Here is a 114428-nt window from a genome sequence, read left to right on the forward strand (position 1 = left end):
TTATGGTAGCACAGGCGGCAACACTAAAGAGGCGGCGACCCTCATTCATCGTGAACTTGGAGGGGAAGCAGTCGCAGACATTTTCGATGTCTCTAAGCTCAAAGATGCTTCAGCGTTTGCTCCCTATGAGAATCTAATTCTTGGAACCTCCACATGGGGCGATGGGGACTTGCAGGATGATTGGTATGATTTTCTCAAAGAGTTTGAGAAGGCCGACCTTGGCTCTAAAAAGGTAGCTCTTTTTGGTCTTGGGGATCAAGAGGGATTTGGACATGCCTATCTCAATGGAATGAAGACGCTTCATGACAGCGCTAAAAAACTTGGAGCGACTATCGTTGGGGCATGGGAAGATGAAGGTTATAGCTACGATAGCAGTGAGGCGGTTGTGAATGGGAAGTTTGTTGGATTGGCTTTGGATGCGGACAACCAAGATGAACTCACCCCTGAGCGCGTGAAGAATTGGTGCGCTGAGCTAAAAAAAGCGCTCTCTATTTAAGCGAAGGAGGAGAATATGAAGAAGGAAGTTAAGAAAGAGTCTAAAGGAAAGGCGGGGATTCTTAAGAGTCTCCAAAAAGGCTGCTGCGCCTGCTAAGGCGCAAGCCTTAGCTATCGCACTCGCCCTTGCAACCTGTGTTAAGGTTGATGAGGGAATAGAGGGGGCAATAGCCCACAAGTCCCGTCAATAGGGGCACAATTCCCACTAATCCCCACCAGCTTTGAGCCAAAACGCCCGCCAACAAGATCACCACTCCAACGCCGATTCTTAGCATCTTATCCACTTTTCCGACATTGCACTTCATGGGTCGTCCTTTATCTCAATTTTAAAAACATTATAATATTTTAAACTAAAAAAATATTTAATTTTTATTTAATATCACATCTAAACCAAATCTTACGATTTGAAATCGCAGTCATCTTCATGATCATTGATGATTCCCGCGGCTTGCAAAAAAGAGTAGAGTGTCACTGAGCCGATAAATTTAAAGCCCCGCTTTTTCATCTCTTTGGCTAGATTATCGGAGAGCTCATTGTGGCAGGGGGCTTCTTTATAGTGGGGAATGGAGTGGAGCAGGGGGTGGTGATCGACTCGATTCCAAAAGTAGAAGTCCAAAGAGCCGAACTCTTTAATCACCTCAAGAGCCGCTCTTGCGTTATCGCGAATAGCCAGGAGCTTGGCTCTATTTTTGATGACATTTTTTTCCTGAAGGATTTTTTCGATCTCTTCATCGCGCAAAGCGGCACAAAAGGAGATGTCAAAATTTCCAAAAGCCCCCCTATAAGCCTCCCTTTTGTGGAGCACGGTGAGCCAGCTAAGTCCTGCCTGCTGGCACTCCAAGGACAAAAGTTCAAAGAGCTCTCTCTCCCCATGGAGGGGCTTGCCCCACTCTTTGTCGTGGTATTCCACATAGAGAGGATCGCTTAGTTTTACCCATCCGCATCGCTTCACTCAATTCCTCCTTGCTTCAAGCATCTCATCTATTTTTGAAAAACTATAGACTAGAGGAAAGGGTAGCGCAATTTTGCGCCTATATCCACTCTTTTTGTCCAGATAAAGCGCTTTGTTTGTATGATTCGCTAAGCCTACACCCTGAGCTTAGCTCTGCAAGAGTGGCTTTGGGAGAGGGTCGAATACTCTAATCGCAATGGAACATGAAAATAGATGAGAGCTCTTTTTTTGATTATGGTTTTACTTGGGACGCTTTGGAGTGCAGAGCGCCACTTCGGTTTTTATGAGCTCAAAGGCAAGGAGGCGGGGAGCCTTCTTTTTATCATTGGCGGAGTTCATGGGGATGAGCCTGGAGGGTATTTTGCCCCTGCGCTCATCACCCAGCATTATCGTCTCCAAAAAGGCTCTCTTTGGGTGGTGCCCAACCTGAACTTTGATAGTATTGTGGAGAATCGACGCGGGATTTATGGTGATATGAATCGTAAGTTTGCCTCCATCAAGAGGGATGATAAGGATTATGAGATCGTGAAGGACATCAAGAAGCTCATTCTTGATTCAAAAGTTGATTTTGTGATCAATTTGCACGATGGGCATGGCTTTTATCGTAGTAGCTGGGAGAACTCCATCTTCAACCCTAAAGCGTGGGGGCAAGCCTATATCATCGATCAAAAGAATATAAGTGATGTGAAGTTTGGAAATTTGGATGAGATCGCCTCCAAAATCAGCCGCAATCTCAACCAAAACCTCTCCAAGGATCACCACTCCTTTAACATCAAAAACACCAATACGCAATTCAAAGATGAGGAGATGCAAACCTCTCTCACCTATTTTGCGATCACCAATCTCAAGCCAGCATTGGCCATTGAGACCAGTAAAAATATCAGCGAGTTGGATCAGAAGGTTTTTTATCAGCTCCAATCCATCGAAGAGCTTATGAAAATCATGGGAATCGAATATGAGCGCGATTTTGAACTCACCCTCCAAGAGATTGACCGTCTCTTGGAAGAGCATGGTGAGATGAGCCTCAATGGCCACATCACGCTCCCGCTAGAGGGAATTCGTAGCACGCTTCGCTTTGTCCCGATGCTCCCCAAGGGGAACTCTTTCTCTTTCTCTCACCCCCTGGGCGCGATCAAAGAGCGCGCGGATCACTATGAGGTGATGATAGGGAATCGCTCCATTGCCAAGCTCTACCCCCAGCGCTTCTCTGGTTCTTGCGCTGCAAAAGGGGCGGAGGTGATTGTGGATGGGGTGAGCCAAAGAGTAGCATGGGGAGAGCGACTTCTAGTCAAGGAGCGATTCTTGGTGAAGGAACAAGCGGGGGTGAGGGTCAATGTGATTGGTCTTGTGACATCGGGGCGTGATTCCCAAGATGAGGTGGAGGTGAAAAAGGGAATGATCGCCTCTCGATTCTCCTTGGATGAGAAAGAGAGGCGTTATCGCGTGGAGTTCTACTCTGAAGAGGGATTCTGCGGGATGATCACTGCTTGGTTTGAGCCCTAAGCGTTTGGGCGATGATCTGAACGCCTAGGTCGAGGGAGCGGGGATCAAGATGAGTGAAGTTGAGCCTCGCCTCAGGGCTTTGGCGCCTTTGCAAATAGAATTCACCCCCAGGGACAAAAACCGCCCCTTGTTTGAGAGAGTCAAAAGCCAAGGCGCGCGCATCCACTCCTTTGGCAAAACTTCCATAGATGAACATCCCTCCCTCAGGCTCTTTGAAGCTAAAGCTCGGACAGTGCGTTTGTAGTGCCTGAGCCAGCGCTTTGGCTTTGAGTGCGTAGGCGTGACGAATCTTCTCTTTGTGCGCCTTGAAATCGTATTCCTCCCAGAAAGCATTAACGATTCCTTGAGTGATTCCTGAGGTGTGGAGATCCATGCTCTCCTTATAGGGAAGAATCTTGGCGAGATTCTCCTTGGAGGCGCGGATGAAGCCAACCCTTAGGGAGGGGGAGAGAATCTTAGAGAAGGTCCCTACATGAAAAGAGCGATGGGGGATGAGCGAGGAGATACTGGGGAATCGTTCCTTAAAGTAGAGCTCGTTATAGGCGCCATCTTCGATGAGAATCGCTTCTGATGACTCGATGAGGCGAGCGATCTCTTGGCGCTTGGATAGCGAGTAGCGCCTGCTGGTCGGATTTTGAAAATCGCTCATGAGATAGGCGAGACGATGCTTGGGGAGCTTGGCGCGAAGCGATTCTAGCTCGATTCCATCCTCTTCCATTTCGATTTCCACTAGAGGGATTTGATTGCTCTTAAAAGCGCCAATTGCCCCTAGGTAGGCGGGCGATTCTACGATAAGTCCAGAGCTTGCCAGCGCCTTGGAGAGGAGATCAAGAGCCTGTTGGGCACCTGTGGTGATCAAAATCTCATCGACATTTGTGGGAAATCCAAGCTCGCTGTAGTGCTGAGCAATCTTCTCTCTGAGCACGGGGAGCCCCTGGGAGATGGAGTATTGGAGGGAGTGGGGTTGGGAGAGAACTTTTTGAGCGCAATGACTCAGTGCTTGGAGAGGAAAGAGGCTCTCATCGGGCAATCCGCCTGCAAGAGAGAGGGTCTGAGGTGAGATGGCTTCAAGAATCTCACGAATAAAAGATCGTTGCATGAAGGCTCCTTGGGTGAATTAGGAAAATCGGAAAGAATCTTAAGCTTTTCGTGAAGGAAAATCTTCTTCTAAATGGAGAAAAAAATTGTCCAATCTTGTGATCTTTTTATGCTAATATTGATTTTATGAAAAAAGAGACCAAGCATTTCCGCGCCCTTTTGGCTGATAACGCCCTCTATTACATCTACTCCAACATCTCCGCTCCGCTCTCACTCCAAGAGCTTGCCAAAGAGGCGGGGGTGAGTGCTCACCACTTTCATCGAATCTTTAAGGAGGAGCAGGGGCAAAATCTTTATGAAACCATCAAATCGATTCGTCTTCAAAAAGCCGCGAATCTGCTCCTCTCCAATCACTACTCCACCATCTCAGAGGTGGCACAACTCTGCGGATATTCCTCTAGTGCCTCTTTTATCAAGGCTTTCAAAGGGCGCTTTCACCTCACTCCCAGAGAGTGGCGCCATGGAGGACACCGCCAATACGCCAAGGAGATTTTGAGCACTTCTAGTGCTGCGATGGCCTCTCAGAGGAGCTTTTTGGGGCTAGAGCCAACGATTAAAAAAATCCCTGCCTTTAGGGCGGTCTATTTGCGTCACAAGGGCTACAACAAAAGCATCGCTCTCTCGTGGCAAAAGCTTATGGCTTGGGGATTTGAGCATCAGATTTCTTCACAGGCGCGTCAAATAGGAATCCATCACGACAATCCCTCTATCACGCCATTGGCGGAGTGCCGCTATATCGCTGCTTTGGAGGTGGAGGAGGGGTTTAGAGCGCAGGGACTGCTTGGGGTGATGGAGTTTCCGCCTACCCTTTGCGCGGTCTTTGAAGTGCAGGGGCGCTATGGGGATGTGCTCGGTCTTATTGATTATGTCTATCATGAATGGCTTCCTCAAAGTGGCTATGAGGCCAAGACAATCCCTGCGTTTGCTCTCTATCAAAAAAATCATTTTTTGGATCCCTTGGGAAACTTTCAGCTCGATTTTTGCCTGCCCGTGGGGGTGGTTTGAGGCGTTATTTAGAGAGAATTGGCTAGAGTAACTCAACTATAAGTTTAAATTCTAATCAACACAAAGGAGAGCATGCATGAGCGTTGAGGCGTTTAAGGCATTCGTGAGTGAGTTTCAAGCGAGAAAAGATTATCGAGCACCTCTAGGATTTGGAATCTGCCGCGTGGATCTAGGAAAGTCAAGTGGCAAGGTGCTTCAAGCGACCTATCCTCTGCTCAATTGGGAAGGGGAAAATCTTGGCTCGTTTGCGGTTTTGAGCGAAGTGGCCAAAGAGGGCAAACGAATCTCCGAGGGGGATTTTGAGCAGGTGGTTGGAATCACTCCAGAGTTTATCCAAAATGCCCTCGCGCTCTTTGAGCCCTTCATTGCAGAGACGATTGCTGATGCCTCAAAACATAAAAATATACAGGTGATTTTAGAGCTTCAAAAAGCCCTCCACGAAGGACGGCTGATGGATGCTCAAGGCGAGCCTCTCTATCGATTCGTGGCGCTCTATGAGGACGCGAAATGCGAAAGCGTGGAGACGGGCTATATGAAGCTTCTTGCGCTCTCTTTGGGCAAAGCCCCCTTGCGATCCCTCCTTTTGGATGGAATCTTTGGGTTGCTTCAAAATGTCGCGTGGAGTGGCAATAAGCCTTATGAGCTCGCATGGCTTAGGGAGAATGAGATTCGTCTAAAGATGCGAGGCGAGTATCCAGCGATTGATTATGTGGACAAATTTCCCCGCTATCTCATGCAGGTGATCCCACAATATGACAACATTCGTCTGCTTGACACAGCCAAGACGCGTTTTGGCGCTTACTTGGGCAAGGGGGGTTACACTCAGATGCCCGGAGCCAGCTATATCAACTTCAACGCGGGCGTTGAAGGGGCTTGCATGAATGAGGGGAGAATCTCCTCCTCGGTGGTTATTGGCGAAGGAACCGATGTGGGTGGAGGCGCAAGCATCCTTGGCGTGCTAAGCGGGGGCAACAATGATCCAATCACGATTGGCAAAAACTGCCTTCTTGGGGTCAACAGCTCCACAGGAATCAGCCTGGGTGATGGATGTATTGTGGATGGAGGAGTTGCGGTGTTGGCAGGAACCGTCTTTAAAATCAGCGAGGCTGAGGCTGCTAAAATCGCTGAGATCAACCCTGACTTTGAGCTCAAAGCCGATGGATTCTATAAGGGTAAAGATCTCTCCAAGAAACATGGAGTCCATTTCCGCCAAGATTCCAAAACAGGCGCCATGATCGCTTTTAGAAGCAATCGAAAAATCGAGCTCAACGCCGCTCTGCACTAAAAATTTTTATAAAAAAAGGGGGGGCGTGTGAAAGTCGTGCTTACCATCGCGGGGAGCGATAGCTCAGGGGGAGCGGGAATCCAAGCCGACATCAAGACGGCGGAGGCTTTTGGCTGCTTTAGTGCGACAGCCCTCACAGTGATCACCGCTCAAAACACGCTGGGTGTGCGAGAAGCAATGCCGCTAGGGGCTTCATTGGTTCGATCGCAGATTGAGGCAGTGATGGAGGATTTTTCCGTTGAGGCGATCAAAATCGGGATGCTTTATGACACAGAGACGATTCTTGGTGTAGGAGAGTTTCTGATTCAAAATGCACTCAAGATTCCTGTTGTGTTAGATCCCGTGGCAATCTCTCAGGCGGGCTCCAAGCTCCTGCTGGATGAGGCGATACGCTCCTTGGCTGATCTTTTTCCTTTGGCTACGGTGGTCACTCCCAACCTCAAAGAGACCGAGCTTTTTTGGAATTTAGATCAAGAGCCTACTTTGGAAATTCTGCGAGAAAGGGGAGTAGAGTTTGCAAGGGAGCGAGGAGTGGCCTTTGTGGTGAAGAATCTTCGCAAAGAGGATAGAAGCGTGGATTACCTCATTCAAGAGGAGGGAATCGCCTCTTTTTGCACTCCCTATGTAAAGAATGGCCAAAGCCATGGCACAGGGTGCTCTTTTTCGATGGCGATCGCCTGTCTGCTAGCGCTTGGATTGAGCTTGCCAGAGGCGGTGAAAGAGGCCAAAGACTATATCTATAAAGCGATGTTGGAAGCCCCTTTTTTAGGCAGGGGGGCAGGGCCAATTTTACATCGAGTCAAGAGGAGCTAACATGCAAGATATGAGACTTCAAGGACTTTATGGAATCAGTGAGTCTGGATGGTATAAGCGTCCCCATGAAGCGATCGAACTCCTTTTGGAGGCAATTGAGGGGGGGATGAAAATCTTTCAGCTTCGAGAGAAAGAGGGGAGTGATGAGGAGATTCTTCCTTTAGCGCGTGCCCTTTGGAACCATTGTCGCCAAAAAGGGGTGCTTTTTATCCTTAATGACCGCCTTGATTTAGCGTTGAGCTTGGGGGTGGATGGGGTGCATCTTGGAATCGATGATGCGGAGGCCTCTAGGGCGAGAATACTTTTGCCCCATGGAATCATAGGAATCTCCTGTTATGGAGACCTTGATCGTGCACATAAAGCCAAGGAGGAGGGGGCGAGCTATGTGGCTTTTGGCTCCTGTTTCCCCTCTCCCACCAAGCCAGCCTCAAGTGTAATCGATCTCACCCTGTTTAAAAAGGCCCAAGAGGAGCTCGCGATTCCTCTTTGTGCCATTGGGGGAATCGAGGCGCAAAATGTGGGTGAGCTGATTCACTGTGATATGATTGCGGTGATCTCTTCGCTTTGGAGTGGAGGAGTGGCACAGGTGAGGAAAAATGCGAAAGGGTTGATACAAAGTTGGAGAGAAAATAGAGAGAGGGTTTAAAAGAGGATTTTAGGGTCGAACCGACCCTAAAATTACCAGGAGCGCTTAGGAGGTCTAGAGTCTCTGGGTTCTCTAGGTTTAGCTTCGTTAACTCTTAGGTTTCTGCCTAGGAATTCGCTGTTGTTGAGGGCATCAATCGCTTTATCAGCGCCATCAGCTTCCATCTCTACGAATCCAAAACCTTTTGCCTTGCCTGTTTCTCTATCAGTAACCAATTTGACCGACAGAACGTTTCCGTACTTTGAGAAAAGGTCTCTAACGTCTTGCTCAGAAGCGTTATAAGCCATGTTACCTACGTAAATGCTTTTCAATGTAAATTCTCCATGTGAAAATATGTCTCTTTAAGCTAAAGAGAGCATACAAAATGTGAAGGCTAAGAGCTCGTGGACGGAATCAAGCCATGTAAAGCCCAATGCGATCGCCAAACCTTAAAACCAAAACTCAAGCTTAGAGCCTAGACTGCCTCTTTTTAAAGATGCTATGCGCTCCGGAAAAGTCAAAAGCGGAAAAAACCCCAATTCCCAATTACCAGAAAGCTTCTTTTAGAAGCAGATAAAAGATCATAGATTAGAGTAGCTTAAACCAAATTGAATTTATTTAATATTTTTAAGATTTCTATTAGTTTTTTCATTTTTTTAGAAAAGTAAGGAAAAAACTTATCTCTAAATTCAACTATTTTGAAATAGAATAGATCAATTGAAAAGATAACTTGGGTTCAACCCCTTTTTTTGGTGCTCATGCATCACACCAAATTAAAATCACTAAACCTTTAAAGCTGAGGCTTTGGGCAAGGACATTGTGTCAAGATGGTTTCAAGCATCAAAAAGCAGGCAAAAATTACCATTAGTGGGATCGTGCAGGGAGTGGGGTTTCGACCCTTTGTTTATAATTTAGCCACGGAGCTTGGAGTAGGGGGGTATGTCCTCAATAATCCCCAAGGGGTTTTGATCGTGGCGGAGACGGATCAAAACACACTGGAGGAGTTTATCCAGGCCATTCGCCAAAACAAGCCACGCAACGCCAAGATCGATTCCTTTAAAGTGGAATCAGATGAGAAGCTGGTAGGCTACACCTCTTTTGAGATTCGAGATAGTGTGAATATGGGAGGAAAGTGCGCGATTTTGCCTGCGGATACCTCCATCTGCCCCGACTGCCTTAGAGAGATGCATGATCCTAAGGATAGACGATACCTCTACCCTTTTATCAATTGTACCAATTGTGGTCCTCGCTATACTATCATCAAAGAGCTCCCTTACGACCGACCCAAGACCTCTATGGCAGCCTTTGAGATGTGCCCTGAGTGTCAGAAAGAGTACAACGACCCTACCAGTCGCCGCTTTCATGCCGAGCCTAATAGCTGCCCTCATTGCGGTCCCAAGCTAACGCTCTATCGCTCTAATGGGACTCCTTTGGCGGAGGGGGCTAAGGCAATTGAGACACTTTGCAAGCTGATCAAAAAAGGTCATATTGTGGCTGTCAAAGGAATTGGTGGCTTTCATCTTGTGTGTGATGCGACCAAAAATCGCGTGGTGATGGAGCTCAGGGAGCGTAAAAAGCGTCCGACTAAGCCTTTTGCTGTTATGTTTAGAAGTGTCTTTGAGATAGGGAAGTGCACCGAGCTCTCCCCTATTGAAGAGGCGACTATTCTTTCGCCTGAACGCCCCATTGTGCTCATTTCTAAAAGGCGTCCGCATCGCTTAGAAAAGTTCCTTATCTCTTGTGATGGAGTCGCACCTAGAGTGGGGACTATGGGGGTTTTTCTCCCCTATTCGCCCCTCCATTCTCTTCTTATGGAGCAGGCAAAGATTCCTCTGGTCTTTACGAGTGCTAATCTCAGTGGAGAGCCACTCATTCGAGATTTCAAAGAGTTATGCGAGAAGCTTTCGGGTGTTTTTGACTATTACCTTGACCATGATCGAGAGATTCTCAATCCTTGTGATGATAGCGTGGTGACCATCCAAAACAATAAATTCCAAGTGATTCGGCGTGCTAGAGGCTATGCTCCCTCTAATGTCCTTTTGCCCTTTGAGCTTGAAGAGGGGGTGCTGGCGCTAGGGGCTCAGCAAAAGAGCACGCTTGCGTTGGCTTTTGGGAGCAATGCAATCTTGAGTCCGCACATTGGCGATCTGGATAACCCCTCCTCAGAGAGCTATTTTCACCAGACGCGTGAAGTGCTTCAGGGGATTTATGAATTCACTCCTAAAATCATCGTATCGGATAAACATCCCGATTACGAATCGACTCGTTGGGCACTCAAACAGAAAGACTCGCAAGTGTTGCAGGTGCAGCACCACTATGCCCATATGCTCTCACTCCTCTCTGAGCATAAAGTTAAAGAGAAAATTCTTGGGGTGATTTGGGATGGAACAGGCTATGGGGATGATGGCCGGATTTGGGGAGGGGAGTTTTTCGTGGGGGATTTTCATGGCTATGAGCGCGCGGGTCACTTTAAGGAATTTAGGCTTCTAGGGGGTGAGAGTGCGATCAAAGAGCCCAAGAAGTTAGCGCTCTCTTTGATGTTTGATCTCTATGGCAAAGAGGCGCTCAATCTCAAACACCCCGTAGTGAACTCCTTTTCGCATGATGAGCTAGAGACGCTCTATAAAATGCATCAAAAAGGAATCAACTCTCCACTCTCCAGTTCCGTAGGAAGGCTTTTTGATGCGATGGCGGCGATGATTGGAGTGGTGGATCGCGTCACTTTTGAGGGAGAGTGCGGGATGGTGCTAGAGGGGCTTTATAATCCTGATTTTGAGGCGGAGCGTTATCCTTATCTTGTTCAAGAGGGGGTGGTGGATATTCACCCTATGCTTTTGGCGATTCTTGAGGGGGGCGAAGAGGCAAGTTTGGTGGCGACTAAGTTCATCAACACGCTGGCCCATATTGCTCTAGAAGTGGCTAGAATTCATCGCTTACCCGTAGGTTTCAGCGGAGGAGTCTTTCAGAATCGTGAGCTATGCACCAAAATCGAGCGGCTCTTTCAAAACGAGGGGCTTCCCTATTATATGCATGAGAAGATTCCTTGCAATGATGGAGGAATCGCTTTGGGGCAGGTGGCCTTTGCCAAGTTCCACGGTAAAGTCTAAGATAACCTTTTTAAAGAGTTTTTTTACCCTGCGGTGATACCATTCTCCTCAAAGCCTTCGGGAGGCCTCTCTAAAATTGGCGAGAGAGGCTAGAGCCTCCTAGGTGTCCTTTGGCTATTTAAGGAGATGAAACCTTGCAAAATCGTCGAAACCTCAACAACCCTAATCTTCAGACCAAAAGCCTAGAAGTCGTAGAGCGAATCCTTTCTAAAAACGACCTAGAGGCGCAAAAGCTTCGAGAGCGATTCGCTGAGGCGGGGGTCTATGCCCTCAATCTCATGAGCTCTCCGGGAAGTGGAAAAACTACCCTATTGGAGCAGATGGCGCTTCTTGGGGGAGTTACTTTTAGCGTCATTGAGGGAGATTTGGAGACCAATCGTGACGCCGATCGATTGAGAGCCAAAGGGGTGGAGGCCTATCAGATCACCACGGGAGAGGCCTGTCATCTTGAAGCCCTCATGGTCGCTAAGGCTTTGGATCAGATTCCTTGGCAAAAGAAGGATTTCCTCATTATTGAGAATGTGGGGAATCTCGTCTGCCCCGCGAGTTATGACTTGGGGTGTGCGATGAATATTGTGCTGCTCTCTGTACCCGAAGGGGATGATAAGATTCTTAAATACCCTACGATGTTCCTCTGCGCCGATGCCGTGCTCATCACCAAAAGCGATATGATCGACTATTTTGGCTTTAGACTCTCCCAAGTGCGAGAGGATCTCAATCGCCTAGGCAAGGCGATTCCCATCTTTGAAACCTCCTCCAAAGAGCCTTCAACCATCCAAAAATTTATTCAATTCATCCAAGAAAAAAAGGAGCAAGGATATGTGTCTAGCCATACCTTCTAAAGTGGTCTCTATTGACAAAGAGAGAAACATGGCCAAGCTTGATACGCTAGGCGTGGAGCGTGAAGCGAGTCTGGATTTAATGCAAGAAGAGGTGGCCGTGGGGGAGTATGTTCTGCTCCATATTGGTTATGTGATGAGCAAGATTGATGAGGAGAGCGCCAAACTCTCGCTCGAGACCTATCGCGAAATCATCAAGGCGATGGAGGAGGAAGAGGAAGAGCTCCATAGGGCCAATTCATGAGTGATCACTATCTCATCGATTCTTTTCGAGACAAAGAGATCATCCAAAAATTTGCTAAGAAAATCGCCCAAAATGCCTCTTTATTGCCTAGAAAAGTGAAAATTATGGAGGTTTGCGGGGGGCACACCCACACCATCATGAAATATGGACTGCTTCAGCTTATGCCCAAAGAGGTGGAGTTTGTCCATGGGCCTGGGTGCCCTGTTTGCGTGATGCCCAAAGAGAGAATCAATCAAGCCTATGAGATTGCTCTGCAAGAGGGGGTGATTCTTGTCACCTTGGGAGATATGATCAAAGTCCCGGGCTCTCAAGGGTCGCTCCAGAGCGCTAGAGCTCTAGGGCGTGATGTTCGATTCGTCTATTCACCCCTAGAGGTGCTCAAAATTGCCAAAGAGAATCCCCACCAAAAAGTGGTCTTTTTCGCCATTGGATTTGAGACCACCACGCCTATGAGTGCAGCGCTTTTGGAGCGAGCCATGGGAGAAGGGGTCAAAAACCTCCTTTTTCATATCAATCATATCACGGTTCCAGAGCCCGTGAGAGCGATTCTAGATGATCCCTCCTCAACCCTTGACGCCCTCATTGGCCCCTCCCATGTGAGCGTGATTGCAGGAGCGAAAATCTATGAGCCCTTGGTGCAAGACTATCGACTTCCTATTGTGGTGTCGGGTTTTGAACCTGTGGATGTGATGGAGAGCGTGGATAGAATCGTCCACCAGCTGGCTCACCAAGAGGCTAGGCTAGAGATTCAATACGCGCGAAGCGTCACGATGGAGGGGAATCTTAAGGCTCAGGCGATGATAGAGCGCTACTTTGAAAAGCGCGAGAGCTTCACATGGCGAGGAATCGGTCCTATTCCCTGCTCGGCTTTGCGCCTTAGAGAGGAGTTTAAGGAGTGGGACGCGGAGCGCTATTTTGCCTCGATTCTTCATCATGAAGAGATTCCTGATCATAAATCTTGCAAATGCGGCGACATCTTAAGAGGGGTGGCCAAGCCCTTTGATTGCAAGGTTTTTGCCAAGGCGTGCACCCCAGAAAATCCTCTAGGAAGCTGTATGGTGAGTAGCGAGGGGGCGTGTGCGGCCTATTACAAATATGGTCGGGAGCACCTGAATTAATTCTTTGGCTTGGACGCTCATTGATTCATCGCGGCGTTATTATGATTTTTTGGAGCAGAATGGGCGCGGGCTAGAGGAGATTCCCCTGCTTAGAGTCGTGCCCTCCCCAGCAGGGGTGATTTTAGAGGTCAAATCCAAGGTGCTAAGCACTGAAAATCTGCTACTGCGCGCTTTGGAAGAGGAGTGGAGAATCGGTGAAGAGGAGCTGGTGGCGGAGAGTTTTGATGAAAAGAGAGGACTCCTCAGTCTTGAATGCTCCCCAGGGCTAGCCGCTCACCTCCAAAGAGCGCAAGGGCTTAGGCTCTTTAGTGATCTGAAATTTTTAGTGAAAAATGTCGAGCGATTCTATCTCAATCACGAAGAGGAGCTGATTCTTCCTCGCCCCTCGCCCCTCTTGATTCCTCCTCCTATTGAGCGTTTATCAGGCGAGCAGCAAAAAGCGGTAGAGACGATTTTTGCCCATCCTTTGAGCTATGTTTGGGGAGCTCCTGGCACAGGGAAGACTCGTGGAGTGCTTTTTGAATCGCTTCTTTGGACGCTAGGGCAGGGGGTGAGGGCGATTCTTCTAGCCCCCACGAACAATGCCTTAGAGCAAGCGCTTTTAGCGCTTTTGCCTCAATTTGATGAGCTGGGCATGGAGCGCGCCAATGTACTCCGTCTAGGCACGCCTTCTGCACGATTTTTGGAGCTTTATCCTGAGGTGTGTGACCCTTTGAGCGTGCGCGATAAAGAGGCGACTCTTTTTGATTTTGGGTCACATAAAAAGAGTCCAAAAGAGCGCATGGAAGAGGCGTTGGTGCTAGCTATGACGGTGGATAACTTTATTAAGCGCTTCGAGACCCTTCCCTTGAGTGGAAAGAAGCACCTCTTTTTGGATGAAGCGGCCTTCACACCGCTTATCAAAGCTATCACTCTCTGCGCTGCTCAAGCGCCCCTAACCATGCTAGGGGATCATAAGCAGCTTCCACCTGTCTGTGAGGCACCAGAGCGCGAAATGAGAGGAGAGAATCGAACTCTCAAAGCGTGGCACTACTCCGCCCTCCACCTAGAATCCTACATGAGGCAAGGAGAGGCGATTTTTGAGGTTTCCGATCCGCTTCTTTTGCCCCCCCTTGTGACCACCCAAATGGTCTGCTTGAGCCGTTCTCATCGCTATGGAGAGAATCTTACGCGCCTTTTAGATGAGCACATCTATCAAATGGGACTCACAGGGCTCGAGAAAAAAACGGAGCTTTATTACATCGACAGCGGAGCAGGTGAAAGGGTCGATTCCAAAGGTTATTCTAGTCCTATGGAGGCCAAAGCCATGAGGGGGTTGGTCGGGGAGCTCTTAAGGAGCGAGGCCGACTTTGGAATCATTACTCCTTTTGTGCTTCAAAAAAAAGCGATTTTGGAGCACCACCCCGAGTTGAGGGGCAAGGAGCGAGTAATGACGATCCACGGGAGTCAGGGGCAGGAGTTTGAGACGGTGATTCTCTCTCCGGTCACGCTTCACTACCACTTGACCAACTCCAAGAATCCCGCTGCGCTTCATGCGCTCAATGTGGCGGTGAGTCGAGCCAAGGGGCGAATCGTGCTGGTTTGTGATTATGCCTTTTGGATGAAGCAAAAAGGGCAGTTTTTAAGTGCGCTTTTGCGCGAGTGTGAGCCTTTGGGTCAAATCAAAGCTCCAAAATTATAAAATCGAAGGCAGAGGTGCCCTCAAATTTAAAGAGCCAAGAAGGATGAAATGCCAATGGAGAGAGTGCTTTTAGCGCATGGAAGTGGGGGTGTAGAATCGCACCACCTCATTAGCGAGATATTTTTCAAAGAGCTAGGGAATGAGATTTTAGCGCTTGGCGAAGACGCGGGTGTGATTGAAACAGGCGGTAAAATTGCCGTGAGTACGGATGGATTCACGGTCACCCCGCTCTTTTTCCCCGGAGGAGATATTGGCAAGCTCGCGATTTGTGGGAGCGCCAATGATGTGGCGATGATGGGGGCTAAGCCCTCCTATATCACCTGCTCTTTCATGATTGAAGAGGGCTTTGAGGTGGAGAAGCTACGAAAAATCGTCGCTTCCATGGGAAAAGAACTTCAAAAAAGCGGAATGAAAATGATCTCAGGTGACACCAAGGTGATCCCCAAGGGGGGCGTGGATCAGATCTTTATCACCACCACCGCCCTAGGAGAGGTGAAGCATCCGCTCTCTTGCCATCATCTGGAGGCAGGGGATGCAATTTTGGTGAGTGGCGCTATCGGGACGCACGGGGCGGTGATCTATGCTAGTCGTGAAGAGATGGGACTAAAGAGCCCCCTAGAGAGCGACTGCGCCCAACTTTGGGAGATGTTGGAGCCTCTCTTGGCGGCCAATTTAGGAATCAAGACCATGCGAGATGCGACACGGGGCGGATTGGCAGCCGTGTTGAATGAGTGGAGCCAAAGCGTGGGGAAGGGAATTGAAATATCCGAAGAGACGCTTCCTTTTAAAACCGAAGTGAAAGGAATCTGCGAGATTCTTGGCTTTGAAGCTTGCAATTTGGCCAATGAGGGGATGTGCGTGATTGCCCTCCCTAAAGAGAGTGCCTCTAGGGCGCTAGAGATGCTCAAAGCCCATCCGCTAGGTCTGGAGGCAAGCCTTATTGGTGAAGTGGTGGAGAATCACCCCGGGCGAGTGGTGATGAAGAGTGAGTGGGGCACGAGACGCTATCTAGATTATCCCAGCGGCGAGCTACTTCCTCGTATCTGCTAAAGGAGAAGAGAATGCACGAATACTCCATCGTTACGGCACTTCTTGAGCTATGCGAGAATCACGCGAAGTCCAATAAAGCCAAAAAGGTGACCAAAGTGGTGGTGGCCTTGGGTGAACGAAGCGGGGTGGAGCCTCAGCTTTTGGAGAGTGCCTTTGAGGTTTTCAAGCTCGATTCGGTTTGCGCGGAGAGCGAGCTGGTGATTGAGACCAAGCCGATGAAGTTTCGTTGTCGCTCTTGCGGGGCGGAGTTTTTACCCAAGGGAATCGATTTTGGTTCTTGTGAGGTATGCAAAGCCCCCAATCCAGAGCTTGTTGGAGGCAAGGAGATGCACCTGCAAAGCCTAGAGATGGAGGCTGAAGATGAGGGATAGGGAGATTTTTGAGCGCTTTTTGAGAGAAGAGGAGGGAATCAAAGAGAGCTGGAGAATCTTTGAAATTTTTGAGGAGGAGCGGCGCAAATGGCAAGAGGAGCTAGCTCGCCTCAAAGAGGATCGCAAAATCATCCAAGAGACGGTGGATGCCCTCGCTCTTCGAGCAATTGAGATTCAAGAGGAGATCAAGCAGGCTCAAGAGGCATTGCAAGAGCGGGAAGAGAGGCTTATTGAAGAGGCGCTTCCCTCGATTGAAGCGATGCATCTTCATAGCGTGGAGGTGATTGGCAAGGGGGGTAAGATCATCAAGGCTAAACCCGCTAGAGACTACTATCCTGAGGCCTATGTGGCGCGACTTTTTCGTGAGCTAGAGGAGCTATCTGGCGAGAAGGGGCTAAAGGAGAGGGTTTTGGACCTTGAGCTTGAAAATGCCAAGCTCAAAGTGGAACTACGCGATCTACTCAATGAGCCCCAAGAGCCAGAGGAGACCCCCTCTTCATGAAGCTTCTGGTGAGCGCCCTTGAGCCCTCCTCCAATCTCCATCTCGCCTCCTTAATGAAGCATCTAGAGGGAAAGGTGGAGCTCATGGGAATCTTTGATTCTAAGCTAAGCACCAAGCCACCCCTTTATACGCCTGATCAATTCTCGGTGATGGGTTTTTTGGATGTGATAGAGAGGCTCGGTTTTTTCTGGAGAGCCAAAAAAGAGATGGCCCATTTAGCGAGTGAGGCGGACAAGATTCTATTGATGGATTCCTCATCGTTTAACATTCCCCTAGCCAAAGCGATCAAAAAAGCATTTCCCTCTAAAGAGATCATTTACTATATTTTGCCTCAGGTATGGGCGTGGAAGCCTTGGCGAGCCAAAGCGATTGAGGAATCGTGCGATTTTTTGGCGGCAATTCTCCCTTTTGAGACCGCTTGCTACCAAAGCAAAGCGGAGTATGTGGGGCACCCCTTGCTCGATCTTTTGCCTCCTATTCGCACTTCTTTGCCCAAAGAGGAGCGAATCGCCTTCATGCCAGGGAGTCGCAAAGGGGAAATTGGGAGGCTCTTTCCTGTCTTTAGGGAGGTTGCCAGGAGGATAGAAGCGCCCAAAACGCTGGTGATTCCCTCGATCTATGAGGGGGCTTCTTTGGAGGAGATTTATGGGGATTTGGAGGGCTTTGAGCTCTCTTATGATGCACCCAAAACCCTTTTAGAATCGAGTTTTGCTTTCATCTGTAGTGGCACAGCCACGCTTGAGGCCGCTCTCCTTGGGATTCCATTGGTGCTTGCCTACAAGGCGCGCCCTTTGGATTATTTCATCGCCAAGAATCTCGTCAAGATCGAGCATATTGGATTGGCCAATATCTTTGAGACAAGGCGAGGAGAAGAGCCTTTGCATGAAGAGTTATTACAGGAGGGGGTGAATGTGGAGGCGCTTTTGGAGGCTTATTGGAGGTGCGATAAAGAGCACTTTGTTGAACGCGCCAAAGCTTTGAGGGGTTATTTGAGAAAGGGGAGTTCGCTCCGAGTGGCTCAAAGGATTCTTGAGATTGATTCTAAAGTGATTTTTAACGACGGATAAAGTAGTATATCGGTTTTGAGCGCGAAATGAGCGTGAAGATTTTAGGAGAGAGAATGCAGAAAGAACCGATGACGATTTATGGATATGAAAAGCTTCAAAGGGAGCTCAAAGAGCTCAAAGAGGTGGAGCGCCCTCAAATCGTCAAAGAGATCGATATCGCTAGAGGGCATGGCGATCTCAAGGAAAACGCTGAGTATCACGCCGCCAAGGAGCGCCAGCTTTTTATTGAAGCGAGAATCAATGAGCTAAGTGAGATTCTCTCAAGAACTCAAGTGGTCGATCCTGCAACTATCACGCATGAGAAGATTAGCTTTGGATCGACTTTTAAGGTGATGGATTTAGACACCGAATTCGTCTATGAATACACCATCGTGGGCGCGCCTGAGAGCAATCCTGATCGAGGATTTATCTCTTTTTATTCACCTCTTGCGAGGCAGCTCATTGGCAAAGTTCCGGGTGATGAGATCAATGCCAAGCTTCCTAATGGCGAGATTGATTACGAGGTGCTTGAAGTCTATTACAAGGAGATTTCGTTTGAGTGAGCTCAAAAAGATGAAAATCCGCCTTTTAAAACTCCATCCAAACGCGGTAATTCCCGCTTATCAGAGCGCTGGAGCGGCAGGATTTGACCTCTGCTGTGTCGAATCTTTAGAAATTCCTCCCTTGGGTCGAGCTTTGGTGAGCACAGGATTGGCGCTTGCGTTAGAGGAGGGGTATGAGCTTCAGATCCGTCCTCGAAGCGGCTTGGCGCTTAAGCACGGAATCACCGTGCTTAATACCCCCGGAACTGTGGATAGCGACTATCGAGGAGAGATCAAAGTGATTTTGATCAACTTAGGCGCTGAGAGCTTCTCCATCCAAGCGGGAGATCGAATCGCTCAAGGAGTGGTGAGCAGGCTGAGCATAGCCGAGCTTTGCGAAGTGGAGAGTCTCGATGAAACCGCGCGAGGAGCCGGTGGATTTGGGAGTACGGGAAAATCTTAAATTTAACAACTAGCCAAGGAAAGATATGAGCCTAAAAGAGAATGTGTCTTACATCAAAGAGGAGATCGGGCAAGAGGAGAAGATGCTAGAGGGGTTGATTCGCTTCGAGGGGTGGTTCCGCCGCTATAAAACCCTCCTTCTCTCCGCCCTAGCGCTCCTAGTTGCTCTCTGGGTGGGGCTAGAAGGATATGGTTGGTATAAAGAGCATCAGGCTCAAAAGGCCAGCGCACTCTATGAGCGGCTCTTGAAAAATCCTACAGATGCGGCCTTGGCTCAAGAGCTCCAAAAGAGCGGTTCGGAGCTTTATGAGCTCTTTTTGTTTCATGAAGCCAGCCAAAAGAGCGACACAGAGGCTCTTGGCGCACTCCAAGGCTCCAAAAATGGGATCATCGCCTCTTTGGCAAGTTATCAGATCGCCTCTCTCTCAAAAGATTCTCAAAAGCTAGAGGCTTACACGCAAAAAGAGGGAGTTCTTTTTGGTGATCTCGCCCTTATGGGACGTGCCTATCTTTTGATGCAAGAGGGCAAGATCGAAGAGGCAAAGGTGGCACTAGATAAGATCTCTGTCGATTCTCCAATTAAGGGAGTGGCGAAGTTTTTAGAACATTTTACGGCAAAGGGTGGAGCAAGATGAGAAGATGGGGCTTGTATGCGGGTGCATTGATCGCGGTATTGTTGTTTGGCGGGTGCGGTTCAAAGAAATATTTTGAACCTGAAAAAGTCACAGGCGTGGTCAAATTTGACGGCCGCTTGCCAAGCCCTATTGTCTCGGCTAATCGAGAGGGAGCAATGCTTCAAAATGGGCAGTTTATCACTAAAGAAGGGGTTCAGGAGTTTAAGCTCCCCAAAGGGTATACCTTCTTGAACGATAGCGAACGATACTATCTTGCCGTGGATGAGGCAGGTGCTTTGGGTCTCTTTCCAAAGAGCGGTGGAGAGCCCAAAAAGCTTCAATTTGACTTCAGGCCTCTCTCGGCGCAAATGGAAGGGGACATGCTCGCGCTCGTCCTCTCGGATAACACCCTTTTGCTCCATCATCTTCCCAGCCAAAAGAATCTCTTTTCTCAAAAAGGAGAGAGCGCTGTTGCGGTGAATGCGCTAGTCGCCGCCCCCTTTTTCCTCAAAGACTTAGTGCTCTATCCTACGCTTGATGGAAAGCTCGTGGTGGTGGACAAAGAGAGCTACAAATCCATCCGAAATATCGTGGTCAATAGTGATCCCTACTTTAACAATGTCATTTTTCTTGATGTTCTTAACAATCGCCTAGTGGCCGCTACGCCCAAGCGTATCATCTCTGTTAGCCCTGAAGTGATCAATACCTACAGTGCCAATATTCGAGATGTGATCTTTGTGCGGGATCGAATCTACCTTCTAACGACAGAGGGGCAGATTATTTTGGCTGATCAAGACCTCAACGTCATGCGCACCAAGAAATTCCCTTTTGCCCATTTTAGCGGCGCATTGCACGGAAAATATATCTATGCCGTTGAGACTCAAGGCTATTTTATTGCCGTGGATGTAGATCTTCTTGATTCCAATGTCTATGAGATTCCCAGCGAGATCGACCGACCCGTTTTTGCCAAAGAGAATCGTATCTATTTTGATGATCGCTATTTCGAGCTGAGCAAATAGAGGAATCGCCTTGCTCTTATGTGACATTGGGAACACCTATCTGCATTTTTACCAAGAGGGGAAGGTGTGGAAGGAGCTTCCCCGTCGCCTAAAGGCAGGAATGGAAGTCCAAGAGGTCTACTACATCAGCGTCAATCCCCCCTCTGCGCGCCGTCTTTTGGAGGTGTATCCTCATGCCATTGATCTGGCGCCTCATATGGTGCTTGACACCGCCTATAAGGGGCTTGGAGTGGATCGAATGGCTGCCTGTAAGGGAATCGAAGATGGCGTAGTCGTGGATGCGGGGAGCGCCATCACGGTGGATGTGATGCAAAACCAAGTCCATCTAGGAGGCTTTATCATGCCAGGAATCGCCTCTTTTAGCTCCATGCTAAAGAGCATTTCGCCCGCACTAGAAAAGGAACTCAACCTCTCTGTCGAGCTCTCTGCGCTTCCTCAAAATACGCGAGATGCGCTAAGCTATGGGGCGATTAAGGCGATCGTGATGATGATCCAGAATAGCTGCAAAAACAAGCGACTCTTCTTTACAGGAGGGGATGGGAAGTATCTCGCTCGTTTTTTTGAAAACGCCATTCATGACAACTCGATTGTCTTTAAAGGAATGCTAAAGACGCTAGAAGAGATGAAGGAGGGGAAGAGATGATCACGGTTGCACTGCCCAAAGGGAGAATCGCTGAAGAGACACTGGATCGTTTTGAGAAGATTTTTGGTGAGCGATTTGTTTTTGAGGATCGAAAACTTATTCTGGAGCGGGGAGAGTTCAAATTCCTCTTGGTGAGAAATCAAGATGTTCCCACCTATGTGCTCCATCAAGCCGCTGATATTGGAATTGTGGGATTGGATGTCTTGGAGGAGCAGGAGAGCGATCTCATTCGACTTTTGGATTTGGGGATTGGGCGTTGCAAGGTGGTGATCGGCTCTCCGATGGGGAGTGAAATCGACTACTCCAAGCCTCAAATCAAAATCGCCACCAAGATGACCAATATCGCGAAAAAGCACTTTGCCAAGCAAGCTTTAGCCGTGGATCTTATCAAGCTCTATGGTTCTATCGAGCTCGCACCCTTGGTGGGACTAGCCGATGCCATTGTAGATATTGTCGAGACTGGAACAACCATGAAGCAAAATCATCTCAAAATTGATGAGGTGATCATGGAATCAAGCGCTTATATGGTCGCTAATCGCAACAGTTTTTATGAAAAAAAGGATAAAATCTTAGAGCTTCAGCGACAATTTTCAAAGCTCAAAGAGGTGAGGGAGTGATTCCTCGATTCTTTGGAGGATTGCTTTTGGGAACCGTAGCCCTTTGGGCGAATCCTTGGGTGATGTTTAGCGATGTGGATGACACCTATATCTACAATCAAAAAACAGGCGAGGTCTATGTTCGATTCCGCAAGGGCGGAAAAAACTATGAAGATGTATTCGTTAAGATGCCCCAAGGAATCGACCCTTCTTCGGCCTCTAATAAACCTCTAGAGTTGCCCCTTAGCTCGATTAAAGGGGGAGCCTCTGAGGAGGAGGAGCAGCGGCAAAAGATTCTTCAAAGGGCGCAGGAGCTGAAAAAAAATCTCTACAATCAAGCTATTGAGTGAGCTAGAGAGCCTTTCTAAAAAATATCCAAAGAGGGAGAGAAAGCGTGGAAAACCTGCGTATCTTGTTTGTTCAATTCTCTAGCTCTTCCTTGACCATTCCTTTGCAAGTCGATTTCCCCTTGCTTGTGGTGACAGATAGTTTTGAAAAAGCCCTAGAGTGGTGCGAGGAGAGTGCCTTTGAGGTGGTGGTGATTGAAGGCGAATCGGGCGAATCACTCCTTCCTTTCCTTAGAGGGGTGCGTCAAAGGTCCTCTCTCACACGCTTTCTCTTTCTCTCCCCTCATCCTTTTCCTTCCATGCTCAGCGAGATTGCCCAAGCGGGAATCGAAGGATTTTTCCATGAGATTCCCGACCCCTTTAGAGTGCGCCAAGCGCTCTCCTTGATTGCTAAGACCTTTTTTCGTTCCGCCGACCACGCCAAGGAGAAGAGCCGCCTCATTCAGGCCATCGCCAAAGAGGACGATCGGGTCATGATGCTCATTGAAGTGGATCATTTGGATAACTATCATACAGTCTTCTCGCTGGCCTTTATTGATGCGATTTTGCAAGAGGTGGGGGACTTTTTGGAGCACTATAAGCCCGATGGAAGCGAGATATTCTCCATCTCTGAAGAGAAGTATGCCATTTTGATGGAGGATGAGAACACCTTTAGGGCAGAAGATTTTGCAACGATTCTTAATGTTTTGATTTTGGATCGCAAAATTTATGTCAAAAAGCAAGAGGTGGATGTGAGTTTTAGCGTTGGGGTGGCCAAAGGAAGAGGAGAGACGCTCCTCTCTAAGGCCTACGCTGCCCTCAGAAAAGCCAAGGAGAGCGGGCGCAAACATGTTGTGCTGGCAGAAGATGATGAGGAGTTTCGATTCTTTCAGCGGGAGAATTTACGATGGATGCGAGGGGTGCGTCATGCACTAGAAGAAGATCGAATCGTTCCTTACTACCAGCCCATCATCAATAACGCCACGGGAAAGATCGAAAAATATGAGTGCCTCGCACGCCTCATTGACCATGAGGTGGTGGTGCCCCCTGCCATCTTTTTGCAGTCGGCGCGCCAAATTGGACTCATGAGCAATGTCACTTTTGCGATCATCAACAAAAGCCTCACGCTCTTCCAAAACAATGACATGGAGCTCTCTATCAACATCGCGGAGGAGGATATTCGAGACGCGAAAATTATCCGCTATCTGCTTAATCGATGTGAGCGCTACGGAATCGATCCCTCTCGAATCGTGATTGAAATCTTAGAGGATATCACCTTTGGACGCAACAATAAAAGCCTAGAACATATGCGATACCTCCATCAGGAGGGATTTAAAATCGCCATTGATGACTTTGGATTTGAAAACTCTAACTTTGGACGATTGATCGATATGGAGGTGGACTATATCAAAATCGATGGAAGTTTCGTCAAAAACATGGAGACCGATGATCGAAGTTACAAAATTGTCGATTCTATCGCAAAGTTTTGCAAAAGTATCGGTGCAAAGTCTATCGCTGAGTATGTCCACTCCCAAGGAGTTCAAGAGCGAGTGCTGGCACTAGGGATTGACTATTCCCAAGGATACTTTTTTGGCAAAGCCACTCCTAAACCACTAGAGGGTGACTCTTTAATCTAGAGATGAAGAGGCTTATCCAAGGGGTGCTTCTTTTGGGTGTTATGCTTCTTGAGCTTGAGGCGAGCTCTTATGAAGAGGCGCTTTTGGGGGCTAGAAAAGAATCAAAACCCCTTTTGTTGGTCGTCTGCCCCAAAGAGACCATGCGCTGTCGCCAAAGCGAGCGCGAAATTCTTCCCCATCCTGCTCTTCAAGCCACACTTCACTCCTATCATTTTCTAAGGCTAGAGCCCAAAGAGGCTCCTAGTGGGCTAAAAACCCCAATATTTCCAAGCTACTATATTATTGATTCGGTTAAAGGAGAGGTGATTCGTGAGCTTTGGGGGCACCAGAGCGTGATACGCCTGAAGCTATTTTTGGAGGGCAAAGTGGTGCCCACAACCCCTTAGGGGGCGGGTTTTTCCAGTGGCTTAGAAAGCTTGATCCACTCGATGATTCCGTTTTTAAGGTTGTAAACCTTCTCAAAGCCTTGCGAAGAGAGGTAGTTAGCCACCGAGAGGGTGCGATTTCCGCTACGACAGACAAGAATGAGGGGGGTTTGGGGTGTGATTCCCCTCTGCTCTAGCCTTTTGAGAAAACCTAGCGCGTCATAATTGCCTCTGGCGTCAAAAAAGGTGAGCCTTTCGCTTTGAGGAATCACGCCTGTTTGTTGCCACTCAGGCTCTGTGCGAATATCCACCACCCGTACACCTTGATTTTGGAGTGCTTCAAGCTCGCTGGGCGTGATGTCAATGCGTTCGGCCATCAAGAAAGTGATCCCAAAAAGAAGCCAAAAGAGAATTTTTTGAAACATGAAAAGACTCCTTGAAAAGAAGGTTGAAGAGGTGTTCCTAAGGGTGCGTGAGCCACTCTTTGGCAACCTTTTCTAGGGCGAGAGGGTTTTCGCTCGCAAAATATTGGATGTGAGTTTGGGGAAAATAGTCCAATTCATAGCGCTCTTTGAGGTGCTGCATGATGGCTTCGCCTGAGTGAATAAGAAGCGGTTCGTGATTAAAATAGGCCGAGATGGCTTTGGCGATGAGGGGAAAGTGGGTGCAGCCAAGGATGATCGCTTTGGGTTTTACGGCCAAAGAGGAAAAGTAATGCTCTAGGGCGCTCTCTAAAAGAGATCCATGGAAGATTCCCTCTTCTACGAGCGGGACGAGAAGTCCTGTGGCAAGCGACTGGATGTGGGTGTAGCCGTGCTCCTTTAGAAGGGCCGGGTATTGACCGCTCGCGGTGGTGGCTTTGGTGCCAATGACAAGAATAGGGGAATTTTTATCGGGAAGCCGATTCTCTAACGCCAGCACGCCTGGCTCAATCACCCCAATCACATCCACATCCGCCGCTTGGCGTAATGCTTCTAGGGCGTGAGCGCTGGCGGTATTGCAAGCGACAATGAGCATATCGATGTCAAACTCGCGCAAAAAGGCAAGAGCCTCCAAAGAGTAGCGGATAATCGTCTCTGAATCCTTCACTCCATAAGGGACGCGTGCTGTGTCACCAAAGTAGATGATCTCTTCAAAAGCGTGAGAATCAAGAAGGCTTTTAACGACGCTTAAGCCCCCAATACCGCTATCAAAAACCCCGACACGCATCTTAGCCTTCGTTCATGATGCTAAGAAACTCTTCGTTGTCTTTGGTCTTTTGCATCTTGGAGTAGAGGAAGGTGAGTGCTTCCACTTCGTTGTTCATCTGTTGCATCACATTGCGGAGCGCCCAAACCTTGATGAGCTTATCCTGTCCAAGGAGCAGCTCCTCTTTTCGAGTGCCTGATTTGAGGATATCCATTGCAGGATAGATTCTTCGTTCGGCGATATGACGTGCTAGGACGATTTCAGAGTTGCCCGTTCCTTTGAACTCTTCAAAAATCACCTCATCCATTCTAGAGCCCGTCTCAATGAGCGCGGTGGCGATGATGGTGAGGCTTCCTCCCTGCTCAATATTTCTCGCCGCTCCGAAGAATCGCTTAGGCTTATGGAGGGCGTTGGCGTCCACGCCCCCGCTTAGAACTTTTCCGCTACTGGGGGTGGCGGTGTTGTAGGCACGCGCAAGTCGGGTGATCGAATCGAGCAGAATCACCACATCGCGTCCCATCTCCACGCTTCGCTTCGCCTTTTCGATCACGAGCTCAGCCACGCGGATATGGTTGTGTGCGGGCATATCGAAGGTGGAGCTATAGACCTCGCCTTTGACGCAACGCTCCATATCCGTCACCTCTTCGGGGCGCTCATCGACTAGGAGTACGATCAGCTCCACTTCGGGGTGATTCTTGGCGATCCCGTGGGCGAGCTCTTTCATGAGCTCTGTTTTACCGCTTCGAGGAGGGGCTACGATGAGTGCACGCTGGCCCTTGCCGATGGGTGAGAAGAGGTCAAGCATCCGTCCTGTGACTTTTGAACTAGCGTATTCGAGCTTGAGCTGGTCGGTGGGGAATAGGGGGGTGAGGTTGTCAAAGAGGGGGCGATTCTTCATCTCTTCAGAGGATTGATAGTTGATCGCCTCAATCTTAAGAAGCGCATAGTAGCGCTCCTGATCTTTAGGGGGGCGTACCTGACCTGTGACAATATCCCCGTTTCTTAGGGCAAACTTGCGGATTTGAGTGTTGGAAACATAAGCATCGTTTTGGCTATCCGAGAAGTTTTCATCCATCGCTCGTAAGAATCCATACCCCTCACCCGTGATCTCCAAGATGCCCGTGAAGAGGATGAAGCCGCCTTTATTGACTTGAGATTTGAGAATCTCAAAAAGAAGATCTTGGCGCTTATACTCTTGGGGATTCTCTACGCCTAGCGTCTCGGCAATCTCCATGATCTTGTTCAAAGGCTTGGCGCGCAAGTCCTCAATCTTATAGCCTTCAACAGGGATATGGGTTCGAGATTTGTTGGGATATTGACCGTTGGAGGGGGTCGCAGGGGTAGATTCTTTGGCGGATTTGTTCTGTCCGTTGCAGTCGTTCATGATGGATCCTCGGATGTAGTGATTCGGAAAATGTTCTCGCGTTGGAGAGTTAATTAAGCTAGAAGCATGGTGAGAGTTCTTGGATTGTTTAAAGCTTTAAGTTTCAATCACTCTTGCAAGGCGAATTTTAGTCAAAAGGGGCGGTGAATGTCAATATCGCGCTCGCTTTAAAGCCAAACCAAAGAAAGAGGGCTTACAATCTAGAAGAAAAATAGGCAAATCTGAAAGGATTGGACAATCCAAAAGAGGGAGGCGTGATCGTGCTTATTAATGGTGTGCAATCTATCGCCTCTTATGTCGCTCTCTCAAAGCCAGTATTCTCCTCTAATGACAAAGAGGAGAGAGCAGAGGGCTCCTTGGGGGAGAAGGGGGAAGAGCAAGCGCAAAAGGAGCAGGTGCAAGAGCTCTCTAGGATCGATTCTCAGGTGAGGGCTCATGAGAGCGCCCATATCGCTTCTGGAGGCGGGGTGGTGAAGGGCGGGGCTTCTTTCTCTTACACCGCGGGTCCCGATGGAAAGATGTACGCCGTAGCAGGAGAGGTGCCTATTGACACCTCCATGGGCGAAGACCCTAGTGAAAATCTCGCCAAGGCGCGTCAGATTAGAGCGGCTGCGCTTGCCCCTAGCGACCCTAGTCCGCAAGATTATCAGGTGGCTTCCACGGCCACGATGCTAGAGGTACGCGCTAGGATGGAGTTAAATAAAGAGAGAAGAGAGGAGGAGGGGCTCAAAGCTTATGCGCGAATTGCCGAACCTCAGAATCAAGAGCAAATAGCTCCTCGATAGAGGCAGGAATCATCGAAAATCGCTCCAAAGAGCGCTCTATGTAACGAGGAATCTCTCCAAAGAGAATCTTCCCCTCTAAGAATTTCTCCACCGCCACTTCGTTGGCTGCATTGAGCGTGATTCCAAGCCATGGATGCGTCAAAAGCTTCTCTTTGAGATTCCACAAGGGGTAGCGCGAGGGATTGATAGGCTCAAAGGAGAGGGCGGCGAGGCGCTCTAACTCTAGCGGAGGGCCAAGAGGCTGATCAAGCTTGCCAAGCATGGCATAGGCAAGGGGTAGTCGCATATCCGCTTGAGCGATGTGGGCGCTAAAGCTTCCATCAGGGTAACCAATGAGTGCATGGACGAGAGAGTTTCTCTCAATTAGGGCGTCCACGCTCTTGGTGTTAAAGAGCCATCTAGCTTCGAGAATCTCAAAGAGTTTGTTGACCATCGTGGCGCTATCCACGGTGATTTTGCGCCCCATGCTCCAGTTGGGATGGCGGAGGGCGGCTTGGGCTTTTTGGAGGGGAATCTCCTCTAAAGGAGTATCGCGAAAAGCTCCCCCGCTTGCGGTGATGAAGAGGCGAGAAAAGGGTTTGTCGCTCTTTAAAAACCAGAGGCTGAAGTGTTCGCTATCCACGGGGATGATCTTTGAGGCATCCACAAAAGAGCCCCCCGCCACTAGCGATTCTTTATTGGCGAGCGCGAGGGTTTTTCCAAGGCGAAGGCTCTCTAGGGTGGGGCGAAGTCCAAGGAATCCCACAAGAGCGTTGAGCACGAAAGAGGATTGGGCGAGGTGGAGCGATTCGATGATTCCCTCCTCGCCAAAGAGGAGCTTCGAATCTTTGGGCAAGGAGAGCTCACTTGCCCTAGAGGAATCGGCAATGACGATGATCTTGGGCTGAAATTCAGCGATTTGGGCATTGAGCAGGGAGAGATTGTGACCTGCGACTAAAACCTCTACAGGGAGACGAAAGTCGCGGGCAAGGGAGAGGGCATTTTGGCCAATCGAACCTGTGGAGCCAAGAAGAATCAACCCGCCAATCCTCTAAGGCAAACGAGCATGATAATTCCGCCAAACATGAATCCATCGGCGCGATCAAGGATTCCTCCATGCCCAGGGAAGAGGCGTCCGCTATCTTTCACTCCCGCTTCGCGCTTGAGGTAACTCTCATAGAGGTCACCAAAAACGGAGGCAAGGCTGGTGAGGACAGTGATGGCAAAGGCTTTCTCAAAGCTCACCGTAGAGAGCCCCGCAAGCGTGCCTATGAGCGTTGCAACCGCCACTCCAATAAAGACTCCCTCTTGGGTCTTATTGGGTGAAGTTTCACTAAAGCGTCGAGTGCCAAACATCTTGCCCCCAAAAAAGGCGGCAGTATCGGTGAGGGCGACCACAAAGATGAGCCAGACAATCGCTCCGATGCCATAATCCTTATAGAGCGCCAAGAGAAAGAGGAAAGGCACGGTGGGATAGAGCAGGGGCATTAGATCGTTCCATGAGCCTTTTTTGGTGAAGGCTTGATAAGAGGCGAGAATCACGAGCACCAAAAAGAGTGTCTCCAAAGGGGCAGGATAGATGGCTGAGAGCGCCCAAATGAAGATGGCAGCGGCGTAGATCCCGATACTTTGGCTTCCATAAAGCTTGGAGGCTTCATAAAAGGCTAAAAGATAGCAGATGCCAAAGAAAGCCCACATGACGAAGTAACTATTGATAAAGACCACCAATAAGATGATGGCGATGAGGATTCCTGCGGTGTAGAGGCGCGCTGGTTCGATGCTTTTGAGTCTATCTAGCATGCTTTCCCTTTGGAGGTTTGAGATGGACTATTATAGTGTGAGGTTTATAAAAAGCGGGTTATCGATAGGGAGCTACCCCAAAGGTTTAATCCAAGATAGGCAAAAAGTGCGCCAAAGATTCCCCCTAGAGCTAGATCGATGATTCCCCCTGTTTTAAAGCGATAGGACAGGGGCAAAAGAGCGATAGGGCGCTCACTCCAAGGAAGCCAAAGAGGAATCCCACTTTTGGTGAGCATATCGCCTATGAGGTGGAGCCACACCCCAAGCCACAAGCCAATCACCGCCTCTAGGGCAATCCCCTGAGAGCTTGCTATTCCCCATCCTGGGAGAGCCACTCCAAAGGGAAAGAGAAAAGAGTGGGTTGCCCCTCGATGCCCAAAAAGGCGATGGAAGAGGGAGGAGAGGAGGGGTAATTGGCGACCTAGGGTGGAGTTTGGCTCATCAATATCAGGCAAAAGGGATCCAAGGGCAACTCCACTAAGATAGAGTGAGACCTCAACTCCTTGCAACGTCGCTTTATCCACCAAGGAGAGAGCGTAAAGAGGCAGAGTGGCAATACCTAAGGCAAAAGCGAGGTGGGTGCGAGCGAGCATGAGAGCGATCCTGAAAGGTTAAATGTTTGGAGGGGAATTATAGCGAGGCAAAGCCATTAGAGGGCTGGGTTCCGTGATATAATTCGCCCAAAATTACGCAGAAAGTTTGAAAATATGAGAGATTTTGATGTGATTGTCGTAGGCGGTGGACACGCAGGAATCGAAGCGGCACACGCTTCGGCGCGCATGGGTTGCAAGACGCTTTTGCTCACGATTCTAGTCGAGCAGATTGGAGCGGCTAGTTGTAACCCCGCCATTGGCGGGCTGGCCAAGGGGCATTTGGTCAAAGAGATTGACGCTCTAGGGGGCGTGATGGGCAAGGTGACTGATCTTTGCGGATTGCAGTTTCGCACGCTCAATGCCTCTAAAGGACCCGCAGTGAGAGGGACGCGTGCGCAGATCGATATGGATCGCTATCGCATCATGATGCGCAATCTCTGCCTCACCACCCCTAATCTCACGGTTGCCCAAGAGATGGTCGAAGAGCTCATCGTTGAAGAGGGGGCGGTTTTAGGAGTGCGCACGCAGATTGGGCGCGAGTATCGAAGCGCCAAGGTGATCATGACGACAGGAACTTTTTTGAATGGCTTGGTGCATATTGGGAATAGAACCTCTTCCAATGGGCGCGTGGGCGAGCCCTCTTCGATCAAGCTTTCCGAATCGTTGCGTTCCTTGGGGTTAGAGGTGGGACGACTCAAAACAGGTACCTGCGCTAGAATCGCCTCAGAGAGCATTGATTTTTCGGTGATGGAGCAGCACCCAGGCGATCTTCCTCCGCCCCCTTTTAGCTTTAGCACTAAAAAAGAGGAGTTTGCTCCCACTCAGCTCCCCTGCTATGTCACCTATACCAATGAAAAGACCCACGAGATCATCCGCTCTAATTTTCATCGTGCCCCGATGTTTACGGGTCAGATTGAGGGAATCGGGCCTCGCTACTGTCCTAGTATCGAAGATAAGGTGAATCGCTTCAAAGAGCGGGAGCGTCATCAGATATTTGTGGAGCCTCAAACGCTGGAGGCGACCGAGTATTATCTCAATGGCCTCACCACCTCTATGCCTTTTGATGTTCAGGAGGCAATGATTCGCTCGATGGCGGGGCTGCAGAACGCACGAATCGTTCGATATGGCTATGCCATCGAGTATGATTATGTCAACCCTGTGGAGCTCAAACACACACTAGAGACCAAGAAGATTAAGAATCTCTACCTCGCAGGACAGATCAATGGCACCACGGGATATGAGGAGGCGGGTGCCCAAGGATTAGCCGCTGGAATCAATGCCGCACTTAGCGTCAAGGGTGAAGAGCCTTTTGTATTGCGCCGTGATGAGGCCTATTTGGGGGTGCTTATTGATGATCTTGTCACCAAGGGTACCAAAGAGCCCTATCGAATGTTCACCTCTAGGGCGGAGTATCGACTTCTTTTGCGCGAGGATAACGCTGAGTTTCGACTTTTGCGCCATGGAGCACGATTTGGCTTGGTGGAGGAGGAGGCACTTCTAGCCCTCCAAAAAGATGAGCAAAGCATTCATGGAGGGCTTGTTCATTTGCGGGAGAGTTCGGCAACGCCAAGCAAAGAGACACTCGCATTTTTAGAGGAAATGGGCGAGGAGAAGATTAATGATAAGACCACTTGGTTGGCCATCGCAGGGCGAAAAAGCTTTGATGAGGCAAAATTGCGAAAAATCTCTCCTCTGTTTGAAGAGATGAGTGAGAGAGCGTTAGGTCAGGTGCTTATTGAGGCCAAATACGCCTCCTACATCCAAAAACAGCAAGAGTCAGTTGGCTCAATGCAGGAGATGCTAAAGGTGAAGATTCCTGAAGGATTTATCTTTGATACCGTGCCAGGGCTCAGCCTAGAGGTGATTGAGAAGCTCAAGCGCTTCAATCCCCCCACGCTCTTTGCCGCCTCAGAGATTAGCGGAATCACTCCCGCCTCTTTGGATGTTTTGCACCTCTATATTCATCTAAGGGGAAAAGAATCGGTGGATTAATCCTCTGATTCTTTCATCATTTCGGCTTGATAGTGGGCGACAATGGGATCGACCACTTGGTCGAAGTTGCCACTTAGCATGATCTCCTCTAGACTGTAGAGCGTGAGACCGATGCGATGATCGGTGAGGCGATTTTGGGGATAGTTGTAGGTGCGAATCCTCTCGCTCCGATCGCCGCTTCCTACTTGAAGCTTTCTAGCTGCGGAGTTTTCGCTTAATTTGGCCTCTAGTTCGGCCTCATAGAGACGGGCTTTGAGGATTTTGAGTGCCTTATCTTTGTTTTTGTGCTGGGATTTTTCATCTTGCATGGAGACGCTAATTCCCGTGGGAAGGTGGGTGATTCGAACGGCGCTATCGGTGGTGTTGACCGATTGACCCCCATGACCGCCTGAGCGAAAAACATCGATTTTGAGGTCGTTTGGATTGATATTGACCTCGACATCATCCACCTCGGGCATGATCGCTACCGTGATGGCGGAGGTGTGGATTCTCCCTTGGGATTCGGTTTCAGGGACTCGCTGGACGCGGTGAGTTCCCCCTTCGTATTTGAGCCTGGAGTAGACTCCATTTCCCTTGATGAGGGCAATCACCTCTTTGTAGCCTCCCACGCTGTTCTCGCTTGAGCTGATGATTTCGACTTTCCATCCTTTAAGGTCGGCATAGCGACAATAGGATTTAAAGAGATCACCTACAAAGATTCCCGCCTCATCGCCCCCCGTGCCCGCACGAATCTCCAGATAGATGTTCTTATCATCATTGGGGTCTTTGGGAATAAGGAGGAGTTTGATTTCGGATTCGAGGGATTCGAGGGATTCTTCGAGAAGCTTATTCTCTTCTTTGGCGAGATCGCCTAGCTCTTTATCCTCAAAAAGGGCTCGATTCTCTTGGATAGAGCGGTGGGTTTGAAGATACTCTTTGGCTTTTAAAACAAGAGCTTCCAGAGCGCTCTGCTCCTTGCTAAGCTCGGTCATACGCTTAATGTCAGATATCACTTCCATGGTGCCAAGCAGGCGGGTGATCTCCTCAAAGCGCTCAATAAAAGGCGTGAGTTTAGAAATCAGCATAGCAAAAAACTTTATTTTGGGATTTAAGGAGAGGGAAACGCGCGGGGCGACCCAGAAGCTTATTAAGCGATCTGGGCGGAGAGTTTTTTCACGGAAGCGTGAAGTCGGCTCACTTTTCGTGCCGCCGTGTTTTTAGGAAGAATACCCTTGCTAACGAATTTATGAAGATCTTTGTTGGCGACTTTTAGAGCCTCTTCTGCTTTAGTGGCATCATTGCTGGCTACGGCTTCTTTGACGGCCTTGGTGATGTTTTTGATTCGAGTTCTATAATATCGATTTCTCTCAGTTCTTTTCAATGTTTGGCGGATTCTTTTTTCAGCTGATTTATGATTAGCCATATCGGTGTTAATCCTTTTGTAAATATTTTTAGGGCAGAATTCTACTTTAATTTTCATTAAACAGAGATAAAGGTAAGGTAGTGCGCATGAAGCTCTTTGGCACGGATGGCGTGAGAGGAAAAGCGGGTGAGAAGCTCACCGCGTTCTCGGCGATGAAGCTCGGTTTAGCAGCGGGAATCTACTTCAGAAAACAGTCAAAAACCAACAAAATTTTGGTGGGCAAAGACACGAGACGAAGTGGCTATATGATTGAAAATGCCCTAGTAAGCGGTCTCACAGCGGTAGGATACAATGTGATTCAGATCGGTCCGATGCCCACACCGGCGATTGCTTACCTCACAGAAGATATGAGGTGTGATGCAGGAATCATGATCAGCGCCAGCCACAATCCCTTTGATGACAACGGAATCAAATTTTTCAATCGCTTTGGTTTTAAACTCGATGAAGAGGCGGAGCGCGAGATTGAAGCCATCTATGCGGATGAGGCACTGCTTGAGGCGAGTCAAAAGAGCGGCAAAGAGATTGGCGCCTCTAAACGAATCGATGATGTCGTGGGACGATACATCGTTCACATCAAAAATTCCTTCCCCAAAGAGCTCTCTTTGCATGGAGTGCGCATGGTTCTTGACACGGCCAATGGTGCAGCCTACAAGGTCGCTCCGACCATCTTTAGTGAGCTGGGGGCGGAGGTTTTTGTGATCAATGACGCTCCCAATGGGCACAACATCAACGAATCTTGCGGTGCAACTCAGCCCTTGATGCTCTCTGAAGAGGTGAAGCGAGTGCGAGCGGATATTGGCTTCGCGCTTGATGGAGATGCTGATAGGCTTGTGGTGGTCGATGAACGCGGCGAAGTGGTGGACGGGGATAAGCTCATTGGGGCGCTTGCCATGCATCTTAAAAATTCTCACACACTAGAGAAACCCTTGGCGGTGGCCACCGTGATGAGCAATCTCGCCCTTGAAGAGTTTTTGGCCAAGGCCAAAATCAAGCTCTTGCGCGCGGGAGTGGGTGATAAGTACGTCTTGGAGATGATGCAAAAAGAGGGGGCGAATTTTGGTGGAGAGCAGAGTGGACATCTGATCTTTAGTGATTTTGCCAAGACGGGCGATGGGCTGGTCTCTGCTCTTCAGACGATGGCCTTTGTGCTTCGAAGCGGAGAGAGGGCATCTAGGGCACTCAATATTTTCGATCTCTATCCTCAAAAGTTGGTGAATCTCCCTATCAAGCAGAAAAAAGAGCTCAAAGAGATTGAGGGATTTGAGGCGCTCATGAGCGAGATCGAATCGCAAGGATTCAGGCAACTCATCCGCTATTCAGGCACAGAGAACAAGCTTCGAATCTTGCTAGAGGGTAAAGATGGTCGAGCGCTAGAGAAGTGGATGGAGCGATGCGTAGAGTTTTTTAAAGCAACACTTGGCGGATGAGAATCGCACTTTTTCGCTCCTTGGGGCTTTTTGTTCTAGTTTTTGCCATTGATCAGGCCATTAAAGCGCTGATTTTAGGGGGATTTCGATGGGAGAGCGAGGCGCTCTCCATCACGCTTGCCTTTAATAAAGGGGTGGCATTCTCCATGTTCGCCTTTTTGGAGGGGTGGCTCAAATATATTCAGCTGGGAATGCTGGGAGGAATCCTCCTCTTTTTGGCCTATGATCGGAGCTTTTTTGTAGCACACTATCTGCCCTTGTCGATTCTGTTAGCGGCAGGATTTTCCAATATCTTGGATCGCTTTATCCACGGGGGAGTGGTGGATTATGTCTATTGGCATTATGGTTTTGAGTTTGCGATCTTTAACTTCGCGGATGTGATGATCGATGTTGCCGTGGCGCTCTTCCTCTGGCAGACATTTTTTAAGCAGAAATAAAACAATTTTGGCTAAAATTTCACTTCCTTTTTGGTCGCGTAGCTCAGTTGGTAGAGCACTACCTTGACATGGTAGTGGTCGGAGGTTCGAGTCCTCTCGTGGCCACCATTTTCTTCAGGTTCTTTGCAACAACAGTTAAAAAATCTAAACCAATTTTTTGAAATAGACACCCGAAAATAGACACCAAGGTAAAATGAAATCGTGAAACCTATAGGAATTAAATATCAAAACGAGATCTACGATCTCCAAACTGCCCAGCTTTTGGGAATAGAGGGGGAAGAGATTCTGTTCGATAATTCCCCTGATTCTCTTCATATTATCCGCCACTCCTGCGCTCACCTTCTTGCCCAAGCCATCAAATCGCTCTATCCAGAGGCTCAGTTTTTTGTAGGACCTGTCGTGCAAGAGGGCTTCTATTATGATTTTAGAGTGGAGAGTAAAATCGGCGAAGAGGATTTGGCGATTATTGAAAAAAAGATGAAAGAGATCGCCAAGAATGGCTCAGATATTGAGCGCTACACTCTCTCTAGAGAAGAGGCGATCGCCAAGTTTGCCAAGGATGACCTCAAGCAGGCGGTGATCTCTAGAATTCCCGAGGGAGATCTCTCCATCTATCGTCAAGGGGAATTTGAGGATCTTTGCCGAGGTCCTCACCTCCCTAGCACCAAGCTACTCCATGCTTTCAAGCTCACCAAGCTTGCAGGGGCCTATTTGGGCGGAGATGAGAAATCAGAGATGCTCACGCGAATCTATGGAATCGCCTTTGCCGATAAAGAATCGCTCAACGCCTATCTCCATCAAATGGAAGAGGCCAAAAAGCGCGACCACCGAAAAGTGGGAACAGAGATGGGGCTTTTCATCTTTGATGAGGATGTGGGTGCAGGACTTCCCATTTGGCTTCCTGCGGGCGCGAGACTCCGAAGGCGACTTGAGGCGATGCTGACTGAGGCGCATATTAGACGCAATTATGAGCCCGTCCGAGGGCCTGAGATTCTTAAGAGCGACCTTTGGAAGATCAGCGGACATTATCAGAATTACAAAGAAAATATGTATTTCACCAAGATTGACGAGGTGGAGTATGGCATCAAGCCGATGAACTGTGTCGGCCACATCAAGGTCTATGGGAGTGGCGTGAGGAGCTATCGCGAGCTTCCCTTGCGATTCTATGAGTATGGCGTGGTGCATCGTCATGAGAAGAGTGGCGTGCTTCATGGGCTTTTGCGCGTGAGAGAGTTCACTCAGGATGATGCCCATATTTTCTGCCGACCTGAGCAGATCAAAGATGAAGTGGTGGATATTGTCCACTTTGTTGATAAGATCATGAGCGCTTTTGGCTTTAACTATGAGATGGAGATCTCCACGCGCCCTGAGAAATCCATTGGCGATGAAGCCATCTGGGAGAAAGGGACTCAAGCGCTCAAGGAGGCACTAGAGGCTCAAGGGCTCCAATATGGAATCGACGAGGGAGGCGGGGCATTCTACGGTCCTAAGATTGATATCAAAATCACCGATGCGATTGGCCGAAAGTGGCAGTGTGGAACAGTGCAGATTGATATGAACTTGCCTGAGAGGTTTGAGCTTGCCTATACGGATGAGAACAACACTCCTCAGCGCCCTGTGATGATCCATCGAGCTATTTTGGGTTCTTTTGAGCGATTTGTGGCTATACTTACAGAGCATTTTGGCGGGGAGTTTCCTTTCTTCATCGCGCCCACGCCTGTGGCGATCGTGCCCATTGGCGAAGAGCAGTTAGAGTACGCCAAACACCTTCGACTTGAGCTGCAAAAGGTCGGGGTTTATGCGGAGATTCACGATAAGAACGAGACGCTCAACAAAAAGATTCGTACTGTAGAGAAGCAACGCGTTCCCATGATTGTTGTCTTGGGTGAGCGCGAGGTGAATGAGAAAAAAGTGGCAATTAGAGATAGGCGCGAGAAGCGCCAATATGAGCTTGGCGAGGCTGAGTTCATCCAATTAGCGAAGGAGAAAATGAGTGAGGTTAACTTTTGAGTAAAAACAACGACACGACACTCCTCAATGAGGAGATTAGATTTCCTGAGGTCAGATGTTTAGGGGATGAGGGAACACAATATGGGGTGGTCTCCTCTAGCGAGGCGTTGAAAATCGCCCAAGACCTTGGGCTGGATCTCGTGTTGATCGCCCCTGAGGCGAAGCCTCCTGTCTGCAAGATTATGGATTACGGTAAATTCCGTTATCAGCAAGAGAAGAAGCAGAAAGAGGCCAAGAAAAAACAGAAGCAGATCGAGATTAAAGAGATCAAGCTCTCGGTGAAGATCGCTCAAAATGATGTCAACTACAAAGTCAAGCACGCCAAAGAGTTCCTTGAAGAGGACAAACATGTTCGATTCCGCGTCTTTTTGAAGGGTCGAGAGATGAGCGAGCCCCAAAGTGGCGTTGAAGTGCTAAAGCGTGTTTGGGAGCTGGTCGAAGATATCGCCATTATGGATAAAGAACCCAAGCCAGAGGGTCGCTATGTCAACATGACGGTGATTCCAAAGCCTAAAAAAGTTAAATAATAGGCCCCAATTAATCTTATGAAAGGAGAGAAAAGTTCATGCCCAAGATGAAAACTAATCGCGGTGCCGCTAAAAGATTCAAACTTAAAAAGAATCTAATCAAGCGAGGATCGGCCTTCAAAAGCCACATCCTAACCAAGAAAAGTGCGAAGCGCAAGGCGGGTCTTAACGAGCCTAAGTACGTTAATGACGCTAACCTTGATTCGATCAAGAAGCTGCTTTGCATGGCGTAACGGACTAAACCCCGTTATTTGACAGAGAGACCCCTAGAGATTAGGGAAAGTTTAGCCCCTAGGGCTACACCTTGATAACTTATTTGAAAAGGTAAAGGACCAAAAATGCCAAGAGTTAAAACCGGTACAGTCAGACGACAAAGACATAAAAAAGTTCTAAAGCTCGCTAGAGGTTTCTATAGCGGTCGAAGAAAACACTTCCGAAAAGCTAAAGAGCAGCTCGAAAGAAGTATGTATTACGCTTTCCGCGATAGGAAGCAAAAGAAGCGAGATTTCCGAAGTCTTTGGATCACTCGTATCAATGCTGCTTGCCGAATCAATGAAATCAGCTATTCTCGATTCATGCATGGACTAAAGCTCGCCAATATTGAATTGGATAGAAAAATCCTAGCGGATATGGCAATGAATGAACCTGCCAACTTCGCTAAAATCGTAGAAGCCGCTAAAAAAGCGCTCTAAGAATCTCTCTTTTCTCTCCTTGTCTTTTTGGGCAAGGAGGGTCTACTTCTTTTTGCTTTTAACCCCTTTACCTGCTAGAAAAATCGCCACTCCTCCCCCGTCATATTTTGAAGGATGCAATAAGAATTTTTGTTTGTAAAAAGGCAAAAGATGGAGCAGGAATAGAGAATAAAGAGGTTAAAAGAAGGAGAGAGAGCGAGGGGCTTTTAGCGCCCTAGCTCTTTTTCAAGTTTGACGACTCGCTCCCAAGTCCCAATCACTGAATCAGGATTGAGGGAGATCGAGGAGATTCCTTCTTTGACGAGGAATTCGGCGATTTCTGGATAGTCGCTAGGCGCCTGACCACAGATTCCGCAATATTTACCCGCTTTTTTGGCTGCGGCAATAGCTTGCGCGAAGAGCTTAAGCAGGGCAGGGTTGCGCTCATCAAAGACATGACTCACGAGTTCACCATCTCGATCCACGCCTAGGGCGAGCTGGGTGAGGTCGTTCGAGCCGATGGAGAATCCATCAAACATCTGCAAAAACTCATCGGCTAGAATAACATTCACAGGGAGCTCACACATCACATAGATCTCTAGTCCATTTTCACCTGAGACAAGCCCGTTGCGGCGCATGATCTCTAGCACCTTTTTGCCCTCTTCGGGGCTTCTTAGGAAGGGAATCATCACTTTCATATTGGTGAGACCCATTTCGCTTCTCACACTAGCTAGTGCTTGGCACTCCCACTCAAAGGCGGGTCGATACTGTTCGGAGTAGTAGCGGCTAGCCCCTCGGTAGCCAATCATGGGATTCTCTTCGTGGGGCTCATAGGCCGCACCCCCAATCATTCGGCGGTATTCATTGGACTTAAAATCGCTGGTTCGAACAATCACAGGATCGGGGTAGAAGGCGCTAGCGATCATTCCTACACCCTCGGCAATCTTTTTAGTGAAGAAATCCTTGGGATTCTCATAACCCGCCATAATGGAGCGAATCTGCTCAATATCTTGAACATCTTTTTTGCCATTTTGAAGATCAACAAGCGCCAGAGGGTGGGCCTTGATGTAGTTGTTGATGATGAACTCCATCCTAGCCAAGCCCACGCCGTTGTTGGGGATTTGGGCAAAACCAAAGGCTTTCTCGGGATTTCCAACGTTCATGTAGATTTTGGTTTTGGGTTGTTCGAGGTTGGAGAGGTCGATCACTTCCACTTCATACTCGTGGATTCCTGCATAGACAAATCCCTCTTCGCCCTCCGCACATGAGACGGTCACTTCCATGCCAGTCTCTAGGCGCTCTGTTGAGCCAATCGCCCCTACGATTGCAGGGACACCAATCTCTCTAGCGACGATGGCCGCATGGCAGGTGCGTCCTCCTCGATTGGTGATGACAGCCGCTGCTTTTTTCATGGCGGGTTCCCAATCGGGGTCGGTGTTGTCGGTGACGAGAATCTCGCCCTCTCTAATGTCAGACATATTGACGATGCTCTCAATCACACGCACCTTGCCATGACCAATTTTACCCCCAATGGCTTTGCCCGTGATGATCACCTCTTTTTTGGTTTCTTCATTGAGGAATCGATACTTCTCTAGTTTGCTTCCGCCCTTTTTCATTCTTTGGCTCTGCACGGTTTCAGGGCGTGCTTGCACGATGTAGAGCTCGCCGCTCACACCATCTTTAGCCCACTCCATGTCCATAGGACGATATTCGCCCGCCTCTTGGGAGTAGTGTTTCTCGATGATGGTAGCATAGCGTGCTAGGGTGAGAATCTCTTCATCAGAGACGGAGAAGGTGTTAAACTCCTCCTCGGTGGTGGGGATATTCTTGGTGGGGTGTTCACTGCCCGGAGCGGCATAAACCATCTTCAAATGCTTGTGTCCGAGCTGTCTCTTGATAATGGGGCGTTTTCCTTCAGCCAAAGTGGGTTTGAATACATAGAATTCATCGGGATTAACCGTTCCGCCGACGACATTTTCGCCAAGCCCCCAGCTGGAGGTGATGAAAACAGCGTCTTTGAAGCCCGTCTCTGTGTCGATAGAGAACATCACTCCTGAGCTTCCCTTGTCACTTCGAACCATCTTTTGTACGCCCACACTGAGGGCTACTTTGAAGTGATCAAAACCTCTAGAGGCGCGGTAGCTGACAGCTCGGTCGGTGAAGAGTGAAGCAAAGCAGGATTTGACATAGTGGATGAGCTCTTGGTGCCCCTGAACACTCAAATAGGTATCTTGCTGGCCTGCAAAAGAGGCATCAGGAAGGTCTTCGGCCGTTGCGGAGCTTCTCACGGCCACATCGGCTTGCTCCATGTGATACTCTTGGCTAAGGAGCGCATAAGCCTCCAAAATCTCTTCTCTAAGGTCGGCAGGCAAAGGAGTCCCAAAGATTAAATCGCGGATTTTCTTAGACCTTACTTTTAATACATCGATTTCAGTCACATCGATATCTTCGAGGAGGGATCGAATTTTATCTCGGATTCCAGCGCTATCGAGCAGATACCAATAGGCATCGCTTGTGATGGCAAATCCGTTAGGAACTTTGATTCCCATAGGCACGAGTTCTTGGAACATCTCCCCGATGCTGGCGTTCTTGCCGCCTACTATGGGAACATCTTTGTTATTCAGTTCCTTGAAAAACTTGATATACTTCATCCCCTTGACTCCTTAAATAGATGGTTGGCGCTATTTTACTAGATTTAAGATTATTCAAGTCTTATTCCCGCTCCTCCCGTGCAAACCCCCTCATTTCATCTCTGCTTTATCGCCGATTCGCTAGAATCGCTCACTTAAACTTCACCAAACAATAGAGGATCATGATGGAGAATCTCGCGTCACTGCTTAAATCCCATAAACTCTCTCAGGCGGACTATGAACATATCGTCCAGATTCTAGGTCGAGAGCCCAATCTCGTGGAGCTCGGAGTCTTTTCGGCGATGTGGAGTGAGCACTGCAGCTATAAATCGAGCAAGAAATATCTGCGAGGCTTTCCAACGGAGGCAGCTTGGGTGATCCAAGGACCGGGAGAGAATGCGGGCGTGATTGATATTGGCGAAGGGTATGCGGCCGTCTTTAAGATGGAATCGCACAATCACCCCAGCTTTATTGAGCCCTACCAAGGCGCAGCCACGGGCGTGGGCGGAATCATGCGAGATGTCTTTACGATGGGAGCTAGGCCCGTAGCGAGCCTCAATGCGATTCGATTTGGGGATATCAGGCGCCAAGATGAGATCGGCAAGAAGCATCGCTATCTTCTTAAAGGGGTGGTCGCGGGAATCGGTGGATATGGAAATTGCATGGGGGTTCCCACAGTGGGGGGCGAGATGAGCTTTGAGGATTGCTACAATGGCAACATTCTTGTGAATGCCTTCACCTTGGGAATCGCCAAGAGCGATGAGATATTCTATGGTCGCGCCGAAGGAATCGGAAACCCTGTCATCTATGTAGGAAGTAAAACAGGGCGAGATGGCCTAGGGGGAGCGGTCATGAGCAGTGATAGCTTTGATGATGCCGCCAACCAGCTTCGACCTACCGTGCAAGTGGGAGACCCTTTTGCAGAGAAGCTTCTTCTTGAGGCGTGCCTAGAGCTCTTCAAAACGAATTATATTGTGGGTATCCAAGACATGGGGGCTGCGGGACTCACAAGCTCCTCTTTTGAGATGGCGGGACGCTCGGGAAGTGGGATGATCATGCACCTAGATCGCGTACCGATGCGAGAGCAGGGAATGACTCCCTATGAGTTGATGCTGAGCGAATCGCAAGAGCGAATGCTTATTTGCGCCAAAAAGGGTTACGAAGAGAAGGTGCTTGAGATTTTCCGCAAATGGGAGCTTGATGCTGAAGTGATTGGCGAAGTGACCAGTAGTGGCAAGATGGAGCTCTTTTGGCATGGAGAGAAGTGCGCAGAGATTCCTGTTCTGCCCGTGAGTGAAGAGGCACCCATGCTCGATCGTCCCACAAAAGAGCCCGCCTATTTGGCAGAGATTCGATCCAAAGGGGCTCAAGCCCCCAAAGAGATTGACCTCAAAGAGGCTTTTATGAAGCTTTGGAGCGCACCTGAGACGATGGATAAGTCATGGGTCTATAGCCAATACGATTCGATGGTGCAGACCAACACTATCGTGGGCCCCGGCGGGGGTGATGGTAGCTTGGTGAGGGTTAAAGAAAATGGGGCAGCTCTTGCGATGAGTGCGGATTGCAATCCGCGATACTGCTATCTAAACCCAAGAGAGGGGGCAAAACTTGCCGTGGCGGAGTCGGGACGAAATGTCGCTGTGCGTGGAGCTAGACCCTTAGCGATCACGGATTGTCTCAACTTTGGGAGCCCTGAGAATCCTGAGGTGATGTGGCAGTTTGCTGAGGCGTGCGAGGGAATCAAGGAGGCGTGTAAAGTACTTTTGACGCCTGTGGTGAGCGGGAATGTCTCGCTCTATAACCAGACCAATGGTGTGGATATCTTCCCCACCCCCTCCATCGCTACCGTAGGGCTTCTTCCTAAGGCTCAAAAGGCGCTTTTGGGCGCGTTCAAAAAAGAGGGAAATCTCCTTCTTCTTGTGGGCGAAACCAAGAGCGAGTTTGGCGGAAGTCTCTACCAAAAAGAGGTCGAAGGATTCCTTGGCGGGGATGCGCCTGTGATTGATCTTCATCGTGAGCTAGCGTTGTGGAGATTCCTTGAGGAGGCCAATGAGGCAGGATTCCTTGAGAGTGCCAAAGATGTGAATGTCGGGGGATTGGCTATAGCCCTTGGCAAAATGAGCGTGCTGGGTCAAAAAGGGTGCAAAGTCAAAACCGCGCTCAAAGGGGTCGATCTCTTTAGTGAGAGCCCCTCGCGCGCAGTGCTTGAGGTCTCTAGCGAACATCTAGCTGCCCTTGAATCGCTCGCCCAAAAAGGGGGTGTAGCGCTTGGTGTGATTGGAAGCGTGGGAGGAGAGAATCTAGAGATTGATTCCCTTTCGCTTCCTTTGCAAACACTTCAAGAGATCTATCTTCGCGGTTTTGCTAAGATTGTCGAAAACCTCTAAAATCCTCCTCTCTCTTCTGGTGAGCGCCACTTTGGAGGCGACCTCGCTGGAAGATTTCTATCTTCAAGTCCATCAGCAATCCCTTCAAAAAGATTATGTCACCTTCAGAGGGCGTTCGCTCCTCTCCCATGAGGCCTATATTGAGATTCTTAAAGAGAGTGAAAAGGAGAGGCTTCAGGGCTCGTTGGTGATGATTCGTGGGAGGATTGAGCGCTTCATCTATTTCAATGAGACGGGTGGAGTAGCCCTTTCTAGCGACCAAAATGCGAATCTTCGATTCGATATTCGTTACTATGAGACGCTCAAAGATATTGGAATAGGGGGAGGATTTTTTGCAATTTGCGTCTTGCCTCGATACGACAAGTGTCTTTTGCTTGGATATAAGGCCTTTGATTAGAGGAAAAGATTCCTCTAATCTTGGATAGGCTTATTTGGTTTTGGCGAAAGTGAGTCTCTCTTGGATGGAGAGTGGAGAGAGGTTTTTTCCATGTTTGATATAGGTGAAATCTGCCCAAAGCGCCAAGAGTGTCAATACTCCAAATACCCCAAAGACTTCGGATCGAACATTGCGAATTCTTCTTTGGAGTGTTTTGGGCTCGCTTGCCTCAATGGGGCACCACTTTAAGATCAGTCGATAGGCTCCAATCCCTGCGTGTAGAGTGCTCACAAGGAGCAACAAAAGATAGAAAGAGCCTAGGCCCCCATGAACAAAGCGGTAGGCTGCCGTGGTAGCGCTGAGCGTCTCTTTGGAGGTGAGAATCATAAGCAGATGAGCTCCGCCTAACACAAGAAGCGCTAAACCGCTGAGGCACTGTAGCCACCATAGGGTCGTCCCTGTGTGAGAGAGAAGCTGACGATGGGAGAGGAACTGAGCGAGCTGAAGGTAGTTGGCAGGAAGTTTGCGCATGGCAAGAAATCCATGAGCAAGAAAGAGCACCAAGACTCCAAGGGTCACCAAAGAGGTCACCCAAGGCAGCCCCCCTTCAAACCAAAAATCCATCTCCGCTTTGCCAATCACCCAATCAAAGGCTTCTGGTCCTAGAAGAATTGTCGAGGTGAAGATCATGTGGCAGGTCATAAATAGAGCCAAAAAAAGCCCCGTGAGGCTTTGCCAGCGATCCAACTTAGCGGGCATACGACTTTTTCGCTTGCAGCAGCGAGCGTCAAAAGTGGTGACATTTTTCATGTTTGGTCATTCCTGTGAGTGAAATTTCACTGGCGCCATCCCCCCTTCGCACAGAGTTTGTGCAAGATAGACCAGCATGCCAATCATAACGGGTTTGGGGGTTTTTGTGAATTAGTCCTGAGGGCATTCTTGATGGATAAAATGTTACAAAGTGGAATCTTTTAAGAGTGTGATATTTAATTAACGATCACCTTTAACAGGGGATTCTCTAGGAATATGTGTCAAAGTGTGACACTCAAGGAGAGGGCAGGGCGGGGAAAAAGGCTTAGAATGGATGATTAGTTTGAAGGCTTCAAGGAGTATAAAGGAGGCGGGGGAGACCCCGCTCCAAGGAGATTTAGTTGACGCTGACCATTTTTCTTCGAAGGTAAGCGATCTTGCTTTGCAAGGGGAGGTTTTTGGGGCAGACATCGTGGCAAGCCAAAAGTGTCATACAACCAAAGACTCCATCATCATCTCCGATGAGTTCATAGTAGTCTTCATCGGTTCGCTCATCGTGTGGATCAATCATAAAGCGAACGACACGGTTGAGTCCAGCCGCGCCGACAAAGTCTTCTCGCATGATCTTAGTTCCGCAAGCTGCGATGCAGCAGCCGCATTCGATACATCGGTCAAGCTCGAAAACCTCTTGGGCAACTTCGGGCTCGATTCTTTCCTCAAGCTTGGAGATGTCATGCTCTTTTTGAGCGTGAATCCAACTCTCCACTCGCTGACTCATACCGTTGAACCAGTTTCCTGTATCCACGGAGAGGTCTTTGATGAGTTTGAAAGCGGGCAAAGGAAGAAGCGTGATCACGCCATCCTCAAAATCTTTAGTCAAGGTTCGGCAAGCTAGGCTTGGACGACCATTGATCATCATGCCGCAGCTTCCGCAAATTCCTGCGCGGCAAACGAAGTCGAAGTTCAAATCGGGATCGTAGGTCTCGCGAATCATGTTGAGGACGATAAAAATCGTCATCGAGGGCGCTTCTTCAATTTTGTATTCTTGAAAGTGGGGCTTAGAAACCGCACTTTGGGGGTCATATTTAAAAACCCTGATGGTTAGCATTCTTCCCATTATTTGTCTCCTAGGCGTTCGTTTCTGGCTTTGTATTTAGCGGGTAGCTCATAAGGCATGAGAGCTTCTTGAATAGCATGTCGATCTTTGCCAGCTGCTTCCAATTCGCTCTGAATCTTGTCGATCTCCTCTTGTCGTTTCACGCTTAAAGGATTCTCGATGTAGTTCCCTTTGGCTCCATATCCTCGATATCCAGGAGCAATCTCCATCTCATTAACATCAAGAGCTTCATACTCTAGAGTAGGGAGAGTCTGCTCAGGGTTAGGCCAAGAGGCAAGAGTTCGGTTGAGCCAGTTAATATCGTCTCGCTTGGGGTAATCCTCACGATTGTGAGCTCCTCGGCTCTCTGTTCGATCTAGAGCGCCTTTGGCAACGCAAAGAGCGACTTTGAGCATCATAGGCACACGGTAAGCCTCTTCGAGCTCAGGGTTGGCGTGGAGTCGCTTGTTTTTGATTCCTACATTTTTGGATTTTTTGTAGAGTTCTTCAAGCTCTTTGACCGCTTTTTCTAGGTGCGGACCATCGCGGAAGATTCCCACGTTGTCATCCATTACATCTTTCATGCGATTTTTAATCTTGAATACATCCTCGGTGCCTTTGCTCTCCACGAGGCTTTTCATGTAGGCTTCTTGGCCTTTCACAAACTTCTCTAAAGTCTTAGTTTCAAGATCCACTTGAGTGTTGGCGCAATGTTCTGCGAAATACTCTCCTACGATCATACCCGCTACGACGGCTTCGCTGACGGAGTTTCCGCCTAGTCGGTTGAAGCCGTGCATATCCCAGCAAGCGGCTTCACCCGCAGAGAATAGACCTTTAAGTTTCGCTTCGCCTCTGTAGTCAGTTCGGATTCCACCCATAGAGTAGTGTTGCATAGGAAGAACAGGCGCCCACTTCTCCGCAGGATCAATTCCAGCGAAGTATTCGCAGATCTCTTGAACATCTCGGAGGTTGGTTTCGATATGTTTTCGACCCAAGATGGAGATGTCAAGCCAAAGGTGCTGTCCATAGGGTGATTGTACGCCCTTGCCTTTTCGGATGTGCTCAATCATTCGTCTAGAGACAACGTCACGGCTAGCGAGCTCTTTTTTCTCAGGCTCATAATCAGGCATGAATCGGTGTCCATCCACATCTCGGAGAATACCTCCATCCCCTCGACAACCCTCGGTCAATAGAATCCCTGAAGGGAAAAGAGGGGTGGGGTGGAATTGAACCGCTTCCATATTTCCAAGCTGAGCGATTCCTGTCTCTAGAGCGATAGCCGTTCCTGTGCCCTCGCAAACCACTGCGTTAGTGGTGTTTTTGTAGATTCGTCCATAGCCCCCTGTAGCAATGAGGGTTCCTTTGGCTACATAAGCAATGATATCGCCCGTGACAAGGTCTCTTACGACCGCACCATAGCACTTGCCATCTTGATGAATAAGGGCAATAGCCTCTTTTCGATCTTGGATAGAGACGCCGAGTTTCAAGCACTCATTGGCAACCGCAAAGAGCATGGTGTGACCCGTAGCATCGGCGGTATAGCAGGTTCTCCATTTTTTAGTGCCCCCAAAATCTCGAGAGTGGATGAGACCATGTCTAAAATCCTCTTCGGTGATAGTGGTCTTTTGGGCATTGATGATCGCCATTCGATCACCCTTGTGAATACGGGTCCAGGGAACCCCCCAGGCGGCTAACTCTCTGATAGCCTTGGGCGCAGTGTTGACAAACATTCGAGCGACTTTTTGGTCACAGCCCCAGTCACTTCCTTTGACGGTGTCCATAAAGTGAAGATCTTCATTGTCTCCATCACTCATCTTGGAGTTTCCAAGGCTGGCTTGCATACCCCCTTGAGCGGCAGCGGAGTGGGATCGCTTGACAGGAATCAAACTAAGCACGATGGTGCTCAAGCCTTTTTGTTGAGTGGCGACAGCGGCTCTAAGACCAGCTAACCCGCCTCCAATAACCAGCGAATCGCAGTATTGTACTTTCATATTTATCCTTCCTCTTTGCTATTAACGATGGTGGGTGCGTTTGTAATCGAAATATTTGTAGTCAATATTCGGATCAGTCTGCTCCAAGCCTTTTTTCACATAAGCACCAAATGTGAGCAAGCCAAGGACGATCAAGAAAGCGCTCATAAGAGTCTTGAGTTTTTTAAGATTGGCTCGAGTTTTATCAGGAGTCTCTCCATCAAACCATCCCCACTTGACCGCGAGTCTGTAGAGACCTACAGAGCCATGAAGCTCAACGGCAAAAAGAAGAACAAGATACAAAGGCCACATCCACTCGCTCACCATACGGAAAGAGGAGCTCACGGGTCCAATGGTTTGGGGTTGCGTCATCATGATATAGAGGTGAACGCTTCCAAGGAAGAACATCGCAAAACCTGTCATGGCTTGAATCCACCAAAGTGTGGTGTCTCCGTGTCTCATGAGGTCTTTGTGTGTTTTAAAGGTGAGGTATTGTCGATAGTTGATCGGGAACTTTCTCATTGCAAGGAAAGCGTGCGCGATAAACACGGCAAAAACAAAAGCGGCAAGGAAGGAGACAACAATGGGTTTGCCACCCTCAAAGATGAAGTCTAGCTCAAATTTCTTGGTGACCCATAGCATTACATTGTCGCCAAGCAAAATCGTGGAGACAAAGAACATATGTCCAATCATGAATAGACCCAAAAAAAGACCGGTCGCACTCTGCCACCAATCCAACTTCGCAGGCATCCTGCTTTTTTTTCTTTCCGGAGTTACACCGGAGTAACTCTCAAGTATGCTCTCGTTTGTCATCTGTTTCCCCTGTGCAGTATTGGAGTTTCTGCTAAGAGCCAATGGAAAGCTCTCAAGCTCTTAACACGCCGAATCATACCGCGTTTCGACTCCTTTGTTAATATCGTTAATTTGGGGGTGCTTGGAATTTATTGTAACTTTTAGTGACAAAAAAAGTGACGTTTTAGAGGGGTGTTTCATTTTTGACAAACAGCCTTTTGTCGGGGCTTTTTGAGGGATAGATGATACTTTTGGTAAAAAATAAACTTATTTAAAACTTAAACAAAGTCTTGAAAAATGGAATCGAAAATTAAAGAGATCAAGGTAGTTTGGAACTGTAAGAGTAAAAATTTTTATCGCGGTTTTTAGAGTTTGAACGGTAGTTTTTAATATTTAATAAAATACAAAACCCCGTCCAAACCCCTTTTTATTTGACAATGAGGACGGGAATCGGAGCTTTTTGAATAAAATCATCCTGATGAGAGGCAAAAATTTTATTTAAGAATGAGTTTTCGCTGGAGCCAATGATGAGTAGATTGTAATCTTTCGCCTCTTCAAGCACCATCTCCACGGGCTCACCCTCTTTGATCACCACAAAGGGGTTGATTCCTTTTTCGGTGAAAAAGGTGGAGAATTTTTGGGTCAAGAGCTTCGCTTTCTCCTCCTCTTTCATCTCAATCTCATCATAAGCCGCCAAAACCGCCTCGCCATAGAGCATGAATTCGGGCTTGACATGGATGAGCGTGAGGGTGCAATCCGCATCCTTGCCAAACATATCTAAAATGTATTGAGCCGCCCTCTCGCACGCCTCGGTGTCATCAATCGCAAAGAGTAGTTTTTTCATGATTTTTATCCCCCTTAGATATTAAAGAAATCGACCGCCTCTTCCCCAAACGAGGTCATATAGGGAATCACCTTGATGAGTGCTCCCTCTTCTAGATTCTCCACCCCCTTGTCGCAAAAGATAATGGCATTGCTTGTGGTTAGGGGGGTGAGCATGCCTGAACCATATTTTCCTTCTTGGGTCGCCTTGAAGCAACCCTCGTGAAGGCGTCCAAGCACCATATTGGCTCGATTCCCCTTAAGAATCAAACGCTCCTTGTTGGGGGCATAGACGAACTCTAGATGGTAGCGCCTCTCGCCTTGCATTTTCTTTAGCATCGGAATTCCAAGAAAATGGAGATTGATGGAGGCGCTAAGAGGATTGCCTGGCAGGCATAGGAGTGTGGTTTTCCCCAAAATCCCCATCATTGTGGGGCGACCGGGTTTCACCTCGATTCCATGAAAGAGGGTTGTCATCCCCGCCTCCTCCAAAGAGCGCTCCATGAAGTCCGCCTCTCCTTGGCTCACGCCGCCCGTGGTGAGAATCACATCATAGGCATCAAAGCCTCTAATCGCCTCCCTCATCCCCTCAAGGCAATCAGGCAGAACGCCAAGGTAATCCGCTCTCCATCCAAAGTTCTGGAGTGTGGAGAAGAGCATGGAGGCATTGGAGTTGTAGATTTGGTGACTTTGGGCGCTCTCCCATGGCTCGATGAGCTCATTCCCGCTGGAATAGACTCCAATTCGCAAAGGGGCATAGGTGGGAAGCACTGAATAGCCTTGGGAGGCAAGGAGGGCGACATGATGGTGGGTGAGACGCTCCCCTTTTTGGAGGAGAGGCGCGCCCACTTGAAGCTCTTCACCCGCGATTTTGATGTTGGCACCCTCTTTGAAGTCCGTGGGGAGCAAGACGGTGGAATCATCTTTAAGGGTGGCGTTTTCAAAGGGAATCACCGCTTGGGTTCCCAAAGGAATAGGCGCACCCGTCATCACCTTGTAGCAGGCTCCATCATGGAGGCCCACCGAGCAGGATTCTCCTGCTAAAATCGTGCCAAGAATCGGTGTTTTTTGCCCTAAATCCGCCAAGCGCACGGCGTAGCCATCCATGCCTGAATTATCAAACGCAGGCAAGGCTTTTTGGCAGAAGAGGTCTTGGGCGAGAATCTTGCCCGTGAGGTCAAAGAGGTGGGTGTAGTGCACGCGATGAATGGGATTGGCGTGCTCTAGCATGATAGAGATGGCCTTTCTGAGGGAGAGGGCGGGTTGCATGAGAATCCTTATGAATAGAGATGAATCTGCTTGTATCGCAGAGCGAGAATCTTGGCGATTCTCTCAAGCTCCTCAATGGAGCCAAAGGGGAGAAAGCTCACGCTCAAAAGCTCTCTAGCCTCATCTTCATCATATCCCATACTTTGAAGCACACTAGAGGGTTTGGAGAATCCAAAAAGACACTCTTGGCCATTGAGTGAAGTGATCTTCTCTAAAAGAAGAGCTTGAATGAGTGAGCGCGCTCTGATTCCTTTGAACCTCAGAGGAAGGGCGTTGGGCAGGCAAGATTTTAAAGGGGCAAAGAGGGAGAGATTCTCTCCTAAGAGAGCGGAGAGATGCTCATAAAAGAGAGTTTTTTGATCATCGTTTTCGATGAGAATCTCGCGTGCTTTGAGGGCGGCGTGGAGCACGCCAAAGAGGTTGGCGCGCATGAGGGGGCGATGAAGGGGAATTTCTCCGCCAAGAATCGCCCCATAGCCCCTTGGAATTCCCAATATTTCGCCATTAATGAGCCAGTGTGCCTTTTCTAGAAGAGGCAGGGCGATTCCAAGAGCCAAGGGGTAGCTTGCCTCCACAAAAAGCCGCTCATCCAAGGAGAAGCCATAGGATTCTAGAGGGTTGAGCGTGAGGAGGTCTTCGTTAGCCCAAGGGAGGAAGAAGAGCTCAAAACCACGAGTTCTAGCCTCTTGAAGGCTGTTAGGCTCAATCACGCCGCTTTTTACATCAGGGTGAAGCCAAAAGATCTCTATGCCTAGCTTTTGGACTTCTCTAGCGGCTTTTAGGGCATTATAGTGGAGCGAAGAGGCGATGGCTAGCTTTTTTTTCTCCAATGCAAGAGCCAAAAAGAGCTCCAAAAAACTTCCGCTGGAGTAGTCAAAATCGTGTGCCTCCTCTTTTTTGAAAACTTGGGCGAGCGCTTTGGCTTGGTTGCTTTGCTCTTTATAGACCTTGGGGTCAATGGGCGAGGGATTGGGGTAGGGGAGGTGGAAGAGGGGAGTGATGAGCTCCTGTTTGATGGGAGGATTAGGGAGAAAGTCTAGGGCAGTCATGATTTTTCCTCGCTAGGAAGAACGATGGGTTCACCCTCGATGATAAAGTGTTCACTGTACTTCTCATCGCAGAGGCGCAGCATCTCTTCGCGCATATTTTTATAAGCCTCAATGAGTTCCTTGCCTTTGGGAGTGAGCGTGGAGCCTCCCCCATCTTTGCCCCCTTTTTTGCGGACAATGATAGGGTCTTTGATCTTCTCTTCAATGAGCTTCACGTGATTCCAAGCTTTTTTGTAGTCGATCCCGCACTCTTGGGCTGCCTTAGAGATGGAGCCAAGCTCCTCAATCATCTCTAATAGCTTAGTTTTTCCCTCTCCAAAGAGAATCTCTCCCTTGTCGTTTTCAATCCAAACTTTAATTTTGGCTCTCAACTCTTCTCCTTGCTAAGCTTTCTCGGCTATGATTCGCGAAGAGTGCGTGTAGATATTCATCTTGCGGCCTCGCGCAAATCCAATAAGGGTGGTTCCATGGGTCTGAGCGACCTTGACTCCAAGAAAGGTGGGGGCGGTTCGAGAGACGACAATGGGAATGCGGTGCATCACCGCTTTAATCACCATCTCCGAGCTTAGGCGTCCACTCACCATGAGAATCGCCCTCTCAATATCACGCCCCTCTAGGCGTGATTTGCCAGCCACTTTATCAATAGCGTTATGGCGGCCAATATCCTCTGAGGTGATCTCTGCGTCATCTTCAAAGAGGAGCATCGCCTTGTGAACGCACCCTGTGAGGCGATAGAGCTCGCTCTCTTTGTAAAATTTGGCGATGGAATCAAGAATCTTCCCTCCTGCCACGCTAAAATCACTCGTGTTAAAGGCGACTTCAACGCTATTTTCGGTGTTGCCCGTCACGCCCCCGCCACAGCCTGAAACCAGCGTCTTCTCTTTGTAGAGGTGTTTGAGGTTATTTTCGTTGATGTTGGCTTCCACATAGACGCTCAAACCATCTTCAGAGAGAGTGAGGGAGCGGAGATCCGCAATACCGCCGATCACCCCTTCGCTCATCAAAAACCCGATGGCGTGCGCCTCTTGGTCGATAGGAATGCACATGGTTGAGATCACCTTCTCGCCATTGAGATAGAAAGAGACTCGACTCTCTAAGATGGTGACATCTTCGATTCCTTCCATGATTCCATCATCATACTTTTCAATGTAAATCGTCTTTAAAACTTCGCTCAAACGGCTCTCCTGCTATGAAAATCTCTCCTCATCTTATCGAAAAACCCTTTTATTCTCCTCTTTACGAATGTCTGAAAAGAGGTCGAGGTATTCCAAATAGGCGATAAGGTATTTGCGGCTTAGAGGAAGATGGGCTTTGAGGTTGTTGATCTCGATATAGCCCTCCTCTTTGATGATGCGGCGCATCAGTTCTAAAACTCCTCGAAGAGATTCGCTGGTGATGAAGAGGTTGTGCGCTAGGCGGATTACTTTTTGGGCTGAGGTGAGGCGTTTGAGCGCGTTATCGCCACTTTTGCGATCAATGTCAAGGGAATCGTAGAGGTTGTAGGGTGCCTCAGGTGCCACTCCCTGCTTCTCCAAAATCTTATAGAGGGTCTCTTCGAGGTACTCCTCTATGCTCACGATTCCCGAATCAGGCGCTAGATAGAGTCCTCCTTCGAGAGTGATCACCCCCTCTTGCTCTAGCCTGGCAAGCGAGAGAGAGAGTAGGGCTTCGCTCGCCCAAGGAGCTTTGAGCCCAAGGGAGGCGGGGGAGAGGAGTGCCTTTTTGTTTTTTTTGAGAAGTGCTTTGACCTCCTCTTGGAGGATTTGGAGCGATTCTTGAGGGAAGAGGACGAGCTCTTTTTCATCCACAAAAGCCTCAGGAAGGCTTTTGGCGATCTCTAGCGCCTCTTGCTGGGAGATGGCAAAGCGTTGCAGGGTGCTGATGATTCCAAAGCCTCGCTTGTGGGCGCTTAAGAGTATCCTGAAGGCTTGGGCAAAATCCTCTTGGCGAAGCGCATTTAAGAGCTCTAGTTTTTGGCGCTTTTTCATCGATTCGGCGATGGGATTGAGCACCTTGCCGCCCCCTAGGGTTCGCCCCGCCTCACGCAGGATAAAGCGTTCGCCAAAGAGGGCGAAGAGGGGAGTGTCGCATTTGAGCGTGGCGAGCAGAGCGTTGGGATGGGTGGGATTCTCCTCTAGTAGGAGGATTTTGGCTTCGACCTTTTTGGAGCCAATAAAGAGTTGAACTTGGAGCTGGTGAGAGAGGGGCTCTAGGGGGAAAATCTCTACATCGATTCGATCGAATCCTCGGAGGTAGCCCTTTTGGGTGAGAAGGAATCCTCGCTCAAGTTCTGTGTGGCTTACGCCTGTGAGATTGAGTGCGGCACGCTGGGAGGGGAGGGCGCTTTGGGTGTAGCTCCCGTGCACCTCAATCCCTCGAATCGCAAGAGGTTTTTGAAGCTCGCAACACCATATTTTTTGATTTTGTTCCACTTTGCCGCTGAGCACCGTCCCGCTCACAACGCATCCAGCGCCTTTGATGGAGAAGGAGCGATCGATGTAGTAGCGGAAGAATCCAAGATCACGGGTGGCGGGCTTGGAGAGCTCATAGAGCGATTCTTTGAGGCGTTCTAGAGAATCGGGGTCATAGATGGAGACGCTTAAGAGTCGATGGAGGTGGAGACTGGGGAGGGTTTTGAGAGTGTTTAAAATTTCGCTCTCTCGCTTAAGGAGGGTCTCTTGGTCGACTAGATCGCTTTTGGTGAGCGCCACGATGAGCGTGGGAATTTCAAGCAGATGGGCGATGTGGAGGTGCTCTAGGGTTTGAGGCTTGATTCCCTCCACGGCACTCACTACAAGAAGCATCGCATCAAAGCCAAAAGCCCCCGCAATCATATTTTTCACTAATTTCTCATGCCCCGGAACGTCGATAAAGGCGATATTTTTCTCCCTCAAAAAGAGATTGGAGAAGCTGAGATCCACCGTGATTCCTCGTTTTTTCTCCTCAGGTGTGGTGTCCCCCTCAAAACCATTGAGCGCCCTAATGAGCGCCGTTTTGCCGTGGTCGATGTGCCCTGCAGTGCCAACGATGTAACTCTCCATGATCTCTCCTAAAAAACCTCATTTAAAATTTGAGCGAGCGATTCTAGCTGTGATGTGAAAATCGTTCGCATATCAAGCAACACCCGCTCTTGCTCGATTCTTGCGATCACCCCCCTAGCGCGCAGGGATTGCTCTAGCTCCATGGGGCTTTTTTGGGGATGGCAAAGCGCAAGGGCGATGGAGAAGAAGCTCTGGTTAGGGAGTGCTCCTCCGCCTGCGTAGCCTTGGGTTTGGAGGATTTGGCTCTCATAGCCATGCACGCGGGATTTTAATTTTTTCGCTCGCTCTTCCAGCTCCTCTAGGCTTAGGTGTGCCATCTTTAGTGTGGGAATCTTCTCATAATCATGGAGCAGATGGGCCCTAAGCGTTGCCTCAAGCGCGGCAAGGGTGAATTTGTCCACTCGCAACATTCTTAAGAGCTGATTTTTTTTGAGGCGATCAATGAGACTCTTTTTCCCAAAGATGATTCCTGCTTGAGCCCCTCCTAAAAGTTTGTCTCCGCTGAAGCTCACGAGGCTTGGCGAGAGGCTGGCGATTTTTTTGAGGGTGGGCTCGTTGGTAAAGGGGACGCTCTCTAAAAAGCCGCTCCCTAGGTCGTAATAGTCGATGAGATTGTGCTTTTGAGAGAGCTCGATGAGCTCTTGGAGATCCACCTCTTGCGTGAAACCCACGATGTCGTAGTTGGATTTGTGCACTTTCATCAAAAGGGCGCTCTGAGGTGTGATCGCCTCCTCATAGTCGCGTCGATGGGTTTTGTTGGTGGTGCCGACCTCTTTGAGAATCGCGCCCGCATTTTTCATCACCTCAGGGATTCGAAAGCTCCCGCCAATCTCGATGAGCTCCCCTCTAGAGATGATTGCCTCTTGGTTTTGGGCGAAGGTGTGAAGAATCAAAAAGACCGCCGCGGCGTTATTGTTGACCACGAGCACCTCCTCGCACCCCAAGATCGCCTTTAGGATTCCATGCAAGTGGCTGTAGCGCTCACCTCGTCGCCCCGCTTTAAGGTCATACTCTAGGTTGTTGTAGGAGGTGAGCAGGGGCTTGATCTCCTCAATGAGCTCAGGAGCAAAGACGCTTCTTCCTAGATTGGTATGGACGATGATCCCTGTGGCATTAACAAGAGGCACCAAAGAGGGGGCAAGAGAGGCCTCATAGCGCCGCTCAACCTCTTGGAGAATCGATTCGCTTGGAGGAATGGGGGTGGCATCTTGCAAGAATTGGGCCCGAATCTCTTCAAGATAGTCTCTAGCAAGAGTGGTTAGAAGCTCTTTAGAGTGGTCGGCAAATCTTGATTCTTGGAGAATCTTGTCAATTTTTGGAAGGGATCGAAGGGGGTGAGACATAAGCACCTCTGGGATTGGATTTGGGAAAAGCCGACCCATGAAGGGTCATGAGGCTTTTAGGATGGAGAAGATTTTAGCAGTAATTCAGTTGATTTCGGTTAAATTTCACTTAACTTCCAAAGTGAGGGCGGCGAAAGCTCGCCTAAGCGTTTGTGGGGGGCATGCGACCCTGGTGGGCGCCTCGGGCTTCAAACCCGCTGGATGGGCAGGTGTCTGTCTGTCGAGAAGTTCGATTCTTCTGCCTTCTCGCCACCTCTTCTCTCACCCCTCGTGATGACTTAAAATAGCCGCCTGATTCCTCCCCCATCCTTTGGCATTATAGAGTGCTCCATCCGCCTTTTCGATGATTTTTTTAGCTTCGCTTTGCGGGGTTGGAACAAGACAAATCGCCCCCATGGAGATGGTTACATAGGGAGAGGCAGAGTTCTTTTTGTGCGGGATTTTGAGTCGCTCCACCGCTTGGAGCATCTTTTTGCAAAGCGCTAGGGATTGTTCTTCGTTGAGACCCATCACAAAGGCGCAAAATTCCTCTCCCCCTAGTCTAAAAAAGTAGTCGCTAGAGCGCTCTAAAGTGTTATCAAGCGCCTTGGCGACTCGCTTTAAGACCTGATCCCCTTCGCCATGCCCATAGGTGTCATTGTAGAGCTTGAAGTGGTCAATATCAATCATTATAAAGGTGAAAGCGCGCCTCTCTCTTGATGCCCTCCCTAACTCTCGCTCAAAAATGAGATCAAAGAATCGGCGATTATAGACCCCAGTGAGTCCATCTTTGATCGCTAGCTCTTTGAGGGCGTCATTGGCTTTTTTGAGCTCCTGTCCTTGTTTGTGGAGGAGGCGATGGCTTAGCGTGATGCTTTGACCGATGAAAAAGGCAAGCGCACTCCCTAACAAAAAAACTCCCCCAAGAGTGATCCAGATGACGCGTAACGTCTCTTCATAGTCGCGATTGACGCTCTCTTTGGTCTGGTAGGCGTTTTTGTTTTCGCGCTCAATCAGCGCCCCAAGGAGTGAGCGAGTCTTCTCAATGGTCTCTAGGATTCTCTCATAAGAGAGAGTCTTTATTCGTGCGAGCTCTTTGGAGGCGAGGACTTCGGCGATAAGGTCGATTCTTTGGAGAGAATCACCAATTTGCCGATCGGCAGAGAGGAGCAGATCCAGCTCTTCAGGGCTTTTGTAGCTTCCCTTGTAGTCGCCCCATTTCTCTTGGATATTGCTTTTGAGGCGGTGAATCTCGCGCACCGCCTCCTCAGGATCGATCACGCCTCCTTTGGAGCGAAAGACAAGCACCAAGAGATCGGAACCATAGAGGGAATCCAGAGCTTGGAGTTTGACGATTTTGACATGGCTTCCAAAATAGAGCCGATCAAGGTGGTGTTTCATTTTTTGGAAGTTTTGATTCCCGCTATAGCCGATAAAGAGGAATCCTATCAGCATAAAAAAGGCGAGAAGAGATAGTTGGAGTTTGACGATCAGCTCTTTGGTCATAGGGGTGGACGCTTCTCTTTTTTTGCTCAATCCTAGCAGAGAATGGGTGAAGAGGGGATTAAATCTTCCTCTAAAGGAGAGGTGAGAAAATCTCGAATATCGACTTCAAGAATTTTGGATATTTTGTAGAGATGCTCTAAATTGAAGTGTTTTCCCTCAATTCCAATTTCGGCTTTGGCGATGAAAGAGGCGCTTGAGTGGCCAAGGGCGAGTTCGAGCTGGCTTTTCTTCTTCTTTGTGCGGATTTTTTTGACATTGAGTCCGATAGTAGCGTAAAAACAGGAGAGCTCTTTGGTTGAGAAATCGCCTTCAAACATCCATTCATCTCCTCGCTTGTCACGCTTATGATTGCAATAAGACGAAGTATTAACGATAGGGAATCTTTAGGCAATTCCCTATAGGGAATTGCACGCTGAATCATGCATGGAGCATAACATGAGGGTCTCTATTATTAACACTTCGTTCTCTTCAAATAGCGTTTCTCCAGAGGGTTGGGTTGACAAAATTGATGCGGATGAAAAAATCAAAGGAGCTCTATTCATGGGATGGATTCAAGATTGGAAAGTGAGAACAAAAATCGTCGTTATTGTAACGGTTTTTGCGCTGGTGGCGGGGGGTATTGGCTGGCGGGGGTTATCAGGGGCGGATCTTTTGAATAGCTCTATCACGACCATTGTGCAGGTGAATGTTCCAAGGATAGCCGAATCGCAATCCTTGCTGGTTAATCTGCTGCAACTCCAAAGAACAGAGAAGAATCATATCCTCTCTGAGAGCCAAGAGCAGCTAGAGCAGCGTGAGAGAAACTATCGCAAAAAAGAGGAAGAGATCGCCAAGCAACTAAAGCTTTTAGAGGGATTGGTGAGTGAGCAGAATCGGATAAAAGTCAAAGAGTGCGCCGAGTCATTCAAAAAATATAGCCAGACCGTCGAGAAGGTCTTGGAGCTCTCAAGGGCGGGGATGAACGATCAAGCGACCAAAATTTCTCAAAATGAAGCCAGAATCCACATGGATAGATGCGAGGAGCTCATGGAGCAGATTGTCGCCTCTAACGAGGAGAATCTCTCCATCACCGACAAAGAGACCAATGAGCTCTATGAGGGGATGAGGTATAGCATTTTGGTGATCATCATCGTGGGGTTGGCGATTGCCTTTTTAATGTCAATGCTTGTGATTAAAAATATCACTCACGCACTCGCCCTAGTCAAATCCGGCCTCCTCTCCTTCTTCTCTTTCCTCTCAAGAGAATCCAAAGAGGCACAGCTCATCAATCTCTCCTCTAAAGATGAGTTTGGAGAGATGGCTGGAGCGATCAATGAAAACATCAAGCGTATCCAAAAAGGGTTGCTAGAGGACACAGAGACCGTCCAAGAGACTCTTATGGTGGTCAATAGAATCAAAGAGGGTCATCTCAACCAAGCCATCCACTCCCTCCCTGATAATCCTCAGCTCCTCAAACTCAAAGAGCTTCTTAATGAGATGCTTGCCTCTTTGAATCAAAACTTCCAAGGAGTCCTCTCTCTTCTAAAGAGCTACGCTGAGAATGACTTTAGGGAGAGGATGGAAAAAGGAGGACTCAAAGGAGAAGTCGCCTCTTTGATTGAAGGGGTCAACTATCTAGGAGGAGAGATCACTAAGATGCTCCAAAGCTCTCTTGATTCAGGACACTCCATGGAGAAACAGGCCAGACTCCTGCAAGAATCAATGGAGGTTCTCTCTCAGGGAGCCAACGAACAAGCCGCCAGCCTAGAAGAGAGTGCCGCCGCTATTGAAGAGATGAGTAGCTCTATGGGAGGAATCAGCCATAGAGCTGAAGAGGTCTCTAAACAGACTGAAGAGATTCGTAATGTCATCATGATCATTAGAGACATTGCCGATCAAACCAATCTACTGGCTCTAAATGCTGCCATTGAAGCCGCAAGAGCAGGAGAGCATGGAAGAGGATTTGCAGTCGTTGCCGATGAAGTGAGAAAGCTAGCGGAGAGAACTCAGAAGTCTTTAGGAGAGATAGAGGCCAATACCAATGTCCTAGTTCAATCTGTCAATGAGATGAGTGATAGTATTAAAGAGCAAGCTCAAGGAATCACTCAGATCAATGAAGCCATTGCCCAACTTGATACTGTAACCCAACAAAATGCAGGAGTAGCGGATAAGACGGATGGGATAGCTAGAGAGGTCTCTAAGATGGCAGAGGGGATGGTTGAAGAGGTGAGGAAGAAGAGGTTTTAAGGAAGGTGGGATTCCCTTGGGGCGGAAACGCCCTAGGGAATCAATATCAAAGTTTTTTTAGCTCCTCTTGCATCTTAGTGAAAGCCTCTTTGGTGCCTTCACGCACGGGCTGGAATAGACTTACTAGAACAATCACTAGGCTAGCGATGAGGAATCCCGGCACAATCTCATAGATTTCAAAATAGACCGAGAGAAAATTTTTGTAAAGGATCACCGTGACCGCTCCGCTTAGCATCCCTAGAATCGCCCCAAGTCTCGTCATGCGCGACCAAAAGAGCGAAAAGAGGATGACGCTTCCAAAGCTCGCTCCAAATCCCGCCCAAGCGTAGGCGACGATTTTGAGAATGCTAGAGTTTTTATCCATGGAGATGATGAAGGCGATGAGGGCGACGATCAAAACCGAAGCGCGACTAAAGCGCATGATGAGCTTGGTGGGAGCTTCGGAGTGGAAGAGTTTGCGATAGAAATCCTCCGCGATTGTAGAGGAGCTCACTAGAAGCTGGGAGCTCACGGTGCTCATGATGGCGGCTAGAATCGCGCTTAGCAAGATTCCGCTCACCCAAGGATTGAAGAGGAGTTGGCTCATGACGATAAATATCTGCTCAGGGTCGCGTAGCGTGAGCTGGAACTTTTCGACATAGGCGATTCCTAGGAATCCAAGCATGCAAGCCCCCAAAAGGCTAAGAATCATCCATGAGATTCCAATGAAAGTCGCCAAGGGGATCTCTTTGACGGATCGAATCGACATGAAGCGCACCAAAATGTGGGGTTGTCCAAAGTAGCCAAGCCCCCATGCCATCGAAGAGATGACTCCAAGGAAGGTTGCGCCTGAGCCCATGGATACCTTGGCGGGGTCGATGGAGGCAACAATGGAGAGTGCCTCGCCCATCCCGCCTAAATGTCCTAGCATCACAGCGGGAATCACAAGGAGGGCGCTCATCATCAAGAGTCCTTGAATGAGGTCCGTCCAGCAGACAGCGAGATAGCCTCCAAAAAAGGTGTAGCTGACGATGATAAGCGAGCCAATCACGAGGGCGTAGTGGTAGTCAAGCCCAAAGGTTCCCTCTAGAAGTTTCGCTCCTCCCACGAGTCCTGAAGAGGTGTAGATGGTGAAAAAGACCAAAATAATGAGCGCAGAGAGGATTCTTAGGGTGTGGGAATCATCGGAGAAGCGCGTCTCAAAATAGTCAGGAATAGTGATGGAGTTGGCCACCGCTCCTGTATAGACTCGGAGGCGTTTGGCGACAAAGCTCCAGTTGATGAACGCGCCAATGATAAGACCAATGGCGATGTAGGCTTGGGCGATCCCGCCGACATAAAGCGCCCCAGGAAGCCCCATGAGCAGCCAGCCGCTCATGTCGGATGCACCCGCAGAGAGCGCACTCACCGCAGGCCCTAGGCTACGACCGCCGAGAAAATACTCTTCGGTGTTTTGGGTGCGATGGTAGAAGTAAAAGCCAATGTAGAGCATGATGAGGATATAGACCCCAAAGGTGCAGAGAATGGGGAGAGAGAAGTGGACAGTGTCAAGATTCATAAGATTCCTTCGTGAGTTCTAGAGTGCAGAATCCTACCAAAAAGCGCTGAGTCTTGGGTTATAATATTTTTATCATCTACACTAGGAGTCTAAAATGGCAGAGTTCCCAAGCGAAATCCTTTTCATGGCGCTGGCCGCATTCATTGTGATTCTCATCTATAAAGGCGTTTTGATCGTCCCTCAGGCGGAGATTCATATTGTCGAGAGGCTAGGGAAGTTCTACCGCTCACTTAGCGGAGGATTCCACCTCATCATCCCCTTTATTGATCGTGTGCAGGTGGTGCTCAGCAGTAAAGAGCACATCATCAACATCCCGCGCCAGCCTGTGATCACTCGCGATAACGTGACGATTCAAATCGATGGAATCGTCTTCATGGCGATCGTGGATGCCTATAAGACCACCTATAATGTCACCAACTATCAAGTCGCCGTGGCCAATCTCGCCCTCACCACGCTAAGGAGTGAGATTGGTTCCATGGCTTTGGATGAAGTGCTTAGCAATCGTGAGAAGATCAACTCTAGAATCTTGCTGATTTTGGATGAGGCGGGAGCCAACTGGGGAACGAAAGTGACCCGAATTGAGATCAGCGACATTGCCGTGCCCGATGAGATTCAAAATGCGATGAGCATGCAGATGAAGGCGGAGCGGGAGAAGCGCGCCATTGAGCTTAAGGCACAAGCCGACAAAGAGGCGGTGATCCGAAAATCAGAGGCCTACAAGGCAGAGCAATTCCTCAAAGCCGAAGCGATTGAGCGTCTAGCTCAGGCTGAGGCTTTTCAAGTGAAAGCCGTGGCCGAGGCGCAAAAAGAGGCGATGGAGCTAATCACTCAAGCCATGAAGAATCACCCGCAGGCGGCGGAGTTTATGCTCGCCAAAGATCGAATCGCCGCCTTTAATGAGCTAGCCAAGAATCCAAGCAAAGACAAGGTGGTCGTTCCCTATGAAGCCACTGAGTTGATTGGTTCGCTCACGATTTTGGGTGGAATGCTCAAAGAGGGCAAAAACCCCCTCTCTGCCCTCAAGTCGGAGTAGGGAGGTGTGGGTTTTTATCGTTGGGGTGATCCTCTTGGGGTTAGAGCTCCTTGTGGGGGGATTCTATCTCTTGTGGTATGGCTTGGGGTTGGCGCTAAGCGGAGGGATTGGCTGGATGCTTGGGTCACAAGCATGGATGGCGCAAGCCATCATTGGGCTATTGATCGGACTTGGGCTCATGATTCTTTTTCAGAAGCGATTCTCCCAAGGAGCCAAGGTGATCAAGGATGAGTTTTTACTCCAAGAGGGGGAAGGAATCGTGCAAGAGGGCGGGATGGTCGAATTCCGCGGGACTTTGTGGCGATACGATTCTCCTAAAGGAGAGAGCTTTGAGGCAGGTGAGCGGGTGAAGGTGGTTCCTGGCGAGGGGAACTGGGTCAAAATCGCCAAAAAGGATTAGATTAACTCATGAACACTTATCTGAAAAACTCTCCGGGATTTTGGATCGGTCGTATCCACCACAAGCTAAAAAATCGTATGAATCAAAGGCTTAAACCCTATGATTTGACGGCGGAGCAGAGATTGATTCTTTTGCGGCTTTTTGAATTTGGCGAGATGACCCAGCAGCAACTTTGTCAAAAGACCTTCACGGAGCCCTCCAATATCACCCTCACGCTAAGGCGCATGGAGAGCCATGGCTATGTCCGCAAAAAGCCCCACCCCAAGGATAAGCGTGCCAGTCTCATCGAAGCCACGCCCAAGGCGCTCTCTATCCAAAACGAGCTGGAGCGTATCGGGTTAGAGATCACCGATTCTCTGCTTCTTGAGGTGGATCCAAGCGAGAAAGAGACGCTTCTTAGGGTGTTGCAGGCGATGTATCAAAAGATGCTCCAAGAAGAGGCGATTGAAGAGTTTTCGTTTTAAAACTAGGGGGTGCCTAGGCTAGAGTTTAGCTTGGGTGTGCCAAAAAGGGTCTTAGAGTGCATGATTGGGTGAAACAGGGAGTCTTGCTTGCCACGAGACTTTCGGAGTGGTCTCTGCTAAAAGCGGTACGACAAGGGCTCATGTATAGTCTTCCATTGGTTCTTATCGGGGCGATTTGCACCTTGCTGCTCAATTTCCCCCTGTTGGAATCTTTCAAAGGGGTGAGTCTCCCATGGGGCGGATTGTGGGGCGATATCCTTAGGGGGATTCGTCATGGCACGCTCTCCATTATCTCGCTGACGGTGCTCATCGGGGTCTCGCATGCGATCTTCTCCTCGGATAAAAGCCTCGAATCCTCTAGCCACATCGCCGCGATTTTGGTGGTGCTGGGGAGCTATCTGCTCTTTATTGGGAGCGATTCCTCGGAGTGGCTCACGCTCCTTAGCAATCAGGGACTCTTTCTCTCCATCAATTTTGCTCTCCTCGTCAGCTATCTATTTCTATGGCTCTACCGCCATCGCCTGATTCGATTCCGACTCTACACCCACAACCCCGATGATCTATTCCATGGGATGCTCAAACTCATTGAGCCCGCTTTTTGGGTCTTTGTCATAGTGGCGCTATTGAAGGCGCTTGGGGGGAGCTACCTCTCAGGCGAGGTGAATCTTGCCCCCGTGTCGGACTTTTTGAGCGGACTGCCCTTCTATTTGGCGGGAGTTTTGTATCAGATGGGGGTATCAATCTTTTGGTTTGGCGGATTCCATGGGAACAATCTCTTGGAGCCTGTGATGCTGGAGGTTTTTGGGGCATTTAGGGCGATGAATCAAGAGCTGATCTCTCTAGGAGGATTGCCTGAGTGGATTTTGACGCGAGAGTTTTTTGAGGTCTTTGTCCATGTGGGGGGCACAGGCGCTACGCTCTCTCTGCTCATCGCACTTTGGCTCAAAGGAAGTCGAGGCGGGACGGCACATTTGGCCAAGCTCTCGCTTCTTCCTGCGCTCTTTAACATCAACGAGCTTTTAATTTTTGGGCTTCCCATCATCTTCAACCCCTTTTTCTTGATTCCCTTTCTACTTGCCCCCTTGCTCTTTCTCTCCACCTCCTATTTGGCGATGGAGATGGGGTGGGTGCCGCTTGTTACCCATGAGGTGAGTTGGACGACTCCTATTTTTATTGGAGGCTACATCGCGACAGGCTCTTTGGCAGGATCAATTCTGCAGGGAGTCAATTTGATTTTAGGGTTTTTTCTCTATCTCCCTTTTGTGGTGGCGTATGAACGCTATCGTCATCAGAGCAGCGAAGGGGTTCTGCACGCACTGGCGATAGAGGTGAGCGAGGGGAGAATCGATCAAAGCGTCTCGATTCTTTCCCTTAAAGATGAGCGAGGAGCCCTCTCTAGGGAGTTGGTGGGTGATCTATCCAGCGCTCTCTTGAGGCGCTCTTCAGAGCTTTTTGTGCTCTTTCAACCTCAGGTTGCCTATGACGGAAGGGTCGTGGGGGCGGAGGCGCTTTTTCGCTGGAGGCATGAGCGAGAAGGGATGATTCCGCCTCCTCTTGGAATTCGCTTGGCCGAAGAGGCGGGGCTCATGGATGGGTTAGGGAGCTTTATCATCGAATCGGGCTTTAAGGAGAAGGCGAAGTGGGAGAGAGAGGGAAAGGGGGACCTTTGGCTCTCGCTCAACCTCTCCGTGGCGCAGATTGAGAATCCTCAGCTTCCCCAAGAGATCGAGCGCTTAGCAAGAGAGCAGGGGATTGATCTTAAGGGGGTGAAGTTTGAGCTGACCGAGACGGCGGCCTTCACCCAGACCCAAGAGATTTGCGAGGGGCTCATGGCGATCAAAGCGCTTGGAGCGAGGCTGGCGATTGATGATTTTGGGATGGGGGCGAGCTCGCTCTTTTATATCAAAGAGTTTGGCGTGGAGATCATCAAGCTCGATAGGGTGCTTGTGGAAGATATATTAAGCGATGCCAACTCTAGAGGAATCGTCGCTTCAGTCGCCACGCTCTGCAAAGAGCTCCACCTCTCGCTTATCGCGGAGTTTGTGGAGAACGCTGAGCAGGTGGAGATCCTACATAAGCTTGGATGTTCCCTCTTTCAAGGGTATCACTTTGCCCCTCCGCTCTCTTCCCAAGCCTTTGATGATTTCCTCTCTCAGAGAGCTACTCTTTAAAGAGTCGATAGCTCTTGGGGAGGGCGACTCTAAAAAGCGCTCCTTGGTCGGTGTTGCTGAAGCTGATCTCCCCTTGGTGATGTTCGGTGATGATCTTTTTAGCCAGCGAGAGTCCAATCCCCGTGCCCGCCTCGCCTTTGGTGCTGTGATGAGGGGTGAAGATTTGATTCAGCATCTCAGGGGCGATTCCTCCCCCGTTATCCTCCACATAAAGCGCCAAAAACTCTCCCTCGATTCTTGAGTAGAGGCGAATAAACCCTTCGATTCCATGCTCTATAATGGCGTCTTTGGAGTTGTTGATGAGATTGAGCACCACCTGTTTGAATTCATTTTTGTAGCCCTCTAAGAGGTGGTTCTCTATCTCGCATTTCACTTCGATCTTGTGCAAAAGTAGCTGGGGGGCGAGAATATCGATCACTCGCTTCACCTCATCTTTGAGGTCAAAAAGCACACGTTCTTTATCGGGCTTGAAAAAGTGACGAAAGTCATCAATGGTCTCAGACAGGAAGAGAAGCTGGTGGTTGATCTTGCTCACCATTTCTCGTAGGGAATCAAGGGAGAGCTTCCCTTGCTCCGCCTCGCTCTCTAGATTCATCACAAAGAGAGAGATGGCTGAAATGGGCTGCTTCCACTGGTGGGCGATAGCCCCCATCATCTCACCCATCTCGGCGAGTTTGGCGTTTTGGATGAGCATTTTCTCTTGGGCGAGGCGCTGGGAGATTTCTGATTCCACCTGGGCCTCCAAGCTCTCTTGGTAGCCCTTGAGGTCGAGCTGTGTTTTGGCTCTAGCGAGCAGTTCGCGTGGTTTGAAGGGCTTGGTGACATAGTCGATTCCCCCGATGGAGTAGCCAAGCTCGATGCTCTCTTCATCGGTCTTAGCGGTGATGAAGATGATGGGGATAGAGCGGGTCGCCTCCTCGCTCTTTAGTCTCCGGCAAACCTCATACCCATCCATCTCGGGCATCATAATATCAAGCAAAATGAGATCAATTTTCTCATTTTTCACGATCTCTAGCGCCTCTTTTCCGCTTAGAGCAGGAATCACATCATAATTTTTAAGAATCGCCATCAGCATATCAAGATTGGATTCGGTGTCGTCTATGACTAAAATAGTGGGTTTGTGGCTCATGATAGTCTCTCCTCTAAAATCTTTAACGCCTCACTGAATTTATATCGCTCTACTAAAGGTTTGAGGCGTTCAAAAAGCGCTCGGTCCCTTTCATTGAGCGCATAGCCCTCTAGCTCCTCTAAAAGGGGTTTGCATAGAGGCGGACGGCGCTTGGGGAGGAGCGAGCCAAGCTCACTCCAAATCTCTTCCACTCTTCCCTCTGGAGCGGCTATTTGAGGAATCAAAGGGGTGGAATCGCTCAATATCCCGCTCTCTTTCAGCTCTTGGAGGGCTTGGCTCAGGGCTTGGGTTAGAGAGGCGAGAGAGGTGAGAGAGGGATTCTCTTCGCACTCTTTGGCGAGCCTAGAGAGTTCATCCATGCCCAAATTGGCGCTCAACCCTTTGAGCGTGTGAAGGATTCGTGCTCCTTCTTGGCTTGCAGGCTCTATCTCTAGGTTTTCATAATGCTCGATGAAATCCCTGAGGAGTTTGCGATAGAGTGCCTCATCGCCTGCAAGATGAGCGATACCTTTGAGGGTATCGGTGTGAACGAGTGTCGGTAGAGTGGAGCTTTGAAGCTCTTGGGGGGCGAGAGAGGGATTCTCTTGGGGCGCGCATTTGGGAGTGAGGTGGGCAAGAAGCGTTCCAAAGAGCTTCTCCACCACGATGGGTTTGTTGAGGTGCTCATCCATGCCTGCGGCTTTGGTGCGCTCAATATCGCTTTTCATCGCGTTGGCGGTGAGGGCGATGATGGGGAGATTCGCCCCTTGGGCGCGGAGAATCTTGGTCGCCTCGTAGCCATCCATCACGGGCATCTGAATATCCATGAGGATGAGCTCGTAGCGCTTGGGATTCTCCTGGTAGAGCGTCACCGCCTCTTGACCATTTTGGGCGATATCGATTCTAATTCCAAAGGGCTGGAGCATCCCCATGATGATCTCGCGATTCATTGCATTATCCTCCACAAGCAGAATCTGGCTGCCCGCTCGCGTGGTAAGCTCATTTTTGAGCGAGTGGGAATCGGCTTTTTGCACGCCGCTTTGCTTGATTCCCTCACCCAAAATCTCCAAAAGAACATTGTAGAGGAGCGAGGGGTTGATGGGCTTTTGCAAAAAGACATTGATTCCTTGCTCTTTGGCGGCATTCACGATGTTCTCTTGGCGATAGCTACTCACCATGATGATGGTGGGGGGTGGGGTCTCGCAGCTCTCTTTGATTAATTTGGTGGTCTCGATTCCATCCATTTGGGGCATCTTCCAATCCATCAAGATGAGGTCATAAAACCCCGGCTGTTCTTTGATGAGTCTAAGCGCCTCTTCGCCACTGCTAGCCACGCTCACCTCGATATGGAATCCTTTGAGCAATCGAGCGAGAATCTTCTGCCATGAGGGGGTGTCATCCACGATAAGGACATGTTTGTGGGAGAAGGCTTTGGATTCTTTGGGGGCGTTCTCCTGCTCGTTGAGTTCAATCTCAAAGATAAAGCTACTCCCCTTGCCCTCTTCGCTCTCCACCCAAATGCGGCCATTCATCATCTCCACAAGCTGCTTGGAGATGGCAAGCCCAAGCCCCGTGCCGCCATATTGGCGTGTGGTGCTGGTGTCGGCTTGCGAGAAGGAGCGGAAGAGTTTCTCTTTTTGCCCAGGACTCAGTCCAATACCCGTGTCCCTCACCTCGAATCGATAGCGATGGAGCTCTTGTTTGGTGATGTAGATTCCCACTTCGCCCTCATGGGTGAATTTGATGGCGTTGTTGGCGAGATTGGTGAGAATCTGCCCTAGACGCAGAGGATCACCATGAAGATTCATATTCATCCCTTGATCATAAGAGACGACAAATTCGAGATTCTTCTCGGTGGCTTTGAGCTCAACCAGCGTGCTCACATGCTCAATCACACTATGCAGGTCAAAATCGATGCACTCAATCTCTAGCTTTCCTGCTTCGATTTTGGAGAAGTCTAAAATGTCATTGATGAGCCCTAGGAGCGCGTTGGCTGAGCCCTCGATCTTTTGGAGATAGTCGCGCTGCAAAGGAGTGAGGTCGGTCTGCTGGGCGAGATAGGTCATTCCGATGATGGCGTTCATGGGGGTGCGAATCTCATGGCTCATGTTGGCTAAGAAGTTGGACTTCTCTTGTGTGGCGGCTTCAGCCTTTTCTTTGGCAGCTTGGAGGGCTTTGTTGTATTCGGTGAGTTTGCGATTCCAATAGAAAAATCCCACAAAGATTCCCGCCATCCCAATGAGAATCTTCCAAAGGAGGGAGTAGTCAAATCCTTTTTGGATATTGACAGAGACAAATTTATTGGCGATTCGATCAATCTCTTCAGGGGTGAGGGTGTGAATTCCTTGGTTGAGAATATCCCGCAAGATAGGCTCTTTTGGCTTGATTCCCATGCGGAAGTGGTTATCCTTTTCGGGGAGTTGGCCAGCGATTTTAAGGCTAAAGAGACCCTCTTTTTTGATCGTATAGGCCGCCACCGTGAGGGAGCGAATCGAGAGATCGGCCTTGCGTTCTAGAAGTGCTTTAAACACCTCCTCCTCGGTCTCTACGAGTATAAGTTTAAGCCAAGGATAGTCTCGTCTCACCCACTCCTCGATGGAGGTGCCTTTGGGCAGGACGATGGTTTTGCCCTCTAGGCTCTTTGGATTGGTGATAAAGGGGTGATCGGCGTGCGTGATGAAGACATTGGGGTCTTGAAAAAGAGGATCGCTAAAGAGTAGCCACTCCTCTCTAGCGGGGGTTTGATTGGAGAAGCTCAAAATATCGCACTGACCACTTTTGACCGCGTTTAAGGTTTCGACCCAATCCTTGGTTTGGAGCACTTTGGCCTCCACTCCTGTGCGCTCAAAAACAATTTTGAGCAAATCCGCGGCGATTCCTTCGTAATTACCCTTGGAATCGAGCTTCTCAAAGGGCATCCAGAGGGGATCGACGCAGAGCGTGAAGGGGGTGGAGCGAGCCTTTAAGTAGGCGCGCTCTTTTTCGCTTAGGGTGATGCGTTTCTCCTTGTCGGGGGCGTTTCCTTGGAGGAACCATTTGCTTGTAAGAAGAAGGAGTTCGCTATCGCTCACCTGCTCCTTGGCTTTCTCTAGGAGGTTGCGGAGGGTAGAATTGGAGCTGGAGGTGGCGACATGGAGATTGACACGAAATTGAGGGTCTTGCACTTCAAAAGCGGGCGCCATTCCGCTTAGACCCGATTTTTTGATCAAGAAATTCCCCACTTGAAGCGAGTTGATCGCGGCATCAGCCTTGCCAAAAGCGACCATTTTAAGAGCGGAGAGGGTGTCTTCGGCAAAGACCATCTCAATCTCTGGATAGTGCTTCTTTAAAAGGGCCTCTTCAAAAAAGCCCTTCACTACAGCGAGCTTTTTGCCTTTAAGATCATTTAAAGAGCTAAACTCTTGAGCGCGAGAATCCTTGGTAAAAACCGCACTGATGATCTCGGAGTAGGGCGAGGTGAAGAGAAGATACTCCTCCCTCTCGGGGCTTTTGGCGATATTGACCATGGCATCCAGTCGCCCATCGCGCATCATCTGAAGAAATTCACTCCATGTCGGGCCGCTCACATATTCGACCTTGAGACCCACCTTGGAGGCGAGGAGTTTGATGTAGTCAATAGAGAATCCTGCGGGCTGGCCCCCATCGCTATGATAGTTCATCGGGGCAAAATCACTCTCGTTTTGGACGCGAAGGGTGGGGCGCATCAAAATGTAGGCACGCTCAGCTTCGGTAAGGTCTAAAGAGGTTCGAATCTGCCCAAAAAGAAAGCTTGCGTAATCTTTAGCAGGGGGAGCGAGTCTCGCCTCGGCAAAAATTTCACCGATTTTTCGCACCTTGTGAGGATCGATGCTTCCGATAGGGTAGCTTCTAGAGAGCACCATCTTAGCGGTCTCGCGCGCCTCAAAAAGGAGCTGTTCTTTGGTCTTGTTTTGGGTGTTGTAGCGCTCTAGAATAAGATCAACGATCTCTTCGGGATGATCAAGCGCATACTGCCAGCCTCGGTTACTCGCATCAATGAAGCGCTTTACAAGAGTGGGATTTTTGAGGACAAACTCTTTAGCGCCAAAGAGATTCTCATCATAGAGCTCTACGCCGTAGTTGCTGGGATCAAGGATGTTGTAGCGCACACCAAGGCGCTGAAGATCAAAGAGCTCATTTGTGAGAAAGATGGAGTAGGCATCGACCTTGCCATCGATGAAATCGTGGATGTTAAAGCTGGTGGAGAGAATCTGAATATCTTTCATGCTCAGCCCAAAGCCTTGAAGCATATGGGTGAAGTTGGCGCTATCGATATTGACCTCAGAGAGCATAAGGCGTTTACCTTTGAGATCGCCTGGACTTTTGATCTCAGGGGAGGTGACGATGGCTAGGGGTGAGCGCTTGAAGTAGTTGGCTAGGAGCAAGATAGGCTTGCCCTCCATCTGCTCTTTGATGATTCCTGAGCCCCAGATTCCAAAGTGGCTCTTTCCCTCTAAAACCTCTTGGATGATGTTCACTCCATTCTCATACTCTTTAAGCTCCACCTCTAAACCCGCCTCTTGGTAATAGCCCTTCTCGATGGCTGTGTAGAATCCGGCAAATTCAAATTGGTGTTTCCACTGGAGGCGAAGGGAGAGCTTTTGGGTAGAGGCATGGAGGGTGAGGCCTAGGAGCAGTAGGGTCACAAGGGCGAAGAGTTTTTTCATCAGGGAATCCTTTGGGGGAGTTGCTTAAAGATATCCACTTTGATTCTATCCAAAGAGAGTCTCAAAGCGGTCTCAGATTCCCTTGTGGAGACCGCTTTGAGACTCTCTTTGGATAAGATTAGAGCATCAAAAATCTTGGAGGCGTCCAATGAGCGCTCATGAAGCGACTATCTTGGCGGTGGATGACACCGAGGTCAATGTCGATATCCTCATGGGAATCCTCAAAAATTATGATGTGATTCCTGCTCTAAGCGGAAAAGAGGCGCTAGAGATCGTGAAAAATGAGAAGATTGATCTCATTTTGCTGGATATTATGATGCCTGAGATGGATGGGTATGAGGTTTGCCGGAGACTAAAGAGCGAGGAGGCGACCCGCTCTATCCCCATTATCTTCATCACCGCCAAGACCACCGAGAGCGATATCAAAGAGGGTTTTGAGCGCGGGGCGGTGGATTATGTGACCAAGCCTTTCAACCCCATTGAGCTCATCTCTAGGGTGGACACCCATTTGGAGCTTCGTAGCTATCAGCTACGCCTAGAGGAGAGGATTACCCAGGAGATCCAAAAGAGCCGTCTTAAAGATCAGGTGCTCTATCAACAATCCAAACAGGCGGCCATTGGTGAGCTGCTCATGCATATTGCCCACCAGTGGAAGCAACCCCTCTCTGAGCTTAGCTCCATCAATCTCAATCACCTCTCTCAAATCGTTCTCCAAGAGGAGCTCTCCAAAGAGGGTCTGCGCGAGGATTTCAAGAAGACCGAACAGATTTTGAAATTCATGTCTGATACAGTGGAGACTTTTCAAGAGTTCTACAAGCCAAACACCCAAAACAGCTTTTTTGATGTGATGGATGCGATCCATCAAGCCATCGGAATCATTGATGCCACCTATCACTATCATAAGATCACCCTCACCATCGAAAACGAGGGCAATCCCAAGGCCTATGGCAACCCCAATCAATACGCCCAAGCGATTCTCAATCTCCTCACCAATGCTAAAGATGCGCTTCTTCATCTTCCCGCTCAAGCGCCTAGACGCGTGGTCGTCCATGTCGCTTCTAGAGAGGGGAAATCGATCGTGAGCGTGAGCGATAGCGGCGGGGGGATGAGCGAAGAGACACTAGAGAAGCTCTTCACCCCCTTTGTCTCTTCACGCCAAGGAGCGGGGATTGGGCTCTATATGTCTAGGGGAATCATCGAGCGGCTCGGAGGGAGTCTTGGCGCTCAAAATAGCGCCGAGGGCGCCCAGTTTGTCGTGACACTTTAATGAAGTCACTAAAGAGATTCAATCTCCTCTTTTTGGAGGATAACGAGACCTTTGCTCGCCATATGCTAGAGCTCCTTTCGCGATTCTTTGCCCAAGTCTTTCATGCCAAAAGCATGAAGGGGGCGCTGGAGCTTTTGGAGCGGGAGAAGATTCATGCGATTCTTTCAGATATTCGCATAGAGGATGGCAATGCTCTAGAGTTCATCTCCAAGATTCGCCAGCAAGACACCCATATTCCCATCACGGTCTTAAGCGCGCACAAGGATGAGGATTTTCTTCTTAAGGCGATTCCTTTAGGGCTAGGAGAGTATCTCATCAAACCCGTGGAGTTTGAGGTGCTCATGGCCTCTTTGGGGCGGATGGCAGAGGCTTTGGATCGACTCTATGGCAGAGTAGAATGTTTCGGGGAGAATCTTGGTTTTTACAAAGAGGAGCGTGTGGTGATCAAGGGAGAGGAGAGATGCCCTCTCACTCCTAGCGAGGCGAGGCTTTTGGAGCTTCTCTTGGCTCACAGAGGGAGGGTGCTCTCCAAAGAACAGCTCGAAGAGTGGCTCTACCCTGAAGGGGTGGTGAGCGATTCGGCACTGAAGAATCTTGTGTTGCGTCTTCGTAAAAAAATCGGACAAGAATCGATAGAAAATATTCCTCAAATAGGCTACAAAATCTCCAAATAAATACAATTTTATTTCAAGATATGAGTAAAAAATTTACATATTTTATGTAACTTTAAAATTAAAAACGTGACAATGAAAAGCGATTCGTCGTAAAAATCCTCTAAGGAGTTGTCATGTTTAGACCGCCAAGCATTAAGGATGCTAAAAAAATTTGGGAGCTGATAGGGCGATGCAAGCCCCTAGATATCAACTCTCCATACTGTTATGCCCTCATAGGGCGAGACTTTTTTGATTCTTCCATCGTGTATGAAGAGGAGGGGAGAATCAAGGGAGTGGTCATCGGCTATCTGAGGCCAAGAGCGCCTGAGCGTCTCTTCGTTTGGCAAGTTGCCATTGAGGCTAAGAGTCGAGGAAAAGGAATCGCCAAACGAGCGATTGAAGCCATTTTGAAGAATCTTGAGCGCAAGGGACACTGTATTCAAGCCATTGAGGCGACCTACACTCCTAGTAACTTGGCCTCTAAAGCACTCTTTCATGCCTTAGGTAGAGAGTGGAAGGTGGTTTGGATTGAGGAAAATTTCCTTGAGGGTGCCCTATTAAGCGCTCAAGAGGCCCACGAGGAGGAGTGGCTCATCACGCTTCCCTTCTCTAGCGAGGCGCTTGGCGTCCAAGGAGCAAATCATGCGAATCTTTGAACAGTTAGAATCTCAAGTGCGGAGCTATATTCGATCTTTTCCTGTGATCTTTGAGCGCTCCAAGGGGGCGTATCTCTATGATGAGCAGGGCAAAGCTTATATCGATTTTTTTGCTGGAGCAGGAACGCTCAACTACGGCCATAATCACCCTAAAATCATCGAAGCGATGATAGCCTATCTCCAAAATGATGGAATTTTGCATGGGCTAGATAAGGCCACAAGCGCCAAAAAAGCCTTTTTACAGACGCTAAGCGAGACGATCTTGGAGCCTCGTCATATGGATTACAAAGTCCAATTCACGGGCCCCACGGGCACGAATGCTATAGAGAGCGCTTTGAAGTTGGCTAGGATGGTGAAGGGGCGCTCCAATGTCATTGCCTTCACTAATGCTTTCCATGGGCTCACGATGGGTTCCATGGCGGTGACAGGGAATGCCTTTTATCGCGATGAGGCGTTTGTTAATCGAGCCAATGTCTCCTTTATGCCCTTTGATGGTTATTTTGGAGAAGAGGTGGACACGAGTCTCTATTTGCGACGATTCTTGGAAGATGGGAGCAGTGGCGTGGATCTGCCTGCGGCCATCATTTTAGAGACAATACAGGCAGAGGGCGGAGTGAATGTGGCTAGAGATGAGTGGCTAAGGAGTGTTGAGAAGGTTTGTCGGGATTTTGATATTTTGCTGATTGTCGATGAGATACAGGTGGGAAATGGTCGAACGGGACGATTTTTCAGTTTTGAAGAATCGGGAATCCGACCTGATATCATCACCCTCTCGAAGTCCATTGGAGGAGGATTGCCTCTCGCGCTTGTATTGCTTCGGCCTGAGCTTGACCAATGGAAGCCTGGCGAGCACACGGGCACCTTTAGGGGCAACAATCTCGCTTTTGTTGCAGCCAAAGAGGCGCTTGAGTATTGGAGCGATAGTGTGCTTGGCGAATGGGTGAAGCATAATTCTGCCATCCTCAAAGAGGGGCTTGAAGCTCTTGTTCAAGCTTTTCCTGAGCTTGGGATGAGCGCGCGCGGAAGGGGGCTTATCTATGGATTGGAGATTCCTTTGAGTGGCATGGCTAAAGAGGTGTCGGCGAACTGTTTCCAAAAAGGCTTAGTGATTGAGCTTGCAGGAGCAAGCGATACGGTGCTCAAATTTCTTCCGCCACTAATTATCGAAGAGGAGACGCTTAGAGAGGGGCTAGGAATCATTAAAGAGGCGATTGGCGAGGTTTTGCGCGAGAGAGAGGCGAGGATGGGGGAGGTGTTTGGTGATCGTTAAAACCAAAGAAGAGGTTGTAGGCACCCCTAGAGAGATTTTTGCACCCAATGGCCACTGGATTTCAAGGCGCTATCTTTTGGCTGGAGAGGGGATGGGATTCTCCTTTCATGAGACGATTATTTTGGCGGGAACCAAGACGCACATCCACTACCAAAATCATCTCGAAGCGGTCTTTTGTGTTCAAGGCAGGGGAGAGGTGGAGCTTATCCCAAGCGGCGAACGATTCTTGATTGAAGAGGGGGTGATGTATGCGCTCGACAAACACGATGAGCACTATTTGAGTGCAAGCGAGGAGATGAGGCTGATCTGTGTCTTTAATCCTCCTCTTCAAGGGAATGAGGTGCACGATGAAAAGGGTGTCTATCCGCTTAAAAAAGGCCAATAAATTTCATGGTTTGTGGTAAGATTCCGCCAAAAAATCGGAGAGCCGCTGTGTCCATCGTCAAAAAAAATATACCCATCGCCTCTTTGAGCGCGGTGGCGGAGATTCTTAAGACCAAGCCTCGAACCATGCGGATGTATGAGGAGAGGGGATTGCTTCCTGGCGGGCATGAAAAAGAGAAAAAGCTCTATTCGCTAGAGGAGATTGATCGAATCATGCTGGTGCATTATCTCGCCACTCACGAGCGAATCAACGCCAATGGAATTCGCTTTATTCTGAAACTTTTGGATTGGGGAATCACGCAGGAGGCCAAAGAGGCACTTTTCAAAGAGGCACAAGAGCTCATCGAGAAGGAATCGATGGCAGAGATTAAAGAGGGAGATCTCTAGCTCCCTCTTTTTGATTTAAACCTTAAAATGGCCTGCTAGATGCTCTAGGTCTGTGGAGATGCGTGAGAGCTCTTCGATGGCCTGAATATTTCTCTTCATCGCGCCGCTGCTCTCTTTGGAGAGATCGGCAATGAGGGCAACTTCTAGTGAGAGTGCGGAGGCGCTTTGAGTCTGAAGCTCGGAGGATTGAGCCACCTCTTTAGCCTTGGAGAAAGAATCGTCGGCCTGTTTGGATATTTCATGGAGAATCTCCGCTGCCTCATTGGCCATACCAAAACTCCTTTCAATCTCTTTGACAATGTTTTCCATGCCAAGCACCGCCTCTTTCGTTTCACTCTGGATAAGACCAATCATGCGAGTGATCTCTTGTGTGGCGGTGTCGGTGCGCTCAGCTAGCTTTCGAATCTCATCCGCCACGACCGCAAACCCTCGACCCGATTCTCCTGCTCTAGCGGCCTCGATAGCGGCATTAAGCGCTAAGAGATTGGTTTGGTCTGTGATCTCTTTGATGAGACTAGCGCTCCCTCCGATGTTTTGAGCATGGGTGTCGAGAGTTTGAATTTGTGCCGCGGAGTTTTTGGCTCCTAAAGTGACTCGCTCCATATTGGAAGCGGTATCTTGAGCTGCGCTCGCACCGCGCTCGGAGAGCTCTACGCTCCTAGCGGAGTTTTCTTGGGTCTGCTTGGCAAGCTTGGCGACCTCTTGAATGGTGGATTGGAGTTTTTGGATGCCAAGAGCCAGTGAGGCGGAGGTCTCTTCTTGGCGTTTGGTTGACTCTTCGGAAGACTTAGAGGCTTCAGCAACATCTTTGATTTTGCGGGTCATCTCCAAGGAGGCATAGATGATATGCCCCACCACCTCTTTGAGCTGTTCTTGCATCCTTAAAATTGCTTCTAGGGTGCTCTCTTTGGGGGCAGGAGGGCTTTGGAAGGTGAGGTCGCCTTTGGCGATTTCACCCACAATATGAGCCACCTCTCTAGGTTCTCCTCCAATGGAGCGAGTGAGGTATCTAGAGATAAAAAAGGCGATCAGAATCCCGATGACAAGAGCACTCAAAGAGAGCCAAATCATGAGCCAAGAGAATCCTCCTGCAATCTCTCTAGCGATAGGGGTGGCCTTTTGGTTTTTTGATTCTTCGTGGTCGATGAACTCATTGATCACCCCTAGCCACTCCACAAAGGCGGGGCGCGCCTCTTTCATGAGAAGGGTTTGGGCGTGCTCTTGATTGCCTTGAAGCTTGAGGCGGATAATCTCTTGCACAAGGGGTAGCGTGCGCTTTTCAATTTCATTGATCTTTTGTAGAATCTCTCGCTCTTTGGATTCGATCCCCTCGCCCTTAGCAAAGAGGGCCGCTAGGGGCTTGGCTGAGGTGGCATAAAAATCCTCTAAGCGTTTGATCTCATCAAGAATGGTTGGAATTTGGGTGCTTTCTTGGGTGAGAACAACATCTCTAAGGGCGATGGCCCGATCATGTACGCTTCCTCGAAAGTTGATCGCGTAGCGTTGTTTGAGAGAGTTGACATCGGTGATCTCGCGGAGAGTCTCATCGATGAAGTTGACTTTTTGGATACCGATAATCGTGACTAGCATCATGAGGGCGATGATCGCTCCAAAACCTAAGTAGAGTTTTTTGGTGATGGTGAGAGAGTTCATATAGAGCCTTTATTAAAAGATAAAAATTATCAAATAATAATCAATAAAACTTAAAAAAGAGCCTAAAGATTAATAGAGTAGAATCGATTCTCTAAAACCATCATTTTCAAGGCTCTTTTTTGTCTAACTCCTCTAAAGGCGCTCTCTATGTGGCGCTATGCATCACTCTTTGGTCGCTTATTCCGATCTTTGCCAAGCTAGGGCAGTCTAATCTTGACCACCATCAATACCTTTTTTTCTCCTCGCTCCTCTCTTTTTTAGCCCTGCTTGGAGTGGGATACTATCGTCGTGAGCTTGGGAATTTTTGGCGCTACTCGCTTCAAACACTCCTTTTCTTGGCATTTCTTGGGTTTTTGGACTTTTTCTATTACTGGTTGCTCTACTTTGGCTATAAAGAGGCGCAGGGGTTAGAGGTGCTGGTCTTTCAATATTCATGGCCTATTTTTATTGTGATTCTTTCGCCTTGGTTTTTGGGCGAGAAGCTCTCCATGAAGCACGCTCTATCACTTCTTTTTGGCTTTTTGGGAGTGGCGGTGGTGCTTAGTCAAGGGAAGATGAGCGAGATTGAGTTTTCCAATTTTAAAGCGCTTTTTTTGGTGCTTTTAGGGGCGTTTTCGTTCGCGCTCTTTTCTGTGCTCAGCAAGAGAGTCTCAGCCAAGGCTCTCCATGCAGTGACGCTCTATTTTTTGAGTGCCACGCTCTACTCCTCTCTTGCACTCTCGCTCTTTTCAAGTTGGGAGATGCCCTCGTGGGGGGATTGGCCTTTTATTCTTGTGAATGGAATTTTTTTGAATGGAATCTCTTATCTTTTTTGGGTGGAGGCGCTGAGGCTTGGCGATGCCTCAAAGGTTGCCCCGTTTCTCTTTTTTATCCCGCCCCTTTCGGCGTTTTGGCTGATTTTGTTCCTTGATGAGCCTTGGGTTTGGGCTTATGGTGTTGGACTTATGCTCGTGATTCTCTCAGGAATCATCAACGCCAGAAGAAAACGCTAGCGTAAAAATCCCATTTTTGAGCCTTTGGAGCCAAGATGGTGGCGGAGATAGTCCGCCAATTCATCGTAAATGCCATTTTCGTTAGCGTATTCGACCACATTTTTGGCGCTTTCAAACCATTCCATGGTGGTTGGCTTGGAATCGCTTATCTCTTTGAGCAGGTCATCTTGAAGAAGCACACGCCCCTCCTCGACCTCTAAAATCTCCTCAATAACCGCCTCTCCTGCCCGATCGACCACGCCCTTGAGGTCTGCGCCCGAGAAGTGGGGCGTGAGCTTGGCGAGCTCGGAGAGATGAAGGTTTTGGCTTGGAATGCCCTCTAGAAGCAGGCGAAAGATCTCTTCTCTAGCGTGCTCATCAGGGGGTGGGATAAAGAGCGTGCGATCAAATCGTCCGGGGCGGCGAAAGGCGCTATCCACATCCCATGGTGCATTGGTCGCGCCAATAATGAGGAGGTCGCTATTATCGCTCTCCACGCCATCAAGCTCAGCCAAAAAAGCATTAATCGTGGAGGTCATGTTGGTGTGGCGGAGCAGATCTCGGCGGCGTCCAAGCGCATCGATCTCGTCCACAAAGAGAATGGCGGGCTTAACATTGCGTGCGCTTTGGAAGAGGTGTTTGAGGTTTTTTTCACTATTCCCCACATACATATCAAGAATCTGATCGATTCCGACATTGAAAAAGGTCGCCCCACACTCGCCCGCAATGGCTCGCGCAAAGTAGCTTTTGCCACATCCAGGAGGACCATAGAGGAGGATTCCGCCGCCTGCTTGCTTCTTGAAGCGCTTGAAGAGTTCAGGATTCTTAAAGGGCTGAATGATTTTGAGGTTGGCCTCTCTTTTGAGCTTTTCTAATCCACCAATCTCAGCAAAAGTGATCTTGTATCGTTCACTCATCGGCTCGAAGTGGCTCAGAGTCGAATCTTCGGTGAGTCTATTTTTGAGAGGTTCGTCCATGGAGTGCCTTTTGGATGAGGTTAGAAGTTTTTTCTTGAAGAATCCCAAGAAGAATTCCTATCGCCTTCCCGATGAAGTGATAGAGAATCGCCGCAAAAAAGATAGAGAATCCATCCGCAAGACTCTTGGGGGGAGAGAGCAGAAGAAGCGCGAGGAGCAAAAAGGGGAGGTTGAGACGCCAATCTCGCCATAGATAAGCGCTCACACCCCAAAGCGCGAGAACAGGAAAAGGCTTGGGAATCTCCCAGATGTGAAGCCAAGTCCCTAGGGCGTAGAGAAGATAAACTCCAGCCAAAAGAGGGGCGAGACGATAGTAGCGGTGGATTTGACGATAGTGCCGATTGGCGAAAGAATCGAGGGGATTTTGAGCGAGGATACCTCGGAGTGTTTGCGCGTATCGGTCTAGTCGGCTCTCGCCCCAAAGGCCATAAAGCTTGAGAGCTTGTTCATGGTGAGGATGGCGAGCGAGAATGGATTGAAGAATCTCGCACGCAATGAGGGTGTTGTCTAGGGCATGCGTGATGAAGGCTAGAGTGCAGAGAATATCAGGATCATCGCTCTCTAGGCTGAGGGCGGAATCAATGGCGCGTTTGGCTTGGACATATTGATTGAGGTCACAAAAAATCTTGGCACGCTGATGGTGGAGCGCGCCAGAGCTAGGAGAGAGCGCAAGCGCTTCATCTAGGGCAGAGAGCGCCTCTTTGGGTCGCTGGAGTCGGCGCAAGGATTCAGAGAGAAGATAGAGGAGATAGGGGTCATTGGGGTGGAGTGAGAGGGATTGCTTGGCAGCCTCTAGCGCCTCCTTGCTCTTCTCTTGGTTGAGCAGGGCGATAATCATCTCGGCGTAAATAGCGCTCGATTCCTCTTTTTGGAGGAGTTCGTTGGATAGTTTGAGGGCTTCAGAGTATCGACCTAGAGAGTTGAGTGCGCGGAGGCGTTCGATCATTTAGGAATCCTCGTGTAGGCGATGCAATCCTTGCAAGGGTAGGCAATAGCGCCTAGGATGAGGAGAAAAAAGAGGGGAGAGAGCAGGGGGTGGTGCGAAGTGACCCCCAGTCCCAAAAAAGCCAAAAAGACGATCGTCCAATATTTGCGATTGGGGGTGTGGCGGCGCATCTCCCAAAAGAAGCTCCACCCAATGAGAAAAAAGGTGCTCGCTAGAAGAATCGCGATGGAGAAAGCCTTGGGTGGGGTGTAGCCAAGCTCATTGGGCCACAACCCTAAGAGAGAACCGTATAAAAGCCCCATCCAGCCATAGGCGAAGGTGAGCTGGAGAATTTTTTGAAAATAGAGGAAGCGCACGAAGCTCCTTTGAGCTAGAATCGTTTTTTCTTCACCTCTTGGGTGATCATTTCGGCCAGCTGGCTCACCTCCATCGCTATCCCATCCGTCTTATCCGCTACTCCTGCATTTTGTTGGGTTACAGTGTCAAGTTGGGCAATAGCCTCATTGATCTGAGTGATTCCTTGAGCTTGCTCTTTAATACTATCACTCATCTCATTGACAGATTGAACTAGAACATTGGTATTGGCCTCTATCTCTCCTAAAGACTTCTGAGTCCTCTCCGCTAGTTTTCTCACTTCATCGGCAACGACTGCAAATCCTCTTCCATGCTCTCCTGCTCTTGCGGCTTCAATGGCAGCATTTAAAGCCAGTAGGTTGGTTTGATCGGCAATGTCTCTAATGATCATGATGACATTACGAATCTCTTCAGTCTGTTTAGAGACCTCTTCAGCTCTATGGCTGATTCCTCCCATAGAGCTACTCATCTCTTCAATAGCGGCGGCACTCTCTTCTAGGCTAGCGGCTTGTTCGTTGGTGCCTTGGCTTAGGGTTTGCATCGATTCTTTGAGGAGGGCGGAGCTCTTTTGGAGAGAATCTGCATGGGTTTGGCTGGTGGTCAGCATTCGCTTGATCTCTTCTCCTAGGAGTTGGACGACCTGTTCCACTTTGCCCTCAGGTTGATGAAGGGAAGGGGTGAAGTCCATCTTGGCGTAGGAGCTTAGCACCTCTTGGAGTTGGTTGAGGTCTTTGGCGATTCCTTGTTTGAGGGTGGCAAGCATCTCGTTGAGGAGTTCGCAGAGTTGTTTGAGTTCGGGGTTAGCAGGGGTGGAGTGGATCTGTTCTTTGAGTGAGCCTCCCTTGATCTTCTCGACCACTTGGAGGGCTTCGTGCACGGTAGCCGAATCTTTTTCTATCGAAGATTCGATTCGTGCGACATTTTCATTGATCATTTGAGCCATGGTGCCAATCTCATCATCGCGGCGAATCGCCAAAGGCTCGAATCGATCCCCCTCTTTGTTGAGGTAGGCAAAAAATTGCGCTAGAGCTGTTTTGATATCATTAAGACGCCTTGTGAGGGATTTAGCAAACCAAAGCATGACGCCACAGATAAGAATCAAGAAGAGTGCTCCCATAAGCAGACTGAAGTTTCTAAGATGGCGAGCTTGGGCATAGACCTCCTCTTCTGGCACGACAATCGCCACTCCCCATGTGTGATCAAAGCCATCGACCTTGATGGGGCTGAGCGCGGCTTTGGAGGTTTTTCCAAAGGAACGGAGAGAGATAAAGGCCTCTTGGTGGTTTTTGATTTTTTCGAGCATCTCAGCGATCGCTGGGTCTTGGTCTATCTCTTTGAAGTTTTTCCCTCGTGCCTCTAGATTGGGGTGGGCGATGAGGATGCCCTCTTGAGAGATCAAGATTCCATAACCCGTGTCAAAAATCTTTAGTTTGTCGATATTCTCTTGATATTTTTCTAGCGATATATCCACGCCCACCACGGCAATGACATCGTTTTTGTAAAAAACGGGGACACTTAGGGTGGTCATCGTCACCTCTTTCCCTGCGATGGGATAGACATAGGGTTCAGTCAGGATGGAGCGCTGGAGCTTTTTGGGAAGAGCATAGTAGGCTTCGGTTTCATAGTTATCGCTTGCAGGCTCCAATCTAGCCCCCTTTGGATCGTTGACCGCATAAGCCATGAAACGCCCCTTGCTAGAGTGCGTGAGATCACCCGCAAGAGAGGGATCATCAGGGTAGAAAGCATTCTTTTCGGTGTGAATCCATGCGCCAACATAATTGGGGTGTTTTTCTACAAGATTGAGGAGAATCTCTGTCAAAGCACCTTTGGGAAGCGTGGATGAGCTTTTTTTGACTCCTTCAAGGATCTGAGCTAGCATCTCAGCGCTCTCTAGGGCCTCGCTAAGAAATCCACCAATCTCGGCAGAGTTTTTCTGCGCCACGCTCTGAAGGTATAGATCACTGCTGGTTTTGGCGCTTTCAAAAGATTTAGCGGTGGTGAGTGCCACAAGGGTGGCGAGCGAGAAAAAGACCGCAAGAAAACTGACCAAAACAAGTCGTGTGCCAATACTCATCGATTTAAACATCAAATCCCCCTCTTTCAAGAAACTATTATTCTCGAATGATAATGCAAAAAAGTAAAAATTTGGTAATGTTGGCTAGGGCTAGAGGACTAAATAAAACAAGGATGGAGGGGGTTGCTTCGGATTCTTAGAGCGAGTCTTTTTAAAAAGAGAAATTGGGTAGAGGTTTGTGAAAGCTGGCGGAGAGAGAGGGATTCGAACCCTCGAAGGCTTGCACCTTACACGCGTTCCAGGCGTGCTCCTTCAACCACTCGGACATCTCCCCAAAAAGTGGAGTGTGATTGTATCGGCTCTAGGCTAAAAAGTGGCTAAAAATCACGCCATCGATTCCCAGTTTGGCGACCTCTTCGATTTGGGATTCCTTCTCGATGGTCACGAGAATCTTGGTGTCAAGAAGATAGTGATCAGCGATCTGCTGAAAGCTCTGCAAAAAATCCTCCAAAATCACATAGCTAGCCCCTAGATTGGCATAGAGGAGAAGCTCGCTGATTCGCCCAATTTTGACCGCATAGGCGACCTTTTCTTGGTGGCAATGGCAGCCAAGGGCGCGATTGGCATCCATGGATGCGTCAAAATAGACCACCTCGCTCGCAGGGATCGCTGCGATTTGGTCGATTCCTTGGATAGGGCGAAAGCGGGGCGCAGGAATGGCTGGGTGTCCAAAGATGAGCATCACTTCACCCCCGCGCACTCTTTGGAGCAGTAGAAGCGTCCATCCACGATGATCGCCTCCTTATCGCTCACATAAACTCCACATTTTTCGCACTCTAGCATCACATCGCTACTCTTTTTCACCTCGCCCTTCTCTCTTTTTTTGAGGGTTTGGGTGAGGGTGCCTTTACGAATGAAAAAGTAGTAAATAAAAAGGATGAGCAGGATAATGACGATCCATTGCATGGCTAGACTCCTTGTTTAAATAGATAACGGCGCTGTTTGAAAGGGGTGATGGTGTAGCCCTCCTCCTCTTGTATCTCGCCCAAAACGCGCTCTCCTTTGTAGAAGAGGATGGAAGTGTGAGGGGCGATGAGAGGGCGCGCGAGGGAGAGCAGGGTTTGAGTCGAAGTGACCGCGCGCGAGGTGATGAGGTCGGGAGCCTCTAGTGTGAGAGCTTCGATTCGTTTGGCATGAATGGAGACATTGCTAAGTCCTAGCTCCATGACACAGTAGTGCAAGAAAGCGACCCGCTTTTTGAGGGGTTCGATGAGGTCAAAATGGCTCTTTGGCAATGCAATCGCTAGAATCAATCCAGGAAATCCCGCCCCCGTGCCAATATCGGCGCAGGAATCAAAGGGGGGCAAAAAGCGGAGAGGGTAGAGAGAATCGATGAGATGCTCTTCCACCTCTTGAGAGTTTTTGGCACCCGTGAGATTGTGGGCTCTATTCCACTCCAAAAGAAGCGCCGTGTAGCGCTCTAGGCGCTCTAGCATCTGATCATCAAAGGGGATGTGATAGGTTTTAAGTTGGTGTTTGAGCGAGCTCATAGGATTAGCATCCCATCTCCATAGGAGAAGAATCGATAACGCTCTTTTAGAGCCTGGGCATAAACCCGCTGGCACTCCTTCGGAGTGATGAAGGCGCTCACGAGCATGAGCAGGGTGGATTGGGGGAGGTGAAAATTGGTTAGCAGGGCAGTGGTCTTAAGGGGAGGATTGCCTGGATGGAGGAAGAGATCACACTCGCCCTCTTTTTTGCTCGTGCGCACATAGTATTCGATGGTGCGTGCCGCCGTGGTGCCGATGGCTAGAATCTGAGAGGCTTGCTTAATCTTCTGCGCGCTTGATTCGGAGATAAAGTATCGCTCTTTGTGCATGGAGTGATTCCTGATGTCCTCGCTCTCGACTCCCAAAAATGTCCCTGCGCCTACATGAAGTGTCACAAAGGCATGATCAAATCGTTCTTTGAGTCGCACCATGTCCGTCTCTTCAAAGTGGAGCGAGGCAGTGGGAGCGGCGATGGCTCCTTCGTGCTTGGCAAAGACACTCTGATACTCCACCTCATCTAAGGCAGTGTCGGTGCGTTTGATATAGGGAGGCAGGGGAACATGGCCTTGGCGTTCTAGAAACAAAAGCAGCTGGGCGAGCTCCACTTTGACTCCCCGCTCATCCCAAAAGCTCACCTCGCGAAATCCCCCCTCGCCAAGTGCTAGAATCTGAGCCCTCCACCCTTCTGCAAGAAGGAGGGTCTGACCCAGCTTGACCCTGCCTTTGATCTGCACCCAAAAACGCTCCACGCCAAGGGGCTTGTGATAGAGGAGCTCCACGCCCCCTCCGCTCTCTTTCTTGCCAAAGAATCGAGCCTTGATCACTTTGGTGTCATTAAAAACAATCAAAGCTTCTTGGGGGATGAAGCGCTCAAACTCACTGAAATGGGTGTGCAGGATGCTCCCGTCCTTGCGATTATAGACAAGTAGCCTCGCTTGATTCTTTGGATGAATCGGATGAGAGGCTATGAGCTCTTCGGGCAGCTCATAGTCGTAGGTGAGGAGCGAAAAGGGATCGTTACTCTTCATTAGGGCTTGTTTCAGGATTGACCATTTTGGCGATGAGGATAGAGACCCAATAGAGGAAGGTCAAAGGAATCGCCATCATGAATTGCGTGATGACATCAGGAGGGGTGAGGATGGCGGCCACGATAAAGATAATAATGATGGCATATTTGAAAAAATCCCTAAGGGTTTTATCGGTGACTAGACCAAGCTTGGCAAGGAAAAAGGTAACGACAGGAAGCTCAAAGGCAATCCCAAAGCCAATCATGAGCTTGGCAAAAAAAGTGACATAAAATCCAACGCTAGGGAGAGCCGTGAAGAGGGTGCTTCCAAAGTTGATGAGATAGGTGAAGCCAAAGGGAAAGACCACATAATAGGCAAAAAGTGCGCCTGTGACAAACATGAGTGTTCCAAAAAAGACAAAGGGGAGCACGAGCATCTTTTCGTTTTGGTAGAGTCCAGGGGCGACAAAAAGCCAAACTTGCCAAAAAATTACGGGCAAGGAGAACATGAAAGCGCTAAAAAAGGAGACTTTAATGGCAGTGAAGAAAGCCTCTCCTACCTCAGTAAAGATCACGTTGCTACCTGCGGGCAAGGCGGCTTTGAGGGGGGCGATCATCCAGTCTAAGATTCCTTCCCAAAAGAAAAAACAGATAAAAAAGGCAATAAAAAGAGCAACAACCGCGTTAATGAGACGCTTTCTTAGCTCTTGAATATGGGGTTTTAGCTCTTCAAACATCAAGACTCCTTGGGGGTTTGGCGCGCGCTTTTAAAATCAAGCTCAGGGGAGGAGGAATCTTTATGTGCCTCCTCTTTTTCTTTAAGCTCTTGGAGCTTTTTTTGGAGGCGTTCACGATCCTCTGCGCTCACCCTTTCGCCCTGCTCGACTTTGTTTTTGAGCTCGCTATCAAGCACGGGCTCTAGGTCGTCTAGCTTGATCTCTTTGGAGAGTTTCTGTGTTCCCTCCTCAAGACTTTTTTTATAAGAGAGTGCCTCCTGCTTGATTTCGCTGATGCTGATCTCCCTATCTAGGCTATCTTTGGCCTCGGCTATAGTCTTTTTGAACGCTCTGAAAAATTTGGCGATATCCACCATCGCCTGAGGAAGCTTATCTGGCCCTAGAAAGATGATGGCTACAACCGCCACCAAGATGATTTCGGCAAAACCCATCCCAAACATTTCACGGAATCCTTCGTATCGCCGCTTAGGCGACTTTTTGGTTTTGAAAAATGGAGAAATAGTATCTAAAACATTATAAAACGACATTGAGCGAGGGCTTGGAACGGCAAGTGCTTCAAAGGGGTATAATGGCATGGAATCTTATCACTTCTAAGGATAGAATCGTGAAGCTAAAATGGCTATGGATGGGGCTTTTACCTCTTTTTTTGACGGGTTGCATCAGCCCTAAGACGGACACCTTTTTAATCGGTGCAGGGATTGGAGCGGGGATCACGTGTATGGCAGTCAAGGGCGATCCGCTTTGTGGCCGAGGTTCTAGGGGAGAATCGCTGTGGGAGCGCCAAGACCCTAATTTTCCTGATGCGTCGATTCCTTACGACATGGATTATTAGTCCGCCAAAGAGAGAGGCTGATTTATGGCTATTTTATAGCCCTTTGGTTACCATTATTTTTTTGGATAAACCGCTTGAAGCGATAAAAATAGAGAGAAACAATGATTGATTTGAAGCTTTTGATGAATGATTTTGAAGAGGTGGCAGAGAGGCTGGCCAAGCGCCATTTGGAGGCTGATTTTTTGGAGCAGGCGCGCCTTTTGGCGGGTCAATACAAGGCGAAAAAGCGCGAGAGCGAAGAGTTGCAAGCCGAGCAAAACGCCAAGTCTAAACTCTTTGGCCAATACAAAAAAGAGGGAAAAGAGATCGACTCCCTCAAAGCAGAGCTAGACACCCTCAAGATTCGTTTGAGTGAGATTCTCCCTGAGGTGAGTGTTTTAGAGAGAGAGCTAGAATCGCTTGCACTCATTATTCCCAACCTGCCTGATGAGAAGACCCCCATAGGAAGAGATGAGCATGACAATATTGAAATTAGGCGCGTGCTAGAGCCTAAGATGTTCGACTTCCGCCCCAAAGAGCATTGGGAGTTGGCCGAGCAGAATGGTTGGATTGAGTTTGATCGTGGCGTGAAGCTGGCCAAGAGCCGATTTTCGGTGTTGCGCAAAGAGGGAGCGAGAATGAGCCGAGCGCTCATTAGCTATATGCTTGATTTTAATCACTCTAGAGGCTTTGAAGAGGTGGTTACGCCCGTGATCGTTAATAGAGAAACGCTCCTTGGAACGGGGCAGTTGCCTAAGTTTGAAAATGATCTTTTTAAAATCTCTGAAGTGATTGAAGAGGAGCAGGGGGGCGAGAAGGGAAGGGGGCATGAACTCTATTTGATTCCCACGGCCGAAGTGACACTCACCAATCTCTATCGAGATGAGATTATTCCCCACGATGAACTTCCCCTCCTGCTCACGGCGCACACGCCATGTTTTCGCAAAGAGGCAGGAAGCGCAGGGCGTGACACAAGAGGGATTATTCGCCAGCATCAGTTTGACAAAGTGGAGCTAGTGGCACTCACAAAGCCCGAAGAGAGTGATGCGATTCAGCAAAAGATGATCGATTGCGCCTCTGACCTTTTGAGCTCTCTAGGATTGCCTCATCGCTTAGTCCAGCTCTGCGGAGGGGATCTTGGGTTTGGAGCGAGCAACACGGTGGATATTGAGGTTTGGCTTCCGGGGCAAAACTGCTATCGTGAGATCAGCTCCATCTCCAATACAAGAGATTTTCAAGCTAGACGCGCCATGATTCGCTATAAAGACGAGGATAAAAAAAATCGACTCGTCCACACTCTCAATGGATCCTCTTTGGCGGTAGGCAGAACACTGGTAGCCATCATGGAAAACTACCAAAACGCCGATGGAACCATCGAGATTCCTGAGGTTTTACGCCGCTACCTATGAGAGCATTGAGCCTAAATCCCCTTTGGAGTCGCCATGGCGGAAGATAATGTCATACGCCTTGATGATGAGGTGAATGATTTTACCCCAGAGGGGGAGAAAAAGCCTACCGCACCTCTTTCTAGGCGTCAAGTGCTTTTGAATAGGCTCTCCTCTTTTAAAGAGAAAATTCAAAGCGACAAGCGCCTTTTTTATGGGGTACTGGCTTTGGGAGTGCTCTTTTTTCTCCTCATCCTCGCGCTTTTGGCCGCGATTTTGCTCGCCCCCAAGGAGGCGGCTCCCACTCCCTTGAGTGAGGGACGAGAGAGTGAGGGACGAGAGATACTCAGAGGGCTTAAAATAGAGAGTCGCCCTGTGGATATCTCTCGTTTGGAGACCATGATCAAAAAGGCCAATCTGCTTTACACCAAAGGCGACAGAGGAGAGGCACTCAATCTCTATGAGAGCATCTCCGGTTTCTCCGAATCGCTCTCTAATTTCAATCTAGGGGTGGCACAAGCGGAGGAGAAAAACTACGAAGCAGCGCTCGCCTCCTTCCAAAAGGCCATTGATTCGGGAGAAGATCGGGCTATGAGCGCGATCAATGCCGCGATGTGTGCTTACTGGCTTCAAAACAGTGCGCTTTATCGCTACTATGTTGATCTAGCCGAAGCCTATCTTCCTGAAGCCTCTAATCTCCCTCTCTACCCCTATCTCTATGCTTTGGTACAGTATTACAAGGGTTACTATTTTGAGGCGATCTCTCCACTCACTCATTTTCAAAAGGGGCACTACGCCAAAGAGGTGGATCATCTTTTGGCCAAGCTTCATCTCTACTATGGAGATGAAATGAGCGCTCTTGGCTTTTTAGAGCGGAGTGCGACGAGTGAAGATTACCTAGATTTAGCATTGCTTTATGCAAGAATCGGCGACTATAAGAGCGCTCAAGATTATCTCGTGCGTCGAATCGAGTCGGGCGACACCTCACCCAAGCCTCATATGGCGATGGCACTTATCGACGCTAAGATAGGGAAGTTGGGGGATGCGGCGGCGATGCTTGATAAATATGCAGGCAAAGATGAGCGTGAAATCGCCTCGATCTATCCGCTCAAGGTTCGTCTCAAAGAGACGCTCTTTGATGTGCACGAATCACAGAAGCGATTTTGGCAGGATTTCTCCTCTCGCTCACTCACGGCCTATAAAATATTTTTTTATTATGCCCCTTATAAGGTGTTTGACGCTGATCAGGCGTTGGTCTTTATCAAGCAGGGGGGAGTCAATATTTTGCTCAATGATATTGAAGAGGCTAAGGATGTCTTGGTGAAAGGATCGACCATCTCCAAGGTTAATCTTAACATTGCCAAAGCTCTCAAGGAGACACTCAAAAACAACACAAGAGAGGCTAATAAACTTCTCAAATCGGTGGTCGATGAGTATCCAAATCACGCGATTCTACACTACAATCTCGGACTCTCTTATGCGCAGATGGGCGATTTTGACAACGCCTATCGTCATTTTTTAAGAAGCCACCACCTCAATAGTCGTGACATTCTTCCGGGAATCTTTGCGATGATTGCGGCTAGGCTCACTTTTAGGGACTATTCAAGAATCGCCGACACTTTGGCAGTTGAGCTTGAAAATAGCCAGCTAGAGGAGGAGGAGCGGCAATTCCTCCTCTCTCTTCTTGGCTACTTTCAAGGGAACAAAGCCGCCCCATTGGAGTGGATGGAGGGGGTGAAGAATCCAAAGAGCATCTATCTTGCACTAGAGGTGGCTTCGGCGATTCAAAGTGGAAATAAAGAGCGAATGGTGCGTGCAACTAAAAAACTCCAATCCCAGCTCCCCGATGATCTAGTGGCTTCGCTTTTGGCAGTCTTGGCGGAAAACTATGGAGACGATCCCAAGGAGTTAGCCCTCAAAGCGCAAGCTTTCTACAAGGAGCGACCCACCTCGCTAGAGGCGCTCTACTATGGCCCCGCACTCGCTAGAGAGCTCTATGTGCATGTGGGGTATAACATTGGAGCTTTGCGTCGAGTTCAACAAACGCTAGACGATAGACTGGTGAGCGAGAGGGGTGAGGTGAGAGGGGTGGTGCAGGCTCTGGCGCTCACAAGCATCTACCTTAGGGAGTTTGAGAAGGCATTCGTGCTCTATAACTCACTGATTGATGACATGGGTGAGCGGGATACGCAGACGCTCTTTTTAGCCGGAGTTGCGGCTATTGGAGCGGGACACCATGAAAACGCCGTGGCACTTCTGCAGCTTGCCAAGCTGGAAGCACCCACAAACTATGAGAGTCGCTATGCCCTAGGACTCCTCCAGCAGGAGGCAAAAAATCTCAAAGCCGCAGCGATACAGTTCGCAGCGGTTGGCAATGTGGGCTTTGAGTCGGAATATTTTGACTTTGAGGTGGATACTTCTAGGTCTCTACCCTAGATTTTTGTTGCACATGAGGCAACTAGAGACCGTATCGACAAATGCATCATTTTTACGATCTTTAAGGTAGGCAAGATAGAGTTTTCGCTTCAGCTTGCAGCCTCGGATTTTTGATTCATGAAGAGAGTTGTTCACTAAGTCATCTTGAACCACATATTTTGAAAGAATAGCCACGGTGGGCTTGGGCGATTCTTCAGGGAATTTAGGACTTTTGAGCACGGTGTGCTTCACGCCCGTGGAGCTGCTCACCACTCCTTTGATGTCAAAGGTGGTGCAGTCGATTCCTACATCATCGAGGGTCTCATTGATGATTCTTCGGGTGTTGCTCCCCCATTCACGACAGATCCATGAGAAAGTGAGCAAATCCTCTTTTTTGACGGTTTTAGGCAGAGGGGAGTTGCTAAAGAGGACAAACTCATCCTCCACCCACTCACGATAGACAATATTGTCCTTGAAGATAGGCGATTCAATGAGAGCGAGATCAATCTTTTTTTCAATGAGCGCTTCAATGATATTGTCTGAAGAATCGATCTTAACAAAGACATCGTTTTTGATCATCTCCTTAATATTGCCCAAGCAGTTTGGGAGGATGTAGTTCCCGATGGTGAAGGAGGCGCCAATATTGAAAGAGAAATCTTTTTTGATGATCTTCATCGTCTCTTTCTCAGCCGTGACAATGGCACGCTCTAATCTTAGCGCGATGGTGAGAAGTTTCTCGCCATCTTTGGTGAGTTTGACTCCGTTTTTTTTGCGCTCGATGATTTTGGTGTCGAGATACTCTTCAATGTATTTGATCTGTTGAGTCACGGCGGGCTGGGAGATTCCTAGTTTAGCAGAGGCTTTGGAGAAGCTCCGTTCGCGCACTACGATGAGGAAGGTTTCAAGCTTGGCGAAATCTTTTAACATCGTTTTTCTCCTTGGAGGGCGGTTTTTGATATAAAAAAATATAATATAATACCAAAAAAAATGCGAAAAAGTTATAGGTCGTTTTGGATATAATCCCAAAAATATCCATTTGGACTCATGAATGAATCGACACTTTTTAGATGACCTAAACGCCGCCCAAAGGGAGGCCGCAACCCAAATAGAGGGGTCTTTGCTCATTTTAGCAGGTGCGGGGAGCGGCAAGACAAAGACGATCACTACACGGCTTGCCTATCTGATTGAAGAGGTGGGAATCCCTCCCTCCAACACGCTCACGCTCACCTTCACCAACAAAGCCGCTGCCGAGATGCGAGAGCGTGCACTGCGACTTGTGCAAAGGCGTGATATGCACCCTCCGCTCTTGTGCACTTTTCACAAATTCGGGCTTCTATTCTTGAAATTTCACATTCAGCGCTTGGGACGAAAACCCAATTTTGTTCTCATTGATGGTGACGATCGCAAGAAGATTCTCAAAAATATCAACGATGATTTACCCGTGGGCTTAGTCGAGAGCGAGATTTCACGCATGAAAAACTGGCTCATCATGCCTGATGAGGCGCTCCTTAGCGCGCAAGATAAAAACTATAAACTCATCGCCTCAATCTATGGAAAATATGAGGAGTTTTTAAAAGAGAAAAACATGGTCGATTTTGACGACCTCCTCCTGCTTTCATTGAAGATTCTAGAAGGGGATGAGGAGCTCGCCAAAGAGGTGAGCGAAAAGTATCAATACATCATGGTGGATGAGTATCAAGACACCAATGAGCTCCAATACAAGCTCCTCAAAAAGCTTTGCCAGACGCACAATAACCTCTGCGTTGTGGGAGATGATGATCAAAGTATCTATGGCTGGAGGGGAGCCAATATCAATCATATTCTCGATTTTCCTGATCATTTTGCGGGCGCAAAGGTGGTGAGGCTGGAGGAGAATTATCGCTCCACGGCCCCTATCTTGGAGGCGGCCAATAGCCTCATTGAATTCAACAAGGGGCGTCTAGGAAAGACGCTAAAAAGTGTCAAAGGGGCAGGCGAGGCAATCGAAATTTTGGAATCGTTAGATGAGGGCGAGGAGGCGCAAAAGGTTGCCAAAAGAATCCGCACGCTTCTTGATAGCGGAGTCTCGCCCAGCGATATAGCGGTGCTTTTTCGGCTCAATGCTCTTAGCCGTTCCCTCGAAGAGGGTTTCAATCGCGCCAAGATTCCTTTCAAACTGGTGGGGGCGATGCGATTTTATGAGCGAAGTGAAATCAAAGACATCTTGAGCTACTTTCGCCTCATCGTCAATCCTCATGATGATTTCTCTTTGGCTCGAATCATCAACAAGCCCAAGCGAGGGATTGGCAAGGTGACGCAAGATAAACTCCTCCTTGAGGCGCAGAGAGCTGGATGTTCGCTCTTTGAGCTCTATAAAAAAGGGGCGATTGAGGGGCTTGTGAGCGCTAAAAACCATGAGACACTCACAGGATTCTTCGCGATGATCGAGGAGCTTCAGGCAGTCTTAGAGGAATCGACTCTGCGATTTTTGGAGCGCTTTGAAGAGCTCTCTCTGCTCAAAGAGTATTTTGAAAACAGCAAAGAGACAATCGATAGAGTTTCAAACATTGAAGAGTTTTATGGAGTGTTTCGCGACTTCATTCTCTCCAATCCCATGGCGAATCTCGAAGACTTTTTGAACGACCTCTCGCTAAAGAGCGACCAAGATGAGGTGGGGGATAGTTTTGTCTCTTGCATGAGCGTTCATGCGAGCAAGGGATTGGAGTTTGAGCATCTTTTTGTGGTGGGATTTGAGGAGGGTTTTTTCCCTATGATTCGCGAGGGGAGTGATCTGGAGGAGGAGCGACGGCTTGGGTATGTGGCGTTCACTAGGGCTAAGAGTCACCTAGCGGTGAGCCATGTTCATTCGCGATTCTATAAGGGCAAGCGCACGGAGCTTTTGAAGTCTCGATTCCTTAAAGAGGCGGGTTTGCTTGAGGGGAGCTTGGTGATAGAGAAGCGGAGCAACTTCAAAAAAGGAGATTTGGTCACACACAAAATCTTTGGTGCAGGTCGTGTGAGTGAGGTGAGCGGCGTAGGCAAGGAGTATAAGCTTAAGATCAATTTTGGGGGGATGGTGCGCGAAATCCTCTCCTCCTATGTCATTAAGATCTAGCGCTTCTCTCCTAAAAGTCGATCAACTGCCTGTTTGAAATGGGTGTCGTAGGGGGGATGAAAAAAGGAGGAGGGGAGGCGGAAGTATTCGCGGCGAATCTCTTTAGAGGGGGCATCCTCAAAGAGCAGTTCCACCTCAATCTCGATTTTATAGTCACTGCTTAGGCGCTTCATCCCTAATCGGCGTTCTAAAAAGAGATCGTCTCGCTCATCCCAAAAGCGACTGAATCGATAGGTGATCTCTCTAAGATTTGATTCGGGGTGCTCGGCAAGAAAGCTCTCAATCTGGTAGCGCAGAGTGCGGCTCATCTCGCTAGGAATAAAGCAACAATCCTCTCCTTTTTGGAGCTTGATATGAGGGGGAGGAGGGAGAAGCGTGGGGCTTTGGCATCCAAGAAGTATCAAGGCTATTGCCCCTATCATCCAGCGGCAGATTTGGCTTAAGCGACCCATAGCAAGCTCCTTGGAAGCAAATAAAGGGAAATTTTATCATGAAACAGGAGGAGAATCTTTGAAGCCTAACGCCCTTTTTGTCGGTTACAAACCGATGTTCATGAGCTCTAACCACTATCTCCAGCGCCTCAAGCGGCGCTTTGGGGTCAAAAAAGCGGGATATAGCGGGACGCTTGATCCTTTTGCCAAAGGGGTTCTAGTCGTGGCATTTGGGCACTATACGAGACTATTTGATCATCTCAATCAAGAGCCTAAGGTTTATAGGGCGACCTTGTGGCTGGGGCTTCATAGCGATTCTTTGGACATTGAGAATATCTTGGGGGTGGAGGTGATTCCTCCCTATTCCAAAGAGAGAGTGGAAGAGATAATGGGTGCTTTGGAGGGGGAAATCAGCTACACTCCTCCCAAATATTGCGCCAAGAGAATTGGCGGCAGGAGGGCGTATGATATGGCGCGCAACAAAGAAGAGGTGGAGCTTCCAATCCTCACGATGAGGGTGGGCAGACTCTCGCTGCTCCACTACACGCATCCTTTTGTCCATTTTGAGGCGGAGGTGAGCAAAGGCTCTTATATCCGAAGCCTTGGGGGGATGATCGCCTCTAGACTTGGATGTTATGGTGCACTCTCTAGTCTAGAGCGTCTAAGTGAAGGGGAGATGCGCTTTGAGGGCTACAGAGAGCTAGAGCCGCTAGAGATTCTCCCCTATCCAAAAATTGATGCCACCTCTTTAAAGGAGGAGTTTCTTCATGGGAAGAAGCTTTTAGCAAGCGATCTTGGAAATCCTAAAGAGGGCAAGTATATAGCGGAATTTGAGGAATTTTTCTCTATAATTGAAATCAAAGAGGGACAGGTCGTCTATTTGCTCAATAGGATGGAAAAATGCTGATTTTATCGCGAAAAGAAGAAGAGAGTATCGTGATTGGCGATGAGATCGTCATCAAGGTCGTCTCGATTGACAAAGGAAGCGTGAAGCTTGGGTTTGAGGCGCCTCCCCATATGTTGATTTTGCGCGAAGAGCTCAAAAAAGCCGTCGCCGATGAGAACCTCAAGGCCTCCGCGCAGAGTGACGAAATCGCGCTCACCTCTTTGAGTCAAAAACTCAAAAAGTAGCCCATGAGATCTTGTGCTAAGATCAATCTCTTTTTGAAGATTTTGGGACAAAAAGGCTCTTATCATGAGCTCGCCTCACGATTCTGGAGAGTGGAATCGCTTTTTGATGAGATGGAGTGGATAGAATCCTCTAGCGGCTCTTTTGAGATTCGCTCCACCCTCTCTTGTCCTGTGGAGCAAAACAGCATCTATAAAGCCAAAGAAGCCTTGCTCCCTAGACTCAAAGAGAGCGAGAGGCGCGAGATAGAAAAAAGAGGAATCTCCCTCCAAAAACGGATCCCTGAGGGAGCGGGGCTGGGTGGAGGAAGCAGCAATGCGGCCACCTTTTTGCTCATGGCCAAAGAATCGTTGGGGCTTTCTCTCTCGCTTGAGGAGCTCGCTGAGGTGGGAGAGCGGGTAGGGGCGGATGTCCCCTTTTTTGTCTTTGGCTACCCTAGTGCCAATGTCAGAGGGATTGGCGAAATCGTCGAACCTTTTGAAGAGAATCTTATGGAGGTGGAGCTTTTTATGAGCGGAATCATCGCTAATACAGCGCGAGTTTATGAAGCTTTTCGCACCTCTTTTTTGCCCAAGCTTGATTTGCGTTGGCAACGACAAGAGGCAGAGAGATGGCTGGAGAGCTCTGGAGAGACGATTCTTCAAAGCCAAGACCCTTTGAGCCTTAATGACCTCTATGCTCCTGCGCTTCTTCTCTATCCAGAGCTGGGAGAGTATGCGCACACGGGGCGATTCTTTAGTGGGAGTGGAAGCACCTTTTTTGCTCCCGCGGGGGCGAATCGTGGCTAGGAAAGTGATCGCCAATAACAAAAAAGCCCTTTTTGATTTTCATATCCTAGAGCGCCTAGAGGCAGGAATCGCGCTCAGCGGTAGCGAGGTGAAGGCCATTCGGGCGGGGAGGGTCAATCTCAAAGATAGCTTTGTGAAGATCATTAAGGGTGAGGCCTTTTTGCTCAACGCTCACATCTCCTATCTGGAGACGACCAATCCGCATTATAAGCCTGATGAGAGACGCCCTAGGAAGCTTTTGCTTCATCGCAAACAGATTGATAAGCTCACAGGCAGTGTCTCTACTGAGGGGATGACGCTGGTGACGCTTTCGATCTATTTTAACGAGCGCAACCGCGCGAAGGCGGAGATCGCGCTTGCCAAGGGGAAAAATCTCCATGACAAACGCGAGACACTGAAAAAACGCATTCTGGATAGGGAGGTTAAAGCCGCCCTTAAAGAACATTGATCAAGTCTAAAAGGAGGGGGATTGCAATATTTTGACTACATTATGGCGAGTCTGCTCACCTTGGGGGCTTTTTGGTTTTTTTACTCCAAGACCAAAAAAGAGGAGCGGCGTCTTAAGCGAGACAATGTGATTGATAATTTCAGCTTTAAAAGCTTAAAGAAGTAGGGCATGGAACAGTATTTAAAAGAGATCGTGGATTATGGTGTTTTGGGTTTACTTGGTTTTTTAAGTGTGGTGATGCTTTGGGCGGCGGTGGAGCGGCTCCTCTTTTTTCACTATGTCAAGCTTCAGCTCTACAAGAATCGCAAAGAGCTAGAGATCGATCTCTCCAAGCGCCTCACTATCATCGCAACGATTGGCTCAAACGCGCCTTATGTGGGGCTTTTGGGGACAGTCTTTGGGATCATGATGACCTTTTTGGAGATTGGGCAGAGCGGAGTGGCTGATTCAAATTCGATCATGACGGGCTTGGCCCTAGCGCTCAAAGCCACTGCTTTGGGGCTTTTGGTCGCGATTCCTTCGGTGGTCTTTTATAACCTTCTGGTGCGCAAAAGTGAAGTGCTTTTGGCGGAGTGGGATATTCTTCATGACGCTTAAAAAAATCGATGGAATCAATATTGTTCCCTTTATCGATATCATGCTGGTGCTTCTTGTGATTGTGCTCACGACCGCCACTTTTGTGGCGCAAGGACAGATTCCCGTGACCCTACCCAAGGCACAAAGTGGCTCTAAGCCTAGCCAGCTCAAAGAGAGAGAGTTCACCATCACGGAAAAGGGGGACTATTTTTTAGGCAAAGAGCCCGTGAGTTTGGAGCAGCTTCCCAAGCTCATCACCACGCTTCCTAAAGATTCCCCTATTATCATTCGCGGAGACGCCAAGAGTCAATTTGAGCGTTTTGTCGTCCTTGTGGGCGCTTTGCAAGATGCGGGATTGAACAATCTCTCCATTATCACCAAGAGCTCCAAATAAAATCCTAAACCCCTAAAGGAGGCCGACTATGATGGGCACTCAGTATGATTTAGGCACCATTATCTCAGCCTTTGTGACCTTCTTGGTTATTGTGCTTTTGGTGCGTTTCTATCTCAAGGTCGTCTCCTCCAAGCGCCCTCCTATTCAGCGCCCTGACTGGATGAAGGATCGCGATGGGGGTGAGTCTTGAGCGCAGGATTTGGCCTTTGGGTGAATCTCCTCTTTACCTTTGTGATGTTCTATTTGGCGTGGGTGGATTATCGCACCTTTGCCACGCCCCATCATCGAGATTTCAAATCAATCATCATGAGCACAGGGGTGCTTGGCACTTTTGTAGGGATATTTGCGGGACTTTTGGAATTTGACACGCTCAAAATCGAAGAATCAGTCCCCCCTCTTCTTGAGGGACTCAAGGTCGCCTTTTACACCTCAATCATGGGGATGGGCTTGGCGATTTTGCTCTCCGTTCTCCAGAAGCGTCGCCATGTTAAAAGCGACACGCAGGTGGCCACCGACTACTTCATCCAGCAAGCCTCTAAGCTCGATCATCTCGAATCACTTCCCGGACTGCTCCCTCTCCTAGTTCGCCAACTAGAGCAGCTAGAGAGAATCGATGAGCGACAAAAGAGCCAGCATGAGAGGCTTTTTGCTCTTTTGGAAGAGCGGCTTTTGGAGGTGAAGCGCTCTCTTGAGGCGACCATCGATCAGCTAGCCAAGGGGGCTTCAGAAGAGATTATTGCGGCTTTGGAGAGGGTGATTGCGGATTTCAATCAGAATCTAAGTGAACAGTTTGGTGAAAATTTTAAAGAGCTCAATGCCGCCACGCTCAAGATGATCACATGGCAGGAGAATTACAAAAGTAGTATCGAAGAGATCGAAAAGAGCCTAGAACTCTCTAGGGGTGCGATGGAGAGCACAAGCCTCTCAATGGGCAAAATCCTAGAGAGCAATCAAGAGGTGCGCGCTTTTTACGAGGAGCTTGGAGCGCTTCTTAAGCTCTATCGGGGAGAAAATGAGGAGTTGAGCGCTCATTTGGAGAGCTTTGCAGGACTTAGAGGGAGGGCATTAGAGGCAGTCGAAGAGATTCATCGGCTCTTTGGCGATTCAAGCGCGCAGCTTAAAATCCTAGGTGAGGAAGTCACCTCCTCCACCAAAGAGGCACAAGAGAGTCTCACGCAAAGCAGTCGATGGTTGCAGGAGCGAATCCAAAGCGATATCTCCTTGGCGCAACAGCACTTCACTGAGCATCTAGGGGGGCTCTCTACAGAGTTTAAGGCACTAGTGGTGAGCCTTAGGGAGCAGCTTGGCGAAGGGGCGAACGAGGTGCTCTCTTTGCTCCAAAAGAGCTCCCAAGAGAGCAGCGCTTTCCTTTTGGAGCAGGAGAAGATGGCCAAGGAGAGCACTTTGGTGCTCTTTGCTAAGCTTAAAGAGCGATTCGAGCGCCTCAGTGAAGCCTTCTTGACGCAAAACAAGGGGGCGTTAGAGGGGATGGCGCTCGATTTTAGAGGTTTTTGGGAAGAGTATGCCACGAGATGGAGGGAGAGTAGTGAGCTCACTCAAGGGACTCTTCTAGAGACGAATCAACAGGTGAGGGCGAGTTTTGCGGAGCTTAGCGAGGGGGTTTTGGCTCAAAACAGCGCCATGGGCGAACAGATCAAAGCAGGTTTTGAAGGGATGACCCAAGGAGCGCTGAGTGGATTGATGATTTTGGCCAAGGCGCTAGAGGGCGGGATTGATGGGGTGAAAAAGAGTGTTAGTGAGATGAATCAAACGCTAGCCAAAGAGACACTCCAGACGCTCCAAAACCATAGCCAATCTCAGTTGGGGCTCTTGGGTGAGAGCACCACGGCGATCCAGACGCGCCTTTTAGAGCTTGAAGAGGGGGCACAAAAGTCGCTCAAGAATCTAGCGCTAGAGTATGTGAAGCTGCTTCAAAAAATCACCAAAGAGAGCGTGAGTGCGCCCAAAGAGGCGAGTTTGGCGATTATCAAGGAGTTTGAAGTGTTGCAAAAAGAGGTGATCTCCACTATCACTTCAACCAATCAGACACTACTGGCCAACAAGCGTGAAATTGAGGGAATCTTGAAGATTCTTCAAGAGAATGTGACGAGTTCTTTGGAGAGCACCACCGCCCTCAATGAAAATCTTGTCTCCTCGCTTCGCGATCTAGATCGATCGCTCTCCTCTCTCACGGGAGATTTCAAGCGCGATTATGAGTGGTTTTTGCGGCGTATTAAAGAGCTTATTGGCAGTCGATCAGGCTTTTAATCATGAAAGAGAACAACGAGTGGATCAGCATCTCCGATATGATGGCAGGGCTTATGATGATCTTTTTGATCATCACAGTCTCTTACATGGTGAGTTCAGCCTATGATCGCAAGAATCTAGAAAAGAAGAATCGCGAGCTTAGGGAGCTCAATGACAAAATAGGCGATGTTGCCAAAACCTTTGAGACTCTTCAGTTAGAGCTGTATAACGACCTTATCAAGGAGTTTTCAAAGGATTTGACCTCTTGGAATGCGACCATTGACCCTGACAATACGATTCGCTTCAAAGAGCCCGATGTTCTTTTTGACAGTGGCAAGAGTCAGGTCAAGGAGCGTTTCAAGGTGGTGCTGGATGATTTCTTCCCCCGTTATGTGAAGATTCTCTCCCAAGAGAAATATAAAGGCGATATTGAGGAGATTCGAATCGAGGGACACACCTCCAGTGAATGGCTCAATGCAAAAACCCTAGAGGAGCGTTATCTTGGAAATGCAGCACTCTCTCAGGCGAGAGCATTTGAAGTGCTTAAATATTGTTTTGCTCTAGAGAGAATCAAGGGTGAGCAGGATTGGCTAATCAAAGTGCTAAGGGCCAATGGACTCTCCTTTGCCAAGCCGCTTGATTCGGAGGAGCACTCTAGGCGGGTGGAGTTTCGCACCCTCACGCGAAGTCACCAAAAGATGTTGAAGATTCTTGATCTGAGCAAGGAGTTATGAGGTGTCGCCAACGGAGATTTTTTTAGAGGCTTTTTCGGGACTTGGACTCTTTTTGTTTGGGATGCACTATTTGGAGCGCGCCATTGAAGATAGCTCGGGTCGCACCTTTAAGCGCCTGATTAAAGACTTTACTGCCACGCCTTTTAAAGCGGTTGTGAGCGGGACTTTTTCAGCCGCAGCGCTCCAAAGTAGCAGTGTGGTGGCTCTCATGACGCTCTCTTTCGTGGGGGCGGGGCTGATGAGTCTTGCCAGTGCGATTGGGGTGATGTTTGGCGCGAGCTTTGGCACCACCTTTTCGGCGTGGATTGTGGCGCTGATTGGCTTTAGAATTAAGATTGATGTGCTCGCCCTTCCCATGATCGGGCTTGGAGGATTTATCCTTGTATTTGGAGCTGGCTCATCTAAGATTCAGGCTTTTAGTCGTGTGATGCTTGGGTTTGGATTTCTCTTTTTGGGGTTGCACTATCTAAAGAGCAGTTCGGATTTCCTCTCTGCTTCTTTTGACCTGAGCGAATATTTGCTCTATCCCTTGCCCATTTTTATCCTCGTAGGGGCACTTTTGACCATGGCGATTCAATCTTCGTTCGCCCTTGCAGCCATCGCACTCTCCGCTCTTCATTCTCAAGTGATCGATTTTCCCGTAGCGGCTGCGCTCATCATTGGAGCCAATGTCGGGACGACCGTCACCTCTTTTATCGGCTCTCTTGGCGAGGGGGCGGACAAGAAACGAGTGGCACTCTCCCATTTTGGTTTTAACCTAATCACCTCTTTTATCGGCTATATTCTCCTCTCTCCACTCACCTATGTGGTGATGGAGTGGATGGGGCTCAAAGAGGAGCAGGCGTTGGCCTTGGCGATGTATCAGACGCTTTTTAATCTTATTGGCCTTGTTCTGCTTACCCCTTTTATCCCTTGGTTTGCGATGAAATTGACGAGCTTTTACGCCAAGGCTCAAACGGAGGTGACTCGATATATCAACACGGTGGATATTAATGTCGCGGATGCTTCTTTGGAGGCAATCTATAAAGAGAGCGTCTATCTCATGGAGAGCGTGCTAAGATTTGGATCAATGTTGCTTAGTCTCAATCCTGAAGAGGTTTTCAATCGACACAAGCGGATGTGGAAAGTTCTCTCCCAAGAGAGTCTAGGAACGGAGGAGAATCTCCCTAAGCTCTACCGCAATATCAAGCGCTTGGAGATGAGGATTCTTGCCTATGGCGGGGAGATCGATCGTAAACTTTTGGACGAAGAGGAGAAATCGCGTCTCAACAAGATTCTTCAGGCGGTGCGTGACATCTCTTATGCGGCCAAGACACTCAAAGACGCCAAGGCCAATATCGATCAATTCAACGATAGCGATATTGAGTATGTGATCGATAACTACGACCGCATTCGATATGACCTCGTCAAACTTTTTAGAAATATCAAGCAAATTTTAGAGGGCGAGGGGATGGATGATGCATTTGCCGAAGCGCAAAAGGTCGCCAAGGAGATGGGCGGAGAGAATGAAGAGACGATTCGCGTCATCGCTCAAGTGGTGAAAGAGTACAACATTCCCGATGATCTTGCCTCTTCGCTTCTTAATCTTAATCGTGCGGTTTTTAACGCCAGCGATTCGCTTTTGCGCTCTTTGATGCTTCTTTTGCGCCTAGAAAACAAGAATCAAGTTTTGGGCTAGAATGCCGATCATAAAGAGTCATCTATTATCAAAGGATTGACAAATGGATATTATGGGAATCGGAGCAGGGCTGGTAAACGGTTCGACTTCCACAACCATTCCGGTGTTGAAAAAAGCCATGGAGACTCAAGAGACCCTCGTGGGTCAGTTGCTTGAAGGGGCGGAGACTTCAGGTCAAAGCTCTCTTCCTAGTCCAGACTCCCTCAAAGAGGCGGCCAAAGAGATAGGCAAAGGCCTCTCTTTGGATGTAAGCGCCTAAAAAGGCTTAGGGGTGAGAGGATCTACTTGGATCCTCCGCCTAGAGATTGGATGTAGTAAGCAACATCATCCATCTCTTTTTTGCGATAGGTGGTGGCGATGCTCTGCTTCACGAATCGTGAAGGTCCATCATATTGCCCTAATTGATAATCCCTAAGCTCCAAAGAGATATCTTCAGGTTTCCAAGTGCCAATCGCAGCTTTTCCGCTGAGTGAGACTTCAGCATTGACCCCATGGCAGCTTGCGCAATCCCGATCATAAAGTCGTTTACCATTTTCTAGGTCGTAGGCTTTGCCTCCTGCGGGAGCTGAAACTTTAGCACTTCCCATGAGACTCTCCAAAAAGCTCCTCTCAGCCACAGTCAAATCGGAATCTTCACGAACCACCTTGATATCTTTGCTCCCTAGATTTTTGGAGTATTTTTGCAAGATTGCTTTGATCTCATCGCCAAACTCCCCTTTTAGTTCAAAACAGACGCATTCATTCTCCGCATTCAAAGCAACAGTCATCAAGAGCGCCGCTAGCGCCATTAAGGCTTTTCTCTTCAATCCAAGACTCCTTTGGTGGTTTTGCAAAATTTAGCCAAGATTCTGCCCTAAATATATTTAAGAATAGAAGAGACTCTTTTAAAAGCTTGAAAAGCCCCATTTAGCGCCTGATTAAAACTCTATTTAGATAGGATGGACTATAATGTCAAAGCCTGAGCGGAGCGTGATTTCCAACAAATTGGGGTCCGACAATCTAAGTATAGTCAGGCAGGTAGATGATCTTGTGTGTTCGGTGTTTCCGTTTGTAGCCTCTAAGGTGAGGATTTGCCGCCTAATAGGTCGCTCTTGTCTGAGTTGTTGGCTTTTTTTGGGGCCACGCAACTTGGTAACGCCCGCTCGGGCATCTCCTTGACCATCCATACGACCAAAATTCATCGGAGTTTTCATGAATATACTCATTATAGGAAGCGGAGCGCGAGAGTACTCCATGGGATTGGCCCTCAAAAAAGACCCAAGAGTAGAGAAGATACTCTTCTACCCAGGGAATGGCGCCACCCCTAGAATCGGAGAAAATCTTTCCTTTGCTTCCTATGAGGAGTTGGCGGCCTTTGCCCTCGCACTTCCTGTTGATCTTACGGTGGTGGGACCCGAGCAGCCTTTGGTGGAGGGGGTGAGTGATCTCTTTAGAAGCAAGGGGTTGGCCGTCTTTGGGCCAAGTGCTTTGGCTGCAAGATTGGAGGGCTCTAAGGGATTCATGAAGCAGTTTGCTGCGAGAAACTCCCTGCCCACCGCTCGATTCTTAGAGACAGAGAGCGAGGAAGAGGCAAGAGCGTTTATTCAATCCCTCACTCCTCCCGTGGTGGTGAAGGCTGATGGTCTTTGTGCAGGCAAAGGGGTGATCATCGCCCAAAGTCACCAAGAGGCGATCGAGGCTGTTTTGGAGATGCTAAGCGGAGAGGGATTTGGCGAAGCGGGTAAAAAAGTGGTGATCGAGGAGTTTTTGGATGGTTTTGAGCTCTCCGTTTTTGCGGTGAGTGATGGGGAGGATTATGTGATTTTGCCCGCGTGCCAAGACCACAAGCGGCTTCTTAGCGGCAACCAAGGACCCAATACGGGAGGGATGGGAGCCTACGCCCCTACGCCTTTGGCGACCCCAGAGCTTCTTCGCGCTATTGATGAGCGAATCATCGCTCCCACTATTAGCGCCATGAAAGCGGAGGGCTACCCTTTTGAAGGGACGCTTTTTGCGGGAATCATGGTCGTTAGGGGCGAACCCTATCTCTTGGAATTCAATGTTCGCTTTGGAGATCCTGAGTGTGAGGTGCTCATGCCACTCTTCAAAACCCCTCTTCTTGATCTGCTCTTAGCAAGCGCCAAGGGAGAAATCAAGGGAATCAAGGTGGAGTTTCACGATCGATTCTGCATGGGAGTGGTGATGGCTTCGGGTAACTACCCTTATGGAAACTCCACTCCTGAGCCAATCCTCCTTTCACCCCTTTATCAAGAGAGCGAAGAGTCTCATATTTCGTTTGCGGGAGTTTCGCTCAAGGGCGAAGAGCTGCTGGCTAGCGGCGGAAGGGTGCTTGTTTGTGTGGGCTTAGGCTCGGATGTGAGAGAGGCTAGAGAGAGGGCGTATGCACTCTCTTCTTTGGTCGATTTCAAAGGGCGTCAATATCGAGATGATATCGCCCACGAGGTATTGTGAGATGAAAGATCGACTCGAAGAGATATTTGAGCGGGAAAATCTTCGCACCCCCTCAATGTTTCGGAGAATCATGGCCTACACCATTGATGATCTGCTGATCTCTTTGTTGATGGTGGTGATTCTTTGGGACCGAATCGAGGCGCACGCTTCGGATCCAGAAGCGATGATAGGAATCATCAATGCAGCCCTTTTAGAGATCGTGGCGATTCGATTCTTCTATCAATGGATTTTTGTCACCTTTTATGGAGCCACCCTGGGCAAGATGCTCTTTAAGATGAGGGTGGTTTCGATTGACACCTTGGATAATCCCGCTTTGATTCCTTCGGCCATTCGCTCGGCCATCAGAGCCGCAGGTGAAATCCTCTTTTATATCCCATTGGCGGTGGCATTTATGGATAGCTTCAAACAAGCCCTTCATGATAAAGTCGCCAAGACTGTCGTTGTGTCGCTTGCGTAAAAGGGTTTTGGCGGCGGCTTTATTGCTGCCTTTGTGCCTTTGGGGGAGGGCAACGCTTGAGCGATTTGACAAGGATCAAAATAAGATTTTTGAGTTCTTGGCCGATCATATGGATGCTCAAGATAAGATTCTTCTAGGCAAGGGGAATGTCACTCTTATTAACCTAGATTACTATGTCACCGCCCAATACGCTAAATATGACACCCAAAATGGCTACATTGATCTTGAGGGTGAGGTGAATGTCTTTAAAGGAAACGCCCTCTATCTCAAGTCGCAGACGGTAAGAATTGAGCTCAACAGCGATTACGCTTTTTTGGAACCTTTTTATCTTCAGGATAGCTCGACAGGGATGTGGATCAGCTCCTCTCAGGCCGATTTTTCCAATGAGGAGTATCGCTTTGGAGAATCGGTGCTCTCCACTTGCAACGCCTCTAATCCTATTTGGCATATTGAGATGAACGAGGGAACCTATGACGCCCAAAGTGAATGGATGAGCATGTGGGGCCCCAAACTCTATTTCTATCGCTACCCCGTCTTTTACTCTCCCTATCTCTCCTTCTCGGCAGGCTATAAGCGAAAAACAGGGCTTCTTTACCCCTCTTTTTCGCACTCCAAAGATGATGGATTTGTCTATAATCAACCCATTTTTATCGCGCCTGAAGATTCTTGGGATGTGACTCTTTCGCCTCAAATTCGTACCACACGAGGAAAAGGACTCTTTGGAGAGTTTAGGATGGCGGATGAGCAGAATAATATTCTTTGGTTTAACACAGGGTTTTTTCGCAACACCCAAAGCTATCAAGATGAGTATGATCTAAAAAACAGAACCCACCTTGGCTATCAGCTCAAATACCAGCGCCAATCTCTGCTTAACACCTATTTTAGTCATTTTGACGAGGATGGAATCTATGTGGACTTCACCCATCTCAATGACATTGACTACTTGAGGTTGCAAAAAGAGGGCGAGGAGAGCGCAGATATCCGCAATAAGCTTCTCACCTCTAGGCTCAACTACTATCTCAAAGGGGAGCAGGACTATTTGGGCTTTTATGCCAAGTATTACATTGACCTCTCTAAAGCCGACAACGATACCACACTCCAAACTCTTCCTGCGATCCAATACCATCGCCACACTGAACCTATCTTTTTAGATCGGCTCACCTATTCGGCGGATTATCAAGTGAAGAATCTTGCGCGACGAACGGGTTATGAAGTGACACAGCAGGAGCTAAGTGTACCCGTGAGTTACACCATGCCCTTGGCCGATGACTATTTTTCGCTCACACTCGGCTCTAGCTTCTACGCTACAAGGGCTAACTATCGAGGATTTAATCGCTCTTCTGAGAGTCTGCTTGAGAATGGGAGCTTTTATAGCAACTACTACACAGCTGCGATCAATAGCGATTTAGCGCGCTTTTATGAAGATTTTTTTCATACGATTCATTATGAGGCGGCCTATATTTTGCCGGGGATGAAAGATCGTCGCGGGGATTTTGCCGAAGTGCTCTCACTCCCTGGGAACAGTGAAGAGCTAGATTTGAAAATGTCCCAATTTTTTTATGATTCTAACTCTAGAATGTTCCTCTATCACAAGATGGCGCAGCCTCTCTATTTTGATGATTATCTAGAGAAATACGGCGAGCTAGAGAATGAGGTGCGCTACTATTTTGATGAACATTGGTCGCTAGGGAGCACCATTTTTTACTCCCATGAAGAGAATAGAATTGTCGAATCTTCTCACGATCTCACCTACACAGAAGACTATTTTTCGGCCTACTTAGGCCACTTCTTCCGTGAACGCTATTTGCGAAATAGCGAAGGGGGAAGCGGGACTTTGGAGGCGAACTTTATTCGCGCAGGTTTCAAAAAAGATTTCGAAGAGTTTAGCCTTTTTGGGAGTTTGGGGTATGATTACCAAGAGAAATACTTCAGGACTTGGAGTGCTGGAATCCAAAAAGAGGTCAAATGCTTCTCCTATAGGCTTAGATTTGTGAATGAGATTCGCCCTGTTTTGACCACCACAGGGGCCAAGCCGGTGGAGGATCGATATGTGATGTTTGAGTTTCGCTTTGTGCCAGTGATTAGCGCCAAAATCAAACAAGAACAGTAAAACTTTTTAGGAAGATTGATGAAGAGTGAAGTGAAAGTCGGAATCTTTGTCTTTAGTGCGATTGTGATGCTCTTTTTGATGAGCACTCAAATCAACCGCTTTAGCGTCGGACAAAAGAGCGGATATCCGATTGAAGCGCTTTTGGGGAATGCCTCAGGCTTGGAGATGTACGCCAAAGTTAAAGTTAATGGAGTGGAGAGTGGACATGTCTCTAGGGTCTATCTCTATGAAAATCAGGCCTACGCCACCCTTTTTCTTCAAGAGGGGGTGAAGATTCCCGTTGATTCGAAAGTGCTTTTAACACAAGAGAGTATGCTGGGGAGCAAATATATTGAGCTCATCCCTGGAGCTTCTTTGGAAGTGGTAGAGAGGAACGGAGTTTTAAAGAATCAGAAGATCATGTCGAGTTTTGATCAGACAAGTGATTCGATTAATGAGGCGGCGGTTGAGTTTAAAGAGTTTATTAAAGAGGCCAGAGAGGTTCTTAATGAAGAATCGCGTCAAGACCTCACGCAGACTTTTGCCAACTTAAGGCGTGTCACTGAGACGATTGAAGCGATGTTAGCGGAGAATCGGAGTGAGCTTAAAAAGGCGATCGAAGGGGTGAGGCTCATGGCGAGTTCGCTTGAGGGCGCGGGCAGAGAGTTTGGCACGACCTCATCAAAGTTTGGCACCACAGCGGATACGATTAATGCCAAGCTCCCGCATATCGTGGACAGGGTCGATTCGGTCGTCACAGGGGCGGATGAGGTGATCCAAGAGAATAAGCAGCCTCTTAATGATGCACTCAAATCGGTGGATCAGTTCTTCAGCAATGGAAATCGTGTCGTCAATAAGCTGGATGATTACCTGTCCATCGTGGATCGAAGCGAGATTGAAGTGGGGATGCGCGTGGAGCATCTAGCTAGAGATTCTTATTCCAAGGGATACGCCTCGCTCTATTACAAGCCTAATCCGACACGCTACTATATGTTTGATATCGTGAGCACGGACGACTACTCCAAGGAGATCAATGGTCAGTGGGTGGAGCCCAAACGAACCGATAAGGCCAAGTACTACTTTTCGGCTCAGCTTGGCAAGCGATATGATGACCTTCTTTTGCGCGGGGGAATCATCGAGAGTACGGCAGGGGTTGGAATTGACTACTTCTTCCTAAACGATCAGCTCCGCACCTCTTTGGAAGCCTTCGACTTTGATGGGAAGCATGACCTAAGGGGTGAGAATCCTCATCTCAAAGCCTCCATTCGCTATACGATTTTACGACACGTGGACACCTATTTTGGGGTGGACAATTTCCTTAACAAAGATTCGGTGAATGGATTCGTGGGGATTGGGGTGCGATTTGTGGATGATGACATGAAAAAGCTCCTTGGCACGATGGGCGGAGCTTCGTCCTTGGCAAGGTAGGGTAGGAGTAATGCCCAAGGAGGTGATGGCGCGAAAGAAGGACACGCTCAGGGATCGAGATGATGCCTTGGCGCGTCTAATGGAGATCATGCCCATCAAGAATATGCAAAAGCAGGACAATCTTGTGGTCGCCATCTCTTCGGGCGGAGTCCTCTTTGCCCATAAGTTGGCTCAAGCCATCAATGCTCCCTTTGACTTTCTCTTCACCCAAGCCATTCCCTCGCCGCATAATCCCGAATGTGATATCGCTATGATTAGTGAAACCTACGACATTGTCATTCATGAAGCCTTGGCGCAAGCGTTTGATATTAGTCTGGATTACATTTATGGTGAGGCACAGAGGCGCTATGAAGAGCGAATCTTGAAATATATTTACAAGTTTCGCAAAGGAGAGACCATCAGCTCGCTCAAAGGGAAACATGTTCTGCTTGTGGATGAGGGGATTGATAGTGGACTCACCATCACCACCTCTGTCAAGGCGTGCATCACCCAGCAGGCCAAAAGCGTCTCCATTGCTGTGCCCGTGATGCCTTTGGATGTGGCATCGCTTTTGGATGAGATCACCGATGATATCTACTGTGTGCTTAAACCCGCCCATTTTGTCGATGTTCCCACCTATTATGATGAGATTGAACCCGTGGAGCCAGCGATTGTAGAGAAGATTCTCTCAGAGAGCCTTTTTAGAATGACCAAATTAGATAAAAACAAGGAAAAATAGCATGAATGCAACCATTAAAGAGATAGCGCTTCCCAACAAAACGGAGACTTTTGAGTTTGGTGCCATCGCCAAGCAGGCCAATGGATCGGTGCTCTATCGATGTGGCAAGAGCGTTTTGCTGGCAAGCGTCTGCTATGAGAGCGACGAGAGAGTCAAGGAGGATTTCCTGCCTTTGACGGTGCAGTACATCGAAAAGAGCTACGCGGCAGGAAAATTTCCTGGAGGATTCATCAAGAGAGAATCAAAGCCAGGCGATTTTGAGACACTCACCTCAAGGATTATTGATCGAAGCCTTCGACCCCTTTTCCCTAAAGGCTACGCACATCCCACCCAGATCACTGTGATGGTACTCAGTGCTCAAAATGATGCCGATTTACAAACCATGGCGCTTAATGCGGCGTCAGCGGCACTTTTTGTTTCAGATATTCCTTTGCGCAAGCCCGTCCATGGATTGCGAATTGGAAAAATTAATGGGGCGCTCGTGGTCAACCCTACTACTAAAGAGATGAGCGAGAGCACTCTTGATCTCTTTGTTTCAGGTGTAGAGGAAGATCTGCTGATGATTGAGATGCGCACCCTTGCGAGTGATGAGATCAACAACACCTGCTTTGTGGGGGATTGCGGAATGGTTGCGGCAAGCGCGAGTGATATTTTGAAAATTCACCAAGCCAACGAAATGAAAGAGGAAGAGCTCCTAGAGGCCTTAGAGCTTGCCAAAACTTCCATCAAAAAGGCTTCAGCGTGTTATGTTGAGGCCTTCACCCCTTTAGCAAAACCCGATGCGATTTTAGAGCTTAAGCCTGATATCACCTCGAGTGAAATCTATCAATATATTAAAGAAAATCACGCTATTGCGATCAAAGAGGCGATCACGCGCATGGCCAAGAGCGAACGCCATAGTGACCTAAAGAGAATCGCCAAAGAGATTGCTTCAAGTGAGCGCGCCCAAGAATCGGAGTGGAGCTTTGAGGCGGTCTATGAGACGGTGGGTAAATACAAGCGTGAGGCAGTGAGAGCACTGATTCTTGAAGAGAGAAGAAGAGCGGATGGAAGGGGTCTCAAAGAGGTTCGACCTATTGATATCCAAACCAATATCCTTCCCAATGCCCATGCCTCAGCACTCTTTACGCGCGGAGAGACGCAAGCTTTGGTGGTGGCGACTCTTGGTGGTGATATGGATGCGCAAAGCTATGAGCTCTTGACAGAGAAGGGAAGCTCCAAAGAGCGCTTTATGGTGCACTACAATTTCCCCTCTTTCAGTGTGGGTGAAGCGGGCATGGTGGGGGCTCCGGGAAGACGAGAGCTTGGACACGGAAATCTTGCCAAGCGAGCCTTGGAGCCAACTATTGAGGAGTGGGGCGCCCAGACGATTCGTCTTGTCTCGGAGATTTTAGAATCCAATGGTTCTTCTTCCATGGCGACGGTGTGCGGAGGCTCGCTCGCCCTCAAAGCGGCAGGAATCAACACCACTGCGTTAGTGGCTGGAGTGGCGATGGGGCTTATTGTAGAGGCAGAGAAGCATGCCATTTTGACCGATATCATGGGATTAGAAGATCATGATGGGGATATGGATTTTAAAATCGCTGGTACAAGCACGGGAATCACGGCCATGCAGATGGATATCAAGCTGGGTGGATTGAGCATGGAGATACTCAAAGAGGCGCTCTATCAGGCCAAAGAGGGCAGGGAGCATATCCTTGGAATCATGGAAAAAGCCCAAAGTGAGATCATCATCAATGATGAGATTCTCCCCTCTCTGCAGATTTTCTCTATCAACCCTGGGAGAATCGTGGACATCATCGGGCAGGCAGGCAAGACGATCAAAGAGATCATTGAGCGCTTTGAAGTGGCCATCGACCTCAACCGTGACAATGGTGAGGTGAAAGTGACAGGAAGCAACAAGCAGAAGGTCGAAGCCGCCAAGGAGCATATCCTCTCTATCAGCAACCAAGAGGCTCCTCAGCGTGTACGTGTTGCGGATGTCTATAGCGCTGGAGAGGTTTTCAAGGGCAAGGTCAAGAAGATTGTAGATTTTGGAGCTTTCATTGAACTTCCCAAGGGAGGGGATGGACTGCTCCATGTTTCCAAAATTGTGCAGCACCGAGACCAGAGAATCGATGAAGTGATCAAAGAGGGCGAGGAGATTGAGGTGCAAATCCTTTCAATCAACAAGAACAAGGTTGAATTAGGCCGTGCTACACGGCCTAATTAATCAAACTTTTATAAAAAAGCCGTATAATTCCACCCACCTAAAGTGTCAAGTAGGGGAATAGATCCGAACGGGCTTTGAGGATAAATATGAAGGAGTTTTTGCATGAAAAAGTTGCTATTTGTTTTTCTTGCGCTTGCTGGCGTCGCTTTCGCGGCTGATGGTGAAATGATCAAGTCTTATTCAGCGATTGCCGCTGGAATCGGTCTTGGTATTGCAGCTCTTGGTGGTGCTGTTGGTATGGGAAATACAGCTGCGGCTACGATTTCTGGTATGGCTAGAAATCCTGGAGTTGGCGGTAAGATCATGACCACCATGTTCATTGCGATTGCGATGATCGAAGCACAAGTTATTTATACCCTTGTTGTAGGTTTGATTCTTCTTTACGCAAACCCACTTCTCTAATCTCTTATTAGCCTTGCGGATTTCTTCCGCGAGGTGATTTTTGTGCGCTGGTGGTGGAATTGGTAGACACACCATCTTGAGGGGGTGGCGGGGCGACCCGTGCGAGTTCGAGTCTCGCTCAGCGCACCATCTTCTTTCTTCTTTTCTTCTTCTTGTTTTTATTATGCCGGAGTGGTGAAATTGGTAGACGCGCCAGACTCAAAATCTGGTAGGGGCAACCCTGTGTCGGTTCGAGTCCGACCTTCGGCACCATCTCTTTTGTTTTTTGAAACTATTTCAACCTTCTTTTTGACGATTTTACCGGCTTGATCTGCTTATCTAGGGATCTTCACCATGTATCCAACTCTGCGGATGTTGATGATAAAATCCTCTTTAAGATTGTTTTTGAGTCGATTGATCTCTGCTCTAATGGTCGCTACATCCACTTCGACATCGCTCCAAACATCTTCCATGAACATCTCATAGCTACAGACAACCCCACGATTATGAGCAAGGAATTCGATGATTTGTGACTGTCGCTTGGAGAGAACTTGGGGTTCGTTATTAAAATAGAGCGTTTGATTCTCGCAATTAAATCCATACGAAGCGGAGAGTCTTTTATGCTTGCGCTGAACTTGTATGGCTTGAGAGATGCGGTCGATTCGCAAGCTTAGCTCTTTGAGGTGGAAAGGTTTTTTTAGATAGTCAAAGCACCCTAGCTCAAAGGCGCGCGAGATATCCTCAATGTCAATCAATGTCGAGATGAAAATCACAGGAATCATCTTTTTCTGTTCATGCAGGGTCGCTAGAATGGTGAGTCCATCAATGTTGGGTACATTGATATCAAAGACGAGCAGATCAAACGCCTCTCGCTCTAGAATCTTTAAGCAGACATCGCCATCTCTCACAGAGCTAATCGAGTGTCCCGCAGAGCTTAAGTATTGAGTGATCGCCTCATTAAGCAAAATATCATCTTCAAGCAACAAAATCTTCATTGTGCCGCCAAACTAAATTGATAGCTAAATGTGGTTATCTGTTCACTAGAGTTGAGCATCGCTTCCACTCCCTCCTCTTGGCAGATTTTTTTCACTAGATTGAGTCCCAAGCCAAAGCCATCCTGCACCTCCTCCTCCCGATAGTATTCCTCAAAAACCCTCTCTGGCTCTTGAATCTTTCGAGAATGAGAGGTGATGGAGAGGCAAGCCTTGTCTTTGATACGAGAGATAGAGATGAAGATGGGTTCATTCTCAAAGGTGTATTTGATGGCGTTGGTGAGGTTATTATCAACGATTCGTTGAAGTTTGGTTTCGTTGAAAAAGAGGATGAGGGGTTCGTCGGGAATCTGAAAATGAAAGCGTGATTTAGCTTTGCTTGCGACTTGGGCAAAGAAATCGACTCGGGTGCGCACATATTCGGCTAGGTTGATTCTTCGTTTGAGATAGACCATTTGATTTCTTCGCACAAGGTAGCTGAGGTCATCATAGAGAGAGAAGATGCTTTTGGCCGCTACTTCGATATTTTCGAGATAGACACTCTTGCCAAGCTCCATCTCGTGCAGTTCGATATTGGCCATGATGACACTAAGGGGCATATTCATCTCATGCACCGTGTAGTGCAGAAATTGTTTGTGCGAGGCGAGGAGATTTTTGGAGTAGTTCATCTGCTCCTCTAGCTTTTTTGATTGAATATCGTAGTCTCTAGCGCTTTGTTGAATGAGGTGGGTGAGAGATTCGATCGTCTGCGCGTAGGAAGCCTCTTCGGAGCGCCTTTTGATTTGGAGATTCTTCACGCAAAGTGCCGAATCTTCCTCTTCGCACTCACTCAAGGCGACTGCGGTGAGGGTCTGATTGAGGAGTTTATTGCGACCTTGGCTATGAAAAAACTCCGAGTAGGTGAAGAATCCTGCGGTTGGAGCGAGCCTTGCAAAGGGTTCCACTTCAAAGCGAATGAGGTCGGGCATATAGCGCCGTCTTGCCATACAGGAGTAGAGGAAGAAGGTTTGGGCTTGGATTTGATGGAGCTTTTTCATCGCCTTGATAGGATCACGAAAGAGCGATTTGGCATCGCCAAAGCCGATTTTGACCTTGTCTCCCTCGCTTAGATTCCCTGCAAAGCTAAGCGTTCCATCGGAGTGTCTGGCGATGACCGCTCTGGCGGTTTTGACACCATTTTTCTTCACGATGAGTGGAAATTCTATCGGGGAGACATGGCTTCCTAGATACTTCTCGTAGAATTTCACGGGTTTCATTCCATCGATCTTGTAGATGCGATTGCCCTTGGCCTCCTGAATGGTGTGCTCCACTCCGATGCTTTTCCAATCAAACTTATAATCAGTGGCGACCTTGAGTCGATCGGAGTTGAGCGAGACTCCCACGGCACCCTTATCAAAGATGTGGTTTTGGGAGGAGATGAAGGTTTGTTTGAGCTTGCCATTATCGCCTGCCATGCCTCCACACAGAGGAATTGTGCAGTCAAAAGATTCGATTCCTTGGAGAAGATTTTCGGCATTGGTATGGGTGCCATCTGAGAAGAGAATCAGTAGTTTTGTGCGAGAGGTGATGAGATCTCTGGCTAGCTTGAGTCCTCCTTGAAAGGAATCTTCTTCTTGGACAAAGGCGGTCTTGAGGGTGGTGTGGTCAAAAACAGTGATAGAGATGGAACTTTGGAGAGTGGTCACACGCTCTTCGCAAATCTCGCCGTCCGTCGTAGTGCCGATGCAGATGGCCTGGGGGAGGTGGCGCAAGAGGGTCTTGGTGAGATAGGAGAGTACGCTCCCATCTTGTCCGCAAAAGAGTTGAATGAGGAGGTTTGGCTTCTCTTTGAATAGAGAAAAGTCGATGAGTTCATCTATCTGACCATGATGGTAGAGGTAGTTGTAAGTTTTCATCGGACTCTCTTGCGTGATTTTTTAACGAAGGTTTTTTTGATTTTAGCATGAAGCTATTCAAAAAAGCAGCTTTGTCTTTTAAA

General features: G+C 48.7%; 115 protein-coding genes and 5 tRNA genes (1 of these 120 cut by a window edge). 74 read left to right on the forward strand and 46 right to left on the reverse strand.

Annotated features, from left to right (window positions below; all coding sequences use genetic code 11):
- Window positions 1-496, forward strand: the 3' portion of a protein-coding gene (locus tag WS_RS03740; protein WP_011138690.1) for a flavodoxin. The gene continues 20 nt to the left of window position 1, outside the view; 496 of the gene's 516 nt are visible here — the last part of the coding sequence; its start codon lies off the left edge, out of view; the stop codon is at window positions 494-496.
- Window positions 497-602: 106 nt separating this feature from the next.
- On the opposite strand, the gene WS_RS03745 is transcribed toward WS_RS03740, so the two are convergent.
- On the reverse strand, window positions 603-800 hold the full coding sequence (locus WS_RS03745) for a YgaP family membrane protein (protein ID WP_011138691.1): 198 nt from the start codon (window positions 798-800) through the stop codon (window positions 603-605).
- Window positions 801-892: 92 nt separating this feature from the next.
- On the reverse strand, window positions 893-1447 hold the full coding sequence (locus tag WS_RS03750) for a DNA-3-methyladenine glycosylase I (protein WP_011138692.1): 555 nt from the start codon (window positions 1445-1447) through the stop codon (window positions 893-895).
- Between the two features lie 213 nt (window positions 1448-1660).
- On the opposite strand from WS_RS03750, the gene WS_RS03755 reads away from it, so the two are divergent.
- Window positions 1661-2950: a M14 family metallopeptidase gene (locus WS_RS03755; protein WP_011138694.1), complete on the forward strand. Its 1290-nt coding sequence runs from the start codon at window positions 1661-1663 to the stop codon at window positions 2948-2950.
- On the opposite strand, the gene WS_RS03760 is transcribed toward WS_RS03755, so the two are convergent.
- Complete coding sequence (locus WS_RS03760) at window positions 2928-4049, reverse strand: aminotransferase-like domain-containing protein (RefSeq protein ID WP_011138695.1); 1122 nt, start codon at window positions 4047-4049, stop codon at window positions 2928-2930. The genes WS_RS03755 and WS_RS03760 overlap by 23 nt on opposite strands.
- A gap of 125 nt (window positions 4050-4174) precedes the next feature.
- Here WS_RS03760 and WS_RS03765 point away from each other — a divergent pair, with 125 nt between their 5' ends.
- From WS_RS03765 to thiE, 4 genes are all read left to right on the forward strand, one after another.
- The gene (locus WS_RS03765) at window positions 4175-5053 is read left to right on the forward strand and encodes an AraC family transcriptional regulator (protein ID WP_011138696.1); all 879 of its coding nucleotides are present in this window, start codon (window positions 4175-4177) and stop codon (window positions 5051-5053) included.
- Window positions 5054-5129: 76 nt separating this feature from the next.
- Window positions 5130-6338, forward strand: a complete 1209-nt coding sequence (locus WS_RS03770) for a 2,3,4,5-tetrahydropyridine-2,6-carboxylate N-succinyltransferase (RefSeq protein WP_011138697.1) — start codon at window positions 5130-5132, stop codon at window positions 6336-6338.
- A gap of 27 nt (window positions 6339-6365) precedes the next feature.
- Window positions 6366-7151, forward strand: a complete 786-nt coding sequence (gene thiD, locus WS_RS03775) for a bifunctional hydroxymethylpyrimidine kinase/phosphomethylpyrimidine kinase (RefSeq protein ID WP_011138698.1) — start codon at window positions 6366-6368, stop codon at window positions 7149-7151.
- Between the two features lies 1 nt (window position 7152).
- Window positions 7153-7797, forward strand: coding sequence for a thiamine phosphate synthase (gene thiE / locus WS_RS03780; RefSeq protein ID WP_011138699.1), 645 nt, complete (start codon window positions 7153-7155; stop codon window positions 7795-7797).
- Between the two features lie 32 nt (window positions 7798-7829).
- Here thiE and WS_RS03785 read toward each other — a convergent pair whose 3' ends face one another.
- Window positions 7830-8108: an RNA recognition motif domain-containing protein gene (locus WS_RS03785; RefSeq protein WP_197718505.1), complete on the reverse strand. Its 279-nt coding sequence runs from the start codon at window positions 8106-8108 to the stop codon at window positions 7830-7832.
- Between the two features lie 495 nt (window positions 8109-8603).
- Between WS_RS03785 and hypF the strand changes: the two genes are divergently transcribed.
- The 18 genes from hypF (at window position 8604) to WS_RS03875 (ending at window position 23959) form a co-directional block, all read left to right on the forward strand.
- Window positions 8604-10883, forward strand: a complete 2280-nt coding sequence (gene hypF, locus WS_RS03790; protein ID WP_041571734.1) for a carbamoyltransferase HypF — start codon at window positions 8604-8606, stop codon at window positions 10881-10883.
- A gap of 134 nt (window positions 10884-11017) precedes the next feature.
- Complete coding sequence (hypB, locus tag WS_RS03795) at window positions 11018-11725, forward strand: hydrogenase nickel incorporation protein HypB (RefSeq protein WP_011138701.1); 708 nt, start codon at window positions 11018-11020, stop codon at window positions 11723-11725.
- A complete protein-coding gene (locus WS_RS03800) occupies window positions 11703-11966 on the forward strand; it encodes a HypC/HybG/HupF family hydrogenase formation chaperone (RefSeq protein WP_011138702.1) in 264 nt (87 codons plus the stop codon). The genes hypB and WS_RS03800 overlap by 23 nt, the downstream gene beginning before the upstream one ends.
- On the forward strand, window positions 11963-13084 hold the full coding sequence (hypD, locus tag WS_RS03805; RefSeq protein ID WP_011138703.1) for a hydrogenase formation protein HypD: 1122 nt from the start codon (window positions 11963-11965) through the stop codon (window positions 13082-13084). The genes WS_RS03800 and hypD overlap by 4 nt, the downstream gene beginning before the upstream one ends.
- A 4-nt stretch (window positions 13085-13088) precedes the next feature.
- Window positions 13089-14765, forward strand: a complete 1677-nt coding sequence (locus WS_RS03810; protein WP_011138704.1) for an AAA domain-containing protein — start codon at window positions 13089-13091, stop codon at window positions 14763-14765.
- Window positions 14766-14813: 48 nt separating this feature from the next.
- Complete coding sequence (gene hypE / locus WS_RS03815) at window positions 14814-15815, forward strand: hydrogenase expression/formation protein HypE (RefSeq protein ID WP_011138705.1); 1002 nt, start codon at window positions 14814-14816, stop codon at window positions 15813-15815.
- Between the two features lie 11 nt (window positions 15816-15826).
- On the forward strand, window positions 15827-16186 hold the full coding sequence (gene hypA, locus WS_RS03820) for a hydrogenase/urease nickel incorporation protein HypA (protein WP_011138706.1): 360 nt from the start codon (window positions 15827-15829) through the stop codon (window positions 16184-16186).
- Window positions 16176-16688 (forward strand): nucleoporin Nup88 family protein, encoded by a 513-nt coding sequence (locus WS_RS03825; protein ID WP_011138707.1) that lies wholly within the window; start codon window positions 16176-16178, stop codon window positions 16686-16688. The genes hypA and WS_RS03825 overlap by 11 nt, the downstream gene beginning before the upstream one ends.
- Window positions 16685-17755 (forward strand): lipid-A-disaccharide synthase, encoded by a 1071-nt coding sequence (gene lpxB / locus WS_RS03830; protein ID WP_011138708.1) that lies wholly within the window; start codon window positions 16685-16687, stop codon window positions 17753-17755. Before WS_RS03825 ends, lpxB begins: the two co-directional genes overlap by 4 nt.
- Before the next feature lie 53 nt (window positions 17756-17808).
- The gene (greA, locus tag WS_RS03835; RefSeq protein ID WP_011138709.1) at window positions 17809-18297 is read left to right on the forward strand and encodes a transcription elongation factor GreA; all 489 of its coding nucleotides are present in this window, start codon (window positions 17809-17811) and stop codon (window positions 18295-18297) included.
- 10 nt (window positions 18298-18307) lie between these two features.
- Window positions 18308-18739, forward strand: a complete 432-nt coding sequence (dut, locus tag WS_RS03840) for a dUTP diphosphatase (protein WP_041572044.1) — start codon at window positions 18308-18310, stop codon at window positions 18737-18739.
- 25 nt (window positions 18740-18764) lie between these two features.
- Window positions 18765-19373 carry a tetratricopeptide repeat protein gene (locus WS_RS03845; RefSeq protein WP_011138711.1) on the forward strand — a complete coding sequence of 203 codons (609 nt, stop codon included), beginning with the start codon at window positions 18765-18767 and terminating at the stop codon, window positions 19371-19373.
- Entirely contained in the window at window positions 19370-20371 is a 1002-nt protein-coding gene (locus WS_RS03850; RefSeq protein ID WP_011138712.1) for a hypothetical protein, read from the forward strand. The genes WS_RS03845 and WS_RS03850 overlap by 4 nt, the downstream gene beginning before the upstream one ends.
- A gap of 10 nt (window positions 20372-20381) precedes the next feature.
- Complete coding sequence (locus WS_RS03855; RefSeq protein ID WP_011138713.1) at window positions 20382-21014, forward strand: type III pantothenate kinase; 633 nt, start codon at window positions 20382-20384, stop codon at window positions 21012-21014.
- Window positions 21011-21631 carry an ATP phosphoribosyltransferase gene (gene hisG, locus WS_RS03860; protein WP_011138714.1) on the forward strand — a complete coding sequence of 207 codons (621 nt, stop codon included), beginning with the start codon at window positions 21011-21013 and terminating at the stop codon, window positions 21629-21631. The genes WS_RS03855 and hisG overlap by 4 nt, the downstream gene beginning before the upstream one ends.
- Window positions 21628-21960, forward strand: coding sequence for a hypothetical protein (locus WS_RS03865; RefSeq protein ID WP_011138715.1), 333 nt, complete (start codon window positions 21628-21630; stop codon window positions 21958-21960). The genes hisG and WS_RS03865 overlap by 4 nt, the downstream gene beginning before the upstream one ends.
- 44 nt (window positions 21961-22004) lie before the next feature.
- On the forward strand, window positions 22005-23573 hold the full coding sequence (locus WS_RS03870) for an EAL domain-containing protein (RefSeq protein WP_011138716.1): 1569 nt from the start codon (window positions 22005-22007) through the stop codon (window positions 23571-23573).
- 32 nt (window positions 23574-23605) lie between these two features.
- Window positions 23606-23959, forward strand: a complete 354-nt coding sequence (locus tag WS_RS03875; protein ID WP_129545363.1) for a thioredoxin domain-containing protein — start codon at window positions 23606-23608, stop codon at window positions 23957-23959.
- On the opposite strand, the gene WS_RS03880 is transcribed toward WS_RS03875, so the two are convergent.
- Genes WS_RS03880 through rho form a run of 3 tightly spaced genes read right to left on the reverse strand, consistent with a single transcriptional unit; the run spans window position 23956 to window position 26510 of the window.
- Window positions 23956-24363 carry a rhodanese-like domain-containing protein gene (locus tag WS_RS03880; protein ID WP_041571736.1) on the reverse strand — a complete coding sequence of 136 codons (408 nt, stop codon included), beginning with the start codon at window positions 24361-24363 and terminating at the stop codon, window positions 23956-23958. The two genes, WS_RS03875 and WS_RS03880, sit on opposite strands and share 4 nt — an antisense overlap.
- A gap of 37 nt (window positions 24364-24400) precedes the next feature.
- A complete protein-coding gene (murI, locus tag WS_RS03885; RefSeq protein ID WP_011138719.1) occupies window positions 24401-25147 on the reverse strand; it encodes a glutamate racemase in 747 nt (248 codons plus the stop codon).
- A gap of 1 nt (window position 25148) precedes the next feature.
- Window positions 25149-26510, reverse strand: coding sequence for a transcription termination factor Rho (rho, locus tag WS_RS03890; protein ID WP_011138720.1), 1362 nt, complete (start codon window positions 26508-26510; stop codon window positions 25149-25151).
- Between the two features lie 254 nt (window positions 26511-26764).
- Here rho and WS_RS03895 point away from each other — a divergent pair, with 254 nt between their 5' ends.
- Window positions 26765-27295 carry a putative metalloprotease CJM1_0395 family protein gene (locus WS_RS03895; protein WP_011138721.1) on the forward strand — a complete coding sequence of 177 codons (531 nt, stop codon included), beginning with the start codon at window positions 26765-26767 and terminating at the stop codon, window positions 27293-27295.
- Here the strand turns inward: WS_RS03895 and dxr are convergent.
- Genes dxr through WS_RS03910 form a run of 3 tightly spaced genes read right to left on the reverse strand, consistent with a single transcriptional unit; the run spans window position 27237 to window position 29667 of the window.
- The gene (gene dxr / locus WS_RS03900; protein WP_011138722.1) at window positions 27237-28313 is read right to left on the reverse strand and encodes a 1-deoxy-D-xylulose-5-phosphate reductoisomerase; all 1077 of its coding nucleotides are present in this window, start codon (window positions 28311-28313) and stop codon (window positions 27237-27239) included. The two genes, WS_RS03895 and dxr, sit on opposite strands and share 59 nt — an antisense overlap.
- Window positions 28310-29074 (reverse strand): phosphatidate cytidylyltransferase, encoded by a 765-nt coding sequence (locus WS_RS03905; RefSeq protein ID WP_011138723.1) that lies wholly within the window; start codon window positions 29072-29074, stop codon window positions 28310-28312. Before WS_RS03905 ends, dxr begins: the two co-directional genes overlap by 4 nt.
- A gap of 44 nt (window positions 29075-29118) precedes the next feature.
- The gene (locus tag WS_RS03910; RefSeq protein ID WP_011138724.1) at window positions 29119-29667 is read right to left on the reverse strand and encodes a metal-dependent hydrolase; all 549 of its coding nucleotides are present in this window, start codon (window positions 29665-29667) and stop codon (window positions 29119-29121) included.
- 114 nt (window positions 29668-29781) lie between these two features.
- On the opposite strand from WS_RS03910, the gene mnmG reads away from it, so the two are divergent.
- Window positions 29782-31659 (forward strand): tRNA uridine-5-carboxymethylaminomethyl(34) synthesis enzyme MnmG, encoded by a 1878-nt coding sequence (gene mnmG / locus WS_RS03915; protein ID WP_011138725.1) that lies wholly within the window; start codon window positions 29782-29784, stop codon window positions 31657-31659.
- Here mnmG and prfA read toward each other — a convergent pair.
- Window positions 31656-32723 carry a peptide chain release factor 1 gene (gene prfA / locus WS_RS03920; protein ID WP_011138726.1) on the reverse strand — a complete coding sequence of 356 codons (1068 nt, stop codon included), beginning with the start codon at window positions 32721-32723 and terminating at the stop codon, window positions 31656-31658. The genes mnmG and prfA overlap by 4 nt on opposite strands.
- 62 nt (window positions 32724-32785) lie before the next feature.
- Entirely contained in the window at window positions 32786-33061 is a 276-nt protein-coding gene (gene rpsT, locus WS_RS03925; RefSeq protein ID WP_011138727.1) for a 30S ribosomal protein S20, read from the reverse strand.
- An 86-nt stretch (window positions 33062-33147) separates the two neighbouring features.
- Between rpsT and glmM the strand changes: the two genes are divergently transcribed.
- The 7 genes from glmM to rplT all read left to right on the forward strand — a co-directional run bounded on the left by glmM (window position 33148) and on the right by rplT (window position 38154).
- Complete coding sequence (glmM, locus tag WS_RS03930) at window positions 33148-34488, forward strand: phosphoglucosamine mutase (protein WP_011138728.1); 1341 nt, start codon at window positions 33148-33150, stop codon at window positions 34486-34488.
- Entirely contained in the window at window positions 34485-34925 is a 441-nt protein-coding gene (gene lspA, locus WS_RS03935) for a signal peptidase II (protein ID WP_011138729.1), read from the forward strand. The genes glmM and lspA overlap by 4 nt, the downstream gene beginning before the upstream one ends.
- Window positions 34926-34957: 32 nt before the next feature.
- Window positions 34958-35033 (forward strand) — tRNA-Val (locus tag WS_RS03940).
- 108 nt (window positions 35034-35141) lie between these two features.
- Window positions 35142-36935 carry a threonine--tRNA ligase gene (gene thrS, locus WS_RS03945; RefSeq protein ID WP_232013738.1) on the forward strand — a complete coding sequence of 598 codons (1794 nt, stop codon included), beginning with the start codon at window positions 35142-35144 and terminating at the stop codon, window positions 36933-36935.
- Entirely contained in the window at window positions 36932-37462 is a 531-nt protein-coding gene (gene infC / locus WS_RS03950; RefSeq protein ID WP_011138731.1) for a translation initiation factor IF-3, read from the forward strand. Before thrS ends, infC begins: the two co-directional genes overlap by 4 nt.
- Before the next feature lie 38 nt (window positions 37463-37500).
- Complete coding sequence (gene rpmI / locus WS_RS03955; protein ID WP_011138732.1) at window positions 37501-37695, forward strand: 50S ribosomal protein L35; 195 nt, start codon at window positions 37501-37503, stop codon at window positions 37693-37695.
- A 105-nt stretch (window positions 37696-37800) separates the two neighbouring features.
- Window positions 37801-38154 (forward strand): 50S ribosomal protein L20, encoded by a 354-nt coding sequence (gene rplT / locus WS_RS03960; protein WP_011138733.1) that lies wholly within the window; start codon window positions 37801-37803, stop codon window positions 38152-38154.
- Between the two features lie 206 nt (window positions 38155-38360).
- Here the strand turns inward: rplT and ppsA are convergent, their stop codons facing one another.
- Window positions 38361-40784, reverse strand: a complete 2424-nt coding sequence (ppsA, locus tag WS_RS03965; protein WP_011138734.1) for a pyruvate, water dikinase — start codon at window positions 40782-40784, stop codon at window positions 38361-38363.
- A gap of 164 nt (window positions 40785-40948) precedes the next feature.
- Here ppsA and purL point away from each other — a divergent pair, with 164 nt between their 5' ends.
- Both purL and WS_RS03975 read left to right on the forward strand, forming a co-directional pair.
- Entirely contained in the window at window positions 40949-43150 is a 2202-nt protein-coding gene (purL, locus tag WS_RS03970; protein ID WP_011138735.1) for a phosphoribosylformylglycinamidine synthase subunit PurL, read from the forward strand.
- Window positions 43134-43547 (forward strand): hypothetical protein, encoded by a 414-nt coding sequence (locus WS_RS03975; protein ID WP_232013704.1) that lies wholly within the window; start codon window positions 43134-43136, stop codon window positions 43545-43547. Before purL ends, WS_RS03975 begins: the two co-directional genes overlap by 17 nt.
- Window positions 43548-43577: 30 nt before the next feature.
- Here the strand turns inward: WS_RS03975 and WS_RS03980 are convergent, their stop codons facing one another.
- The 11 genes from WS_RS03980 to selA form a co-directional block, all read right to left on the reverse strand.
- Window positions 43578-44336 carry a fumarate reductase cytochrome b subunit gene (locus tag WS_RS03980; RefSeq protein ID WP_011138737.1) on the reverse strand — a complete coding sequence of 253 codons (759 nt, stop codon included), beginning with the start codon at window positions 44334-44336 and terminating at the stop codon, window positions 43578-43580.
- 337 nt (window positions 44337-44673) lie between these two features.
- Complete coding sequence (locus WS_RS03985) at window positions 44674-45393, reverse strand: fumarate reductase iron-sulfur subunit (RefSeq protein WP_011138738.1); 720 nt, start codon at window positions 45391-45393, stop codon at window positions 44674-44676.
- Entirely contained in the window at window positions 45393-47363 is a 1971-nt protein-coding gene (locus WS_RS03990; RefSeq protein ID WP_011138739.1) for a fumarate reductase flavoprotein subunit, read from the reverse strand. The genes WS_RS03985 and WS_RS03990 overlap by 1 nt, the downstream gene beginning before the upstream one ends.
- A gap of 21 nt (window positions 47364-47384) precedes the next feature.
- Window positions 47385-48155: a fumarate reductase cytochrome b subunit gene (locus WS_RS03995; RefSeq protein ID WP_011138740.1), complete on the reverse strand. Its 771-nt coding sequence runs from the start codon at window positions 48153-48155 to the stop codon at window positions 47385-47387.
- A 406-nt stretch (window positions 48156-48561) separates the two neighbouring features.
- Window positions 48562-48978 (reverse strand): universal stress protein, encoded by a 417-nt coding sequence (locus WS_RS04000; protein ID WP_011138742.1) that lies wholly within the window; start codon window positions 48976-48978, stop codon window positions 48562-48564.
- A gap of 14 nt (window positions 48979-48992) precedes the next feature.
- Window positions 48993-50225, reverse strand: coding sequence for a molybdopterin molybdotransferase MoeA (locus WS_RS04005; RefSeq protein ID WP_011138743.1), 1233 nt, complete (start codon window positions 50223-50225; stop codon window positions 48993-48995).
- Between the two features lie 8 nt (window positions 50226-50233).
- Complete coding sequence (locus tag WS_RS04010; protein ID WP_011138744.1) at window positions 50234-51274, reverse strand: NifS protein; 1041 nt, start codon at window positions 51272-51274, stop codon at window positions 50234-50236.
- Entirely contained in the window at window positions 51271-51645 is a 375-nt protein-coding gene (locus WS_RS04015; protein WP_011138745.1) for a winged helix-turn-helix domain-containing protein, read from the reverse strand. Before WS_RS04015 ends, WS_RS04010 begins: the two co-directional genes overlap by 4 nt.
- Before the next feature lie 12 nt (window positions 51646-51657).
- Entirely contained in the window at window positions 51658-52449 is a 792-nt protein-coding gene (gene fdhD, locus WS_RS04020) for a formate dehydrogenase accessory sulfurtransferase FdhD (protein ID WP_011138746.1), read from the reverse strand.
- A gap of 33 nt (window positions 52450-52482) precedes the next feature.
- On the reverse strand, window positions 52483-54315 hold the full coding sequence (gene selB, locus WS_RS04025) for a selenocysteine-specific translation elongation factor (protein ID WP_011138747.1): 1833 nt from the start codon (window positions 54313-54315) through the stop codon (window positions 52483-52485).
- 8 nt (window positions 54316-54323) lie between these two features.
- Window positions 54324-55658, reverse strand: coding sequence for an L-seryl-tRNA(Sec) selenium transferase (selA, locus tag WS_RS04030; protein ID WP_011138748.1), 1335 nt, complete (start codon window positions 55656-55658; stop codon window positions 54324-54326).
- 154 nt (window positions 55659-55812) lie between these two features.
- Here selA and WS_RS10910 point away from each other — a divergent pair.
- A tRNA-Sec gene (locus WS_RS10910) sits at window positions 55813-55910 on the forward strand.
- A 9-nt stretch (window positions 55911-55919) separates the two neighbouring features.
- Here WS_RS10910 and WS_RS10575 read toward each other — a convergent pair.
- On the reverse strand, window positions 55920-57143 hold the full coding sequence (locus tag WS_RS10575) for a GGDEF domain-containing protein (protein ID WP_011138749.1): 1224 nt from the start codon (window positions 57141-57143) through the stop codon (window positions 55920-55922).
- Between the two features lie 32 nt (window positions 57144-57175).
- Entirely contained in the window at window positions 57176-57460 is a 285-nt protein-coding gene (locus WS_RS04040) for a helix-turn-helix domain-containing protein (protein WP_011138750.1), read from the reverse strand.
- Between the two features lie 223 nt (window positions 57461-57683).
- Between WS_RS04040 and WS_RS10580 the strand changes: the two genes are divergently transcribed.
- Window positions 57684-59369 (forward strand): HAMP domain-containing methyl-accepting chemotaxis protein, encoded by a 1686-nt coding sequence (locus WS_RS10580; RefSeq protein WP_011138751.1) that lies wholly within the window; start codon window positions 57684-57686, stop codon window positions 59367-59369.
- Window positions 59370-59415: 46 nt separating this feature from the next.
- Here WS_RS10580 and putP read toward each other — a convergent pair whose 3' ends face one another.
- Window positions 59416-60906, reverse strand: a complete 1491-nt coding sequence (gene putP / locus WS_RS04050; protein WP_011138752.1) for a sodium/proline symporter PutP — start codon at window positions 60904-60906, stop codon at window positions 59416-59418.
- A gap of 94 nt (window positions 60907-61000) precedes the next feature.
- On the opposite strand from putP, the gene WS_RS04055 reads away from it, so the two are divergent.
- From WS_RS04055 to WS_RS04070, 4 genes are read left to right on the forward strand one after another with little or no spacing between them, the layout of a single operon-like run.
- A complete protein-coding gene (locus WS_RS04055) occupies window positions 61001-61939 on the forward strand; it encodes an SPFH domain-containing protein (protein WP_011138753.1) in 939 nt (312 codons plus the stop codon).
- 4 nt (window positions 61940-61943) lie between these two features.
- Window positions 61944-62339, forward strand: a complete 396-nt coding sequence (locus tag WS_RS04060; RefSeq protein ID WP_011138754.1) for an NfeD family protein — start codon at window positions 61944-61946, stop codon at window positions 62337-62339.
- Between the two features lie 8 nt (window positions 62340-62347).
- On the forward strand, window positions 62348-62803 hold the full coding sequence (locus WS_RS04065) for a MarR family winged helix-turn-helix transcriptional regulator (protein WP_011138755.1): 456 nt from the start codon (window positions 62348-62350) through the stop codon (window positions 62801-62803).
- A gap of 56 nt (window positions 62804-62859) precedes the next feature.
- A complete protein-coding gene (locus tag WS_RS04070) occupies window positions 62860-64974 on the forward strand; it encodes an EAL domain-containing protein (RefSeq protein WP_011138756.1) in 2115 nt (704 codons plus the stop codon).
- Here the strand turns inward: WS_RS04070 and WS_RS11120 are convergent.
- Window positions 64964-66103, reverse strand: a complete 1140-nt coding sequence (locus WS_RS11120) for a sensor histidine kinase (protein WP_011138757.1) — start codon at window positions 66101-66103, stop codon at window positions 64964-64966. The two genes, WS_RS04070 and WS_RS11120, sit on opposite strands and share 11 nt — an antisense overlap.
- Window positions 66100-70767: an ABC transporter substrate-binding protein gene (locus WS_RS10585; protein WP_011138758.1), complete on the reverse strand. Its 4668-nt coding sequence runs from the start codon at window positions 70765-70767 to the stop codon at window positions 66100-66102. The genes WS_RS11120 and WS_RS10585 overlap by 4 nt, the downstream gene beginning before the upstream one ends.
- 39 nt (window positions 70768-70806) lie before the next feature.
- On the opposite strand from WS_RS10585, the gene WS_RS11205 reads away from it, so the two are divergent.
- From WS_RS11205 to WS_RS04110, 7 genes are all read left to right on the forward strand, one after another.
- Complete coding sequence (locus tag WS_RS11205) at window positions 70807-70929, forward strand: hypothetical protein (RefSeq protein ID WP_269763966.1); 123 nt, start codon at window positions 70807-70809, stop codon at window positions 70927-70929.
- Window positions 70916-72034 (forward strand): sensor histidine kinase, encoded by a 1119-nt coding sequence (locus WS_RS04085; RefSeq protein ID WP_011138759.1) that lies wholly within the window; start codon window positions 70916-70918, stop codon window positions 72032-72034. The genes WS_RS11205 and WS_RS04085 overlap by 14 nt, the downstream gene beginning before the upstream one ends.
- Entirely contained in the window at window positions 72034-72708 is a 675-nt protein-coding gene (locus tag WS_RS04090) for a response regulator transcription factor (protein ID WP_011138760.1), read from the forward strand. The genes WS_RS04085 and WS_RS04090 overlap by 1 nt, the downstream gene beginning before the upstream one ends.
- A gap of 113 nt (window positions 72709-72821) precedes the next feature.
- Window positions 72822-73343 carry a diaminobutyrate acetyltransferase gene (gene ectA / locus WS_RS04095; RefSeq protein ID WP_011138761.1) on the forward strand — a complete coding sequence of 174 codons (522 nt, stop codon included), beginning with the start codon at window positions 72822-72824 and terminating at the stop codon, window positions 73341-73343.
- Window positions 73330-74613 carry a diaminobutyrate--2-oxoglutarate transaminase gene (gene ectB, locus WS_RS04100; RefSeq protein ID WP_011138762.1) on the forward strand — a complete coding sequence of 428 codons (1284 nt, stop codon included), beginning with the start codon at window positions 73330-73332 and terminating at the stop codon, window positions 74611-74613. Before ectA ends, ectB begins: the two co-directional genes overlap by 14 nt.
- Window positions 74603-74998, forward strand: coding sequence for an ectoine synthase (locus WS_RS04105; protein WP_011138763.1), 396 nt, complete (start codon window positions 74603-74605; stop codon window positions 74996-74998). Before ectB ends, WS_RS04105 begins: the two co-directional genes overlap by 11 nt.
- Before the next feature lie 47 nt (window positions 74999-75045).
- Window positions 75046-75384, forward strand: a complete 339-nt coding sequence (locus WS_RS04110; RefSeq protein WP_049770643.1) for a MerR family transcriptional regulator — start codon at window positions 75046-75048, stop codon at window positions 75382-75384.
- A 15-nt stretch (window positions 75385-75399) separates the two neighbouring features.
- Here the strand turns inward: WS_RS04110 and WS_RS04115 are convergent, their stop codons facing one another.
- Window positions 75400-77037, reverse strand: coding sequence for a methyl-accepting chemotaxis protein (locus WS_RS04115; RefSeq protein ID WP_011138765.1), 1638 nt, complete (start codon window positions 77035-77037; stop codon window positions 75400-75402).
- A gap of 119 nt (window positions 77038-77156) precedes the next feature.
- On the opposite strand from WS_RS04115, the gene WS_RS04120 reads away from it, so the two are divergent.
- Entirely contained in the window at window positions 77157-78029 is an 873-nt protein-coding gene (locus WS_RS04120) for a DMT family transporter (RefSeq protein ID WP_011138766.1), read from the forward strand.
- Here WS_RS04120 and WS_RS04125 read toward each other — a convergent pair.
- From WS_RS04125 to tatB, 11 genes are all read right to left on the reverse strand, one after another.
- Complete coding sequence (locus tag WS_RS04125; protein WP_011138767.1) at window positions 78026-78985, reverse strand: ATP-binding protein; 960 nt, start codon at window positions 78983-78985, stop codon at window positions 78026-78028. The genes WS_RS04120 and WS_RS04125 overlap by 4 nt on opposite strands.
- Window positions 78963-79931, reverse strand: coding sequence for a tetratricopeptide repeat protein (locus WS_RS04130; protein WP_011138768.1), 969 nt, complete (start codon window positions 79929-79931; stop codon window positions 78963-78965). The genes WS_RS04125 and WS_RS04130 overlap by 23 nt, the downstream gene beginning before the upstream one ends.
- Entirely contained in the window at window positions 79928-80287 is a 360-nt protein-coding gene (locus tag WS_RS04135; protein WP_011138769.1) for a hypothetical protein, read from the reverse strand. The genes WS_RS04130 and WS_RS04135 overlap by 4 nt, the downstream gene beginning before the upstream one ends.
- Window positions 80288-80301: 14 nt before the next feature.
- Entirely contained in the window at window positions 80302-82371 is a 2070-nt protein-coding gene (locus WS_RS04140) for a methyl-accepting chemotaxis protein (protein ID WP_011138770.1), read from the reverse strand.
- Between the two features lie 174 nt (window positions 82372-82545).
- Window positions 82546-82633, reverse strand: a tRNA-Ser gene (locus WS_RS04145).
- A 27-nt stretch (window positions 82634-82660) separates the two neighbouring features.
- Window positions 82661-83041, reverse strand: a complete 381-nt coding sequence (locus tag WS_RS04150; protein WP_011138771.1) for a hypothetical protein — start codon at window positions 83039-83041, stop codon at window positions 82661-82663.
- Window positions 83041-83265: a PP0621 family protein gene (locus WS_RS04155; RefSeq protein ID WP_011138772.1), complete on the reverse strand. Its 225-nt coding sequence runs from the start codon at window positions 83263-83265 to the stop codon at window positions 83041-83043. Before WS_RS04155 ends, WS_RS04150 begins: the two co-directional genes overlap by 1 nt.
- A 2-nt stretch (window positions 83266-83267) precedes the next feature.
- Window positions 83268-83849, reverse strand: a complete 582-nt coding sequence (gene rsmG, locus WS_RS04160) for a 16S rRNA (guanine(527)-N(7))-methyltransferase RsmG (RefSeq protein ID WP_011138773.1) — start codon at window positions 83847-83849, stop codon at window positions 83268-83270.
- Entirely contained in the window at window positions 83846-84877 is a 1032-nt protein-coding gene (gene queA, locus WS_RS04165) for a tRNA preQ1(34) S-adenosylmethionine ribosyltransferase-isomerase QueA (protein ID WP_011138774.1), read from the reverse strand. The genes rsmG and queA overlap by 4 nt, the downstream gene beginning before the upstream one ends.
- Window positions 84867-85592, reverse strand: a complete 726-nt coding sequence (gene tatC / locus WS_RS04170) for a twin-arginine translocase subunit TatC (protein ID WP_011138775.1) — start codon at window positions 85590-85592, stop codon at window positions 84867-84869. The genes queA and tatC overlap by 11 nt, the downstream gene beginning before the upstream one ends.
- Complete coding sequence (tatB, locus tag WS_RS04175) at window positions 85592-86032, reverse strand: Sec-independent protein translocase protein TatB (RefSeq protein WP_041571739.1); 441 nt, start codon at window positions 86030-86032, stop codon at window positions 85592-85594. The genes tatC and tatB overlap by 1 nt, the downstream gene beginning before the upstream one ends.
- Window positions 86033-86160: 128 nt before the next feature.
- On the opposite strand from tatB, the gene WS_RS04180 reads away from it, so the two are divergent.
- The 3 genes from WS_RS04180 to WS_RS04190 all read left to right on the forward strand — a co-directional run bounded on the left by WS_RS04180 (window position 86161) and on the right by WS_RS04190 (window position 90224).
- Window positions 86161-86424: a hypothetical protein gene (locus WS_RS04180; protein WP_041571740.1), complete on the forward strand. Its 264-nt coding sequence runs from the start codon at window positions 86161-86163 to the stop codon at window positions 86422-86424.
- Between the two features lie 101 nt (window positions 86425-86525).
- Window positions 86526-87812 carry a serine--tRNA ligase gene (gene serS, locus WS_RS04185; RefSeq protein WP_011138778.1) on the forward strand — a complete coding sequence of 429 codons (1287 nt, stop codon included), beginning with the start codon at window positions 86526-86528 and terminating at the stop codon, window positions 87810-87812.
- A 33-nt stretch (window positions 87813-87845) separates the two neighbouring features.
- Entirely contained in the window at window positions 87846-90224 is a 2379-nt protein-coding gene (locus WS_RS04190; protein WP_011138779.1) for a tetratricopeptide repeat protein, read from the forward strand.
- Here WS_RS04190 and WS_RS04195 read toward each other — a convergent pair.
- Window positions 90216-91130, reverse strand: coding sequence for a LysR family transcriptional regulator (locus WS_RS04195; RefSeq protein WP_011138780.1), 915 nt, complete (start codon window positions 91128-91130; stop codon window positions 90216-90218). The two genes, WS_RS04190 and WS_RS04195, sit on opposite strands and share 9 nt — an antisense overlap.
- 121 nt (window positions 91131-91251) lie before the next feature.
- Between WS_RS04195 and WS_RS04200 the strand changes: the two genes are divergently transcribed.
- Entirely contained in the window at window positions 91252-93297 is a 2046-nt protein-coding gene (locus WS_RS04200) for an ATP-dependent helicase (protein WP_011138781.1), read from the forward strand.
- Here WS_RS04200 and WS_RS04205 read toward each other — a convergent pair.
- Window positions 93294-93749: a hypothetical protein gene (locus tag WS_RS04205; protein ID WP_041571741.1), complete on the reverse strand. Its 456-nt coding sequence runs from the start codon at window positions 93747-93749 to the stop codon at window positions 93294-93296. The two genes, WS_RS04200 and WS_RS04205, sit on opposite strands and share 4 nt — an antisense overlap.
- Before the next feature lie 58 nt (window positions 93750-93807).
- Between WS_RS04205 and truB the strand changes: the two genes are divergently transcribed.
- The 12 genes from truB to WS_RS04255 are packed head-to-tail and all read left to right on the forward strand — an operon-like array spanning window position 93808 to window position 101981.
- Window positions 93808-94635, forward strand: a complete 828-nt coding sequence (truB, locus tag WS_RS04210; protein ID WP_041571742.1) for a tRNA pseudouridine(55) synthase TruB — start codon at window positions 93808-93810, stop codon at window positions 94633-94635.
- A complete protein-coding gene (locus WS_RS04215; RefSeq protein WP_011138784.1) occupies window positions 94629-94859 on the forward strand; it encodes a carbon storage regulator in 231 nt (76 codons plus the stop codon). The genes truB and WS_RS04215 overlap by 7 nt, the downstream gene beginning before the upstream one ends.
- A 3-nt stretch (window positions 94860-94862) precedes the next feature.
- Entirely contained in the window at window positions 94863-95645 is a 783-nt protein-coding gene (locus tag WS_RS04220) for a 4-(cytidine 5'-diphospho)-2-C-methyl-D-erythritol kinase (RefSeq protein ID WP_041571743.1), read from the forward strand.
- On the forward strand, window positions 95638-96093 hold the full coding sequence (smpB, locus tag WS_RS04225; RefSeq protein WP_011138786.1) for an SsrA-binding protein SmpB: 456 nt from the start codon (window positions 95638-95640) through the stop codon (window positions 96091-96093). Before WS_RS04220 ends, smpB begins: the two co-directional genes overlap by 8 nt.
- Window positions 96094-96114: 21 nt before the next feature.
- A complete protein-coding gene (locus WS_RS10960; RefSeq protein WP_158305198.1) occupies window positions 96115-96258 on the forward strand; it encodes a hypothetical protein in 144 nt (47 codons plus the stop codon).
- Window positions 96259-96261: 3 nt separating this feature from the next.
- Window positions 96262-96690 (forward strand): TonB-system energizer ExbB, encoded by a 429-nt coding sequence (exbB, locus tag WS_RS04230; protein ID WP_011138787.1) that lies wholly within the window; start codon window positions 96262-96264, stop codon window positions 96688-96690.
- Window positions 96680-97063, forward strand: coding sequence for an ExbD/TolR family protein (locus WS_RS04235; protein WP_011138788.1), 384 nt, complete (start codon window positions 96680-96682; stop codon window positions 97061-97063). Before exbB ends, WS_RS04235 begins: the two co-directional genes overlap by 11 nt.
- Window positions 97064-97091: 28 nt before the next feature.
- A complete protein-coding gene (locus tag WS_RS11030; protein WP_011138789.1) occupies window positions 97092-97253 on the forward strand; it encodes a hypothetical protein in 162 nt (53 codons plus the stop codon).
- Window positions 97250-99331, forward strand: a complete 2082-nt coding sequence (locus WS_RS04240) for a coiled-coil domain-containing protein (RefSeq protein ID WP_011138790.1) — start codon at window positions 97250-97252, stop codon at window positions 99329-99331. Before WS_RS11030 ends, WS_RS04240 begins: the two co-directional genes overlap by 4 nt.
- 2 nt (window positions 99332-99333) lie before the next feature.
- Complete coding sequence (locus tag WS_RS04245) at window positions 99334-100044, forward strand: OmpA family protein (protein WP_011138791.1); 711 nt, start codon at window positions 99334-99336, stop codon at window positions 100042-100044.
- 1 nt (window position 100045) lies between these two features.
- Entirely contained in the window at window positions 100046-101722 is a 1677-nt protein-coding gene (locus WS_RS10590; protein ID WP_011138792.1) for a Na/Pi cotransporter family protein, read from the forward strand.
- A gap of 43 nt (window positions 101723-101765) precedes the next feature.
- On the forward strand, window positions 101766-101981 hold the full coding sequence (locus WS_RS04255) for a hypothetical protein (protein WP_011138793.1): 216 nt from the start codon (window positions 101766-101768) through the stop codon (window positions 101979-101981).
- Between the two features lie 22 nt (window positions 101982-102003).
- On the opposite strand, the gene WS_RS04260 is transcribed toward WS_RS04255, so the two are convergent.
- A complete protein-coding gene (locus tag WS_RS04260) occupies window positions 102004-102528 on the reverse strand; it encodes a c-type cytochrome (protein ID WP_232013705.1) in 525 nt (174 codons plus the stop codon).
- A 385-nt stretch (window positions 102529-102913) separates the two neighbouring features.
- Between WS_RS04260 and purD the strand changes: the two genes are divergently transcribed.
- The 9 genes from purD to WS_RS04310 all read left to right on the forward strand — a co-directional run bounded on the left by purD (window position 102914) and on the right by WS_RS04310 (window position 111731).
- Complete coding sequence (purD, locus tag WS_RS04270) at window positions 102914-104173, forward strand: phosphoribosylamine--glycine ligase (RefSeq protein WP_011138796.1); 1260 nt, start codon at window positions 102914-102916, stop codon at window positions 104171-104173.
- Window position 104174: 1 nt separating this feature from the next.
- A complete protein-coding gene (locus tag WS_RS04275) occupies window positions 104175-104630 on the forward strand; it encodes an RDD family protein (protein WP_011138797.1) in 456 nt (151 codons plus the stop codon).
- Between the two features lie 22 nt (window positions 104631-104652).
- Entirely contained in the window at window positions 104653-106740 is a 2088-nt protein-coding gene (locus WS_RS04280; RefSeq protein ID WP_232501940.1) for an LPS-assembly protein LptD, read from the forward strand.
- A gap of 18 nt (window positions 106741-106758) precedes the next feature.
- Complete coding sequence (locus tag WS_RS04285; RefSeq protein ID WP_041571745.1) at window positions 106759-108147, forward strand: MlaD family protein; 1389 nt, start codon at window positions 106759-106761, stop codon at window positions 108145-108147.
- A 25-nt stretch (window positions 108148-108172) separates the two neighbouring features.
- Entirely contained in the window at window positions 108173-108865 is a 693-nt protein-coding gene (locus tag WS_RS04290; protein ID WP_011138800.1) for a phosphoribosyltransferase, read from the forward strand.
- A 1-nt stretch (window position 108866) separates the two neighbouring features.
- Window positions 108867-111077 carry a polyribonucleotide nucleotidyltransferase gene (locus tag WS_RS04295; RefSeq protein WP_011138801.1) on the forward strand — a complete coding sequence of 737 codons (2211 nt, stop codon included), beginning with the start codon at window positions 108867-108869 and terminating at the stop codon, window positions 111075-111077.
- A gap of 102 nt (window positions 111078-111179) precedes the next feature.
- On the forward strand, window positions 111180-111479 hold the full coding sequence (locus WS_RS04300; protein ID WP_041571746.1) for a F0F1 ATP synthase subunit C: 300 nt from the start codon (window positions 111180-111182) through the stop codon (window positions 111477-111479).
- Between the two features lie 44 nt (window positions 111480-111523).
- Window positions 111524-111608: transfer RNA gene (locus WS_RS04305), tRNA-Leu, on the forward strand.
- Window positions 111609-111644: 36 nt separating this feature from the next.
- Window positions 111645-111731 (forward strand) — tRNA-Leu (locus WS_RS04310).
- A gap of 62 nt (window positions 111732-111793) precedes the next feature.
- On the opposite strand, the gene WS_RS04315 is transcribed toward WS_RS04310, so the two are convergent.
- On the reverse strand, window positions 111794-112453 hold the full coding sequence (locus tag WS_RS04315) for a response regulator transcription factor (RefSeq protein WP_011138802.1): 660 nt from the start codon (window positions 112451-112453) through the stop codon (window positions 111794-111796).
- Window positions 112450-114345 carry an FIST N-terminal domain-containing protein gene (locus tag WS_RS04320; RefSeq protein ID WP_011138803.1) on the reverse strand — a complete coding sequence of 632 codons (1896 nt, stop codon included), beginning with the start codon at window positions 114343-114345 and terminating at the stop codon, window positions 112450-112452. The genes WS_RS04315 and WS_RS04320 overlap by 4 nt, the downstream gene beginning before the upstream one ends.
- Window positions 114346-114428: the final 83 nt, after the last annotated feature.

This window comes from Wolinella succinogenes DSM 1740 (assembly GCF_000196135.1).
GTDB classification, from domain to species: Bacteria; Campylobacterota; Campylobacteria; order Campylobacterales; family Helicobacteraceae; genus Wolinella; species Wolinella succinogenes.

Bases quoted from the DNA above. Each gene is read 5' to 3' on its own strand.
- WS_RS03745 (WP_011138691.1), bottom strand. From the start codon at position 800: ATGAAGTGCAATGTCGGAAAAGTGGATAAGATGCTAAGAATCGGCGTT.
- WS_RS03755 (WP_011138694.1), top strand. From the start codon at position 1,661: ATGAGAGCTCTTTTTTTGATTATGGTTTTACTTGGGACGCTTTGGAGT.
- WS_RS03760 (WP_011138695.1), bottom strand. From the start codon at position 4,049: ATGCAACGATCTTTTATTCGTGAGATTCTTGAAGCCATCTCACCTCAG.
- WS_RS03765 (WP_011138696.1), top strand. From the start codon at position 4,175: ATGAAAAAAGAGACCAAGCATTTCCGCGCCCTTTTGGCTGATAACGCC.
- WS_RS03770 (WP_011138697.1), top strand. From the start codon at position 5,130: ATGAGCGTTGAGGCGTTTAAGGCATTCGTGAGTGAGTTTCAAGCGAGA.
- thiE (WP_011138699.1), top strand. From the start codon at position 7,153: ATGCAAGATATGAGACTTCAAGGACTTTATGGAATCAGTGAGTCTGGA.
- hypF (WP_041571734.1), top strand. From the start codon at position 8,604: ATGGTTTCAAGCATCAAAAAGCAGGCAAAAATTACCATTAGTGGGATC.
- WS_RS03800 (WP_011138702.1), top strand. From the start codon at position 11,703: ATGTGTCTAGCCATACCTTCTAAAGTGGTCTCTATTGACAAAGAGAGA.
- hypD (WP_011138703.1), top strand. From the start codon at position 11,963: ATGAGTGATCACTATCTCATCGATTCTTTTCGAGACAAAGAGATCATC.
- hypE (WP_011138705.1), top strand. From the start codon at position 14,814: ATGCCAATGGAGAGAGTGCTTTTAGCGCATGGAAGTGGGGGTGTAGAA.
- hypA (WP_011138706.1), top strand. From the start codon at position 15,827: ATGCACGAATACTCCATCGTTACGGCACTTCTTGAGCTATGCGAGAAT.
- WS_RS03825 (WP_011138707.1), top strand. From the start codon at position 16,176: ATGAGGGATAGGGAGATTTTTGAGCGCTTTTTGAGAGAAGAGGAGGGA.
- lpxB (WP_011138708.1), top strand. From the start codon at position 16,685: ATGAAGCTTCTGGTGAGCGCCCTTGAGCCCTCCTCCAATCTCCATCTC.
- greA (WP_011138709.1), top strand. From the start codon at position 17,809: ATGCAGAAAGAACCGATGACGATTTATGGATATGAAAAGCTTCAAAGG.
- dut (WP_041572044.1), top strand. From the start codon at position 18,308: ATGAAAATCCGCCTTTTAAAACTCCATCCAAACGCGGTAATTCCCGCT.
- WS_RS03845 (WP_011138711.1), top strand. From the start codon at position 18,765: ATGAGCCTAAAAGAGAATGTGTCTTACATCAAAGAGGAGATCGGGCAA.
- WS_RS03850 (WP_011138712.1), top strand. From the start codon at position 19,370: ATGAGAAGATGGGGCTTGTATGCGGGTGCATTGATCGCGGTATTGTTG.
- hisG (WP_011138714.1), top strand. From the start codon at position 21,011: ATGATCACGGTTGCACTGCCCAAAGGGAGAATCGCTGAAGAGACACTG.
- WS_RS03880 (WP_041571736.1), bottom strand. From the start codon at position 24,363: ATGTTTCAAAAAATTCTCTTTTGGCTTCTTTTTGGGATCACTTTCTTG.
- murI (WP_011138719.1), bottom strand. From the start codon at position 25,147: ATGCGTGTCGGGGTTTTTGATAGCGGTATTGGGGGCTTAAGCGTCGTT.
- rho (WP_011138720.1), bottom strand. From the start codon at position 26,510: ATGAACGACTGCAACGGACAGAACAAATCCGCCAAAGAATCTACCCCT.
- WS_RS03905 (WP_011138723.1), bottom strand. From the start codon at position 29,074: ATGCTAGATAGACTCAAAAGCATCGAACCAGCGCGCCTCTACACCGCA.
- WS_RS03910 (WP_011138724.1), bottom strand. From the start codon at position 29,667: ATGCTCGCTCGCACCCACCTCGCTTTTGCCTTAGGTATTGCCACTCTG.
- mnmG (WP_011138725.1), top strand. From the start codon at position 29,782: ATGAGAGATTTTGATGTGATTGTCGTAGGCGGTGGACACGCAGGAATC.
- prfA (WP_011138726.1), bottom strand. From the start codon at position 32,723: ATGCTGATTTCTAAACTCACGCCTTTTATTGAGCGCTTTGAGGAGATC.
- rpsT (WP_011138727.1), bottom strand. From the start codon at position 33,061: ATGGCTAATCATAAATCAGCTGAAAAAAGAATCCGCCAAACATTGAAA.
- glmM (WP_011138728.1), top strand. From the start codon at position 33,148: ATGAAGCTCTTTGGCACGGATGGCGTGAGAGGAAAAGCGGGTGAGAAG.
- lspA (WP_011138729.1), top strand. From the start codon at position 34,485: ATGAGAATCGCACTTTTTCGCTCCTTGGGGCTTTTTGTTCTAGTTTTT.
- rpmI (WP_011138732.1), top strand. From the start codon at position 37,501: ATGCCCAAGATGAAAACTAATCGCGGTGCCGCTAAAAGATTCAAACTT.
- rplT (WP_011138733.1), top strand. From the start codon at position 37,801: ATGCCAAGAGTTAAAACCGGTACAGTCAGACGACAAAGACATAAAAAA.
- ppsA (WP_011138734.1), bottom strand. From the start codon at position 40,784: ATGAAGTATATCAAGTTTTTCAAGGAACTGAATAACAAAGATGTTCCC.
- purL (WP_011138735.1), top strand. From the start codon at position 40,949: ATGGAGAATCTCGCGTCACTGCTTAAATCCCATAAACTCTCTCAGGCG.
- WS_RS03980 (WP_011138737.1), bottom strand. From the start codon at position 44,336: ATGAAAAATGTCACCACTTTTGACGCTCGCTGCTGCAAGCGAAAAAGT.
- WS_RS03985 (WP_011138738.1), bottom strand. From the start codon at position 45,393: ATGGGAAGAATGCTAACCATCAGGGTTTTTAAATATGACCCCCAAAGT.
- WS_RS03990 (WP_011138739.1), bottom strand. From the start codon at position 47,363: ATGAAAGTACAATACTGCGATTCGCTGGTTATTGGAGGCGGGTTAGCT.
- WS_RS03995 (WP_011138740.1), bottom strand. From the start codon at position 48,155: ATGACAAACGAGAGCATACTTGAGAGTTACTCCGGTGTAACTCCGGAA.
- WS_RS04000 (WP_011138742.1), bottom strand. From the start codon at position 48,978: ATGAAAAAACTACTCTTTGCGATTGATGACACCGAGGCGTGCGAGAGG.
- WS_RS04005 (WP_011138743.1), bottom strand. From the start codon at position 50,225: ATGCAACCCGCCCTCTCCCTCAGAAAGGCCATCTCTATCATGCTAGAG.
- WS_RS04010 (WP_011138744.1), bottom strand. From the start codon at position 51,274: ATGACTGCCCTAGACTTTCTCCCTAATCCTCCCATCAAACAGGAGCTC.
- selB (WP_011138747.1), bottom strand. From the start codon at position 54,315: ATGGAGAGTTACATCGTTGGCACTGCAGGGCACATCGACCACGGCAAA.
- selA (WP_011138748.1), bottom strand. From the start codon at position 55,658: ATGTCTCACCCCCTTCGATCCCTTCCAAAAATTGACAAGATTCTCCAA.
- WS_RS10575 (WP_011138749.1), bottom strand. From the start codon at position 57,143: ATGACCAAAGAGCTGATCGTCAAACTCCAACTATCTCTTCTCGCCTTT.
- WS_RS04040 (WP_011138750.1), bottom strand. From the start codon at position 57,460: ATGTTTGAAGGCGATTTCTCAACCAAAGAGCTCTCCTGTTTTTACGCT.
- WS_RS10580 (WP_011138751.1), top strand. From the start codon at position 57,684: ATGGGATGGATTCAAGATTGGAAAGTGAGAACAAAAATCGTCGTTATT.
- putP (WP_011138752.1), bottom strand. From the start codon at position 60,906: ATGAATCTTGACACTGTCCACTTCTCTCTCCCCATTCTCTGCACCTTT.
- WS_RS04055 (WP_011138753.1), top strand. From the start codon at position 61,001: ATGGCAGAGTTCCCAAGCGAAATCCTTTTCATGGCGCTGGCCGCATTC.
- WS_RS04065 (WP_011138755.1), top strand. From the start codon at position 62,348: ATGAACACTTATCTGAAAAACTCTCCGGGATTTTGGATCGGTCGTATC.
- WS_RS11120 (WP_011138757.1), bottom strand. From the start codon at position 66,103: ATGAGCCACAAACCCACTATTTTAGTCATAGACGACACCGAATCCAAT.
- WS_RS10585 (WP_011138758.1), bottom strand. From the start codon at position 70,767: ATGAAAAAACTCTTCGCCCTTGTGACCCTACTGCTCCTAGGCCTCACC.
- WS_RS04085 (WP_011138759.1), top strand. From the start codon at position 70,916: ATGAGCGCTCATGAAGCGACTATCTTGGCGGTGGATGACACCGAGGTC.
- WS_RS04090 (WP_011138760.1), top strand. From the start codon at position 72,034: ATGAAGTCACTAAAGAGATTCAATCTCCTCTTTTTGGAGGATAACGAG.
- ectA (WP_011138761.1), top strand. From the start codon at position 72,822: ATGTTTAGACCGCCAAGCATTAAGGATGCTAAAAAAATTTGGGAGCTG.
- ectB (WP_011138762.1), top strand. From the start codon at position 73,330: ATGCGAATCTTTGAACAGTTAGAATCTCAAGTGCGGAGCTATATTCGA.
- WS_RS04115 (WP_011138765.1), bottom strand. From the start codon at position 77,037: ATGAACTCTCTCACCATCACCAAAAAACTCTACTTAGGTTTTGGAGCG.
- WS_RS04125 (WP_011138767.1), bottom strand. From the start codon at position 78,985: ATGGACGAACCTCTCAAAAATAGACTCACCGAAGATTCGACTCTGAGC.
- WS_RS04130 (WP_011138768.1), bottom strand. From the start codon at position 79,931: ATGATCGAACGCCTCCGCGCACTCAACTCTCTAGGTCGATACTCTGAA.
- WS_RS04140 (WP_011138770.1), bottom strand. From the start codon at position 82,371: ATGTTTAAATCGATGAGTATTGGCACACGACTTGTTTTGGTCAGTTTT.
- WS_RS04150 (WP_011138771.1), bottom strand. From the start codon at position 83,041: ATGCTCATCTTTGGACACCCAGCCATTCCTGCGCCCCGCTTTCGCCCT.
- WS_RS04155 (WP_011138772.1), bottom strand. From the start codon at position 83,265: ATGCAATGGATCGTCATTATCCTGCTCATCCTTTTTATTTACTACTTT.
- rsmG (WP_011138773.1), bottom strand. From the start codon at position 83,849: ATGAGCTCGCTCAAACACCAACTTAAAACCTATCACATCCCCTTTGAT.
- queA (WP_011138774.1), bottom strand. From the start codon at position 84,877: ATGAAGAGTAACGATCCCTTTTCGCTCCTCACCTACGACTATGAGCTG.
- tatC (WP_011138775.1), bottom strand. From the start codon at position 85,592: ATGTTTGAAGAGCTAAAACCCCATATTCAAGAGCTAAGAAAGCGTCTC.
- tatB (WP_041571739.1), bottom strand. From the start codon at position 86,032: ATGTTTGGGATGGGTTTTGCCGAAATCATCTTGGTGGCGGTTGTAGCC.
- WS_RS04180 (WP_041571740.1), top strand. From the start codon at position 86,161: ATGGCATGGAATCTTATCACTTCTAAGGATAGAATCGTGAAGCTAAAA.
- serS (WP_011138778.1), top strand. From the start codon at position 86,526: ATGATTGATTTGAAGCTTTTGATGAATGATTTTGAAGAGGTGGCAGAG.
- WS_RS04190 (WP_011138779.1), top strand. From the start codon at position 87,846: ATGGCGGAAGATAATGTCATACGCCTTGATGATGAGGTGAATGATTTT.
- WS_RS04195 (WP_011138780.1), bottom strand. From the start codon at position 91,130: ATGTTAAAAGATTTCGCCAAGCTTGAAACCTTCCTCATCGTAGTGCGC.
- WS_RS04200 (WP_011138781.1), top strand. From the start codon at position 91,252: ATGAATCGACACTTTTTAGATGACCTAAACGCCGCCCAAAGGGAGGCC.
- WS_RS04205 (WP_041571741.1), bottom strand. From the start codon at position 93,749: ATGGGTCGCTTAAGCCAAATCTGCCGCTGGATGATAGGGGCAATAGCC.
- WS_RS04215 (WP_011138784.1), top strand. From the start codon at position 94,629: ATGCTGATTTTATCGCGAAAAGAAGAAGAGAGTATCGTGATTGGCGAT.
- WS_RS04220 (WP_041571743.1), top strand. From the start codon at position 94,863: ATGAGATCTTGTGCTAAGATCAATCTCTTTTTGAAGATTTTGGGACAA.
- exbB (WP_011138787.1), top strand. From the start codon at position 96,262: ATGGAACAGTATTTAAAAGAGATCGTGGATTATGGTGTTTTGGGTTTA.
- WS_RS04235 (WP_011138788.1), top strand. From the start codon at position 96,680: ATGACGCTTAAAAAAATCGATGGAATCAATATTGTTCCCTTTATCGAT.
- WS_RS11030 (WP_011138789.1), top strand. From the start codon at position 97,092: ATGATGGGCACTCAGTATGATTTAGGCACCATTATCTCAGCCTTTGTG.
- WS_RS04245 (WP_011138791.1), top strand. From the start codon at position 99,334: ATGAAAGAGAACAACGAGTGGATCAGCATCTCCGATATGATGGCAGGG.
- WS_RS04255 (WP_011138793.1), top strand. From the start codon at position 101,766: ATGGATATTATGGGAATCGGAGCAGGGCTGGTAAACGGTTCGACTTCC.
- purD (WP_011138796.1), top strand. From the start codon at position 102,914: ATGAATATACTCATTATAGGAAGCGGAGCGCGAGAGTACTCCATGGGA.
- WS_RS04275 (WP_011138797.1), top strand. From the start codon at position 104,175: ATGAAAGATCGACTCGAAGAGATATTTGAGCGGGAAAATCTTCGCACC.
- WS_RS04285 (WP_041571745.1), top strand. From the start codon at position 106,759: ATGAAGAGTGAAGTGAAAGTCGGAATCTTTGTCTTTAGTGCGATTGTG.
- WS_RS04290 (WP_011138800.1), top strand. From the start codon at position 108,173: ATGGCGCGAAAGAAGGACACGCTCAGGGATCGAGATGATGCCTTGGCG.
- WS_RS04295 (WP_011138801.1), top strand. From the start codon at position 108,867: ATGAATGCAACCATTAAAGAGATAGCGCTTCCCAACAAAACGGAGACT.
- WS_RS04300 (WP_041571746.1), top strand. From the start codon at position 111,180: ATGAAAAAGTTGCTATTTGTTTTTCTTGCGCTTGCTGGCGTCGCTTTC.
- WS_RS04315 (WP_011138802.1), bottom strand. From the start codon at position 112,453: ATGAAGATTTTGTTGCTTGAAGATGATATTTTGCTTAATGAGGCGATC.
- WS_RS04320 (WP_011138803.1), bottom strand. From the start codon at position 114,345: ATGAAAACTTACAACTACCTCTACCATCATGGTCAGATAGATGAACTC.